We start from the raw sequence: 113875 nt of genomic DNA on the forward strand, positions 1-113875 counted from the left end.
ATGCCCGCGCATGCAGGCCGCGCTTGTTGACGATCAAGAGCTCACGGGAGATCGCGCCCGGTGGCACGCCCGGGCCGACGTCATTGGTGCCCGGGGCCTCGCCGCTCATTTGCCTGCGAGAACGCGGCTGGCGATGGTGACGTATTTGCGGCCGGCTTCCTGGGCCATCGCGATCGCGTCGGGCAGCGAGCGCTCCTCGCGGACCTTGGCGAGCTTGACCAGCATGGGAAGATTGATCCCTGCGAGCACTTCCACCTTGGGACGGCTCATGCAGGAGATCGCGAGGTTGGACGGCGTGCCGCCGAACATGTCGGTGAGGATCGCAACGCCGTCGCCACTGTCGACGCGATTCACCGCTTCGATGATGTCGCTTCGACAGAGATCGGAGTCGTCCTCGGCCCCGATCGTAATTGCTTCAATTTGTTTCTGCGGACCCATCACGTGTTCGAGCGCCGCTCTGAACTCGTCGGCAAGGCGCCCATGGGTCACCAGCACTAGACCAATCATCGGAAACTCCTCGCGGGCGCTCTTTGGTGCACCGCACGAACGCGCCACTTTGACCATCCAGAGGCCCTGCGCAAGAGGGCATCTTGGCTAGTCTCCCTGATCCTGGCGGTAGAGAGGGGAGGCTGCGCCGACTAAATCCGGCGCGATAGTGGATGTGATATGGTTACCAATTCCCTTCTCACAATTGCCCGGAAGATTACGGGAACATGAACTTTCGGTTGTCGTCAGCGCTGCGACAACTAGCAGCAGGGGTTGGAAACCAACTGCAACGGGAATTCTCGGTATCAAAACACCATTAAGGCGGGTCGTGAGCGCCTCCGAAGGCGGCAGCCGCTCCGCGTCGTCGGCGGCGAGGTCGACGACCAGCCCCACCACCGCCTCGGTTGCGAACGGGACGCGGCGGATTCCGAGGCCGCGGATCTCGATCAAGCCCGCCAATTGCCGCGCCGGGCGTACCCACAATTGTTGGCCGGCTGTGTCGAGATGGACACGGTCATCGCCCACCAAAATGGCCGGCGGAACCTGTCCGGTGCGCCCGGCGAGAATCAGCTCGAAGGCCAGGCGGGACTTGCCGGCCCCCGACGGGCCGCGGATCAGCACCGCACGCTCGCCGATCAAAACGGCCGAGGCATGCACGCTTGAATTGTTGCTCATAGTGTCGGCAGCCTGACCACGAAGCGCGCGCCGGCGACCGTGGGCTTGCCGTCCTCGTCCGCGGCGCCGAGACGGTTCTCGGCCCAAATGCGTCCGCCATGCGCTTCGATGATCTGCTTGGAGATCGAAAGCCCGAGGCCCGAATTCTGGCCGAAGCCCTGATGCGGCCGGTCGGTGTAGAAGCGCTCGAAGATCCGCTCCAGCGCGTCCTCGCCGATGCCCGGTCCGTCATCGTCGACGACGATCTCGACCTCGTTGCGGACGCGGCGGCAGACGATGCGTACCTTGTCGCCGGGCTTGGAAAACGATTGCGCGTTGGATAGCAGGTTCGAGATCACCTGGCCGAGCCGTGAATCATGGCCGGGCACCGACAGCGTGTCGGTCGGGCTGCGGCCCTCGAAGCGGGCTTCGACCGCGACGTCGTGGCCGAGCCGGGTCTCGTTGGCGACGCCGGTCAGCGTCGTCAGCAGCCGGCGCAGATCGACCGGCGCCATGTCCTGGCGCTGCAACTCGGCATCGAGGCGGCTCGCATCCGAGATGTCGGAGATCAGGCGGTCGAGCCGCTTGACGTCGTGCTCGATCACCGCGAGCAGCCGCGCGCGACTGTTCTCGTTGCGCGCCAGCGGCAGGGTCTCGACCGCCGATCGCAGCGAGGTCAGCGGATTCTTCAATTCATGGGCGACGTCGGCGGCGAACATCTCGATCGCCTCGATGCGGCTGTAGAGCGCGTTGGTCATGTCGCGCAGTGCGCCGGAGAGATGGCCGATCTCGTCGCGGCGGCCGGTGAAGTCGGGGATCTCGACCCGGGTCTGGATGCGGTGGCGGACGCGCTCGGCGCCGTCGGCGAGCCGCCGCACCGGACCTGCGATCGTGCTCGCGAGCAGCAGCGACAGCATGATCATCACGGCGGAGGCGACGCCGCCGACCTTCAGGATGGCGAGGCGCTCGGCCATCACCAACTGGTCGATGTCGTCGCCCTGGGTCGTCAGCATCAGTGCGCCGCGCACGGCACGGAAGTGCTGCACGGGAACCGCGACCGAGACCACGACCGCGCCGCGTTCGGTGACGCGCACCATGCTGCTCTTCATGCCCTCGAGTGATTGGGCGACTTCGGAATAGCCTCTGCCGCCTTCGGGGCCGAGCTCGCGATAGATCGGCAGATCGCCGCGGTTGAGCCAGGTCTTGATCGCGATCTTGCTCTTCTCGTACAGCGACGGCACGTCCGACGGCGGCGGCAGCTCGAAACGCAGCACGTCGCCGCGCGCGAACAGATTGCGGCTGTCGAGGATCAGTCCGCCGTCGCGGTCGAATATCCGCGCCCGGGTCTTGGTCGGCGCGATCAGGCGCCGCAGGATCGGCGCGACGCGCTCGGGATTGATCGGGAAATCGGCGGACTCGTCCGGAGTGCCGATGCTTTCGCCGGGCTTGAGGTCGAGGAAGCGGTCGGGATCGAAAGTCGTGGTGTTGCCTTCGACGGTCGCCGATGCCGCGATCGCCTCCGAGATGATCTCGGCATAGACCAAAAGGCTCTGCGTGCGGGCCTCGATCAGGCCCTGCCGGAACTGCGACAGATAGAGGATGCTCGCGACCAGCGCGACGAGGCCGGCAAGGTTGAGCGAGACGATGCGGCGCGTCAGGCTCGAGAACGACAGCGCGAAGAAGAACTGGCCGGCACGGCGCAGCCAGCCGAGCGGGCGGCGCCAGCCCTTGTCTTTCGCCCGGTCGTCAGCCACGGCGTCATGGTCGAGGAGCGATGGCGCGTCCTCGGTGGTCAGTCCCTGCTCGAGCTGCGTTCGATCAAGCACTGGTAAAACTGCCGGGTTGGATTGGATGTCGTCCCGCGAAGCAGGCGCCTGCGCAAGCTTACCCCAGCCGCAAGTGCCCTGTCAGTTAACAAACCCTCCGCAAAGCGCAGATCAGGCTTCCTTGAAGCGATAGCCGACGCCGTACAGCGTCTCGATCATCTCGAACTCGTAGTCGACCATCTTGAACTTCTTGCGCAGCCGCTTGATGTGGCTGTCGATGGTGCGGTCATCGACATAGACCTGGTCGTCATAGGCCGCATCCATCAGCGCGTTGCGGCTCTTCACGACGCCGGGGCGGGTGGCGAGGGCTTGCAGGATCAGAAATTCGGTGACGGTCAGCGTCACCGGCTCGTTCTTCCAGGTGCAGGTGTGGCGCTCCGGGTCCATCCGCAGCAGGCCGCGGTCCAGTGCACGGGCATCGGGCTCCTTCGGCGGGGCGGTCGGATCCTTGGGCTGGCCGCGGCGGAGCACGGCCTTGACGCGTTCGACCAAGAGGCGCTGCGAGAACGGCTTGCGGATGAAATCGTCGGCGCCCATTTTCAGGCCGAACAATTCGTCGATTTCTTCGTCCTTGGAGGTCAGGAAGATCACCGGCAGGTCGGACTTCTGGCGCAGCCGGCGCAGCGTCTCCATGCCGTCCATGCGCGGCATCTTGATGTCGAGGATCGCAAGATCGGGCGGCGAGGTGCGAAAACCATCCAGCGCCGACGCACCGTCCGTATACGTCATGATCCGATAGCCCTCGGCTTCGAGCGCGATCGAGACGGAGGTGAGAATGTTGCGGTCGTCATCGACCAAGGCGATTGTGGGCATGTGCTGCTTTCACAATTGAGAGTGGCTTGACGGCGGGCATTCCAGCATCGCGCCGTGTAAATGGGCTTCGAACGCGGTCAACGAGCAATGCAAGCTGGGCTGAAGTGTGACCGAGTTCCGCAAAATAAGGTTCTGCGGCCCGTGCGTTAGACCCCATATAGCACCCTGAGATCATGAGGAAAGGCCCTTTTTTCGCCGAGAAAGCGGGCCTGTTCCGTAACAAAATGACCCGATAGAGCCATGGAACCGACCTCCGATTTCGACCCCGCCCGCCTCGCCCGCTCGCTGCTGCGCCGCAGCCGCCAGGGCGCGCTGGCAACCCTGATGCCAGGGACCGGCGACCCCTATTGCTCGCTGGTCAACCTCGCCAGCCACCCGGACGGCTCCCCGATCCTGCTGATCTCCCGCCTGGCGCTGCATACGAAGAACATTTTGGCCGACGGCAGGGTGTCGTTGATGCTGGATGAGCGTGCCGAAGGCGATCCCCTGGAGGGGGCGCGGGTCATGCTGGCCGGCCGCGCCGAGGAGGTCACGGAGGCCGAGCGGGAGCTCGTTCGCCGGCGCTATCTTGGCGCCCAGCCTTCCGCAGAAGTCTTTGTGGACTTTAAGGATTTCTCGTTTTTTGTGATCCGGCCGAGCGGCGCCCACCTGGTCGCCGGCTTCGGCCGTATCGTCGACCTCAAGCCCGGCCAATTCCTGACCGATCTCGGCGGCGCCACGCCGCTGCTGGAGGCCGAGGCGGGCGCGGTGGCGCACATGAATGAGGACCACCGCGAGGCCATGAACCTCTACGCCACGCGCCTGCTCGGGGCCGACGGCGCCGATTGGATCTGCACCGGCTGCGACCCCGACGGCATGGACATGCAGGCCGGCCGCAACGCGCTGCGGCTCGATTTCCCGGAGCGGGTCACCGATGGCACCGGGCTGCGCAAGATGCTGGTCCGCCTCGCCGGCGAAGCCCGCGCCAAGGGGTAGCCAGACAAGGGGTAGCCAAAACGGATAGCGGCGACGTCCCGACGCGTGGTCGGGCCTTGAACGCGCGCCGACGCTGCCGCGACCCAATTGCAGCGCAGCGAGGCATGATGCCGCACAGCTGTTCTCCTTGCGCGATCGTGGCGGCGGCGGCGCGAGGCTCTCATGAAGGCAGCCAGTCAACTGGTCGTTACGGCGTGGCTTGCGCTGGCCGCGAGCGCCTGTCTCGCCGCGCCGTCATCCGCGCAGCAAGGCAGCGTCGCGGCACTCAGCGCGAAGATCAACGCGCTGAGCCGCGCCGGCAAATACGCCGAAGCCGTCCCGCTCGCACAGGGGCAGCTCGACAGCCTCGAGAAGAAGTACGGACCGAACAATCGCGATGTCGCGGCAGCGCTCAACAATCTCGCCCAGCTCTATGGCGAGCAGGGCCGCGATGCCGAAGCCGAACCGTTGTTCAAGCGCGCCATTGCGATCCTCGACAAGGTGTCGGGCCTCAATTCCGCGGATGCCGCGCCGGAACTGAACAATCTCGCCGCGCTCTACCAGCGGCAGCAGCGCTATGCGGACGCTGAGCCGCTGTTCAAGCGCGCGCTCGAGATCCGCGAGCGGGCGCTCGGGCGCAGCCATCCCGATCTCGGGCAATCGCTCAACAATCTCGCCACGCTCTACGAGAAGCTCGGCCGCCACGCGGATTCCGAGCCGCTGTTCAAGCGTGCGCTTGCGATCTACGAGAAGGCCGCCGGGTCCGAGCATCCGGCCGTCGCCACGCTGCTCAACAATCTCGGCCAGGTCGAGAAGGTGCAGGGCCGCTATGCGGAGGCCGAACCGAAGATCCGGCGCTCGCTCGCGATCCGCGAGAAGGTGCTCGGGCGCGAGCATCCCGACGTCGCGCGCTCGCTCAACAATCTCGCCGATCTCCATGAGCGGCAGGGTCGTTACGCCGACGCCGAGCCGCTGTATCGGCGTGCGGCGGCGATCCGGCAGAGCGCGCTCGGGCCTGATCATCCCGATCTTGCGATATCGTTCAACAACCTCGCTTACCTCTACCAGCTCGAAGGCCGCAGCGCCGACGCACTGCCGATCGTCGAGACCACGATCGCAAGCGGCCGCGCGCAACCCCGCGTGGCACTGCCGGTGCTGCTGGCCGCGCAGCGCCAGCAATTGCTGGCCGACGGCAAGGCGCTCGACGATGCGCTGATCGTGGTCCAGCGCGCCACGCAATCGTCGGCGGCATCCGCGGTGAACAAGCTCGCGGTCCGGCTTGCCGCGGGCACCGATCGGCTCGCGCAGCTGGTGCGCCGCGACCAGGACCTCGCAACCGAGGCCGAGGCGCTGGACAAGTCGCTGCTGTCGGCGGTCTCGAAGGATCGCGCCAAGCGCGACGCCGCGGCCGAACAGCGTAGCCGCGCGCGGCTCGCCGCGATCGCCGCCGAGCGCGCCGGCCTGCAAAAGACCTTTGCGAGCGAGTTTCCGGACTACGCCGCGCTGTCGAACCCGCTGCCGATGACGGCGCGCGATATCCAGTCGCTACTCTCGGCGGACGAAGCGATGGTGTTGTTCGCGGTCGCCGAGCAGCAGAGCTTCGTGTTCGCGCTGACGCGCGATGCCGTCGACTGGAAGGCGGTTTCGCTCGGCGCCGACGCATTGTCGGCGAAGGTTGCCGCGTTTCGCCGCGGCCTCGACATCGGCAAGGCGAGCGATGCCACCGGCAAGACCGGACTGTTCGACCTCGCATTGGCCAATGAGCTCTATGCAACGCTGCTCGGCCCGGTCGAATCACTGATCAAGGACAAGCGCAGCCTGCTGGTTGCGCCGGCAGGATCGTTGACAGCGCTACCATTTCATTTGCTGGTGACCGAGCCGCCCGCGGCTGCGATTCCCGAGACATTTGCCGGCTATCGCGACGCCGCGTGGCTGGTGAAGCGGCAGGCGGTGTCGATCCTGCCGGCCGCATCCAGCCTGAAGGCATCGCGTGTGTTTGCGCGCAAGGAGGACAGCACAAAGCCGATGACCGGCTTTGGCGATCCGCTGTTCAATCCGTCCTCCGAAGGCGCCGGCGACAAGCGCACCGCGGTCAAGCAGGCCTCGCGCGCGCTCGTGACGTCGGCCTATACCGACTTCTGGCAGGGCGCCGGCGTCGACCGTGCGCGGCTTGCGGCAGCGCTGCCGCAACTGCCCGATACGGCCGACGAGTTGAACGCGGTGGCAAAGGATCTCGGCGCCACGCCGTCCGATATCCATCTTGGTGCCGATGCCAGCGAATCCACGGTCAAACGCGCGCATTTGGCCGATTACGGCATTGTCTATTTCGCCACGCACGGCCTCGTTGCGGGCGATGTGAAGGGACTTGCGGAACCTTCTCTGGTCTTGAGCATTCCAACCCAGCCGTCGGATTTTGACGACGGGCTGCTCACCTCGAGCGAGGTCGCGCAGCTCAAGCTCAACGCCGATTGGGTGGTGCTATCTGCATGCAACACGATAGCCGGCGACAAGCCCGGCGCCGAAGCCCTGTCGGGGCTGGCGCGCTCGTTCTTCTACGCGGGCGCACGGGCGCTGCTGGTGTCGCACTGGTCGGTGGATTCCGAGGCCGCGACGCGCATCGCCACGTCGACATTCGATCGCCTGAAGGCCGATCCGAAGCTCGGCCGCGCCGAGGCGCTGCGCCAGGCCATGCTGGCCTATCTCAACGACGCATCATCACCGCGAAATGCATACCCGGCATTCTGGGCGCCATTTGCCCTGATCGGCGAGGGCGCCGCGCGCTGAGTGGCACCTTTTGTGCATCGCAGCGGCTTGCTACCTGGGAGAACAGCCGCGAAACGCCGCCGCACTCCTTTGAAAACAAAGCGAAAGCAAAACGAAACGCTCCCGCGCTGCGGCATTTGCGTCGGATGATGATGTGCCTGCCTTGGAATAAACCAAAAGCCAGTCGACTAGCTTGGCAAGCCCGGCGTTCCCTACTATTAGGTCGCCGGACCGGGGCCGGAAGGCTATATTCAACAGGCGGTCACCGCGGCGGGGCGCGATTGGCAACATTCGCGCGATCAAGGATACGCGGGTTCGAGGAGGTTCTTCGTGCAAGAGACGGGCGTGCATAACGGTGCCTTCGGCGCCGACAAATTCGGCTTAAAAAATCTCAAGGGCGTGCATTGGAACTATGGTGCACCTCAGCTCTACGAGCACTCGCTGCGATCAGGCGAAGCGGTGCTCTCGGCCGATGGCGCGCTTTGCGCGGATACCGGTGAGTTCACCGGCCGCAGCCCGAAGGACAAGTTCACGGTCCGCGACGGCCTGACCGACAAGAGCATGTGGTGGGCCGGCAACCAGTCGATCACCTCAGAGCAGTTTGCGACGCTCTATGCCGACTTCCTCAAGCACGCCGAAGGCATGACGCTGTTCGCGCAGGACCTCTACGGCGGCGCAGATGCGAAGCATCGCATCAAGACGCGCGTCTTCACCGAGCTGGCCTGGCACTCGCTGTTCATCCGCACGCTGTTGATCCGCCCCGACGTGTCGGAGCTCGCGAGCTTCGTGCCGGAACTCACCATCATCGACCTGCCGAGCTTCCGCGCCGATCCGAAACGCCATGGCTGCAAGTCGGAGAACGTCGTCGCGATCGATTTCGCCCGCAAGATCGTCCTGATCGGTGGTTCTTATTATGCCGGCGAGATGAAAAAGAGCGTGTTCACGACGCTGAACTTCTATCTGCCCGAGAAGGGCGTGATGCCGATGCATTGCTCGGCCAATGTCGGCCCCGACGGCGACAGCGCGATCTTCTTCGGCCTGTCCGGCACCGGCAAGACCACGCTCTCGGCCGATCCCAAGCGCACGCTGATCGGTGACGACGAGCATGGCTGGAGCGAGGACGGCATCTTCAATTTCGAAGGCGGCTGCTACGCCAAGTGCATCAAGCTCTCGGCCGAGGCCGAGCCGGAGATCTACGCCGCCAGCAAGCGCTTCGGCGCGGTGCTGGAGAACGTCGTGCTCGGCGAGCGCGACCGCGTGCCCGATTTCGACGACGGCTCGAAGACCGAGAACACCCGCTCGGCCTATCCGCTCGATTTCATCCCCAACGCCTCGCGCACCGGCTGCGCGCCGCATCCCAAGAACGTGGTGATGCTGGCCGCCGATGCCTTCGGCGTGATGCCGCCGATCGCCAAGCTGACGCCGGCGCAGGCGATGTATCACTTCCTGTCCGGCTACACCGCGAAGGTCGCGGGCACCGAGCGCGGTCTCGGCAACGAGCCGCAGCCGGAATTCTCGACCTGCTTCGGCTCGCCGTTCCTGCCGCGCGATCCCTCGGTCTACGGCAACCTGCTGCGCGAATTGATCGCCAAGCACAATGTCGATTGCTGGCTGGTCAACACCGGCTGGACCGGCGGCAAGTACGGCACCGGCCGCCGCATGCCGATCAAGGTCACGCGCGCGCTGCTCACCGCGGCGCTGAACGGCTCGCTGCGCAATGCCGATTTCCGCACTGACAAGTATTTCGGCTTTGCGGTGCCGACCTCGCTGCCGGGCGTCGAGCCGCACATCCTCGACCCGATCAAGACCTGGGCCGACAAGGCCGAGTTCGACAAGACCGCGCGTGCGCTGGTCGGCATGTTCGCCAAGAACTTCGCCAAGTTCGAAGCCCAAGTCGACGCCGAAGTCCGCGCCGCCGCGCCCGAGGTGAAGCTGGCGGCGGAGTAAGCCTGCGGGTACTGATCGCGTGATTTGAAAGGGCGGCCGGTGTGGCCGCCCTTTTTTGTTCGAGAGATCAACTTTCGTCCCGTCATCCTGAGGTGCGAGCGGAGCGAGCCTCGAAGGATGAATCGGCCTCCGGCCGGGCCGTGCATCCTTCGAGGCTCGCCGAAGAGGCTCGCACCTCAGGATGACGGGAATGGCATTGTACGCTCCTCGCTACTCCCCCATCTCGGGCAGCACCGCATTGGTCGGCGTCTGCCGATCCGTGATCTGCAATCCGAACAGGCTGCCGATCAATTCCACCGCGACGCGGGCGGTGCGGCCGCGTTCGTCGAGGAAAGGGTTGAGCTCGACGATGTCGAGCGAGCGCACCAGCCCGGAATCGTGCAGCAGCTCCATGATGAGATGGGCTTCGCGATAGGTCGCGCCGCCGGGCACCGTGGTGCCGACACCGGGCGCCACCGCCGGATCGAGGAAGTCGACGTCGAACGAGACGTGCAGCACGCCGTTCTTGGCGCGCACGCGCTCGATGACCTTGCGGGTCAGCACGGCGACGCCGAACTCGTCGATCTGGCGCATGTCCGCGATTGAGACGTTGCGCTGGCGCAGCAGCTTGCGCTCCAGCGGATCGACCGAGCGGGTGCCGATCAGGTCGAGCTGGCTCGGCGGGATGGTGGCGCGCGGCAGTCCGCCGAGCAGGTCGTCCAATCCGTCTTCGCCACACAGGAACGCCGCCGACATGCCGTGCATGTTGCCGGTGATGGTGGTGGCCGGCGTGTTGTAGTCGGCATGCGCATCGACCCACAGCGCGAACAGCGGCCGGCCCTTCTCCTGCCAGTAGCGCGCGACGCCGTTGATCGAGCCCATCGACAGCGAATGGTCGCCGCCCATGAAGATCGGGATCGCGCCGGAATGCGCCAGCCAGTAGGCGCGCTCGGAGATCGCGCGGGTCCAGGTCTTCACCTCGTCGTAGAACTTCGTGTTGGCCGGCGCCTCGCCATCGGACACGACGGCGGGGATCGCAAGGTTGCCGTGATCGTCGACGCCGAAACCAAGCTGCTCGAGCAGCCGCGCGATGCCCGCGGTGCGCAGCGCGTCGGGCCCCATCAGCGGGCCGGCCTGCGATGCGCCGATCTCGATGGGAATGCCGAGCAGTGCGATGCGCGTGGGTCTGATGTTGTCGGCTTCGGACATGCGGCGCGGCTCCCAAAGGCTTGGAACAGAAGCGACGCGCTAATGTTCCCTCAACCCTTGAAATAGGCAATCCGGTCCGGCCCGGCCACTGTGGATAGCTGGTTGCGCCTACGCCTTGAAATACGCGATTTGCGTCGTGGTGGCGAGCAGGCGGCCGGACGGCGACCACAATTCGCCGTGCTGGTCGCCGTAGCTCTTGTGGAACGTCTTGGCGTCGGCGACGGCGAGCACGCGGGTAGTATCCTCCGCGTCGAGGTCGGCCGCATCGGCGTGGAAATAGGTCGTCAGCGACACCGTGCCGAACGGCACCAGTTCGTTGCGCGCGTGGAAGATCCGGCCGAAGAATGCATCCGACATCGACATCAGCGACAGCGCGTCGACCTTGCGCGGCACGCGGTCGGCCATCCAGAGCTTCGAATATGGGCTCACCGGTTCGCTCAGCGCGGCGCCGCCGATGTCTGGCTTGCCCTCGTCGAAGCGGAAGTCGTACTGGTTGGCCCAGGTCATCGCGAGCTTCGGATACGGCCGCAGCTCCTCGAACGGCCGGGCGCCGGGGAAGCCGGATGGCTGGTGCGACCATGACGGCCGGCGCTCGGCGAACACCGCCGTTGCCAGCGTCGCGACCTCGCCGCGGCCCTGCGTCATCTCGACCGACCAGTGCTGGCTCGAGCGGTTGGCCTTCACCAGCCGGACATCGAGATCGAACGAGCCCTCGGCCACCGGCGCGCAGTAATTGACGGTCAGCGCCAGCGGATCGCCGGCGCGCTGCGGATGCTGCATCAGCGCCCGCAAAATCGTCGCCGCCGTGCAGCCGCCGAACGGCCCGACGAATGCCCAGTAATCCGGACTGGTCCGTCCCTGCCAGCGGCTGTCGCCGGCAGTGACTGCGGTCGCTTCATCGAACAGGTGCGGGGTCTTGGTGAGCATAATGATCCTTGATGCAAATTCGCGCCACCGTCATTGCGAGGAGCGAAGCGACGAAGCAATCCATCGCTCCGCATATGTGGAATGATGGATTGCTTCGCTGCGCTCGCAATGACGGCGCGCTCGACATGCAATATCGCGGCCCGCCGCCCCGAATTCAATAACGTCACACGTAAAGGATTTCCGTACGCCGGGATTATGCAGTTACGTACAATCCAAAGGCCCGCAAAAGTCGCCTATCGCATTGGCCGCGGCATCGGGATGGGTCGCCAGCAGCATGTGCGAGGCTTCGAGCCAATGGACCTGACAGCGCGGCTGCGCAGCGACGATCTCGCCTATCTGTCGCTCGTTTGTCAGGTGGTCGAAACGCCCGTGAAGACACAGTATTGGGCACGTGATCTCGCGCAGCCGGTCGCGCTTGTCCACGCGAAGCACCTCGCGGGCCCGATCTTGAAGGATGTTGCGCGGCAAGGTCGCGAGCACCTGGTGAAGGCAGGTCGAGAGTTCTGGTGTCGCCGTTGCTCCCATCAATGCCGCGGCAATCAGGCGCTTCGGGAGCCATCTGACGTCGAAGGCTCGAACGAATGCGGCGAGCTGGCTTGGCAGCGGATGCCGCGCGAAGCTCGACGCCAGGATCATGCCGGCGACCCGCTGATCCGTCGCGGCGATCTCTATCGCAATCGGCCCGGAAAATGACTCGCCAAGGACGACGAAGGGTCGGCTGGGGGCGCGTTCCAAGACATAGGCCGCCAGCTCGGCATAGCTTAGCGATCGATCGAGGGGGTAGCTGACGAGTTGAACCGGACGATGCACGGCCAGTCTCTTTGCGAGATCTTTCAGCAACTCGCCGGTTCCGTCCATGCCGGGCAACAGGATGATCGGAATGGCTTCGGGTGGGCTCATCTTTTTGTCGAAGCGTGTCGTTCCCCGACACGAGCCCAACCCGATCGCATTGACATTTACCCCTTCGCCTCGCGCTGCGTGCCGATCTGCGGCGATGCGCTCGGATGCACCGGTACGTGCCAGATGTCCTCGGCATATTCGCGGATGGTGCGGTCGGAGGAGAACCAGGCCATCCGCGCGACGTTGAGGATGCTCGCGCGGGTCCAGGCCGGGGGCACCTGCCAGCGCGCGTCGATGCCGCGCTGGGCGTCGTAATAGGAATCGAAATCGGCAGAGACCATGTAGTGGTCGAGATAGCGCAACGCGTGCCCGATCGAGGCGAAGCGGGCGGGATCGCCGGGCGAGAACTCGCCGCTCTCGATGGCGCGGATCGCGCGCTCCAGCCGCGGCGATCTGCGGATGATGTCGCTGGCGTCCAGCCCCTGCTTGCGGCGGACCATGACGTCGCCGGCCTCGAGGCCGAAGATCGCGATGTTCTCAGGTCCCACCGCGTCGCGGATCTCGATATTGGCGCCGTCGAGCGTGCCAATGGTCAGCGCGCCGTTGAGCGCCAGCTTCATGTTGCCGGTGCCGGAGGCCTCCATGCCGGCGGTCGAGATCTGCTCGGAGAGATCGGCGGCCGGGATGATCACCTCGGCAAGGCTGACATTGTAGTCGGCCATGAAGGCGATCTTCAGCCGCCCGTTCAGCGAAGCATCATTGTTGACCATCTCGGCGACGTCGTTGATCAGCTTGATGATCAGTTTCGCATAGCGATAGCTCGCCGCCGCTTTGCCGGAGAAGATCTTTACCCGCGGCACCCAGTCGCGCTGCGGCTCATCCTTCATCGCGTGGTAGAGCGCGATCGTCTCCAGGATGTTGAGCAGCTGCCGCTTGTATTCGTGGATACGCTTGATCTGCACGTCGAACAGCGCCGACGGATCGACCTTGATGTTGTTGCGCTCGCCGATCAGCCGCGCCAGCGCCAGCTTGTTGTGGTGCTTGACGTCGCGGAACCGCTTCTGGAATTCGAGGTCGCTCGAATGCGGCTCGAGCCGCTCGAGCTGCGAGAAATCGTCGAGCACGGCCTCGCCGCAGGTCTCGCGCAACAGCGCGGTCAGCCGCGGATTGGCCAGCATCAGCCAGCGGCGGAAGGTGATGCCGTTGGTCTTGTTGGTGATGCGGCCGGGATAGAGGTGATGCAGGTCGTGGAACACGGTCTCCTTCATCAGATCGGAATGCATCGCCGAGACGCCGTTGATGCGGTGCGAGCCGACGAAGGCGAGCTGGCCCATCCGCACGCGGCGGCCACTCCTCTCGTCGATCAGCGAGACCGAGGCGCGGTATTCGATGTCGCCGGGGAAGCGCTCCTCGGCGAGTGCGAGATGCGCAACGTTGATGCGGTAGATGATCTCGAGATTTCGCGGCAGCAGCCGCTCGAACAGTTCGACCGGCCAGGTCTCCAGCGCTTCCGGCAGCAGCGTGTGGTTGGTGTAGGACAGCGTCGCGACCGTGATCTTCCAGGCCTCGTCCCAGCGGAAATTGTGCAGGTCGACCAGGATGCGCATCAGCTCGGTGACGGCGAGGCTCGGATGGGTGTCGTTGAGCTGCACCGCGGCCTTCTGCGCGAGATTGCGCAGGCCGCCGTCGGAGGCGAGATGCCGCTTTACCAGGTCCTGCAGCGAGGCCGAGACGAAGAAATATTCCTGGCGCAGCCGCAGCTCGCGGCCGGCGGCGCTCTCGTCGTTTGGATAGAGGAATTTGCAGATTGCCTCGGCGCGGGCCTGCTCGGCGCTGGCCGAGACGTAGTCGCCGGTGTTGAAGACGTCGAGCTTGAGCGGGTCGGGCGCATGCGCCGACCACAGCCGCAGCGCGTTGACGTGCTGGCCGCGCCAGCCGACGATCGGGGTGTCGTAAGCCATCGCCTCGACGGTTTCCGCCGGATGCCAGGTGGCGCGGTCGCGGCCGCGGTCATCGACATGCTCGACATGGCCGCCGAAATGGACGTTGTAGACCACCTCCGGCCGCTGGAATTCCCAGGGGTTGCCGAAGGCGAGCCACTCGTCGGGATATTCCTGCTGCCAGCCCTGGTTCATGATCTGGCGGAACAGGCCGAAATCGTAGCGGATGCCGTAGCCGGTGGCGGGGATCGCAAGCGTCGCCATGCTCTCCATGAAGCAGGCCGCGAGGCGCCCGAGGCCGCCATTGCCGAGCGCCGCATCCGGCTCGCATTTGCGCAGGTCCGAGAGGTCGACGCCGAGATCGCCGAGCGCGGCCTCGAACACCGGCAGCAGGCCCATATTGTTCAGCGCGTCGGTGAACAGGCGGCCGATCAGAAATTCGAGCGACAGATAATAGACGCGCTTGGCGCCGGCGTCGTAGGTCTGCTTCTCCGCCGTCAGCCAGTGGTGGACGATGCGGTCACGCAGCGCCAGCGCGGCCGCCTTGTACCAGTCGCGCCGCGTCGCAACCGTCGCGTCCTTGCCGATCGCGAGCCGCAGCTTGGCGAGGATCGCGCTCTTGATCTCGCTCAGTGCCAGTTCGTCGATCGGCTGGTTCAAAGCCGGGTAGTTTGTCTGTTCTTGCAACGCGCCCATCCCTGCCGTTCGGACTTCCGGAGCATGACGCGCGTCCACCTCACGCATCATGATCTCATCTGCTTGCTCGGGCATGATCCCAAGCCGGTTCCCACGGTCCCGGACCATCGCCCATCGCAATGATACGCGCCTTGCATGGCAATCGAAACCGCCGAAAGCCATCGTGCGCCGCGCTGCCGTGATTTTATGCAAGGACCGGGCCGATTTGGGGGCATCGAACCCCGTCATCATCGGTGCTATTATCGCCGGGAAAGGCGGGATTTACGGCAAATTGGCGGAGGATGCGTGATGAAACTGCTGATCGAGATCGCTGCCGCTACATTGCTCGTCGTGTGCATCACCGCAACCAGCGCCGCTGCCGCCGGCAAGACCGGCCGCAGCGCCGACGGCCTGACCTGCAGCTTCAGCGTCGCGCAGAACGCCAGCCCCGCCGCGCGCTGTGCCGCCATCAAGCGGCAATGCGGCGGCAAGTTCTACGCCAATGCCTGCGGCGACAGACTGCTGTCGGCCGCGAACTAGCGCATCATCTGCAAAGGCGGCAAGCGGCGGCGAAAGCCCGCCGCCCATTCACCACCCGTGGTTTTTCCCGCCGGGAACACCGTGGTGATACGGATTCCCAGAACTTAACAACTGCTTTACGAAAGATCTGCCGGGCATGGGGCAGGGCACATTTTATTCCGAAGCCATTTTTAATCGGGCCGCTGACATCACTCAGCGGCCCGTATTGCTTTTGGGGGCAGAAGCCACTCCCACCGTCGTCCTGGCGAAAGCCAGGACCCATTACCCCGCCTGCCAAATGAGGCCCGACCGGTCGTTCCAATCCGGATTGTCCGTCTCGATCAGCTTGATCTTCCAATCACGCTTCCAGAACTTCAGCTGTTTTTCCCGCGCGATGGCTTCTTGTGCTGTCGCGAATTCCTCGAGATGAACGAGGCGGAACACCTTGTATTTGTGAACGAACTTGGAGCCTCGGCCTGAGCGGTGCAGGTCGAGCCGCGCGCAAATATCGTTCGTGACGCCGATGTAGATCGTTCCGTGGTGGCGGCTGGCGAGGATGTAGACGTAGTAGCTGCTCGGCGTGCTCATGCGGCGAGACCTCGCGATACGACGAACTGTCGGGGTAATGGGTCCTGGCTTTCGCCAGGACGACAGCCCTTGGGAGTACATCGTAAACCAACCGGAACGAATTAAGAACACTTTAGCAAGCCTTTGATATATCATTGTGATTCGGCGCGTCTGCCGACACAATATCTATGGCCTCCCAGTCTCCGCGAGGACTACATGTCCACCATCGCCTTTGATCAGTTCGCCCTCACCCGGATTGCCGACTTCGCGCGCTCGCTGACGCGGCTGCATCAGGCGTCGCGGCGGCAGCCGATCGACGACGACCAGCTCGACCGCGAGTTCAACGCGGTCTGCATGTCGATCTGGGGCTACACCACCGATGATTTCAGCGACGAGCTGTTCTCGCTGGAGGATCACGCCTGGCTCGATTCGCTGGACGAGGCGCATGCGCGCATCTTCGCCGCCGAGCAGGGCTACGACCTGGTCGACGATCACGGCATGCTGTCGGACTGGTGGGGCTATTGCTGGATGATCCTCGCCGAGAAGCGCGGCATCCTCAATGCGGAGAACCGTGCCGCCGCGCGCGCCGCGATCGAGGACAAGTATCTCGCCGCGCCGAACGTGATCGGCGTGATCGTCGGGCGGTAGTTGTTCATTCCGGGGCGATGCGTCAGCATCGAACCCGGAATCTCGGGATTCCGGGTTCGCCTCTTCGAGGCGCCCCGGAATGACGGTCTAAACCGTCAATTCACCTCGGCCCGCCTGGCGGGCTTCGGCGCTGACGCCTTCGGAACCGCCGCGGACTGGCTTGCCGGCGCGACATCGCTGCGCGTCTCCGGCAGCGGCGCATCGCCTGCGATTTCCGCGGTGACAGGCGCGACCTTCATTTCGCCGAGCCGCGCGCGGATCTCCGATGTCAGCCCGGGATAGGAGGCGACCGGCGTGAAGTCGAACGCCTGGTCGTTGCCGACGCGGATGCCGGTATAGGCGACGAGACCGTCGGTGGTGGCGATCACGTCACCGGCGCGCAGCGAGGTGTCGAGCGCGAGATCGACCGGCGCGAGGCCCGCCGGATCGCGGCCGTTGCAGGTGCAGTCGGCGCGCAGCGCCTTGCGATAGGCGTAGGCGTTCTCGCTGTCCGAATAGCGTTCGCCGGTGCTCGACGCCGCGTAGTCGATGTTGCTGCCGTAAAACACCTTGGTCGGGCTCGCCGGACAGAACGCCTGGCACATCTGCACCGGCGTGGCGTTGCCGCGCATGGTCAGCGGAAAATACTTGCCGTCGCAGCTGCGCACGCAGAACGCCGGGCCGGAGCCGGCGACGCGCGGCGCCGAAATCGGCGCGGCCGGCCGCTCCTGCTGGTTGGTGCCGAACGGGTCGGCGAAGAAATTGGCTTGCGGCGGGGCCTGGCGCGACTGCTGCTTCTGCGCGCCGCCGAAGAAGAAGTCGAACAGCCCTTCGGCCGAGACAGGAGCGGGCGCGACAAGCACGGAACCCGCAAGCGTTGCGGCGACAAGCACCGCGCGGCGCCGCAGGCGCCGATGAGACAACTCTGTACGCAACGCCAACTCCACCCGACGCGTCACACCCCGCGGCGACACGTTGCCCCGGCGGATTCACCGTAATGCAGGATGGTAAACGAGCGATTGATTGGGGGGAGAGTCGGACGAAATGCGAAGGATGTTTCCTTCACCTCGCCCCGCTTGCGGGGAGAGGTCGGATCGCATCGCAGATGCGATCCGGGTGAGGGGGACTCTCCACGAGTCGTGTCGTGGAAGCAGCCCCTCACCCCAACCCCTCTCCCCGTAAGAACGGGGAGAGGGGGAGGAGAGAGTCTCTCAGTTCTTCAAAAACTCGCCCGCCTTGTACAGAGCGCGGAATGTCAGGCCCGCTTCGGCGAACGTCTCCGTCGCGCCTTCCTCGCGGTCGACCATGGTGAAGACCAGCGCGATCTCGCCGCCGGCCTCGCGAACAGCTTCCACTGCCTTCAGCGCCGAGCCACCGGTGGTGGTGACGTCCTCGACGATCACGATGCGCTTGCCGGCGAGCGTCTCGCCCTTGGCGAGGCCTTCGACGGCGAGCCGCGCGCCGTGCTCCTTCGGCTTCTTGCGCACGAAGAACGCCGCGATCGGGTGGCCCTTCAGCCAGGACAGCTGCGCGATCGCGCCGGCCAGCGGCACCGCGCCCATTTCGAGCCCACCGACGAAATCCAGCTTGTCGTCCTTCAGCGCCTCATAGGTCAGCTCGGCGAGCAGCGCCGCGCCCTCGGGATCGAGCATCGTCGGCTTCAGGTTGAAATAGAAGTCGCTCTTGCGTCCCGACGCCAGGGTGATCTCGCCGCGGCCGAACGAGCGCTTGCGGATGATCTCGGCGAGGCGGGCACGGGAAGCTGATTTGGACAAGGCGCTTTCCTTGAGGGTTCGAGGCGGGCGGCAATCTATCGATGCCCCCAGCCAGATTCCAGCGTCGAAACCCGGCCGTCAACAGTGCCCACGCCGCGATTCCGGCGGGCGAGCTTGCGGAAAGAGCGGGTTGTGCGGTCGTTCCATTGCCCTTAAGCAGGCGCCAAACACTTGGTCAAGCACTTGGAAGGGATCGGGAAATGACCATCGAGCTGCACACCTGGAACACGCCCAACGGCCGCAAGATCTCGGTGGCGCTGGAGGAGATGGGGCTGCCCTACAAGGTGATCCCGGTGAACATCTCGAAGGGCGAGCAGATGGCGCCCGCGTTCCTCGCGATCAGCCCGAACAACAAGATCCCGGCGATCGTCGATCCCGACGGGCCCGGCGGCAAGCCGGTCAGCGTCTTCGAGTCCGGCGCGATCCTGCTCTATCTCGGCGAGAAGACCGGCAAGTTCCTGCCGAAGCTGCTGGCGGAACGGATCCCGGTCTATGAATGGCTGATGTGGCAGATGGGCGGTTTCGGCCCGATGCCCGGCCAGGTGCACCATTTCATCGCGCTGGAGAACGAGCAGGACCGCGCCTACGGCCTGAAGCGCTACATGGCCGAGACGCGGCGGCTCTACGGCGTGCTGGATCGCCGCCTCGCGGAGCGCGAATTCGTCGCCGGCGAGCTCTCGGTCGCCGATTTCGCCATCCTCGGCTGGGCCTGGCGCCATCCGCGCCACAAGGTCGAATTGGCCGACTTCCCCAACGTCAAGCGCTGGTACGACGCGCTGATGGCCCGCCCCGCGACGAAGCGCGGCATGGAAGCGAAGCTGGATTGAGGGGGCAGATCGTCATTGCCGGGCTTCATATTCACCTGTCGTCCCGGGCGAAGGCCGGGACCCATTACCACAGGGTGGTGTTGTTGAAGCGGGCTGCGGCCCCAGCGTTGGACCGCGATGACCGTCGGTGATTATGGGTCCCGGCCTTCGCCGGGACGACAGCGAGCCTGTTGCGCCAAGCCCGCGCATGACGAGGTGGCTAAGCCCTCCGCGCCTCGAGCGCCATCTTCACCGCGAGCCCTGCCAGCACCGTGCCCATCAGCCAGCGCTGCACCAGCAGCCAGCTTGGACGCGTGCCGAGGAACACCGCGATCGAGCCGGCCGCGAGCGCGATCATCGCGTTGACGCTGACGCTGATCACGATCTGGATCGAGCCGAGCGCGAGCGACTGCGTCAGCACGCTGCCGCCGGCGGGGTCGATGAACTGTGGCAGCAGCGCGAGATAGAGCATCGCGATCTTCGGGTTCAGCAGATTGGTGACGAAGCCCATCGCGAACAGCTTGCGCGGGCCGTCGACATTCAGCGTCTTGACCTGGAAAGGCGAGCGGCCGCCGGGCTTGAGCGCTTGCCACGCCAGCCACAGCAGATAGGCCGCGCCGGCAAAGCGCAGCGCGTCATAGGCATAGGGGATCGCAAACAGCAGCGCGGTGATGCCGAACGCCGCGCACAGCATGTAGAACACGAAGCCGAGCGCCACGCCGCCGAGCGAGACGATGCCCGCCGCCGGCCCCTGCGTGATCGAGCGCGAGATCAGGTAGATCATGTTCGGCCCCGGCGTCAGCACCATGCCGAGCGACACGAGGGCAAAGCCGAGCAACGCGGATGTGTGGGGCATGACGGGTCTCGCGAGGGGATGCAGGCGTGTTTAGCGTGCGGTGGGATGCGAGGCCATGTCGGAATTGCTCTCCGAGCAATGTAGTCGCGAGGGCGGTGTGGTCCCTGGCGGCGCTCTCGCGGAGCCAAAGCGAGCGAAGCGCGCCCTTAGAGCGTAGGGCGGACACTCTCCTTGGCGATGGTGGGCGAGACTTGGATTCGCGGACGCGCTCTCTGAGAGATAAAACTATTGTTGCCGTAGAACACGGACGAACCAGGAGCATTTGCTCCGGGTTCGTCCAAGAAATTCTAGATCTACGCGGCTTCAACCTCCTCGGCAGAATACGGCTTGAGGCGATCTGCGATGCCAGACTTCTCACGGATGTAGTCCAGCAGCTTCTGCGTGTTGGTTCGCCCGGCACCAGTCAGTGCAACCTTCTGACGGCCGCTGCCGTCAAGAACTGGCGAACCAGTCTTCTTGTCAATTTCTGGGTGCCCGATACCGAAGCTCAACCAATCGGGATTGTACCTACTCCAATCAATCGCAGCGATCCGCTCTGTCACTTTGGACTGCTCCACGGCGTCAAGTTTCAACTTGAACACCATATCGTGGTGAAGAATGCCGAGTGCCTGCCATCCTGGAGACGTCAGGTGCAAACTCTGACGATCTGTAAAGCGATCGCCCCCCATCTTGTTCGCGAACCGGCTAAAGAACGTATCGATCGAGGAGAGCAAGCCGTTGAAGCTGTCCTTCGTGAGGTTTGGCATTTCGACTGATGCCATATCCGACTCTTGAAACTTCCGTCCTTCACAAGCACCACGAATAGTGCGCACCAGCAAGGTCTGGACAACCAAATTGGTGCTCTTGCTCCCGAGACTAGCCGAACGCTCTGCGACGCCGCCGTTGTTGGCAATGACCGGGCACTCGGCGAACTTTCCAGCGAGCGCGATGTAGATGTCGCTTGTATCGAGCGCGATGGCCAACTGCTTCGAAACTGGCTGCACGCGGAAATTAAAGTCATGAAAGAGTTGGCCCATTTCCTTCCACGAAAGTGCCTTCGTGCCGGGGCTAGGTGCATAGATCGTGATTGGAAACTGGAAGCGATCCAATAGCGGCTCATTGCCTTCCTCGGCGACGTCCAAGGCCCCTGTCACCCGTCCCAAGCCGTCAATCAAGACACGGATTGCGGACGGAGAGATATCAACCATCAAATCGCCGACAGCGGACTGAATGGGCTGTCCATATGGCTTGAATTCAATCGGCTGCTGAAATGCAATTGAGATGGCGGGAAACGCACCAATAGCGATGCTGTCCGGTCCCAAGCGCTCTTCGATGTAAGCGGCAACGCTCTCGCGGCGATTCTTGTCAGTCTTGCGCTGCAGATACTCGTAAACCTGTCGAAGATCGTCAGGAAGGCGCTTCCAGTTCTTGCTTCGTGGATCATGGCCAAGAAGGTTCATGATTTGCTTCGGCGACGCTTGGGTCGTGTAGGTGACGAGTCGATGGCCGAACGTGCCTTGAATGCAGGGAACGGGGGTCTTAAGATTGAGGATGTCGATGACCATGGGAATAGCCTTTCAGGGTTGTTGATAGAACGACCCCGGGTCTGGTTAGCGCCGATTCCGGGGTCGACTTATATCTGTCGAGTTCCCCGCAATTGTCAATGATTTCCCCTCAATATTATTGAAATTCCCCGCAATTTTTTGTGCGGGGAGATCTGCCGGGTGATCTGCGCGCGAAATTTCTGAGTAGAATCAATGCGCCTCGTCCCAGTTCGTCGCGGCGCGCGCGTCGACCTGCAGCGGCAGCGAGAGGATCACCGCCGGGAACGGCGCGTCCTGCATCACCTTCTGCACCACCGGCAGCGTCGCGGCGACCTCGTCGTCGGGCACCTCGAAGATCAGCTCGTCGTGCACCTGCAGCAGCATCTGCGCCGACAGCTTCTTCTCGGCGAGCGCGTCCTCGACGCGGATCATCGCGCGGCGGATGATGTCGGCCGTGGTGCCCTGCAGGCGCGCGTTGATCGAGGCGCGTTCGTTGAAGGCGCGCACCGAGGCGTTGGAGGCCTTGATGTCCGGATAGTACATCTTGCGGCCGAACAGCGTGGTGACGTAGCCGTTCCTGCGGCAGGAATCCTTGGTCTCGTCCATGTAGGCGCGGATGCCGGGGAAGCGCTCGAAATACTTCTTGATGTAGGCGGAGGCCTCCTCGCGCGCGATGCCGAGCTGGTTGGCGAGGCCGAACGCCGAGATGCCATAGATGATGCCGAAGTTGATCGCTTTGGCGCGGCGGCGCACTTCGCTCGGCATGTCCTTGATCGGCACGCCGAACATTTCGGAGGCTGTCATCGCGTGAATGTCGAGCCCGTCGCGGAATGCCTGGCGCAGCACCGGCACGTCGGCGATCTCGGCGAGCAGCCGCAGCTCGATCTGGGAGTAGTCGGCCGACACCAGCTTGTGGCCCGGCGTCGCGATGAAGGCGCGGCGGATTTTTCGGCCGTCCTCGGTGCGAACAGGGATGTTCTGCAAATTGGGCTCGTTCGACGACAGCCGGCCCGTCGTGGTCGCGGCCAGCGCATACGTCGTGTGCACGCGATGGGTCTGCGGATTGACGTAGGTCGGCAGCGCGTCGGTGTAGGTCGATTTCAGCTTGGAGACCTGGCGCCACTCCAGGATCCGCCGCGGGAAATCGTGGCCTTGCTCGGCGAGATCGTCGAGCACCTGCGCGGTGGTCGACCAGGCGCCGGTCTTGGTCTTGGTGCCGCCGGGCAATCCCATCTTGCCGAAGATGATGTCGCCGATTTGCTTGGGGCTGCCGACATTGACCGGCTCGCCGGCGATCTCCTGGATCTCGGCCTCGACCCTTGCTGCGGTCTGGGCGAACTCGCCCGACAGGCGCGACAGCACCTGGCGGTCGATCGAGATGCCGCGCCGCTCCATCCGCGCCAGCACCGAAACCAGCGGCCGCTCCAGCGTCTCGTAGACCGTCAGCATCCGCTCGGAGACGAGGCGCGGCTTCAGCACGCGCCACAGCCTCAGGATCACGTCGGCACTCTCGGCCGCGTATTCGGTGGCCTTGTCGATCGTGACCTGATCGAAGGTCAGCTTGCCCTTGCCGCTGCCGACGAGGCCGCCATAGCTGACGACGGCATGGCCGAACCAGCGCTCGGCGAGCTGCTCCAGCGCATGCGAGCCGCGGCCGGCGTCGAGCGCGTAGGACATCAGCTGGGCATCGTCGGTGTTGCGCAGGGTGATGCCGTGCTGCGCCAGCAGCACCGCGGTGAACTTGGTGTTGAAGCCGACCTTCTGGATGCCTGTAGATTCCAGCAGCGGCTTCAGCGCGGCGAGCGCATCGGCCGGATTGATCTGGCCTGGTGCCAGACCTGCATCGAACAGGCCGGCGCCGCCGCCGGGCTGCTTGTGGCCGAGCGGCACGTAAGCGGCCTCGTTCGGCGCCACGGCGAGGCCCAGCCCCGAGAGCTCGGCTTGCATCGGGTCGATCGATTCGGACATCGCCTCGATCGCAAGATAGCCGCTGTCCTGCGCGCGCGAGAGGAAGGCGTCGAGCTGGTCGAGGCTGCCGATCGCCTGATAGGCCTTGAGATCGAAGCCGAGCTTGCGGATCGCCTCGCCGCGGGTCTCCGCCAGCGCCGCCGGCGTGCCCTTCAGGCTGGAAGCCTTGTCATCCCGGGCGCCGGTCGGTTTGGCGCGCTCCTTCACCGCGGCGGCGGCAGGCGCGGCGGCCGTCGATGCGTCGCCGGGCGCCGGCGTCACGTCGGACGGCGGCAGCGGCGAGAACACGCTGGCGCCGCTCTTGTTGCCGGGGTCGGCTTCGACATTGGCCGGATCGATTTGCGCATAGTCGGCGACGCGGCGGGTGAGAGTGGAGAACTCCATCGCCTTGAGGAAGGCGACCAGCCGGCGCGGGTCGGGTTCGTGCACGGCGAGATCGTCGAGCGGCACGTCGAGCTCGACCTTGTCGTCGAGCAGAACCAATTGCCGCGAGATGCGCGCCTTCTCGGCATGCTCGAGCAGCGACTCGCGCCGCTTCGGCTGCTTGATCTCTGTGGCGCGGAACAGCAGCTGATCGAGATCGCCATACTCGATGATCAGCTGCGCCGCGGTCTTGATGCCGATGCCGGGCACGCCGGGCACGTTGTCGGTGGAGTCGCCCGCCAGCGCCTGCACCTCGACCACCTTCTCCGGCGGCACGCCGAACTTCTCGATCACCTCGTCGCGGCCGATGCGGCGGTCCTTCATGGTGTCGAACATCACCACCTTGTCGGTGACGAGCTGCATCAGGTCCTTGTCGGACGAGACGATCGTCGTGGTCGCGCCGCGCTCGCTGGCGTGGCGCGCATAGGTCGCGATCAAGTCGTCGGCCTCGAAGCCGACCTGCTCCAGACACGGCAGGTCGAAGGCGCGCACCGCCTCGCGGATCAGCGCGAATTGCGGGATCAGATCGTCGGGCGCCGGCGGCCGGTGCGCCTTGTAATCGGGATAGATCTTGTTGCGGAAGGTGATCTCCGACTTGTCGAACACGATCGCCAGATGCGTCGGCTTGTTGTCGTCCGGCATCTCGCGCAGCAGCTTCCACAGCATGTTGCAGAAGCCGAGCACGGCATTGACCTGCAGTCCGTCACTCTTGCGGTTCAGCGGCGGCAGCGCGTGATAGGCGCGGAAGATGTAGCCCGAACCGTCGACCAGAAAGATATGGTCACCCTTCGCCGCGGCCTTGGCTGCGACGGGCTTTGCGGTGGTCTTCGGAGCGGGCTTGGCGGGGTCTTTGGAGGCTGTCTTCGGCATGGCGGAAACTTAGGGATTTTTGCGCGAATTGACAGCCTTGACGCTGTGGATTCCGGGTGTGCCGCACAGCCAATTATGTGTGCCGCGCAATGTTTGAGGGAATGTGAGACCCGTCATCCCGAGGTGCGAGCGGAGCGAGCCTCGAAGGATGAATCGGCCACCGGCGGGGCCGTGCATCCTTCGAGGCTCGCCGAAGAGGCTCGCACCTCAGGATGACGGGATGGAGGGTAACGGATCAGGCCTTGTCGCCGGTGGGTGAGAACAGGTAGCCGCCGCCGCGGATGGTGCGGATCACCGAGGGCTTGGTCGGATCGAACTCGATCTTGCGGCGGATGCGCATGATGCGCAGGTCGACGGCGCGGTCGAAGGCCTCGGCGTCGCGGGCGTTGGCGAGTTCCAAGAGCCGTTCGCGCGACAGCACCCGCTTCGGGTTGGCCGCGAACACCTTGAGCAGGCCGAATTCCGAGGCGGTCAGCGGGTGCTCATTGCCCTCGTCGTCGCGCAGCGCCTGGGCCTCGAGGTCGAGCCATTTGGTGCCGAACCGCACCAGTTGCTCCTTCTCGGTCTTGGCGGCGGCCGCCGGTTCCGGCGCCGCGGCCTTGGCCGGGCCGCTTCGCCGCAGCACCGAGCGGATGCGCGCCATCAGCTCGCGCAATTCGCAGGGTTTTGCCACATAGTCGTCGGCGCCGAGCTCGAGCCCGACCACGCGGTCGATCGGGCTGGCAGTAGCTGTCAGCATGATGACGGGGACGTTGATCTTGCTCTTGAGGTCGCGGATGATCGACAGCCCGTCTTCCTCGGGCATGTTGAGGTCCAGCACCACCAGATCGGGCACGCCGGTCTCGATCTCCTTGCGCAGGCTCTTGCCGCCGTCGCACAGCGTCACGCCGAAGCCGTGCATCTTGAGATAGTCGCCGACCATCTCGCGGGCCGGGGCCTCGTCGTCGACGATGAAGATATGCGGTGTCTGGCTCATGATGGCTCTGTCGCGGGCAGTGTAACCGTAAAGGTCGAGCCCTGTCCGGGGCCGGGGCTCTCCGCGGTCACATGGCCGCCATGCATGTCGATGATGCGCTTGACGATGGAGAGGCCGAGGCCGGTCGAGCTCTCGCCCGCGGTCGGCTTGGCCGACAGCCGCTGGAACCGGCCGAACAGCCGGCCGAGGTCCTCCGGGCTGAGGCCGGGGCCCTGGTCGGCGATACGGATCACGGTGTTCTCGCCCTCATGGCTGACGGTGACCGTGATCTTGCCGCCGATCGGCGAGTATTTGATGGCGTTGCTGACCAGATTGTCGATCGCCTCGCGGATCCGGTCGGCATCGCACATCGTGACGAATTGCTGCGGGCCGGAGACCGAGATGCTCTGCTGCTTGTTGATCGCCGACGGCAGATTGGCCTCGGTGACCTCGTTGACGAGGGCGGCGACGTCGACCGGCTCGCGGCGGATGGTGATGTCGAAGGCATCGGCCATCGCGTCCGAGATCAGATGGTCGACCATCGAGGTCAGCCGCTTGGTGGCGTCGCGGATGTGCTCGACCTGCGCGGTGATGTTGTCCTTGGACGAGCCGGCACCGATCAGTTCGGTCAGCATCTCGGTGCGGCCGAGGATGACGCCGAGCGGGTTCTTCAGGTCGTGGGCGACGGTGCCGAGGATCTCGTTCTTGAAGCCGTTGGCGCGCTGCAGCCGCAGCCATTGCGCGGACAGCCGCCGATTGGCCTGCATCAGCGCGCGGGTGCGCTGTACGACGCGGTCTTCGAGCTGGGTGTTGGCCTCGTGCAGCTGCCGGTACAGGATCACGTTGTCGAACGCGATCGACAGCCGGCTCGAGAAGATCTCGACCAGTGCGCGGTCGGTGTCGGAGAGCTGGCGCTCGGCCTGCAGCAGCACCACGACCTCGCGGCCAGAGCCGGTGCGCAGATAGAGCACGCTGCGGTGGTCGGCGAACTCGTTCTTGCGACGCTGGAAGGCGGCTTCCACCATCTGCCGCAGATCGGGATCGAGCGACTTCGACGAGGTGGTGCCGATGAAGCGGCTGTAGCAGCCGGAACAGGCCAGCACGGAAAAATCGGCCGCGGCCGCATTGCCGTTGTCGCGCAGCACCAAAATGCCGGCGCAGTCGACGTTGAGCAGCGAGGCGAGCTGGGTCAATACGCCCTCGGCCAGCCGCTGCATCGACTTGAAGTCGTACAGCGTCGAGGCGGCGTCGATGATGATCTCGAGCCCGCGCCGCGTCTGCACCATCCGCTCGAGCTGCTGGTAGCTGCGCAGCGCCGCGGTCAGCGAGGTGAACAGTTTGTCGGCGGTGAGCTCGGTCTTCGCCTTGTAGTCGTTGATGTCGTACTGGACGATGACCCGCCGCTCCGGCGCCTGGCCCGGCTGGCCGGTGCGCAGGATGATGCGGACGGTCTCGTTCTTGATCTCGTTGCGGATGTACTCGACGAGCTCGAGGCCGGCGACGTCGGTCTCCATGATGACGTCGAGCAGCACGGCCGCGATGTCCGGGTTGTCCCGCATCAGCGTGCGACCTTCGGCCGCGGAATAGGCCGAGAGGATCTCCAGCGTCGAGCCGTTCAGGTTGTAGTCGCTGAGCGCGAAGCGGGTGCCTTCATGCACCGCATGATCGTCGTCGATGACGGCGATCTTCCATTTGCGGGCCGACGAGTCCTCCGGGGGGCTCTCGGTATCGTCGATCAGTTGGAGGACATCGTCCTGTTCGGCCATTGACTGGTTCCGTCGGCTGCTGCGTCAGCGATCGCGGGCCGGCCGGTGGGCTCCCCCTTGGCGATCCTGGGCATGATAATCCGAAAAGTGGTGCCTTGTCCTAGTCTTGACTCCAGCATCATCCGTCCACCGAGCTGCTGGGTGACGAGGTTATAGACGATATGCAGGCCGAGGCCTGTACCACCTTCGTTGCGGCGCGTCGTAAAGAACGGGTCGAACGCCTGCCGCTGCACGTCCGGCGTCATGCCGGCTCCGTCGTCGGCGAAGATGATCTCGACGTCGTCGGCGCCGCGCCCGCGCGCCGAGATCGTGATGGTGCCGGAGCGGCCGTCGGCAAACGCATGATTGACGGCGTTCAGGAAAAGATTGGTTAAGATCTGGCCATAGGCCCCGGGATAACCGTCGATCAACAGACCCTCGGGCACGTCGACCGACAATGCGATCGCCGCCTTCTTCAGCACCGGCCGCAGGCTGGCCACGATCTGGTCGGTCGATTCGGCCAAGGCGAACTGTCGCCGCTCGGCATGCGAGCGGTCGACCGCGACCTGCTTGAAGGACTGGATCAGCTCGCCGGCGCGCTGCAAATTGGCGACCAGCTGCTGGGCGGCGTCGCGCGAGGTGCGGACGAATTCGTCGAGCTTGGAGCGGCGCAGCTGCTCGGTCTTCAGCTCGTTCTCGAACATCTCGGTGCGGCGGGCGAAGCTCGAGGCGACCGTGAGGCTGATGCCGATCGGGTTGTTGACCTCGTGGGCGACGCCGGCGACGAGGCCGCCGAGCGCGGCGAGCCGTTCGGCATCGATCAGGTTCTGCTGCGCGGCGTTGAGCTCGAGCAGCGCGGACTCGGCCTTCTCCTTGGCGCTGCGCAGCTCGTCCTCGGTCTTGCGCTTGGCGATCGCGTTCTCGCGGAACACCTCGACCGCGCGCGCCATCGCGCCGACCTCGTCCTTGGCCGAGGTGCCCTGCACCGGACGGTCGAGATCGCCCGAGGTGATGGTGCGCATCGCGGCCATGATCTGCGCCAGCGGCAGCCGGATCGACAGCGCGATCATGACGCCGGCGGCGAGGATGATGCCGAGGAAGATCACCGCGATCGACAGCACGCGGCGCGAGATCGCCGACAGTGTCCTGTCGAACGTCTCCTGCGCCTTCTGCTCGCGCTGGCGCATCTTGACCGAGAGGTCGTCGATCGCGCCGATCGCATCGGCCTGGCTGGCGTCGATGGTGTTGCGCAACAGCTCGGTACGGCTGGCGAGCTGCTCGCTCAGCTTGCCGAGCCCGTCGCGCAGCTCCGCGGTCTTCACCTTGAGCCGCGCCAGCGCCATGCGCTGCAGATCGTTCTCGGCAAGATCGGTCATGACCGGAATGGTCCGCTCGATCGTGTCGGTGTTGCGGCGGGCCTCCTCGGCCGAGGCCGAGGCGAGCGAGAGGTAATAGGCGTTGGCGGCGACCAACAGCGAGGTGAAGGCCTCGCGCGACTTGCCGAGTGCGGGCCAGATCAGCGCGTCGCGATGGCCGGTGGCGCCCTCGATGATCGAGTACAGACCGGCCATGTCCTTGGTCGGCGCCAGCACCTGCTCGTCATAGGTCTTGGTGATGGTCGCCTGCAGGGAACGCAGCTCGCCGAAGCCGTCGAGGAAGCGGCTGGTGGTCCGCTCCAGCACCTCCACCGATCCTGACAGCATCGGATCGGTCGAGGCCCGGTTGGTCAGCGTGCCGAGCACCGCCTCGCGCAGCAGCAGGATCTCCGCGAACAGATCGGGGCTCGGCTGGTTGATGTAGCGGTGGATCAGGTTCTGCAGCCTGGAGGTCTCGCTCTCCAGCTTGGCCAGGATCTTGTCGGATTCCCGCACCTGGCGGACGTCATCCCAGGCCGAGCCGAGCACCTTGGCGCCGTTCCAGATCAGGAAGGCGAGCGCGATCACGACCGCCGAGTTGAGCAGGGCGATCGACAGGATGCGCCAGCGGATCGGCACCGCGCGCAGCAGCTGGACAACTCGGAAGCGGCCCTGCGGCCCGAAGGCCGGCGGCCGCTTCGTCACCTTGTCCTGGTGCGGCTTGGCCAAGATCCGGTTACTCCACGTTGCGGATGCGGTCGATCAGCGCCGAGATCGCCGGATCGCGCTCCGCCTTGGCGTAGATGCCAGCCATCGCCGCCTCGAACGGCCTGCGGTCGATATTCGATACGATCTTGACGCCGGCGTCCTCCGCCTGTTTGCGCGAGCGCTCCTCGAGCTCCTTCCATCGCTCGCGCATATAGATGCTGGAGCGCTGCGCGGCCTCGCGGAAGATCGTCTGCTCATCCGGCGACAGGCTGGCCCAGGCCTTCTGCGACATCACCAGCACTTCCGGGCTCACCGTGTGCATGGTCAGCGAATAGTTGCCGGCATATTTGTAGTGGCCGGTGGTGACGAAGGACGGCCAGTTGTTCTCGGCGCCGTCGATCAGCCTTGTCGCGAGCCCGGTCAGCACCTGGCCGTAGGGCATCTCGACCGGTTCGGCGCCGAGCGCGCGGATCATGTCCGACATCTGCTGCGACTGCTGCACGCGCACACGCAACCCCTTGAGGTCCTCGAGCGACCGCACCGGGCGGACGCTGTTGTAGATCGAGCGGGCGCCGGAATCGTAGAACGCCAGCCCGACGAAGCCATGCGATTCGAAGCTGTTCAGGATCTCGGTGCCGATCGGCCCGTCCAGCACCTTTCGCAGGTGCTCAAGCGATCGAAACAGGAACGGCATCGCCAGCACGTTCACGGACGGCACCATGGTCCCGATCAGCGCGACATTGGTCCGGTTGAGGTCGATGGCGCCGGCCCGGGTCTGTTCCAGCGTCTCCTTTTCCTCGCCGAGCTGGCGGGAGTGGAAGACCACCATCCGATGCCGGCCGCCGGTGCGTTCGGAGATCAGGTTGCCCATGTAATTCAGCGCCTGAACCGTCGGATAATCCTCGTTCTGAGTATCGGCGGTGCGGAATTCGCGCGCGAACGCGCCTGCCGAAACCGCCATGCACAGCAGCGTCGCGACAAGCGTTATGGTCCGCGAAAGGCCGGCGCGGCGGTACACAGGCTACACTTCCCCTTGTGATTTGTGTCTTGGGCGGGAGGAAAAGGTTCAACGGGTTGTTAGCAGAAAGCCGCTGCTTCGCCCATCAGCCAAACGTTAAATCGCAATGCAACCAAAGGCGCCCGATTGCAACCGCGCGTATTGCGCCTTATGACGGCGTGTTGCCACCGGGAAACGGCTCATCGTGAACCTTGCCTTGAAAGTCCTGCAGCTTGCCGCCGCGGTCCTTCTGCTCCTGTCGCCGGCACATGCAGCGACCGAGATCATGTGGTGGCATGCGATGTCGGGCGAGCTCGGCAAGCAGGTCGAGAAGCTCGCCGCCGATTTCAACGCCACGCAATCCGACTACCGCATCGTGCCCGCCTACAAGGGCAACTACACCGAGACCGTCACCGCGGCGATCTTCGCCTTCCGCTCGCGCAGCCAGCCGGCGATCGTGCAGGTCAACGAGATCGCCACCGCGACCATGATGGCGGCGCGCGGCGCGATCTATCCGGTGTTCGAGTTGATGCGCGATCAGTCCGAGTCGTTCACGCCGGCGGCCTATCTGCCGGCAGTCGCCGGCTACTACGCCGATGTCCACGGCAACATGCTGTCGTTCCCGTTCAACGCCTCGACGCCGATCCTCTACTACAACAAGGACATGTTCCGCTCGGCGGGGCTCGATCCGAACGTCGCGCCGCGGACCTGGCCGGACGTCGGCGCGGCGGCGAAGCGGCTGCGCGCCGCGGGCATGATGTGCGGGCTGACCACGTCATGGCCGTCCTGGATCAATGTCGAGAATTTCTCCGCGTTCCACAATCTGCCGCTCGCGACCAAGGCCAACGGCTTCGGCGGGCTCGACGCCCAGCTGATCTTCAACAATCCGATCGTGGTGCGCCACATCGCGCAGCTCGCCGAATGGCAGAGCAGCAAGGCGTTCGACTTCAGCGGCCGCGGGCAGGCGGCCGAGCCGCGCTTCCAGAAGGGCGAATGCGGCATCTTCATCGGCTCCTCCGGCACCCGCGCCGACATCAGGGCCAATTCGAAATTCGAGGTCGGCTACGGCATGATGCCGTATGATCCCGACGTGCAGGGCGCGCCGCAGAACTCGATCATCGGCGGCGCCACGCTGTGGGTGCTGCGCGACCGGCCGCGCGCCGAATATGCCGGCGTCGCGAAGTTCTTTTCTTATCTCTCGCGGCCCGAGGTGCAGGCCGCCTGGCATCAGAACACCGGCTATCTGCCGGTCACCCGCGCCGCGTTCGACCTGTCCCGCACGCAGGGCTTCTACGACCGCAGTCCCGGCGCCTCGATCTCGATCGAGGAGGTCACGCTGAAGACGCCGACCGACAATTCCAGGGGCGTCCGCCTCGGATCGTTCGTCTTGATCCGCGACGTGATCGAGGACGAGCTCGAGCAGGTGTTCGCCGGCAAGCGCTCGGCACAGGCCGCGATGGACAATGCGGTGGAGCGCGGCAACCGCCTGCTGCGCCAGTTCGAGCGCGCCAATCCGGACCGGTGAGCATTGCAACTCCGTAGCCCGGATGCAGCGAAGCGAAATCCGGGGCCGCTGTCTCCGTTGACGCAGAATCCCGGATTACGCTTCGCTCCAACCGGGCTACAAGTTCATTCTTCGCAATGACCATCCTGCCACCGATCCCCGACTACGCCACCTACCGCGCCTGGCGCGGCGACACCGCGCGCTGGCTGCCGGTCGCGCGCGAGATCGCGGGCTCCCACGGGCTGCCCTGCACCGCGCCGCACGTCTTCGCGACCGGCACCAACCTCGTCGTAGGGCTCGACGGCGATCTGATCCTGAAGCTCTTCCCGCCGTTCCTGCGCCCGCAATTCATCTCCGAGCGCACCACGCTCGCGCAGCTCCGCGGCCGGCTCGGCATTCCGATCCCCGAGATCGTCGCCGAGGGCGAGCGCGACGGCTGGCCTTATCTCGTCATCACCCGCCTAGAAGGGGTGGTCGGCTCGGAGGCGTGGCCCTCGCTCGCGGAAGCCGAAAAGGAGCGTGTGCTCGGCGAGATCGGCGCGGTCATCGCATCGGTGCAGCGTGTGCCGCCGGGCGCGCTGCTTGAAGCCGAGCCGCGCTGGGACGCCTTCATGCGCGGGCAGATCGCGCAGTGCCGGGCGCGTCACGCGCGGCTGGGGCTACCGGCAAAATTCCTCGCGGGATTCGACGATTTGCTGCGCGACGCCGCTGAGCTGATCCCGATGGATGCGCCGCCGGTGATCCTGACCGGCGAGTACATCCCGGAAAACTTCCTGCTGGCGCGCCGGGCGGACGGCTGGCACGTCGCCGGCCTGTTCGACTTCGGCGACATGCAGACCGGGTGGGGCGAGTACGACATGCTCGGGCCCAGCGCCTTCATGGCGGCCGGCCATCCGCGCCGCGTGCGCAGCCTGTTCGACGGCTTCGGCATTGCGCGCGCCGATGTGACGTTCGCGCTGAAGCGGCGGCTGATGGCGCTCATGATGCTGCACCGGCACAGCGATCCGCTCGGCCACATCTGCATTCCGGGCTGGCCGGACAGGGCCGGCGACCTCGTCGAGCTGCAGGAACTGATCTGGCCGGGCGAAGCATGACCGCCGCGCGGTCATGCTTAGCGGGCAATCATCCCTTGGCCTGGATCAGCTTGGCCGCCCGCGCCAGCACGCCGGCGATCGAGGCCAGTCCGCTGTCGCCCCAGCCGGGTGCGTGGCCGGTTGCCTTGACCTGGCGCAATGCGCCTGCGATCGCGGCCTGGCATTGCGTGATCGCGGAGACGGCTTCGGCCTTGCTGCTCGCCGAGCGCAGGCGGGTGGCCGCGGTTTGCAGGGCGCGCTGGGTCTCGGGGACCCGGACCGAGGAGATCTCGTTGCTCATGCGCTCGAGCACGTCCGCAACGCAGTTGTAGAGTGCCTTGCCGCGGCTGCTGCTGCAGGCGGAAAGCCCGGCATTCGCGTTCGCCGCCGCGGCGTTCAGCACTGCGGCCGCCGATGCCGGCCGATCCGCAAACAACGATGCCAGCAACACCAGTGCCGCCAGCGCCAGCATCCGCATGCCGGCCGTCAGCCGCCCTTGTTCAAGTCCGTAAATGAATGTCGTCATTGTCCCAGCCCTTTCATTGATCGGAGTGGAGCATGACCGCCGAGCGGTCATACTCTTCCCGGCATCATCCCTTCGCCTGGATCAGTTTTGCGGCCCGCGCCAGCACGCCGACGATCGCGGACAGGCCGCGGCCGGTGTCCTGCGTGGCGCCCGGCGCCGCCTTGGCCTGACGGATCGCGCCGGCGATCGCCGCCTGGGCCTGGCTGATTGCCGAGAGCGCCTCCGCCTTGCTGTTGGCGGCACGCAAGCGCGCCGACGCGGTCTGCAATGCGCGCTGTGCCTCGGGCACCCGGATCGGTGCGATCTCGTTGTTCAGACGATCGAGCACGTCGGCGACGCAGTTGTAGAGCTCCTTGCCGCGGCTGGTGCTGCAGGCCGACAGCCCGGCATTCGCGTTTGCCGATGCGGCAATCAGGGCTCCCGCCGCCGACGCAGGACGGTCGGCGACCAGCGATCCGAATACAACGAGTGTGGCGACCACCAGCCACCGCATGCCGGCGGTCAGTCGGTTGTGTCGGCGTTCGGCCGTGAATGCAGTCATCGTGTCCCCCAGTTTACGGTGACGTTGGTGTCACCGTGTTGCCCACCGTGAATTCGCACGGCACCGTCGTCAGCTTCGGCTCCCCTTTAGCTGCGAACAGCTTTTCCCAATGTGACCTGCGGCACACGACGCCGCTCGGCGCATCTTCGACGATGACGACGGCGTAGAGCCGGTCACGCTTCTGGAAGGCCTTGACGCTGGTGTCCTCCGGGAAAGTCTGCAGCAGCGTCAGGACGCCATGCCCGCTGTCGACGTCGGCGGCGATGCCGGCAATGCCGCTGATCGTCCGCCACTTGCCGCCTTCGATCATGGTGCCGACGAAAACACCTTCGGCGACGGTGTTCTGCATGATCTTCTGCTTGAGAAAGTTCGGCCCGAGCTCCGGGCTCAGCCGCAGCCGGTTCTTCAGCGTCGGCGAATAGAAAATCTTGTCGGTGCCGCCCTGAAACAGGATGGTGGTGCCCTCGGGCCCGCCGGCGAGCAGGTTCTGGAATTCACGGCCGCTGAGAACGCCGGCTGAGGCCGGCAGCGGCGGCACGAGCAGCGCAGCGAGTACGGCGACGAGGCGCGACAGCCGGCGCCGGTTCGCCTTGCCTCTCAGATAGCGCATGAAGGGGAGGAACACTGGAAAACTTGTCGTTGTGCAATTTGCGGAAATCAACCACACGGTCGATGGCCCGTCAATCGATGACGGGTGACGGACATGACATGCCGGCACTTGTCGCGTAACCTGATTGCAGGCGCAAACGGCGGATCGATTGTGGAATGCGGCCGACCTTCCTGACGTTTCTGTTCGCAATGGCGCTCGCGGTATCGGCGGTTTCGCTGGCGCCGCGCGCGTCGGCCCTCGACGGATCACGGAAGACGGTGCCGGCATCGGCGCCCCGGCTGGCGCTGGTGATCGGCAACGCCCGCTACGCAAAGCTCGGCACGCTCGACAATCCCGAACGGGATGCGGACCTGATCGCGGAGCGGCTGCGGCGGCTCGGCTTCGACGTGACGAGCGTCGCCGATCGCGACCTCAAGACGATGGTGCAGGACGTCGAGGATTTCGCGCGCAAGGTCGCCGCGCGCGGCCCCGATGCCGTATCGGTACTGTATTACGCGGGCCACGGCCTCGAGGTCGATTCGATCAACTACCTGGTGCCCGTCAGTGCCGAGATCAGGAAGCGATCCGACATCGCGGCGCAATCGCTCAGCGTCAAGCGCGTCGCCGACCGGTTGTCGGCCGCGCACAACACGCTCAACGTGTTGATCATCGATGCCTGCCGCGACAATCCGTTTCCGGCGTCGGTGACGCCGCCCGGTACGCGCGGCCTGGTGCCGATGGGAGCGGTCTACGGCGTGTTCATCGCCTCCTCGACCGGATCGGGGAAGGCCGCGCTCGACGGTGACGACGGTCACAGCCCGTACACGCGGGCGCTTGCGGAGGCCATCATGGCCCCCGGCGAGAAGCTGGAGGACGTCTTCAAGAGCGTCCGCCGCCAGGTTCGCCTCGTCACCGGCGAGCAGCAGATCCCCTGGGAGTCGACCTCGCTCGACCGCGACTTCTACTTCGTGCCGCCGGCGGCTGCGCCGACGCCGTCAGAGCAATTGCTGGCGGCAGCGAACGAGACCGGCAATCTCGCGCTGTTCGACCTGCTGATCGAGCGCTTCCCGGCAAGCAGGGAGGCGGACGCAGCGCGGGCGGCGGCCGCGAAATTGCGGGCCGCTGCGGGAGCCGAGGCGCAAGCCCTGGCTGCATCGGGCGCGGCGCAGGTCCTGGCCCGCGCCCGGCAGGTCAACACGCCGGAGGCGTTCGACCTTGTCGCCTCGCTGTTTCCCGATGCGCCGGAGGCCGACCAGGCCCGTGCCGCGGCGTCGCGGCTGCGCGAGACCACCGTGCTCGACAGTGCCGGGCCGAGCTATGAGGGCCGCGAACTGGTGCAGCAGCTCCAGGAGCAGCTCGCCCGGCTCGACTGCCTTGCCGGCGATCGCGACGGTGCGTTCGAGGCGCCGACCATCGAAGGGTTGCGCCGCGCCTCGCTGCTGTCGGACGAGCATTATCTCTGGTACCGGCCCACCATGGCCGCGCTGCGCGCGCTGAAGAAGATCAGCACCTCCGACGGCTGCGGCCGGCAGAAGGTGGTCGCCGCGCCCCGTTGCCTGCGCATCAACGGCGAAGATTTCTGTCCGTAACCGCGCCTTCCAAAAAACGAGCAGTAGGTTGGCGGTGCTTTCGTATTAGGCAGATGATCCGGCTTTGTATGCAACTCCACATCCAGCGAACCGGATGCCGCTCCAGATTTAAATATGTGGTTTCAGTGCGTTAGCTGGAAATAAGATCTCGTTAGGGGTTGGCACGAACCTTGCGAACCCTGCTCCAGAGGCCGGTTTTGTTTAGGGCATTTGGAGCATCACCATGAAGCGTCGCGATTTCCTCAAATCGGTATCCGGATTGGCGGCGGGGGCGCTGGCGCCGACCGGGCCCGCGATCTTCTCGCCGGCCAGGGCCGACGCCCGGTCCGAGACGCTGCTGATCGTCTCCGAAGGCGGACCCAACAATCTCGACATCCATGGCGTCGGCACCAACGTGCCCGGCTACGAGGTGTCGTGGAATTGCTACGACCGGCTGATCAGCCACGAGATGAAGAGCGGTCCGGGCGGCGTGCCCTATTATGACCGCGACAAGTTCAAGGGTGAACTCGCCGAGGACATGAACATCGGCGACATGTCGGTCACCTTCAAGCTGCGCAAGAACGCCAAATTCCACGACGGCACGCCGGTCACCGCGAAGGATGTGAAGTGGTCGCTCGATCGCGCCGTCAGCGTCGGTGGCTTCCCGACCTTCCAGATGAGTGCCGGCTCGCTGACGAAGGCCGAGCAGTTCGTGATCGTCGATGACTACACCGTGCGCGTCGACTTCCTGAAGAAAGACAGACTGACGATCCCCGACCTCGCCGTGATCGTGCCCTGTGTCGTCAATTCCGAGCTCGTCAAGAAGAACGCCAGCGAGAAGGATCCCTGGGGTCTCGAGTTTACCAAACAGCAGACCGCCGGCTCCGGCGCCTACAAGGTGACGAAATGGACCGCCGGCACCGAGGTGGTGATGGAGCGCAACGAGGACTGGGTCTGCGGTCCGCTGCCGAAGATCAAGCGCGTGATCTGGCGGATGGTGCCGCAGGCCGGCAACCGCCGCGCGCTGCTGGAGCGCGGCGATGCCGACATCTCCTATGAGCTGCCGTTCAAGGATTTCCAGGAGATGAAGGCGAACGGCAAGCTCAACGTGGTCTCGCTGCCGTTCTCCAACGGCATCCAGTATATCGGCATGAACGTCACCAAGCCGCCGTTCGACAATCCGAAAGTGCGGCAGGCGATGGCCTACGCGATGCCGTACCAGAAGATCATGGATGCGGTGCTGTTCGGCCTCGCCAATCCGATGTTCGGCGCGGCCAAGGACAAGCCGACCGAGGTCGCCTGGCCGCAGCCGACCAAATATGTCACCGACATGGAGAAGGCGAAGGCGCTGCTCGCTGAAGCCGGCTATGCCAACGGGTTCGAGACCACGATCTCGTTCGACCTGAATTTTGCAGGCGTCAACGAGCCGCTCTGCGTGCTGGTGCAGGAGAGCCTCGCGCAGCTCGGCATCAAGACCACGATCAACAAGGTGCCCGGCGCCAACTGGCGCACCGAGCTCACCAAGAAGGAGATGCCGCTGTTCACCAACGTGTTCTCGGGCTGGCTCGATTACCCCGAGTACTTCTTCTACTGGTGCTATCACGGCAATAATTCGATCTTCAACACGATGAGCTACAAGTCGCCGGAGATGGACATGCTCATCGACGGCGCGCGCATCGCCGCCGCCAACGGCGACACCGCGGCCTATGATGCCGACGTGAAAGGCTTCGTCGATCTCGCCTTCGCCGACATCCCGCGCATCCCGCTCTACCAGCCCTTCGTCAACGTCGCGATGCAGAAGAACATCTCGGGCTACCAATACTGGTTCCACCGCCGCCTCGACTACCGCGCGATGGCGAAGGGGTGAGGGTGTGATCCTGCATCACGGCGCAGCAACGTGCGCGAGTAAGGTGAGCATGCTGTTCAGGCTCCCTCTCCCGCTTGCGGGGGAGGGCGGGGTGGGGGTGCTTCCGCATTGGGATTCCCGGCGCGGAGAGAGCCCCCACCCGCCACGCTCTTCGAGCGCGCCGGCCTCCCCCGCAAGCGGGAGAGGCGAAGCGAGCCCGTGGACAGTTCTCGATAAAGCCATATGCAATTGCCCTGCCCGCAAGGGGGGAGGGAGCCCGGCCACTGCCGTTGCGGCTTTGCTTGATGGGATCGGGAGCGCCCCATGCTGACCATGATCGGCAAGCGGCTGCTGTTCGCGATCCCGTCGTTGATCGGGGTCGTGATCGTCACCTTCCTGTTGACGCGCGCGCTGCCGGGCGATCCGGCGGCTTATTTTGCGGGGCCCGCGGCGACCAAGGAAGCCGTCGAGCAGATCAGGAAGAAGCTCGGCTTCGACAAGCCGCTGATCGAGCAGTTCGTCCGCTACACCAATGATCTCGCGCATGGCGATTTCGGCACCTCGCTGACCACGGGCCAGCCGGTCGCGGCCGAGTTGCGCAACCGTCTGCCGGCGTCGGCCGAGCTCACACTGCTCGGTCTGCTGGTCTCGATCGTGATCGCGATTCCGCTCGGCGTGCTGGCGGCAACGCGGCCGGGCTCCTGGATCGATCATCTCTGCCGGGTCACCACCACGGCCGGCGTATCGCTGCCGGTGTTCTTCACCGGGCTCGTGCTGGTTTATGTCTTCTATTTCCGGCTCGGCTGGTCTCCGGCGCCGCTCGGGCGGCTCGACGTGTTCTACAGCGCGCCGCCGACCGTCACCGGCTTCTATCTGATCGACACGCTGATCGCCCGCGACTTCGAGGCGTTTCGCTCGGCACTCAGCCAGTTGATCCTGCCGGCCGTGACGCTCGCCATCTTCTCGCTGGCGCCGATCGCGCGCATGACGCGCGCCTCGATGCTGGCGGTGCTGGCGTCCGACTTCGTCCGCACCGCGCGCGCCAGCGGCCTGTCGCCCGGCAAGGTGATCGTCACCTACGCCTTCCGCAATGCGATGCTGCCGGTCATCACCACGCTCAGCATGGTGTTCTCGTTCCTGTTAGGGGCCAACGTGCTGGTCGAAAAAGTGTTCGCCTGGCCCGGCATCGGCTCCTACGCGGTCGAAGCGCTGATCGCATCCGACTTCGCGCCGGTGCAGGGTTTCGTGCTGACCATGGCGGTCATGTACGTGCTGCTCAATCTCGTCATCGACATTCTCTACGGCGTGATCGATCCACGCGTCCGGCTGGAAGGGTAGGGAGCTGCCATGAGCACCGTTGCGCCGACAATTGAACCTGCAGGTCCCGCGCAAACGTCGGGGCTCGCCGCGATCTTCGAGCAGACACGTTATGTGCTGAGCGAGAACAAGGTGACCGGTTTCGCCTTCGGGCTCCTGATCCTCATCCTGTTCGCCGCGCTGTTCGGTCCCTACGTCGTTCCCTATGATCCGCTCGCTTCCGATACCGCCGCTGCCTTGAAGCCGCCGTCGGCGGCGCACTGGTTCGGCACCGATCAACTCGGCCGCGATATCTTCAGTCGCGTCATCGTCGCAACGCGGCTGGACACCTTCATCGCGATCGCGTCCGTCGTGCTGGTGTTCCTGATGGGCGGGCTGGCCGGCATCGCCGCGGGCTATTTCGGCGGCTGGACCGACCGCATCGTCGGGCGCATCGCCGACACCATCATGGCGTTTCCGCTGTTCGTGCTGGCGATGGGTATCGTCGCGGCGCTCGGAAACACCGTGCAGAACATCATCATCGCGACGGCGATCGTGAACTTCCCGCTTTATGCCCGCGTGGCACGCGCCGAAGCCAATGTCCGCCGCAACGCCGGCTTCGTGCAGGCGGCGCGGCTTTCCGGCAACGGCGAATACCGCATCCTGCTGGTGCACATCCTGCCGAACATCATGCCGATCATGATCGTGCAGATGTCGCTGACCATGGGCTACGCCATCCTCAACGCCGCGGGCCTGTCCTTCATCGGCCTCGGGGTGCGGCCGCCGACCGCCGAATGGGGCATCATGGTCGCCGAGGGCGCCGGCTTCATGGTGTCGGGCGAATGGTGGATCGCACTGTTCCCCGGCCTTGCGCTGATGATCGCGGTGTTCTGCTTCAACCTGCTCGGCGACGGCCTGCGCGACATCGTCGACCCGCAGCGGAGGACGTGATCGATGCGGTGTCTTGATACCTCTGGGCTACTTTGCATGGGGTTGTTTCGCCCACTTTTGGATGACGCCTCGGATGAGGGGAGGCGGGCATGACCTCCCAGCCACTGCTCGACGTCAAGGACCTCACCGTCGAGTTCACGACGCGACGCGGCATCGTCAAGGCGGTGCAGCATGTCGACATCGCGGTCGGCAAGGGCGAGACCGTCGGCATCGTCGGCGAGTCCGGCTCCGGCAAGTCGGTGACGTCATATGCCGTGATGCGCATCCTCGATCGCGCCGGGAAGATCGCCGAGGGCTCGGTGATGTTCTCCGGGATCGACGTCAAGTCGGCCACCGAGAGCCAGATGCGCGACCTGCGCGGCCGCGAAGTCTCGATGATCTTCCAGAACCCGCGCGCCGCCCTCAATCCGATCCGCAAGGTCGGCGACCAGATCGAGGACGTGCTGCGCCAGCACGTGCAGCAAGCGCAAGTCGGCGACCGCGGCGAGAAGGCGATCGAGGCGCTTGAGCAGGTCAAGATCGCGCGCCCGCGCGAGCGCTATCACGCCTATCCGTTCGAGCTCTCCGGCGGCATGTGCCAGCGCGTCGTGATCGCGCTGGCGCTGGCCTGCAATCCGCAGCTCCTGATAGCCGACGAGCCGAGCACCGGCCTCGACGTCACCACGCAGAAGGCGGTGATGGACCTGATCGTCGAGTTGACCAAACGACGATCGATGTCGACGATCCTGATCACCCACGACCTCGGCCTCGCCGCCGCCTATTGCGACCGCGTCGTGGTGATGGAGAAGGGCCGCGTGGTCGAGACCGCAAGATCGGCCGACATCTTCGCCGCACCCCGGCACGCCTATACGAAGAAGCTGATGCGCGCGACGCCCCGGCTCGGCGTGTCGCTGCGCGACTTGCTGCCGGAGGACGACACTCTCGCCTCTCCCCGCACGCGGGGAGAGGCCGACACGCGCAGCGTGGCGGGTGAGGGGGACTCTCCACCTACCGTGCTAGCGGATGCAGCCCCTCACCCCAACCCTCTCCCCGCGAAGAGCGGGGCGAGGGAGCAGCCCCTCCTGTCAGTCGAGAACCTGATCAAGGAATACCCCCGTCAGGGCGCGACATCGGTGCTGACAAAACTGTTCGGCCGCAAGCCGCCGGTGCAGGAGGAGATCTTCCGCGCCGTCGACGGCATCAGCTTTTCGGTCGGCCACGGCGAGAGCGTCGGCCTGGTCGGCGAATCCGGCTGCGGCAAGTCGACGACGTCGATGATGGTGATGCGGTTGTTGGACCAGACCTCCGGCCGCATCCTGTTCGACGGCGATGACATCGGCGGCATCGCGCCGGCCTCGTTCGCACGGCTGCCGCAGCGCAGCCAGATCCAGATGGTGTTCCAGGATCCGACCGACAGCCTCAACCCGCGCTTCACCGCGGTGCGCGCCATCGCGGATCCTATCATGCAACTCGGCGACGTCAGGGGACGCGACGCGCTCCGCGCCCGCTGCGAGGAGCTGGCGCGGCTGGTCGGGCTGCCGGTCAATCTGCTGGATCGCTTTCCGCACCAGCTCTCCGGCGGCCAGAAGGCCCGCGTCGGCATTGCCCGCGCGATCGCGCTGCATCCGAAGCTCGTCATCCTCGACGAGCCGACCGCCGCGCTCGACGTCTCGGTGCAGGCGGTCGTGCTCAATCTGCTGCAGGACCTCAAGCAGTCGATGGGCATGAGCTACCTGTTCGTGTCGCACGATCTCAACGTGGTGCGGCTGCTCTGCAACCGCGTCATCGTGATGCGATCGGGGCGCATCGTGGAGCAGGGCATGTCCGAACAGGTCTTGGGCAATCCGCAGGATGCCTATACAAAGGAGCTGCTGACGGCGATCCCGCATCCGCCGTTGCCGGTGCATTGAGAAACTTGAACGGGAGCGAAATGGCCGACCAACTCGACGACTACATCAACGCCGTCGCGCGTGCGATGTCACTACCGCTGGAAGACGCCTGGCGTCCCGCGGTGCGCGCCAATCTCGAGGTCTCGCTGCAGCTGGCACGGATGGTCGACGAATTCCCGCTGCCGGACGAAGCCGAGTCCGCCGCGATCTATTCGGCCTGAGTTCGCGATGTCCGAGACTCCCGCCCCCATGTCGGCCGCCGTGATCGCGCAAGCCGTCTCCAGCCAGAAGCTGACTGCCGTTGCTGCGACCGAAGCCGTGCTCGCGCGCATCGCGGCACACGACAACACGCTCAATTCCTTCACCGACGTCACCGCCGATCGCGCCCGCGCCAGGGCCAAGTCGATCGACGCGGCGATCGCGGCGGGGCAAGCGGTCGGACCGCTCGCCGGCGTTCCCTTTGCGGTGAAGAATTTGTTCGACGTGCAGGGGCTCTCGACCCGCGCCGGCTCGAAGATCAATCGCGACCTGCCGCCCGCGCCGCGCGATGCCACGCTGATCGAGCGGATGGAGGCGGCCGGCGCCGTGCTGGTCGGCGCGCTCAACATGGGCGAATACGCCTACGACTTCACCGGCGAGAATGTGCATGACGGCCCGTCGCGCAATCCGCACGATCCGACGCGGATGACCGGCGGCTCCTCGGGCGGCTCCGGCAGCGCGGTCGGCGGCGCGCTGGTGCCGATCGCGCTCGGCTCCGACACCAACGGCTCGATCCGCGTGCCTGCATCGTTCTGCGGCATCTTCGGCCTGAAGCCGACCTATGGTCGGCTGTCGCGGGCGCGGACCTATCCGTTCGTCGCGAGCCTCGATCACCTCGGTCCGCTCGCACGCAGCGTGACGGATCTCGCGCTCGCTTACGATGCGATGCAGGGACCCGATGCGGGAGACGCCGCCTGCACCACGCGGCCCGTCGAGCCGGTGCTGCCGTCATTGACCGGCGATATCGGCGGGCTCCGCGTTGCAATCGCCGGCGGCTATTTCCAGAACAACGTGTTTCCGGAAGCGACCGAGGCCGTCGCACGTGTTGCGAAGGCGCTCGGCGCAACGCAGACGGTGGAGCTTCCCGAAGCCGCGCGTGCCCGTGCCGCGGCCTACATCATCACCACCACCGAGGGCGCCTCGCTGCATCTCGGCCGGCTGCGCAAGCGTCCAAACGATTTCGATCCGGCGGTGCGCGACCGCTTCATCGCCGGCGCGATGGTGCCGGCGCCCTATGTCGACAAGGCGCAGAAATTCCGTCGCTGGTACCGCGCAAGGGTGCTCGAGTTGTTCAACTCGGTCGACGTCATCCTGGCGCCGGCGACGCCCTGCACCGCGCCCAAGCTCGGCCAGGTCAATTTCGTGCTCGACGGCGTGGAGCTGCCGGTGCGTGCCAATATCGGCATCCACACCCAGCCGATCTCCTTCATCGGCCTGCCCGTCGTCGCCGTGCCGGTGCCGCTGGAGCCGATGCCGATCGGCGTGCAGATCATCGCCGCGCCGTGGCGCGAGGATATCGCGCTGCGCGTGGCCCATGCGCTGGAAAAGATGGGCGTTGTCGCCGCGCCGGCGCCGAGAGGGATCGGCGCATGATCCGGAAAAGTGGGAACCGGTTTTCCGACAAGATCATGCGCAAATGAGGTAAGGCATGGACATCGATCTTCCCGACGTGATCGCCGAGGTCAGCGCGCAGTTCGCGCGCTACGAGCAGGCGCTGGTGACCAATGACGTCGCGGTGCTCGACGAGTTGTTCCGCAACGACAAGCGCACGCTGCGCTACGGCATCGGCGAGAACCTCTATGGCTATGCCGAGATCATGGCGTTCCGAGCCGGCCGCTCGCCGGTCGGGCTGATGCGCAAGATCGACCGCACGGTGATCACCACCTATGGCCGCGACACCGCGATCGCCTCGACGCTGTTCTATCGCGAGACGACGCCGGGCAAGGTCGGGCGGCAGATGCAGACGTGGATTCGCTTCCCCGAGGGGTGGAGAATCGTCGCGGCCCATGTCAGCGTGATCGACGAACCCAAGGCCGTTTGAAAGGGTGCTTGCGGCATGAGCCTGGACGACTTTCCGTCACGCGCCGATGCTGAGGTCGCTGTGCGCCGCGTCGATCGGCCGTCGCAGCTCGCTGACAAGATCACCCGTGCCGAGGAGTTGCGGCTGCAGCTTGCCGATGAGATCGTGCGCGGCATGCTGCCGCCGGGCGCGGCACTCGACGAAACCGACATCGCCCGCCGCTTCAGCGTCTCGCGCACGCCGGTGCGGGAGGCGCTGCGGCAGCTCGTCGCCAGCGGCCTTGTCGAGGCCCGCGCGCATCGCGGCGCAGTGGTGGCGCGGCCGTCGCTCGACCGGCTCACCGGCATGTTCGAGGCGATGGCCGAATTGGAGGCGATGTGCGCCGGCCTTGCCGCCGAGCGGATGGCGCCGTCGGAGCGCCATGCGCTGGAGGCGATCCACGAGGAGCTGCGGGTGTTGAGCTACACCGGCAATCCCGAACGTTTCCACGAGGTCAACGAGCGCTTCCACAACGCGATCTACGCCGGATCGCAGAACGCCTACATCGCCGAAATGACGTTGGCGACGCGGGTGCGCGTGCAGCCGTTCCGCCGCGCCCAGTTCCGCAATCTCGGCCGTCTGGCAAAATCCCACGCCGAGCACGACCGCGTCGTCGTCGCCATCCTGCGCGGGGACAAGACGGGCGCCGCGGCTGCGATGCGCGCCCATATCGAGCAGGTGCGCGGGGAATACGAGACCTACGCGGTGTCGGTGTAGAAGTTCGCACACCATAATCGTCGTCATGCGTAGGGTGGGCAAAGGAGCGAAGCGACGTGCCCACCATCCACGCTGTGCTCGTGATGGTGGGCACGCTGCGCTTTGCCCACCCTACGAAGCCTTCGCCTTCTCCGCGATGAACGCGCGCCAGCCGCCATAGGTGGAGATATCGCGCGCGCCCGCAATTGCGGCGGGCTCGACGATAAAACCCTTGGCTTGCCGTCCGTCCGCCAACCTCACCGTGCCGATCGACAGCGGCGGCGGAATCGCGGCGACGAATTTGCCGAACGCGGCCGGCGACATCGCCCAGAGCTCGAGCTTGATCGACGCGCCCGCGCCAGCTTCGACACGCAGCATGCCGGGCTTGGGCGGCGTGGTGTCGAGCGCGTAGAGCTTGTAGTCGGGCGCGGTTGCGGTCGCTTCGAGCAGCCGCGCGTCGAGCGCGGTCAACTCGCCATTCAAGGCCATGCCCGAGAGATGCGCGCCGACCACCGCGATGGTGATCTCGCCGGCGCCGGCTTGCGCAGACACGGCAGTGAGCGGCGGTTGTGGCAGCGGCCTGGCGCCGAGCATAAGCCCGGTGTCGGCATGAAACACCCGGCCGATGCTCGCGAGTGTCGCGTCGCGGCCGGCGGGCGCCAGCAGCGTGATGCCGAACGGCGCGCCGTCGGACTGCATCGCCGCCGGCAGCGCCAGGCCGCAGAGGTCGAGCAGGTTGACGAAATTGGTGTAGGTGCCGAGCCGCGAGTTGAGCTCGATCGGATTGGCCAGCACGTCAGCGGTGGAATACACCGTCGGCGCCGTCGGCAACATGATCGCGTCGAGTTGCGCAAAGGTACGTTCGGTGATGCGACGCAGCGCCTCCAGCCGGTAGAGCGCGGCAAATGTATCGGCTGCGGTCGGCCGCGCGCCGCCGATCGTGATCTCGCGCGTCACCGGGTGCACGGCCTCGGGCGCCGATGCGAGCAGGTCGCGGATCACGAGATAGCGTTCGGCGACCCATGGTCCCTCATAGAGCAGCCGCGCGGTCTCGTAGAACGGCTCGAGGTCGAATGCGACGAGCTCGGCGCCAAGCGCCTGCCACCGCCTGCATGCGTCGTCATAGGCCTTTTCAGCCTCACGATCGCCGAAGAATTTCAATTGGCCGCTGTTGGGCACGCCGAGCTTCAGCTTCGATGGAAATGCGGCGAGATTGCCAAGCGGCCGGTTGCGCGAGAACGGATCGGTGTCGTCAGGCCATCCCATCACGGCGAGCGCCGCCACCGCGTCGTCGACCGTCAGCGCGAACACCGAGATGCAGTCGAGCGTGCGGCATGCCGGTACGACGCCGGTGGTCGAGATCAGCCCGAGGCTCGGCTTCAGGCCGACGATGTTGTTGAGCATCGCCGGCACGCGGCCGCTGCCCGCGGTGTCGGTGCCGAGCGCGAGCGGGACGAGCCCGGCGGAGACGGCGACCGCTGAGCCCGAGCTCGATCCGCCCGGCACGAGATCGCCGCGCACCGGATTTTTCGGGATGCCGTAGGGCGAGCGCACGCCGACGAGGCCGGTGGCGAACTGGTCGAGATTGGTCTTGCCGATGATGATGGCGCCCGCCGCGCGCAGTCGTGCAACCGCGGTCGCGTCTTGCGCCGGCGCAAAGGAAAAGGCCGGGCAGGCGGCGGTGGTCGGCAGACCCGCCACGTCGATATTGTCCTTCACCGCCACCGGCACGCCGTAGAGCGGCAGCGTCGGGTCGGCGAGGCGCTCGGCCTCGGCGATCGCATCGCGCTCGTCGCGCAGGCTGATGAAGATGGCGGGATCGTTGTGCGCGCGGATGCGCTGATAGCTGCGCGCCACGGTTTGTGCCGGCGTCATGGTGCCGGCGCGGTGCGCGGCGAGGATCGCGGCGACGGTTTCAGTCACGTGTTCGGCCCCATCGTTTGAATGGCAAGGTGAGTGCACCTTGCCGAGGAATTACTGCCCGGGCGAAGCAAGCAATGTGCCATTGTGTACAATTGCCCGCCGCTACTTGGCGCAGTGATTATGTCATTATTTCAGTATCTTGAGATGACAGCCCATCGCCAAATGAGTCTCCCTCATGAGAACGATTGCCTAATTATTGGGCGGGGTGCTCAGGCGGCTTTCGCAAGAACCCCGCCGCTTGTCGCGGGTCATGCTTGCTGAACCTCGCCGGACCTGGCGAACAATATTGTTGTTGACGACAACAATCCGGAATGCGCAACACTATGGCCAAAGCCTGGCCGGGACCGTGCTGCCAACGCGCGGTCCCGCAAGACACGGGCGAGGAGGAAGCCATGACGAGAGCCGCTACCGGTGGTGACGATCCCCAAAGCCTGTTCGCAACACCAGCGATCGTCGCGGACCGCCGCGCCGACGGCAGCATCCTTGTCCGCTCTACCGTGCCGCTGAAAGAAAGCGCCCGCTGCGTCGGCGACTGGCTGGAGCACTGGGCGCGGCAGGCGCCGGATCGCATCTTTCTCGGCGAGCGCGCCGGCGCCGATGCCCCCTGGACCACCGTCAGCTATCGCGATGCGCGCCGGATCGTCCGTGCGGCGGCGTCCTGGATCCTGGCGCAGGGCCTGAGCGCGGAGCGGCCGCTCGTCATCCTCTCCGACAACAGCATCGATCACGCGCTGTTTGCGCTGGCGGCGCAGCATGTCGGCGTGCCCTCGGCGGCGATCTCGCCGGCCTATTCGCTGATGTCGAAGGACTTCGACAAGCTGAAGAGCATGATCACGCTGCTCGAGCCCGGCGCGATCTATGTGGTCGGCACGAAGCCGTTCGCGGCGGCGCTGGCCGCGATCGAGCCGCTGCATCGGGCCACCATCGTCAGCGGCAATCCCGGCGATGCCGATGCACTGCCGTTCCGCACGATCGCGGCGACGCCGGAGACGCCTGATGTTGCAAAGGCGTTCGCGGCGGTGAGGCCGGACACGATCGCAAAATTCCTGTTCACCTCGGGCTCGACCGGCACGCCGAAGGCCGTGATCAACACCCAGCGCATGCTGACGTCGAGCCAGCAGGCCAAGGCACAGACCTGGACCTTCCTGGAGGAGGCCGGCGACGAACTCGTCATTCTGGACTGGCTGCCGTGGAGCCACACCTTCGGCGCCAACCACAATTTCAACCTCGTGCTGCGCAACGGCGGCACGCTCTATATCGATGGCGGCAAGCCGGCGCCCGGCCTGTTCGCGACCTCGCTCGCCAACCTGCGCAGCGTGGTGCCGACGGTCTATTTCAACGTGCCGCGCGGCTTCGACATGCTGATCGCGGCGCTTCGCAGCGACGAGGCGCTGTGCCGCAAATTCTTCGAAGGCACCAAGTTCGCCTTCTATGCCGGCGCGGCGCTGCCGCAGAATCTGTGGGATGCGCTGGAGGAGCTGTCGCTGAAGACGGTCGGCCGCCGCCTGCCGATGGTCTCGGCCTGGGGCTCGACCGAGACTTCGCCGCTCGCGACCGATTGTCACTTCCTCGCCAAGCGCTCCGGCAATATCGGCGTGCCGATATCCGGCACCGAGCTGAAGCTGGTGCCGTCCGGCGACAAGCTCGAGGTGCGCGTACGCGGGCCGAACGTCACGCCCGGCTACTGGAAGGCGCCCGAGCTGACCGCGCAGGCGTTCGATGACGAGGGCTTCTACCAGATCGGCGACGCCGTCACCTTCGCCGACCCTGACAGGCCTGAGCTCGGCCTGTTCTTCGACGGCCGCGTCGCCGAGGATTTCAAGCTCAATTCCGGCACCTGGGTCAGCGTCGGCACGCTGCGTGTCGCCGGCATCGCGGCGCTGGCGCCGCTCGCGCAGGACATCGTCGTGGCCGGCCACGGACGCGACGAGGTGCGCTTTTTGGTGTTCCCGAACCTTGCCGCCTGCCGCGCGCTGGCGGGATTGCCCGAGACCACCGGCGCGGCGGAGGCAATCGGTCATGCAGCGGTCCGCTCCGCGATCGCGCAGGGGCTGGCCAAGCTGAAGGCGCAGGGCGGCCACTCCTCCGGCCACGCCACCCGCGCGTTGCTGCTGGCCGAACCCGCTTCGGTCGATGGCGGCGAGATCACCGACAAGGGCTACATCAACCAGCGCGCCGTGCTGACCCGCCGCGCAGCGGCCGTGGCGGAATTGGAGGATGACGCGTCAGGCGAGCCGATCGCCTGTGGTGGATAGCGGCCGCAGCGCCTACCGCCGTCGTCCTGGCGCAAGCCAGGACCCATAAACACTGGATTAAGTTGTTAGGTCGGGCTGTGGTCCCAGCTTGCTCAAGCCCTGACGAGCGGTGATTATGGGTCCCGGCCTTCGCCGGGACGACACCGAGTGGTGCGCAGCGCGCTTCCATGCACTCACTTCGTAGCCCGGATGGAGCGGAGCGTAATCCGGGGCAGTCCCTCCGCGGAGAGGCCGTCCCGGATTGCGCTGCGCTTCATCCGGGCTACGGGTTCCCGATGCTTCCTCTCGCCGCGCTGCACGCGCACGCCTTTTTAGTTGCCATAGCAACTAAGCTGTGCGAGTTTCCGCCCCAATGAGCAGGGGCCGGTCAACGGCCGCGTTGTCAGGAGGAAAACGATTGCGCAGTACGGCGCGAACAGCATGGACAGTCGACAGCTTTGGCAATGCCGCGGTCCCGCAGGGCTACGCGCGCGGGCCGGCTATGCCGTCAGGTCGTGCTTTGCCCGGTCACGGCGCCGAGATTCTCGTGCAGCCGCCGCAGCAGGTCGATCAGCACCTCACGCTCGTCCTTCTTCAGGCAGGACAGCAGCCGCCGCTCGCGCTCCAGCGCCGCAACGATGACCTTGTCATGGACCGCGCGTCCCCGCGCCGTCAGCGTGATCGCGTGAGTGCGGCCGTCGTCGGGCGCGGTGCGGATCGTCAGCAGGCCGCGCTTCTGCATCGCCGCAAGGTTGCGGCTCACCGGCCCCTTGTCGAAACCGATCACCTGGCAGATGCGGGAGGCCGGAATGCCGGGCTCGATCGCAAGCTGCGAAATGATCCGCCACTCGGTGACGTTGACGCCGAAATTCTTCTGGTAATAGGCAGTGGCGCTGTTCGACAGCTTGTTGCCGATGAAGGTGATGAACGCCGGCACATAGCGGTTGAGGTCGAGCAACAGGCCGTCCGCGGCATCTGCGGGATCGGCCGGTTTCGGCCGGCGGGGCTTTCGGGGGAGGGGCTGACTGCTCATCTCTCAAATCATCGCTGCGAAATTGTCCGTGAGCAATAGACATGCGGCGCGTATTGACAAGATCAAACCTCCGGAGGTCCCGATGACTGTCACAACCGGCACGTCCGTCCCGCATCTCGACGTCGATCCGTTCGCGCTCGAGTTCTTCGCCGATCCCTACCCGACCCATGAGCGGCTGCGCGAGGCCGCACCGGTGGTCTACCTCGACAAGTGGAACGTCTATGGCGTGGCGCGCTATGCCGAGGTCCATGCGGTGCTGAACGACCCGGCGACGTTCTGCTCCAGCCGGGGCGTCGGGCTCAGCGACTTCGCCAAGGAGAAACCTTGGCGGCCGCCGAGCCTGATCCTGGAGGCCGATCCGCCGGCCCATACCCGCACCCGCGCGGTGCTGAGCACGGTGCTGTCGGCGACCGTGATGAAGCAGCTCCGCGGGCGGTTCGCCGCTGCCGCGGAGGCCCGCGTCGACGAGTTGCTGGAGCGGCGCAGTTTTGATGCGATCGCGGATCTGGCCGAGGCTTATCCGCTGTCGATCTTTCCGGATGCGCTGGGCCTGCGGCCGGAGGGGCGTGAGCATCTGCTGCCCTACGCGAGCCTGGTGTTCAACGCCTTCGGCCCGCCGAATGAGCTGCGCAAGGACGCCATCGAACGCTCGGCGCCGCACCAGAGCTACATCGCCGAGCAGTGCCAGCGCGACAATCTCACCCCGGGCGGCATTGGCGCCTGCATCCATGCCCATGTCGACGACGGTGCCATCACCGCACCCGAGGCGCCGCTGCTGGTGCGCTCGCTGCTGTCGGCCGGTCTCGACACGACCGTCAACGGCATCGGTGCCGCCGTCTATTGCCTCGCGCGCTTCCCCGACCAGTTCCAGAAACTGCGCAGTGATCCCACGCTGGCGCGCAACGCCTTCGAGGAGGCCGTGCGGTTCGAAAGTCCGGTCCAGACCTTCTTCCGCACCACCACCCGCGGCGTCGAGCTCAGTGGCGCCGAAATCCCGGAAGGCGAGAAGGTGCTGATGTTCCTTGCCGCGGCCAACCGCGATCCGCGGCGCTGGGACAAGCCCGACAGCTACGACATCACGCGCCGCACGTCGGGCCATGTCGGTTACGGCTCGGGCATCCACATGTGTGTCGGGCAACTGGTTGCTCGCCTCGAAGGCGAGGTGATGATGGCGGCGCTGGCGCGCCGGGTTGCCAGGATCGAAATCACCGGCGAGCCGAAGCGCCGCTTCAACAACACGCTGCGCGGGCTCGACAGCCTGCCGGTCGAGATCACGCCGGCCTGACGAACCGGCTCGCCAACAACACAACGGAGGAGATCATGAGGGGATTTGGGGTTGGTCTGGCGCTGGCATTGGCCTGCACTGCCGGGAGTGCGCGCGCGGAGATTTCCGGCGACGTGGTGCGCGTCGGCGTGCTGAACGACATCTCCGGCATCTTCCAGGACACCAACGGCATGGGCTCGGTGGAAGCCGCGCGGATGGCAGCGGAGGATTTTGGCGGCGGCGGCAAGGGCATCAAGGTCGAGATCGTCTACGCCGATCATCAGAACAAGGCCGACGTTGGGTCTGCGATCGCGCGCAAATGGCTCGATGTCGAGGGCGTCGATGCCATCGTCGACGTACCGAACTCGGCGGTCGGGCTCGCCATCAACACCATCCTGCGCGACTCCAGGATGACGTTCCTGGCATCGTCGACCGCGAGCTCCGATCTCACCGGCAAGGCCTGCTCGCCGAACACCATTCAATGGGTGAACGACGCCTGGGCCACCGGCAACACCACCGCGGCGGCGATGATGCAGCGCGGTGGCAAGGACTGGTACTTCGTCACGGTCGACTATGCGCTCGGCAAGGGCATCGAGGCCGAGGCCACCAACTACATCGAGAAGCACGGCGGCAAGGTGCTCGGCTCCAGCAAGCATCCGCTCGGCACCTCGGACTTCGCCTCCTTCCTGTTGCAGGCGCAGAGTTCCAAGGCCAAGGTGATCGGCCTCGCCAACGCCGGCGGCGACACCATCAATGCGGTGAAGCAGGCGGCCGAGTTCGGCATCCAGCAGGGCGGCCAGACCATGGTCGCGTTCCTGCTGTTCGTGAACGACATCCACGGCATGGGACTGAAGGTCGCGCAGGGCCTGCAGTTGCTCGAAGCCTTCTATTGGGACATGAACGACGACACCCGCGCCTTCGCCAAGCGGTTTGCCGCGCGTCCCGGCATGAACGGCAAGATGCCGAGCGGCAACCAGGCCGGCGTCTACGCCTCGACGCTCGCCTATCTCAACGCGGTCGCCGCCACCGGCAGCGATGATGCCAAGGTGGTCGTGCCGCAGATGAAGACCTTCAAGGGCAAGGACAAGCTGTTCGGCGAGACCACGATCCGCCAGGACGGCCGCGTCATCCACCCGATGTATCTGTTCGAGGTGAAGAAGCCGGAGGAGTCGAAGTATCCCTACGACTACTACAAGCAGATCGCGACGATTCCGGCCGAGCAGGCATTCCGGCCGCTCGCCGACGGCGGTTGCTCGCTGGTGAAATAGGCGAGGGTCCTTCGCCTCGTCCGTGATCCTGAGAGGCCGTGCATTTGGCATCTCTCACGAGTCGTCCCGGCGAAAGCCGGGACGACGTTGTGGTTAGTTCTCGCGCGCCCACGCCGCCTACTGCGCAACCTTGCTGCTGCCCTGCGTAATCAGCCGGGCGGCGCGCTGGTTGCGGGCGTGGATCCAGAGCCAGCTCAGCGCCACGCTGAGGCGGTTGCGCAGGCCGATCAGGAAGTAGATGTGGGCGATGCCCCAGATCCACCACGCGAGGGCGCCGCGCAGCTTGATCTTGCCGAAGTCGATCACCGCGAGCCGCTTACCGATCTGCGCGAGGCTGCCGGCATGCTTGTAGCGGAACGGCGCCAGCGTCTCGCCCTTGAGCCGCGCCTTGATCAGGGCTGCCGCATAGCGGCCCTCCTGCTTGGCGGCCGGCGCGATGCCGGGCACTGGATTGCCGTCGGCGTCCTTGATGGTGACGGTGTCGCCGACGGCGAAGATGTCGGGATGGCCGGGCACCGTCAGGTCAGGCTCGACCTGCAGCCGCTGCGCGCGGTCGGCCGGCGCTCCCAGCCATTCGGCGGCGCGCGAGGCGCGCACGCCGGCGGCCCACACGATGGTGCGCGCGGCAAGCTTCTTTCCGCCATAGACCACGCCATCGCCCGAGCATTCGGTGACCGCTTCGCCGAGCACCACCTCGACGCCGATGCCCTCCAGTGCGCGGTGCGCGTAGGCGGAGAGATCGTCGGGAAAGCCGGCCAGCACGCGCGGTCCGGCCTCGATCAGCACCACGCGTGCCATCCTTGTATCGATATGGCGGAAATCGCGCGGCAGCGTGTCCTTGGCGAGGTCGGCGATGGTGCCGGCCATCTCGACGCCGGTCGGACCGGCGCCGACCACGACGAAGGTCAGCAGCGCGGCGCGGATCGCCGGATCGGTCTCGCGCTCGGCACGCTCGAACGCGACCAGGATGCGCCGCCGCAGCGTCGTGGCGTCCTCCAGCGTCTTCAGCCCGGGCGCGAACGGCTCCCATTCGTCATGGCCGAAATAAGCGTGGCGCGCGCCGGTGGCGAGGATCAGCGTGTCGTAGGCGATGCTGTCGCCGTCATCGAGCAGCACGCGTTTGTTGGCGGCGTCGACGCCGCCGACATTGGCGAACAGCGTCGTCACATCGGGCCGGTCGCGCAACAGATAACGGATCGGCCAGGCGATCTCGCTGGTGGCGAGCGAGGCGGTCGCGACCTGGTAGAGCAGCGGCTGGAACAGATGATGGTTGCGGCGGTCGATCAGCGTGATCTCGACCGGCGCGCCCGACAGGCCGAACGCGGCCTCCAGCCCGCCGAAACCGGCGCCAACGATCACCACGCGATGAGGTTTGGCCGGCGCTTGCGTCATGACAGGTGACCTCGGGTCTAATGTCTCCACACGTTGATTATGTGGGCATTCGGGTGTCCGTTCCAAGCGGCGATTGCCTATCGGGCGATAGCGAACGTCTATCATCCCGTCGTTCCTGCAAAAGCAGGGACGACAGATTTTTTTGGCCCACCGCATCCTTTGCCATCCGCCAAACGTCCTTGGGAACACGACGACCTACATCCCAAGGAGAGAGCCATGAGACGAACCCTGATCAGGTACAAGACCAAGCCCGAACTGGCGGACAAGAATGCGGCGTTGGCCGCGGCTGTCTTCGCCGAGTTGAAGGCGGCAAGCCCGGACGGCGTGCGCTACCTGACGCTGCGGCTGGAGGACGACATGTTCGTGCATCTGATCGAGAGCACTGCCGAGGACGGCTCGAGCCCGATCCCGAAGCTCAGTGCGTTCCAGGCGTTCCAGGACGGCATTCGCGATCGCTGCGTCGAGCCGCCGTTGCGGAACGGCGTCACCGTCGTCGGCAATTATCGTATGCTGGACGAGTCCTGACCCGGTTGCGGAGCGCAACGATGCCGGCATCCTCTGCCGTCGATCTCGAACACCATCTCGCGGCGATGCGGCCGAGGCTGCATCGCTACTGCGCGCGCATGTGCGGCTCGGTGATCGACGGCGAGGACGTGCTGCAGGATGCGCTGATCAAGGCGGTGGAAGCCTTCGGCTCCGCGGCGCCGGTCGAGAACGTCGAGGCCTGGCTGTTCCGGATCGCGCACAACACCGCGCTCGATTTCCTCAGGCGGCGCAACCGCCAGGAGGCGCTGCATGCGGCCGAGGAGGTGGAGATGATTGCCGATCGGCTCGACGAGCTGGAGCGCCGTCAGATCGCGGCGAGCAGCCTGCGCACCTTCATGCGCCTGCCGGTGGCGCAGCGCGCCAGCGTGATCCTGATGGACGTGCTCGGCTGCTCGCTGCAGGAGGTCTGCGGCATCATGGATTTCAGCCTGCCGGCGGTGAAGGCGGCGCTGCATCGCGGGCGGACGCAGCTGCGCGCCTTCGCACGCGAGCCTGATGATGCGCCGCGGCCCGGCCTGGCGGAGGCCGATCGCGTCAGGCTCAATGCGTATGTCAGCCGCTTCAACGCTCGCGACTTCGACGCCATCCGCGCCATGATCGCCGACGACATCAGGCTCGAGCTGGTCAATCGCACCAGGCTGAACGGCAAGGCGGAGGTGTCGCGTTATTTCACCAACTATTCGAAGGTCGGCGACTGGCACCTCGTCGCCGGACAGGTCGAGGGGCGTCCCGCGATCCTGGTGTTCGACCCGCGCGAGCCGGATGCGCCGCCGAAATCCTTCATGCTGCTGGACTGGTCGGCCGACCACGTCGCCGCGATCAGGGATTTCCGCCACGCGCCGTATGCGATCGACGGGGCGGAGTGGGTGGTGGATGTAGGGTGAGCGGTCGCAACAAACCCGCCGTCGTCCCTGTGAGAGCAGGGACGACGGTGGTGGTTGGATTACCGCGTCCTTCCCTCGCCGCCCGCGACGCGGGCGATGCGGCTGGTGGCGACACCCGGCGTGCTGCTCCGGCGCCAGGAGGCATCGTCGCCTGCGTCATCCGCCGGCAGTTCATCGGAGTGGCCCGGCCAGAAGAGCAGGACCAGCATCAGCGCGCTGTTGACGAACGCGCCGACCACGGTGCTGTTGTTCTGGTAGGTCAGCGCATATTCCGGGTACCGGCCGGCGACCAGCCGGTCGATCACGACCAGCGCAACCCATCCCACCATCACGCAAACCGGATCCCAGCCGATGTCGCGGATCCGCATCGACTGCAGCATGAAGGTGATGGCGAGCACGGCGTAGAAGCCGATCAGCAGCGGCGTGCTGTTCGCGGCCTGCGCCAGCAGCACATCCGTCCTGCCATTCGCCGTACTGCCGGTGACGCCGAACACCAGCACGATGTAGCCGCAGCCGATCACGAAGCTGCTGAAGAAGAATGCCAGCCTGCCCATTCGGGCGTTGAAGCCGAAGATGTAATTCAACATGCGACCCGTCCCTTTGGACGGAACCTCGCCCGGCGATGCTTTCAAGACCGTGAACCACGGCGTGCCGTGCCTGGGCTTGGTTTCGGATTGCTTGACCAATTGCGTAAAATTGCGCTGGCGCCGTCAGGCGGGCGACGGCCTCGGTCGCCGCGGCGGCAACCTCATGCCGCTAAATTGCATCGAACGATGAATTGATTTTATATGATTGCTATCTCAGGAGGCCGGAATGGCAACAGGACCTCGTGAAAACCATCGGGAAAACGTCGCCGGGCGGGCCAATGTCGAGGACACGCCCGAGCTGCTTGCCTATTACGACGAGCTGGAAAATCTCGATGCCGGCGCGCTGTGGACCGTCGCCAACAAGATCGAGCCCTGGCAGCCCAGATCATCATCCGTCCCGGTGCTGTGGCGCTACGAGGATCTGCGGGCGCACGTGCTGCGCTCGGTCGAACTGGTGTCGCCGGAGAAGGCCGGCCGCCGCGTCATCTATCTGAACAATCCCGGACGCCGCGAGCACGCCGCCGCGGTCGGCTGGCTCTATTCCGGGCTGCAGGTGATGCATCCGGGCGAGGTGGCGTCGGCGCATGCGCACTCCGCCTCGGCGCTGCGCTTCATCATGGAAGGCAAGGGCGCCTACACCATCGTCGACGGCCACAAGCTGACGCTCGGCGCCAATGATTTCGTGCTGACGCCGAACGGCACCTGGCATGAACACGGCGTTGATAGCGACGGCACCGCTTGCATCTGGCAGGACGGCCTCGACATTCCCCTGGTCAATGCGCTCGAGGCCAACTTCTACGCCGTGCATCCGAACATGCAGCAGAGCGTCGGCTATCCCGTCGACGACATGACCCACGCCTGGGGCAATCCGGGCCTGCGGCCGGCGGGCGCGGAATGGAGCAACGGCTATTCGCCGCTGCTGAAATACGAGTGGGGCCCGACCTACGAGGCATTGCAGCGCTATGGCAAGGCGAGCGACGGCTCGCCCTACGACGGCATCCTGATGAACTACGTCAACCCGGTCACCGGCGGGCCGGTGATGCAGACCATCGGCGCCTCGATGCAACTGCTGCGGGCCGGCGAGGCGACGCGGGCGCATCGCCACACCGGCAGCGTGATCTACCAGGTGGCGAAGGGCAGCGGCCACTCGATCATCGACGGCAAGCGCTTCGACTGGAAGGAGCGCGACATCTTCTGCGTGCCGTCCTGGGCCTGGCACGAGCACGCCAACGCTTCATCCGGCGACGACGCCTGCCTGTTCGCCTTCAACGACCTGCCGGTGATGCACGCGCTCGGTTTGTACCGGGAGGAAGCGTTCGGCGACAATGAGGGCCGCCAGAAGCCGGCCTCGTAAGGGACCGGCCGAACTTGGCGGATTGGCAGCGCCGCGACGAAGCGCGGGTGCCGGAATCGCAGCCGGATCTCGCGCCATGGTCGTGGGCCGGGCAGCGTCGGAGAGCGCCCGACCTGCGACAATCGTTGCCCCCGCAACCGGCATTATATTTCTTGCCACGGCGGAATTGGACGAATTATGATGCAAGGTGCTGGGGTATGCGCCGAAGGTTCTAAAGCAGGGCCGTCGGTTCGTGCTTGCTGCAGACTTGCGATATCGCGCACAAAACAGATCACGAGAACCGCGCATCCAAGCGCGGCGCCAGACCGGCTTCCAAGGGCCTGGCGGGAATTTTTTGGTTGAGGAGGGGAGTGAATATGAAGAAGGCATTTTGGCTGGCAGGCGCCATGGCATTGGCGCTGGCACAGCCTGCGACGGCGGCTGACAGCATCAAGATCGGCTTTGTCTCGACCTTCAGCGGCCCGACCGCCGTGATCGGCAACGACATGCGCAATTCGTTCGAGCTCGCGCTCGACCATCTCGGCCGCAAGATCGACGGCAAGCCAGTCGAGGTGATCTACGAGGACGACCAGCAGAAGCCCGACGTCGGCAAGCAGAAGACCGAGAAGCTGGTGCAGTCCGACAAGGTCGACTTCATCGTCGGTTACATCTGGTCGAACGTGCTGCTGGCCTCGCTGAAGACCGCGGTCGACAGCAAGACCTTCCTGATCTCGGCCAATGCCGGTCCGTCGCAGCTCGCCGGCGAACTGTGCTCGCCCTATGTGTTCTCGACCTCCTGGCAGAACGACCAGACGCCCGCCGCGATGGGCCTCTACATGAACCAGAAGGGCGTCAAGTCGGTGTTCCTGATCGGCCCGAACTACGCCGCCGGCAAGGACATGCTCGCGGGAGTGAAGAGCACCTTCAAGGGCGAGGTGGTCGGCGAGGAATACACGGTGTGGCCGAGCCAGCTCGACTTCTCCGCCGAGCTGACCAAGGCGCGCAACTCCAAGGCCGAGTCGATCTTCGTGTTCTATCCGGGCGCCGCCGGCGTCCAGTTCCTGAACCAGTACGCTCAGGCCGGCATCAAGCAGCAGATCCCGCTCTACACCGCGTTCACGGTCGACGAATTGTCGTTGCCGCTGCAGAAGGACAATGCGATCGGCATTCCCGGCGCGCAGGAATGGGTCAACGACCTGCCGAACGACGAGAACAAGAAGTTCGTCGCGGACTACCGCAAGAAGTACACCGGCCTGCGCCCGACCTATTACGGCGCTCAGGCCTATGACGCCGCCCAGCTGATCAACAGCGCGGTCGTCGCGGTGAAGGGCGACCTCACCAAGAAGGACGCGATGAAGGCCGAGATGGAGAAGGCCAACTTCAAGTCGCTGCGCGGCCCGTTCAAATACGGCAAGAACCACATTCCGATCCAGAATTTCTATCTGCAGGACGTGGTCAAGGACGCCGACGGCCAGCTCTCGCTGAAGACGGTTGCGACCATCGTCAAGGACGACCAGGACCGCTTCCACGACAAGTGCCCAATGAAGTGATCCTCGAGCCATTTTGGCGCGCGGCTTGCTTTCTGTTCACCTCGCCCCGCTTGCGGGGAGAGGTCGATCGCGAAGCGATCGGGTGAGGGGGACTCACCACGAATTAGGTCTGTGGAGACAGCCCCTCACCCCAGCCCTCTCCCCGCAAGAGCGGGGCGAGGGAGAATAACAACAAGCCGTAAAAGCGGCGGCGCGTGCGCGCTGCCGCTGTTTTGTTTCAGCCCGAGATGAAGGCTCCATGTATCTCGTCATCGAACAACTGCTGAACGGACTGCAATTCGGGCTCCTGCTGTTCCTGCTGGCAGCCGGCCTGACGCTGGTGTTCGGCATCATGGACTTCGTCAATCTGGCGCACGGCTCGCTCTACATGATGGGCGCCTATTTCGCGGCGACCTTCGTGGCCTGGACCGGCAGCTTCGTGCTCGGCACGCTGATGGCACTCGGCGCCACGCTGCTGCTCGGCATCGTGCTGGAATATGTCGCGCTGAGACATCTCTACGGCCGCGACCATCTCGACCAGGTGCTGGCGACCTTCGGCCTGATCCTGTTCTTCAACGACGCCGTGCGGCTGATCTGGGGCCCGGCCGGCCTCGCGCTGCCGCTGCCGGCCTGGCTGACCGTGCCGGTACAGATCATCCCCGGCGTCTACTATCCGGCCTACCGCCTGATGATCATCGTGGTCGCGCTCGCGGTCGCGGCGCTGCTCTATCTCGTGGTGATGCGCACCCGGATCGGCATGCTGATCCGGGCCGGCGCCTCGAACCGCGAGATGATCGGTGCGCTCGGCATCAACATCAAGCTGCTCTTCACGCTGGTGTTCGGCCTCGGTGCCGCGCTCGCCGGCCTTGCCGGGCTGATGCAGGCGCCGATCCTCACCGTGCAGATCGGCATGGGCGAGAACATCCTGATCCTGGCCTTCGTCATCATCGTGATCGGCGGCATCGGCTCGATCCGCGGCGCGTTCATGGCCGCGATCTTCGTCGGCATCATCGACACGATGGGCCGCGCCTTCCTGCCCGACCTGCTGCGCAAGGTCTTGAGCGGCGCGGCGGCCTCGACCGCGGCGCCGGCGCTGTCCTCGATGCTGATCTATCTCCTGATGGCGATCGTGCTCGTGGTGCGGCCGGAAGGGCTGTTTCCGGCGGCCAAGCGATGAAGATGCCCAAGCTCAACGCCTCCAACGCCGTCGCGGCGATCGTCTGCGCCGCCCTGGTGCTGCTGCCGGTCTATTCGGCGGTCACCGGCAACATCTTCATCCTCACGCTGTTCACCCGCATCGTGATCCTGGCGCTGGCCGCGGCGAGCCTGAACCTGATCATGGGCTACGGCGGCATGATGAGCTTCGGCCACGCCGCCTATCTCGGCATCGGCGGCTATGCGGTCGGCATCCTCGCCGCCGAAGGGTTCGGCTCCGGCTTCATTCAGTGGCCGGTGGCGCTCGCGGTCTCGGCGCTGTTCGCCCTCGTGGTCGGCGCGCTCTCGCTGCGCACCCGCGGCGTCTACTTCATCATGATCACGCTGGCCTTCGCGCAGATGGCCTACTACATCGCCTCGGCGCTGTCGCGCTACGGTGGTGACGACGGCCTCACGGTCTACAAGCGCAGCGATTTCGCCGGCCTGATCAACCTGTCGGACCGCACGCAGTTCTATTATCTCTGCCTCGCCTGCCTGTTCGGCGGCCTCTATTTGATCTGGCGTATCGTCAATTCGCGCTTCGGCCTCGTGGTGCAGGGCGTCCGCTCGAACGAGCAACGCATGCAGGCGATCGGCTTCCACGCCAACCGCTACCGGCTGGTCTGCTTCGTGATCGCGGGCACGATCTGCGGTCTTGCCGGCGCGCTGCTCGCCAACAACACCGACTTCGTCAGCCCGGCGGTGATGTACTGGACGCGCTCCGGCGACCTCATGGTGATGGTGATCCTCGGCGGCATGGGCTCGCTGTTCGGCCCGGTCATCGGCGCCATCGTCTTCCTGGTGCTGGAGGAGCTGCTGTCGCAGTTCACCGAATACTGGGCGTTGATCATGGGGCCGCTGCTGCTGCTGATCGTGCTGTTCGCGCGCGGCGGCATCATGGGCCTGCTCGGGAGGACGCACCGTGCCTGATCCGTTGCCAAATCCCTTGTTGCGCGTCGACAATCTGGTGCGCCGCTTCGGCGGCATCACCGCGACCGACAACCTCTCGCTGGAGGTGGTGCCGGGCGAGCTGCACGCCATCATCGGCCCCAACGGCGCCGGCAAGACCACGCTGATCAGCCAGCTCACCGGGCAGCTGATGCCGAACTCCGGCAGCATCCATTTCGGCGGCCGCGACGTCACCGGCCTGCCGTCCTACAAGCGCAGCCGGCTTGGCCTCGCGCGCTCGTTCCAGATCACCTCGCTGCTGAAGGACTTTTCCGCGATCGACAATGTGGCGCTGGCGGCGCAGGCGCATGACGGCCACTCCTTCCGCTTCTGGGGCAATGCGCGCAAGGAACAGCATCTGCGCGCCGCTGCGCGCGCCGCGCTGGAGCGCGTCGGGCTCGGCAAGCGCGCCGATATCGTGGTCTCCCAACTCAGCCATGGCGAGCAGCGCGAGCTCGAGCTCGCCGTCGCGCTCGCGACCAGGCCGCAGCTCCTGCTGCTGGACGAGCCGATGGCCGGCCTCGGCGTCACTGAATCTGCGCGGATGGTCGCGCTGCTCAAGGAGCTGCGCAAGGAAGTCACCATCGTGCTGGTCGAGCACGACATGGAGGCGGTGTTCGCGCTCGCCGACCGCATCACGGTGCTGGTCTATGGCCGCGTCATCGCCTGCGACGTGCCCGATGCGATCCGCAAGCACGACGAGGTCAAGCGCGCCTATCTCGGCGAACAGCATGCGGTGACGCGCCATGACTGATACGTTGTTGGAAGTCGACGCGATCGAGACCTGCTACGGCCTGAGTCAGGTGCTGTTCGGCCTGTCGCTGCAGATCAAGGCCGGCGAGATGGTCGCGCTGATGGGCCGCAACGGCATGGGCAAGACCACCACCATCCGCTCGATCATGGGCCTGACCCCGGCCCGCGCCGGCGCCATCCGCTTCGCCGGCGAGGCGGTGCGCGGCCTGCCGTCCTACAAGATCGCCAAGCTCGGCATCGGCCTCGTGCCCGAGGGACGCCAGATTTTCCCGAACCTCACAGTGCGCGAAAATCTCGTCGCCGCGTCCGGCAACCGGCTCGGCGCCTCAGATCCCTGGACCATCGAGAAGATCCACGCGCTGTTTCCGCGGCTGGCCGAGCGCTCGAGTAACATGGGCGTCACACTGTCCGGCGGCGAGCAGCAGATGCTGGCGATCGGCCGCGCGCTGATGACCAATCCAAAACTCCTGATCCTCGACGAGGCCACCGAAGGCCTCGCGCCACTGATCCGCGACGAGATCTGGAACTGCCTGTCGATGCTGAAAGGCCGCGGGCAGTCGGTGCTGGTGATCGACAAGAACGTCGGAAATTTGGCCCGCATCGCCGACCGCCACTACATCATCGAGCGCGGCAAGACGGTGTGGAGCGGCACCAGCGAGCAACTAGTCGCCGAGCCCGACCTGCAGCATCGGTATCTGGGGATTTGACGGCTGAATCGGCGTGTCAAACCCATCACCGTCACACTGAGGAGCGCGCATAGCGCGCGTCTCGAAGGGGCGACGGCCCGACTGTCGCCGTGCATCCTTCGAGACGCGCTGCGCGCTCCTCAGGATGACCGACGAAGGGTTGTGCCCGCGGTGAACAACGTCAAAACATCTCGAAATATTCGCGCTGCTCCCAGTCCGACACTTCGGCCTGGAAGCGCTCGATCTCCGCGTTCTTGATGAAGACGTAATAGTCGACGAACTCCGGCCCCAACGCCTCGCGGAAGAACGGGTCGTCGTTGAGCGCGAACACGGCCTCGCGGAGCGACTTCGGCAGCAGCGCGGCCTTGGTCTCGTAGGGCGTATCGGCCGATGGGCCGGGATCGAGCTTGCGGTCGACGCCGTCGAGACCGGAGAGGATCTGCGAGGCCATGTAGAGATACGGGTTGGCGGCCGGCTCGCCGATCCGGTTCTCCAGCCGCGTCGCCGGATCGTTGGCGCCGCCGAGCACGCGGATCATCACGCCGCGGTTGTCGCGGCCCCAGATCGCGCGGTCGGGCGCCAGCGAATAGGAGCGGTAGCGCTTGTAGCCGTTGATGGTCGGCGTCGTGAACACGGTCGAGGCGCGCGCGTGCTCGATCAGGCCGGCGAGCCAGGCGCGGCCGAGCGCGCTGAGCGGCTCGCCGCCTTCCTTCGCCATGAAGACGTTCTCGCCGCTCGCGCGCGACACCAGCGACTGGTGCAGGTGCCAGCCGGAGGCGAACACGTTCGGCAGCTTCGGCCGGCACATGAAGGTGGCGTGATAGCCGTGGCGGCGCGCGACTTGCTTCACTGCGGAGCGGAACAGCACCATCGTATCGGCCGGCGCGAGGCCAACCGTCGGCGCGAAGGTGAATTCGCACTGGCTCGGGCCGAACTCGACCTCGACCGAGCGCAGCGGCAGGCCGAGCGCGATGATGTCGCGGCGGATGATCTCCAGCGCCGGCTCCATCAGATCGTAGCGCTGCTCGGTGAGGTACTGGTAGCCCTGCGACAGCAGGCTGACCGATGGCGGCCGCCCGGGCTGGCCGGCATCTTCAGGCGCCATGTGCGCGTCGTCGAGCTTGAACAGATGGAATTCGACCTCGAGCCCGGCGACGAAGTCGTAGCCGCGGCTGCCGAGCTGATCGAGCACCTTGCGATAGAGGTTGCGGGTTGCGAACGGCACCGGACGGCCGTCGCTGAAATAGAGATCGCACAGCACCCAGCCGGTGTTCTGCGCCCAGGGCAGCACGCGGAACGTGGTGGGGTCGGCGACCATCAGCACGTCGGCCGCGCCTTCCATCTCCTTCATGCCGAAACCGCCGCCGGCGGTGAACACCGGGAACACCGTCTTGTGCGAGGTGTCCTTGGCCAGCATCGTCGTGGTGATCGAGCAGCCGCCTTCGAGCGAACGCACCGCTTCGGACGCGATCAGCGTCTTGCCGCGCAGGATGCCGTGCTGGTCGGGGAAGGAGAGGCGGATGACCTCGAGGTTCTGCTCCTCGACGACACGGCGCAGGCGAGCGGCCGCTTCCTTCTGTTCGTCCGACCACAGGCCGTGACGCTCGACGAATCTCACGGCGTTGCTCCTCTTTCTTCTCCCTCGCCCCGCTCTTGCGGGGCCGAGACGAGCGGAGCTCGCTCTTGGAGGGTCGGGGTGAGGGGCTCCCTCCGCGAGTGAGATGGGTCGATGGACCTGTACCCCCTCACCCGGATCGCATCTGGCGATGCGATCCGACCTCTCCCCGCAAGCGGGGCGAGGTGAAGAGGGGCGTGCTGCGCCATCTGAGCGCTCATCACTCAGCCGCCGTCAGATGCGGCACCTTGCCGGCGATCTCGCGCGGCACCGGGGCGGCCCACGGCGCGCCGCGGCGGCGCTTGACGTCGACTTCCATCCAGTAGAGCTCCCAGCCTTGCGTCGGTCCGATGCCGTCCATCGTCGCGGGCCCCTGGATGCTGCGCGCGGAAACCTCATCGAGGAACAGCATCGGTCTCTCGCCGCCGGCAACCTTCTCGATCTCCTGCCGCAGCAGGCGGCGATACTGCACGATCGCCTTGTCGCTCTGGCCGAGATGCTCGTTGGTGCGGTCCTGAATCGCGCCCATCGATTCCACCGCCCACTGGTCGTGGACGTTGATGTCGGCGCCCATGCCGGTATAGGTCTCGGTCGCCTGCTCGTGCGGATCGAAGCCGTAGTCGTTGCTCTTGTTCTTGCGCGATTTGTAGTCCGGCAGCGTATAGAGCTCGAGCCGCTGGTCGCGCATCTTCTTCTTGTCGACCGGGTTCGTATAGCTGGTGAAGATCGCGTACCAGTAGCAGTTCTCGTCGTCGACCGGCACGTGCCACTGCGTGATGGTCATCTCGGTCGACATCGGAATCACGAAGCCGTGCGGGAACAGCTGATTGGTGACGCGCACATGGGTGCTCTGTTCGTCGAGCTCGCGCAGCGCGATCAGGCGCAATCCGTATTCGGTGTGCTCGACATTAATGATCGGACGATCGTACTCGCGCAAAATTTTCGTCATCGGCATGTCGCTGCCGGCCGAGGCGCCGCGGAACTGCTTGCCGTAGGCGGCCGAGGTGTCCTCGTCCTCGAAGAAGCGATGCAGAAAGGAGGCGTGCGCCGGATCGATGCCGACCTCGAGCGCCTGCAGCCAGTTGCAGTTCATGTGGCCCTTGAAGGCGAACGTATGGCTGCCCGGCGCGACGAAGCAGTCGAGCTCCGCAAACGCCGGCGGCTCGCCCTCGCCGAGATAGGCCCAGAGGATGCCGCTCTTCTCGATCACCGGATAGGAGCGCTGCCTGATGCCCTTGCAGAGCTGCGAGCCGGCGGGTTCGGCCGGCGTCTCGATGCACTGGCCGGTCGTATCGAACAGCCAGCCATGGAAGGCGCAACGCAGCCCGCCATTCTCGAGCCGGCCGAAGGCGAGGTCGGCGCCGCGATGCGCACAGTGGCGATCGATCAGCCCGTAGCGGCCGTCCTCGCCGCGAAACAGCACCAGGTTTTCGCCGAGCAGCCGGACCGGCCGCACCGGGCGCGGACCGTCCAGCTCATCCACCAGTGCCGCCGGCTGCCAGTACATGCGCATCAGCTTGCCGCAGGGGGTATTGCGGCCGGTGCGGGTGATCAGATCGTTCTGTTCCTGACTCATCATGGCGGCAATCTCCGGATCGAATTTGTTCGTTTATTGAACAAATGGGCGAGTTATGCCATCTCTGTTCAGAACAGTAAGCGTTATTTTGAACCGTTCAAAGCCGGGACCATGCCCAAGCTGAAACGGACCGATCGGGACGAGCGCGGCACTGACTTCGTCGAGAGCCTCGACCGCGGCCTGCGGCTGCTCCAGGTGTTCGGCAAGGTCTCGGGACCTGCGACGCTGAGCGATCTTGCCCGCGCCGCCGGCCTGCCGCGCGCCACCGCGCGCCGCATCCTGTTCACGCTCGCGCATGGCGGCTTTGTCGTTGCCGACGGCAAGCTGTTCACACTGACGCCGCATGTGCTGACGCTGGCGGGCTCGTTCCTGCAATCCAACCAGGTGGTGACGGTGCTGCAGCCGGTGCTCGACCGGATCGCGACGTCAGCGCGGGAGATCGCCTCGCTCGCGCTTCTCGACCGCGACGATGTCGTGTTCGTTGCGCGAAGCAGCCCGACCCGCGTGTTCTCCGGTGGCCTCGATATCGGCTACCGGCTGCCGGCCTTCTGCACCTCGGTCGGCCGCGCCATGCTGGGCCGGTTCGCCGACGACGAGCTTGCTGCGCGGCTGAAGACGATGCGCCGCGATCCGGTGACGCCGCTGACCGTGACCGACCCGAAGCAGTTGCTCGCCAGCATCATCACCGATCGCGCGCAGGGCTACTCGCTGGTCGACCGCGAGGCCGAGCCGCATTTCCGCTCGATCTCGGTGCCGGTGCGCCGCTACGACGGCACTATCGTCGCCGCCATCAACATGGGCGCGCATGTCGACCGCGTGGCGAAGCAGGAATTGATCGACCGCTTCCTGCCGCTGCTGCGCGAAGGCGCTGAGGACGTGAAGAGCAGGTTGCTGTAGCCAGCTACAGCGCCACGCTGCGCAGACCGAACGAGCGCGCCTCGTTCTGCAGCACCGGCCGCACTGAATCGATCAGCCGCGCCGCCGCCGCATCCACTGACAGTCCCGCCGTGTCCACCACCGCCGACGCGCGCGCGTAAAGCGGCTCGCGGCTGACCAGGATGTTGCGCAGCTCGGCCATCGCCGAGCGGTCGTCGGCCATCGGACGCAAATCGCCCTGGCGGCGGACGCGGGCCATGTGCTCTTCGGGCTCGGCCTTCAGCCAGATCGTGTAGAACGAGGACAGGATCAGGTCGAAGGTCAGCGGCTCGGAGACGATGCCGCCGCCGGTCGCCAACACCATCAATTCCTTCCGCGCCAGCAACTGCGTCAGCGCGGCCTGCTCCATGCGGCGGAAGCCTTCCTGGCCGTACAGCGCGATGATCTCGGCGACCGACAGGCCGTTCTGGGCCTCGATCTCCTTGTTGAGCTCGACAAAGCTCCAGCCGATCTTCTTCGCCAGCATCCGGCCGAGCGTGGTCTTGCCGGCGCCGCGCAGGCCGATCAGTGCGATGCCGGAGAACGAGGCGCGCCGCGGCGCGGCCGCGCTGCCGCCGGCGAGGATGTCCTTGGCCTGCGCAATCTGGTTCGGCGATGCCTTGCGCAGGAGGTCGCGGATCACGGCCCAGTCGGGCACCGGCTCGCTGGAGGGAATGAGATCCTCGAGATGCGCGCCCATCGCGCCTGCGACACGGCGCAGCAGCACTATCGACACATTGCCTTTGCCGCTTTCGAGCTGGGCGATGTAGCGTTCGGAAATGCCGGAGACCTTGGCGAGCACCTTCCGCGACATGCCGCGCAGGGCGCGCATCGTCCGCACGCGCTGGCCGAGCTGTTCCAGGAAGCCGGTTTCCGGATCGTTGTCTGCGGTCATGATCCCTGTACGAGGCGCAAATCCCGATTGAATCGGGATCGAGGCTCTAGGAAACATAGTGCCGATGAGGATTGACAGCAAGCCGATGTGGTGGCTTTGTATGAATTATAATTCTTATATCCACGGGAGAGACGGCGTGAGGAGCGGGGCATGACCTACAATTCGGTGACCTGGCTGCTCGACCGCAACGTCGACGAGGGCCGCGGCGGCAAGGTCGTGTTCGACGACACGGTCTCCCAGCTCACCTATGGCCAGCTGCAGCAGCAGACCCGCCGGGTCGGCAACATGCTGCGCCGGCTCGGCGTCCGCCGCGAAGAGCGGGTCGCCATGATCATGCTGGATACGGTCGATTTCCCGACCGTGTTCCTTGGCGCGATCCGCGCCGGCATCATTCCGGTGCCGCTCAACACGCTGCTGACCGCGGAGCAATACGCTTACATCCTCGGCGATTGCCGGGCGCGCGTGCTGTTCGTCTCCGAGGCGCTGCTGCCGGTCGTCAAGGATATCATCGGCCGCATGCCGGACCTCGAGCATGTCATCGTCTCCGGCAAGGAGGCGCACGGCCACAAGAAGCTGTCCGATGAGATCGCGCGCGAGAGCGACGTGTTCACGACCGCGCCGACCCATGCCGACGAGCCGGCATTCTGGCTCTACTCGTCAGGCTCGACCGGCATGCCGAAGGGCGTGCGCCATCTGCACTCCAACATGGCCGCGACCGCGGAGACTTATGCAAAACAGGTGCTCGGCATCCGCGAGGACGATGTCGGCCTGTCGGCGGCAAAATTGTTCTTCGCCTACGGCCTCGGCAATGCGCTGACCTTCCCGATGTCGGTCGGCGCCACCACGGTGCTGAACGCCGAGCGCCCGACGCCGGCGGTGATGTTCGCGCTGATGAACAAGTACCATCCCAGCATCTTCTTCGGCGTCCCGACCCTGTTCGCGGCGATGCTGAACGACGAGGCGATGAAGGCGCAGGCCGGCGGCAACCGTCTGCGCGTCTGCACCTCCGCCGGCGAGGCGCTGCCTGAGTCGGTCGGCAATGCCTGGCGCGCGCGGTTCGGCGTCGACATCCTCGACGGTGTCGGTTCGACCGAGCTGCTGCACATCTTCCTGTCGAACGCGCCCGGCGACATCAAGTACGGCTCATCGGGCCGTCCGGTGCCTGGCTACAAGGTGCGGCTGGTGAATGAGATCGGCGTCGAAGTGACCGACGGCGAGGTCGGCGAGCTTTTGGTCGATGCACCCTCCGCCGGTGAGAGCTACTGGAACCAGCGCGCCAAGAGCCGCGCCACCTTCGAGGGCGCCTGGACCCGCACCGGCGACAAATACATCCGCGATGCCGAGGGCCGTTACACCTTCTGCGGCCGCGCCGACGACATGTTCAAGGTCTCCGGCATCTGGGTCTCGCCGTTCGAGGTCGAGAGCGCGCTGATCACCCATCCCGCGGTGCTCGAAGCGGCCGTGGTGCCGGAAGCCGATCCGGAAGGATTGCTGAAGCCGAAGGCCTATGTGGTGCTGCGGCCCGAGAGCTCGAAGGATGGACTGCACGAGGCGCTGAAGGAGCATGTCAAGCAGAAGATCGGCCCGTGGAAATATCCGCGCTGGATCGACGTGGTGGACTCGCTGCCGAAGACGGCGACGGGAAAGATCCAGCGCTTCAAGTTGCGCGATGGTGCGCCGTAGTCTTTCCACACGTCGTCCCGGCCAAGTGCGCAATTGCGCACGGGGGCCGGGACCCATTACCACAGGCTTTTGTTGTTGCGCGGAAGCCGTCGAACAGCATCTTCCAAAACGACGGCCGCGGCGTATGGGTCCCGGCCCCCGTGCCGGGACGACGAATGAGGAGAGTGCCGTCATGCAGAACTTGAATTCCACGGGCTTCCTCAGCATCGACGGCGCCGAACTCGAATACCGCATGCTCGGCCCGACGCCCGACGCCGCACCGACCATCGTGATGCTGCATGAAGGCCTCGGCTGCGTCGGCCTGTGGGGCGACTTCCCCGAAAGACTTCAGGCCGCCACCGGTGCCGGCGTGTTCGCTTATTCGCGCGCGGGCTATGGCGCGTCGTCGCCGGCAAAATTGCCGCGTCCGCTCGATTACATGCACCGCGAGGCGCTCGGCGTGTTGCCGAAAGTGCTGGATGGGATCGGCTTCGGCCGAGGCCTCCTGGTCGGCCACTCCGATGGCGGATCGATCGCGGCGATCTATGCCGGCGCGCATCAGGATCATCGCCTGCACGGGCTCGCGCTGATCGCGCCGCACTTCATCGTGGAGGATATCTCGGTGAGATCGATCGCCGACACAAAGACGGCGTACGAGACCACCAGCTTGAAGGAGAAGCTCGCGCGCTGGCACAAGGATGTCGACAGCACGTTCTATGGCTGGAACGACGCCTGGCTCGATCCGAAATTCCGCGACTGGGATATCTCCGAATACCTCGCCTATATCCGCGTGCCGGTACTGATCGTGCAGGGCGCCAATGACCAATACGGCACGATGCGCCAGGTCGAGATCGCGAAGGACGAGTGCTACTGCCCGGTCGATGTCACGGTTGTCGAGGGTGCCGGCCATTCGCCCCATCGCGAGGCTCCGGCGGTGACGCTGGAAGCGGTCACCGATTTCGCCACGGCGGCGCTCCGGGACGACCGGACGCTGGCAGCCTGACCTTTAGTGCCGCATTAGGCCATTGGCCGAACGTCCATTTTCCCGAACATGAAACAAAATGCATGTTTTTGCATTTTGGACTAGACCGGATCGAAAACATGCACTATTGTGCATGAAGACATCAGAACCAACAACGACAAAGGGTGGCCCAATGGCTGGCGACGATCGCGTCCTTGCAGGCGGGGCGAAATACATCGATTTCCAGACCGAGCCGCAGCGCTACCGGCACTGGAAGCTGGACGTCGCCGGCGACGTCGCGACGCTCACCATGGACGTTGACGAGAATGCCGGCCTGTTCGAGGGCTATCAGCTCAAGCTGAATTCCTACGACCTCGGCGTCGACATCGAGCTGGCGGACGCCGTGCAGCGGCTGCGCTTCGAGCATCCCGAGGTCAAGGTCGTGGTGATGCGCTCGGGCAAGAACCGGGTGTTCTGCGCCGGCGCCAACATCCGCATGCTGGCGGGCTCGACCCACGCCCACAAGGTCAACTTCTGCAAGTTCACCAACGAGACCCGCAACGGTCTGGAAGACTCCAGCGAGAATTCCGGCCAGAGCTTCATCTGCGTGATCAACGGCACCGCGGCCGGCGGCGGCTATGAGCTGGCGCTCGCGACCGACCACATCATGATGGCCGACGACGGCGCGGCCGCCGTTGCGCTGCCTGAAGTGCCGCTGCTCGCGGTGCTGCCGGGCACCGGCGGCCTCACCCGCGTGGTCGACAAGCGCAAGGTGCGCCGCGACCATGCCGACTTCTTCTGCACCATCGAGGAAGGCATCAAGGGCAAGCGCGCGGTGCAGTGGCGGCTGGTCGATGAGATCGCGCCGAACTCCAAGCTCGAGGGCAAGCTCGCCGAGCGCGTCAAGGAATTCGCTGCCAGGTCGAAGCGCAACGGCGCCGGCAAGGGCATCGCGCTGACGAAGCTCAACCGGACCGTCGACGACAGCGCGATCCGCTACGATTTCGTCAGCGTCGACATCGATCGCAACGCGCGCATCGCCACTATCTCGATCAAGGCGCCGGAAGCCGCCGCGCCCGCCGATATCGACGGCATGATCGGGCAGGGGGCCGCGTTTTGGCCGCTGCAGGTCGCGCGCGAGCTCGATGATGCGATCCTGCATCTGCGCATCAACGAACTCGAGATCGCGATGCTGGTGTTCAAGAGCCACGGCGACCGCGCCAATGTCGTGTCCTATGACGCGTTCCTCGACGCCAACAAGGCGCACTGGCTGGTCAACGAGGTCAGGCATTACTGGAAGCGCGTGCTCAAGCGCATCGACGTCACCTCGCGCACGCTGGTGACACTGGTCGAGCCCGGCTCCTGCTTCGTCGGCACGCTGGCCGAACTCGTGCTCGCCGCCGACCGCTCCTACATGCTGATCGGCCAGAAGCAGGGCGACAACCGCCCGCCGCCGGCGATCGAGCTCACTGCGATGAATTTCGGGCCCTACCCGATGAGCCACGGCCTGACCCGGCTGCAGTCGCGCTTCCAGGCCGACCCGTCGGATCTGGAGCGCGCGCAGGCCTCGATCGGCAAGGCGCTCGATGCGGAGGAGGCCGAGGAACTCGGTCTCGTCACCTTCGCGCTCGACGACATCGACTGGGACGACGAGGTCCGCGTGTTCTTCGAGGAGCGCACCTCGTTCTCGCCCGACGGCCTCACCGGCATGGAAGCCAATCTGCGCTTCGTCGGGCCGGAGACGATGGAATCGAAGATCTTCTCGCGCCTCACCGCGTGGCAGAACTGGATCTTCCAGCGGCCGAACGCGGTCGGTGAAGACGGCGCGCTGCGCCGCTACGGCACCGGCCAGAAGGCGCAATTCGACATGACGCGAGTCTAAGGGAGCACGGCCATGAACATGAACATCATGAACGTCGATTACTCGACCAAGATCCCGAACAACGTCAACCTCGCCGAGGACCGCCAGGTGCTCAAGGCGCTGGAAGGCTGGCACCCCGGTTACATGGACTGGTGGAGCGACATGGGTCCGGACGGCTTCCAGGAGTCGCTGGTCTACCTGCGCACCGCCTATTCGGTCGACCCGCGCGGCTGGGCCAAGTTCGACTACGTGCGGATGCCGGAATATCGCTGGGGCATTCTGCTTGCTCCGCAGGAAGAAAATCGCGTCATCCCGTTCGGCGAGGATTACGGCAAGCCGGCATGGCAGGAAGTCCCCGGCGAGCACCGCGCGATGCTGCGCCGCCTGATCGTGATCCAGGGCGACACCGAGCCGGCCTCGGTCGAGCAGCAGCGCCATCTCGGCAAGACCGCGCCGTCACTCTACGACATGCGCAACCTGTTCCAGGTCAATGTCGAGGAAGGCCGCCATCTCTGGGCGATGGTCTACCTGCTGCAGAAGTATTTCGGCCGCGACGGCCGCGAGGAAGCGGATGATTTGCTCCGCCGCCGCTCGGGTGACGCGGACTCGCCGCGCATGCTCGGTGCGTTCAACGAGGCGACGCCGGACTGGCTGTCGTTCTTCATGTTCACCTACTTCACCGACCGCGACGGCAAGATGCAGCTGCACTCGCTGGCGCAGTCGGGCTTCGATCCGCTATCGCGCACCTGCCGCTTCATGCTGACCGAGGAAGCGCATCACATGTTCGTCGGCGAGACTGGCATCACCCGCGTCGTGCAGCGCACCTGCGATGCAATGCGCGAGGCCGGCATCACCGATCCGACCGACATCGCGAAGGTCCGCGCGCTCGGCGTGATCGACCTGCCGACCATCCAGAAGAAGCTGAACCTGCACTATTCGCTGTCGCTCGACCTGTTCGGCTCCGAGGTCTCGACCAACGCGGCGAACGCCTTCAATGCCGGCATCAAGGGCCGCTACAAGGAAACCACGATCGAGGACGATCACCAGCTCAAGAACTCGACCTATCCGGTGATGAAGCTGGTCGATGGCCAGATCAAGATGGTTGACGAGCCGGCGCTGACGGCACTCAACATGCGCCTGCGCGACGACTACACGCAGGACTGCGTCAAGGGCATGCTGCGCTGGAACAAGGTGATCTCGAGCGCGGGCTACGACTACAAGCTCGCGGTGCCGAACACGGTGTTCCATCGCCAGATCGGCGAGTTCAAGGACGTCCACGCGACGCCCGACGGCCTCCTGATCGACAATGCGACCTGGGCCAAGCGCAAGAACGAATGGCTGCCCTCGACCGAGGACGGCGACTTCATCGCCTCGCTGATGAAGCCGGTGACCGAGCCCGGTCAGTTCGCCTCCTGGATCTCGGCGCCCAAGGTCGGCATCGACAACAAGCCCGGCGACTTCGAGTACGTGCGGATCGAGACCTGATCGCGCGCATGATCCGGAAAAGTGCAGAGCGGTTTTCCGGATCGATCACGTTCAAATAAGAGCTTCTCTCCCTCCCGGAGAGGACCACGAAGGGGGCGAGCCGAGAGGTCCCTGGCTCGCCCCTTTCTTTATTGCCTCATGATGGTCGATGCGAGGCGCAGCTAACCCGCGATCTCCAGACCCGCGGTCGCGTAGACCACGCCGCCATCGACCGCGATGGTATTTCCCACCACATAGTCGCCGGCACGCGAGGCGAGGTAGATCGCAACGCCCGCCATGTCCTCATCGGTGCCAACCCGCCGCGCGGGAACGCGCTTGGCGACCTCGTCGGCGTGATCGCGCGCGGCCCGGTTCATGTCCGACTTGAATGCGCCCGGCGCGATTGCGGTGACGTTGATGTTGTCCTTGATCAGCCGTGTCGCCATCCGCCGTGTCAGGTGGATCACCGCGGCCTTGCTGGCGCCGTAGGAATAGGTCTCCGTCGGGTTGACGAAGATGCCGTCGATCGAGGCGATGTTGATCACCTTGCCCGGTCGGTCATGCGTCGCCGCCGCGCGCAGCGGCTTCGCCAGCGCCTTGGTCAGGAAGAAGATCGACTTGACGTTGAGGTTCATCACCTTGTCCCAGCCGCTCTCCGGGAATTCGTCGAAATCCGCGCCCCAGGCCGCGCCGGCATTGTTGACGAGAATGTCGAGCTTCGGCTCGCGCTTGATGATCTCGGCGGCGAGCTTGTCGCAGCCCTCGACGGTCGAGATGTCGATCGGCAGCGCGATGCACTCACCGTCATAGGCGGCGGTGAGCTCCTGGGCGGTGGCCTCGCACGGCCCCGCCTTGCGCGCGGTGATGTAGACCCTTGCCGCGCCCTGTGCGAGGAAGCCGGATGCGATCATCTTGCCGATGCCGCGCGAACCGCCGGTCACCAGCGCGACGCGGCCGTTGAGTGAGAACAGATCCTTGAACATGCGTTCCTCCGTTTGTCTTGCCAGCGGTTCTGGGCGCGGCCGGGGAGCGAGTCAAGGAAGCTGAGGGGCAGAGGGAAGCTTGTAGCCCGGATGGAGCGAAGCGTAATCCGGGGCAGACTATCCGCGGCGCGACTGTCCCGGATTGCGCTGCGCTGCATCCGGGCTACGCATTGGCGCAAGGGGTGAGAGACACCTACGCCGCGTCGATGCGGCGGAAGCCGTTCCACACCGCGGTGGCGGCGCCGGAGGTCAGCACCGGGAGCAGGCGGGCATCCTGGAAGTTACCGTTCAGCGAGACGCGCTGCAGCGCCGTGAGATGGTCGGCGCTCTCGGGAAACAGCATGCCCGGCCGGGTCGTCACCGCGGTCTGGAAGCCGATCGATCTGGCGAGCGCGAATTCGCGCTGTCCGGCGGCGAGCCGGTCGCCATAGGGATAGGCGAGATGCCGCGCCGGCCGCTGCAGCGCGTCCTCGATCCGGGCGCGGCTGGTCGCCAGCTCGAACGATGCGATCGTCTCGCTCTGCTTGGCGAGATTGCAATGCGTGACGGTGTGCGCGCCGACCGTGACCAATGGATCCTTGGCAAAGGTGCGCAGCTCGTCCCAGGACATGCAGAGCTCGCGTGCGATGCTGCTTTCGTCGATGCCGTGGCGGGCACAAAGCGCCGAGATCTCGGCCTGCATCTCCCGCTCGCCGGGCAGTGAGCGCAACCAGCCATGCATGCGGTTGAATGCGGCCTGCTTGGCCGGCGCGGTCGACGTGTCGAGCCGCGTCATGGTGCCGTCGATCGGTGCCTCGATGGCGGAGCCTGCCGCGATCACCCGCTCCAGCGCGACCCACCACAGCCGGCCGCAGCCTTCGGCGAAGTCGCTGGTGACGTAGACGGTCAGCGGCGCGTCGAATTCGCGCATCACCGGCAGCGCGTAGTCCCGGTTGTCGCGATAGCCGTCGTCGGCGGTGAAGCAGGCGAAGCGGCGGGTGAAATTCCGTTCGGTGAGGCGGCGATGCGCCTCGTCCATGCTGACGACATCGACGTCGAGATCACGCAGATGCGTCAGCATCGCGCGCAGGAAGTCGGGTGTGACCGCGAGATGCCGGTTCGGCTGGAACGCGTCACAGCGTGCCGGGCCGACGTGATGCAGCATGAAGACGGCGCCGACCCCGGCGAAGATCGGCCGCAGCAACAGATGCGCGCCGGAGAAGTACAGCGCTTCCAGCCCCGCGCGGATCACCGTGGTACGGAATTGTTTCATGGGTGGGCTGGTTGGCCGGTTTGCATTCCGCCGCAAACCTAGCAAAAGACCACTGAATAAACGGTTAGCCCGCTCCAACACGGCGCTTCCCTCGGAGCGCATGATTTGGGGTTTGACAGCCAGCCAAGGGTTTGTTTTCTCTCTGCTTCCCGAGCCGCAGGACGCTGAATGCACGGACTTTTCAAGTGGAGTAGCAAATGGTGGCCGGGGGTGATTCCGCTGGCCGTCTTTTGGGGGCTCGCGGCCTGGACCAGCACGACGGCGGTCGAGGGCGACGTTGCCGCGCGTTCTAATGCCGCACTGAAGGACAGCGTTCTCGACAAGCGCCGCATCAGCGTCGACGGCCGCGACGTGACGTTCGCGGCCAACGCCTTCTCCGAGGAGGGCCGGCTCAGCGCCGTGGCCTCGGTCGAAGCCGTGCCGGGCGTGCGGCTGGTGAACGACGAGACCCGCCTGGTTCCGGAAGCCAAGCCGTTCGTCTGGTCCGCCGAGCGCGACGTCGTCCGGGTGACGCTGGGCGGCAGCGCGCCGCTGCCGTCGAGCAAGGGAAAATTGATGGAAGCGGCGAAGGCCGGCCTCGGCGGTGTCGAGGTGGTCGACCAGATGGGGCTCGCCCGCGGCGCGCCGCCGCGGTTCGACGCCGTCGCGCTGCTGCTGCTCGACCAGATCAGCAAGCTGAAGGACGGCAAGATCACGCTGACCGACAACAAGATCAATCTCGCCGGCATGGCGCGCGACCTCGGCGGCCGCGAGGCGGTCGCTGCGGCGTTGAAGAACCTGCCGGACGGCTATTCGGTCGCCGCCAACGATATCAAGGCGCCGCCCTACATATTCCAGGCCTACAAGGATCCGGTCGCGCTGACGCTGACGCTGACCGGCTACGTGCCGGACAACAACGTGCACGCGGCGCTGGTCGCCGCCGCCGGCCGCAAGTTCTTCAGCGAGAAGGTGGTCGACAATCTCAAGGCCAGTGTCGGCGCACCCTCGGGCTTTGCCGCGGCGGTGGTGCCGGCGCTCGGCGCGCTGTCGCGGCTGTCGACCGGCACGCTCGTGGTGTCGGACCGCGAGGTGAAGCTGTCGGGCGATGCGCTCTACGACGCCGCCGCCGGCCAGATCCGCGGCGGGCTCGGCAAGGATTTTCCGCAGGGCTGGCAGTACAAGGCGGAGATATCGGTGAAGCCGGCCTCGGCGCCGGTCGATGCCACGGTGTGCCAGCAATTGTTCGCCGACACCCTGACCAAGGGCCGCATCCGCTTCGAGTCCGGCAAGGCCGACATCGTGCCCGATTCAGCCGGCCTGCTCGATCGGCTGATCGAGACCGCGATGCGCTGTCCGACCACTAATATCGAGATCGCCGGGCACACCGACAGCGATGGCGAGGAAGCCGCCAACCAGGCGCTGTCGGAAAAGCGCGCGCAGGCGGTGATGGATTATCTGGTGCGGGCCGGCCTGCCGGCCAGCCGCTTCACGCCGATCGGTTATGGCAGCACCCAGCCGGTCGCCGCCAATGACGGCGAAGACGGCAAGGCGCAGAACCGGCGCATCGAATTCGTGGTGAAGTAGCGATGGCTGCGCTTGCGACATTCTTCTGGGGTTGGCTGCTGGCGGCGCTGCTGCTCGGCTTCGGCATGGGCTGGATCGCCGTGGTGCATCGCGCGCAGGGGGTGCCGAAGCTCTGGATGCGCTGGCTGGCGGTGCTGGCGGTCGCGCTGGTCGCGGCCTCGTTCGCGCACGTCGTGCCCGGTCGGTTTGGCTATTGGCTCGACCTGTTGCTCGTGATGTTCGCGCTCTATCTCGTCGGCTGCGCGGTCGGCTCCTGGTTGCGCGACTGGGTGGTCTCGCGCAGCAAGCCCGCGAATTGAGCCATGCCGCGGCGCGGTGACGCGCCGCCCACCGTAGTTTCCCGGGATGGCTTGCGGACGATTTCGCTGGCCATCTGCGGCACCCCCGCCGAAGGTCTTGGCCGAAGGTGGCGGGAAACGCTCAAATTTGTGCATCCGCTGTCATGAATCGTCCCTAATATCTTGAAGACGCGCGTTTTATTGTCCTTTGACGAATTCCACTCCGGCACAAAACGCGCTACACGGGGCAGGGAACAGCGGAGCGTCGGCGGGGTTCGCCCGGGAGCCGTCGTCGCGAGATCGCAATTCGAGGTCTAGATGCTGCAAGCAATAAGCAGGGCGATGGCGCTGCTGCGCCAGAAGCAAATCCTGCACAAGCTGGGCGTTGTCATCAGCGTCGCCGTCATCGGCATTGCTTGCTATGTCCTCTACCATATGCTGCGCGGCATCGACACCAACGAGGTGCTCGAAGCCATCAAGAGCACCGAGCCGCGGCAGATCGCGTTGGCGGCGCTGTTCGTTGCGGCGGGCTACTTCACGTTGACCTTCTACGATCTGTTCGCGGTGCGCGCGATCGGCCACGCCCACGTGCCCTACCGCATTAACGCGCTCGCCGCCTTCACCTCCTATTCGATCGGGCACAATGTCGGCGCCAGCGTCTTCACCGGCGGCGCGGTGCGCTACCGGATCTACTCGGCCTGGGGGCTGAACGCGATTGACGTCGCCAAGATCTGCTTCCTCGCCGGCCTCACCTTCTGGCTCGGCAATGCCGCGGTGCTCGGACTCGGCATCGCCTATCATCCGGAAGCCGCCGCCAACATCGACCAGCTGCCGCCCTGGCTCAACCGCACGCTGGCGTTTGCGATCATCACCGCGCTGGTCGCCTATGTGGTCTGGGTCTGGACCCAGCCGCGGGTGGTCGGGCGCGGCCCGTGGACGGTGACGTTGCCGGGCGGCCCGTTGACGCTGCTGCAGATCGCGATCGGCATCGTCGACCTCGGCTTCTGCGCGCTCGCGATGTATGTTCTGGTGCCGGACGAGCCCAATCTCGGCTTCGTCGTGGTCGCCGTGATCTTCGTGTCGGCGACGCTGCTCGGCTTCGCCAGCCACTCCCCCGGCGGGCTCGGGGTGTTCGATGCCGCCATGCTGGTCGGCCTCTGGCAGATGGACCGCGAGGACCTGCTCGGCGGTATGCTGCTGTTCCGCCTGCTCTACTATATTGCCCCCTTCATCATATCTGTAATCTTGCTGACGTTTCGGGAGGTTATCGTCGGCGCCCGATTCAAACGGCTGCCCCAGGCTGATTCGGGTCCCCGCGCCGAGCCGCATCACGAGGCGGTTCTGGTCCGCAAGCGCGGTGACTCCGGCGTCTGATCGTGCGGCCGGACGGCTCCTGCGGGCAGGGTGATTGACCTTGCCGGGCGAGCCGCGAACCGAAGGGAAGAAAGCCGCCGCGATGGCAATTGACGATTCACCTTCCTCGATCTTCTCGCCGTGGCCGGACCGGCTGCGTCACGCCGCCCTGATCCTGCTCGCCGCCGCGCTTGCGCTGAGCGTGGTCGTCGCGCTCGGCGAATTGTCGCCGGTGCGCGCCTGTGCGGTGTTCGCCTGCATCGCGGCCGCGGCATTGGTGCCGTGGCGGCTGCACGATGCCTCGACCTCGCGCGAGGATGTTCGCGGCGTCAACCCGGTCGAGGCTTCGGCAGTCAGCGCCGTGGTCGCCGGGATGCCGGATCCCGCCGTGCTGCTCGATCGCGCCGGCCGCGTCATCCATCTCAACGCCGCGGCCGCGCAGCTCGCGCCGGCGCTGCGCAAGAACGAATTGGCGCAATTTGCGCTGCGTTCGCCGGAGATCATCACCGCACTGCGCGAGGCGATCGCGACCGCCGAGCCGCGCCGCGCCACCTACACCGACCACGTGCCGGTCGATCGCTGGATGGAGCTGGTGATCACCCCTGTGCCGGTGCCGACGCCGTTCGGCGGCACCGACAAATGCATGCTGATGACCTTCCACGACCTGACGCCGCTGCGCCGGGTCGAGGAGATGCGTGCCGACTTCGTCGCCAATGCCAGCCACGAGTTGCGCACGCCGCTCGCCGCGCTGTCCGGTTTCATCGACACGCTGCAGGGACCAGCGCGCGACGACGCGCGGGCGCGCGAGCGCTTCCTCGGCATCATGCACACCCAGGCTACCCGCATGGCGCGGCTGATCGACGATCTGCTGTCGCTGTCGCGGGTCGAGCTCTCGGCCCATGTCCGGCCCGAAGCCTTGATCGACATCGTGCCGATCATCCGCCAGGTGGTCGACGGGCTGGAGGCGCTGGTCGCCGAGCGCCAGGTCGAGATCGACCTGGATCTGCCCGAGACTCCGGTCACGATCGCCGGCGACCGCGAGGAACTGCTGCGGCTGTTCGAGAACCTGATCGAGAATGCGCTGAAATACGGCGCCTCCGGCGGCCGCGTCATAGTGTCGCTCAGCCAGGCAGGGGCGGGGGAGCCGAGCCCTGAAATCCGCATCATGGTACGCGATTTCGGCCCCGGCATCGCTCCGGAGCACCTGCCGCGGCTGACCGAGCGGTTCTACCGGGTGGATGTCGGCGACAGCCGCAACCAGGGCGGAACCGGCCTCGGATTATCCTTGGTGAAACATATTCTTAACCGTCATCGCGGGCGTCTTTTGATCGAAAGCATACCGCGCAACGGGGCCACTTTTACCGCCTGTTTTCCCCGCCCGAAGGCCCAAATGCCAACCCAAAGTTGAGCATTTTCAAGGGCTTGGGTCTGTCATCCAACTGTCATCTAACCTTTATAAAACCGGCACCGACCGCTCCTAGATGGACCGGCGTGGGCGCGATCGGGCGCATTCGGCGCTTCGCTCACAAGATGGAGACCACCCCATGAATTTCATCAAAGCAATCGTCGCTGCCGGCATGGTCGCCGCTTCGACGTCAGCCTTCGCTGCCGATATTACCGGCGCAGGCGCGACGTTCCCCTTCCCGATCTATTCGAAGTGGGCTGACGCCTACAAGAAGGAGACCGGCAACGGTCTGAACTACCAGTCGATCGGCTCCGGTGCCGGCATCAAGCAGATCCAGGCCAAGACCGTGACCTTCGGCGCCACCGACGCACCGCTCAAGGCCGAGCAGCTCGAGAAGGACGGCCTCGTCCAGTGGCCGATGGTGATGGGCGCGATCGTGCCGGTCGTGAACCTCGAAGGCATCAAGCCGGGCGAACTGATCCTGTCGGGCGAAGTGCTCGGCAACATCTATCTCGGCAAGGTCACCAAGTGGAACGACGAGTCGATCGCCAAGCTCAATCCGAAGCTGAAGCTGCCGGCCGACGCCATCACCGTCGTGCGCCGCTCGGACGGTTCGGGCACCACCTTCAACTTCACCGACTATCTCTCCAAGTCGAACGCCGACTGGAAGTCCAAGGTCGGTTCGGGCACCGCGGTCGAGTGGCCGGCCGGTGTCGGCGCCAAGGGTAACGAAGGCGTCGCCGGCAACATCAGCCAGACCAAGAACGCGATCGGCTATGTCGAATACGCCTATGCCAAGCAGAACAAGCTGACCTACACCGGTCTGGTCAACAAGGCCGGCAAGACCGTGCAGCCGACCATGGAGGCCTTCCAGGCCGCCGCTGCGAACGCCGACTGGGCCAAGGCTCCCGGCTACTACGTGATCCTGACCGACCAGCCGGGCGATGCCTCCTGGCCGATCACCGCGGCGACCTTCATCCTGATGCACAAGGACTCGACCGACAAGGCGGCCTCGCAGGAAGCTCTCAAGTTCTTCAAGTACGCTTTCGAGAAGGGCGACAAGGCGGCCGAAGAGCTCGACTACATCCCGATGCCGGACTCGGTCGTCAAGCTGATCGAGAAGACCTGGTCGTCGGACATCAAGAGCTAAGACGAGCGTTTCGAAACAGGCCTGTGCCGCGCAATGGCGGCACAGGCCAAGCGACCAAGGCCCGGGCTCCGTCACGACCCATAAGAACAATGGAGCCCGAGCCGGCGCCTTCGCGGAGGCGCAGCCGGAATGACGCTCGGCCAAGCGCGTCAGTGAAAGATCGCTTCGGGGGCGTAGCGGTTTGCGTTGTTTTCACATAGTAGAGAGGGGATAGGCGTGGCGGACATGGCTGTTCAGGGCGATGTGATGGAAGCTGCCGGTCCTTATGATCGCGCCAAGGCTCTCAGTGCGTTCAAGCTCGGCGATGCGACCTTCTACTGGGTCACCCGCCTCTCGGCGATCTCGGTTCTTCTGATCCTCGGCGGCATCATCCTGTCGCTGATCGTCGGCGCCTGGCCGGCGATGCGGGAATACGGCTTCTCTTTCCTGTTCACGCAGCGCTGGGCGCCCTCGGCCGATCCGCCGGTGCTCGGCGCGCTCGGCCCGATCTACGGCACGCTGGTCACGTCGGTCATCGCGATGCTGATCGCCATTCCGGTCGGTATCGGCATCGCCGTGTTCCTCACCGAGCTGTGCCCGCAATTTCTACGCCGCCCGATCGGCATCGCGGTCGAGCTGCTCGCCGGCATTCCGTCGATCATCTACGGCATGTGGGGCTTCTTCGTGCTGGGCCCGTTCCTCGCCAACACGTTCCAGCCGTTCATGATCCGCATTTTCGAAGGCGTGCCGGTGCTCGGCGCGATCTTCGCCGGCCCGCCGTCGTATCTCAGCCTGTTCAACGCGGCGCTGATCCTCGCGATCATGGTGCTGCCCTTCATCACCGCGATCTCGGTCGACGTGTTCAAGACCGTGCCGCCGGTGCTCAAGGAAGCCGCCTACGGCATGGGCTGCACCACTTGGGAAGTCGTCAAGAACGTCGTGATCCCCTACACAAGGGTCGGCGTGATCGGCGGCGTCATGCTGGCGCTCGGCCGCGCGCTCGGCGAGACCATGGCGGTGACCTTCATCATCGGCAACTCGTTCCGCATCTCCTCGTCGATCTTCGCGCCGGGTACCACCATCTCGGCCGCGATCGCCTCCGAATTCGCCGAGAGCGACGGGCTGCATCAGTCCGGCCTGATCCTGCTCGGCCTGCTGCTGTTCGTGTTGACCTTCTTCGTGCTCGCCGGAGCACGGCTGATGCTGCTGCGGCTGGAAAAGAAGGCAGGGAAGTGACGCCATGAACCCGATCTACAAATCCCGCCGCCGCAACGACATCGTCATCCGCGCGCTTTGCTTCGGAGCCGCCGCGTTCGGTGTCACCTGGCTCGCCCTGATCCTGGCGACGTTGCTCTATAACGGTATCGCCGGCCTCAGCGTGCAGCTGTTCACCCAGAACACGCCGCCGCCCGGCTCGACCGAGGGCGGCCTGCTCAACGCCATCGTCGGCTCGGTCATCATGACCGTGATCGGGGTCGGCATCGGCGCGCCGCTCGGCCTGTTCGCCGGCACCTATCTCGCCGAATACGGCAAGCATGACCGGCTCACCTCGGTGATCCGCTTCATCAACGACATCCTGCTCAGCGCGCCCTCGATCATCATCGGCCTGTTCATCTACGGCGCGGTGGTGGTGCCGATGCGCGGCTTCTCGGCGATCGCCGGCGCGCTGGCGCTCGCGGTCATCGTCATCCCGGTCGTGCTGCGCACCACCGAGGACATGCTGCTGCTGGTGCCCAATCCGCTGCGCGAGGCGGCAAGCGCGCTCGGCCTGCCGCGCTCGCTGGTGATCAAGCGGATCGCTTATCGCGCTGCCCGGTCGGGTTTGATCACCGGCGTGCTGCTGGCCACCGCCCGCGTCGCCGGCGAGACCGCGCCGCTGCTGTTCACCGCGCTGTCGAACCAGTTCTTCAGCCTCAGCCTGAACAAGACGATGGCCAACCTGCCGGTGACCATCAACAACTTCGTGCAAAGCCCCTACGCCTACTGGAAAGAGTTGGCCTGGAGCGGCGCGCTGCTCATCACCTTCACTGTCCTCGCGCTTAACATCGGCGCGCGCATCCTTGGTGCCGAAAGGGCCGCAAAATGACCGAGCTTTCCATTTCGACCACCGCCGCCACCAATGCTCCCCACACTCCGCTGCCGGAGGCAGCGCCGAAGGTCACGGCGCGCAACCTCAACTTCTATTACGGCGAGCACCACGCGCTGAAGAACATCAACCTGGCGCTCGGTACCAACCGCGTCACGGCGTTCATCGGCCCGTCGGGCTGCGGCAAGTCGACCTTGCTGCGCATCTTCAACCGCATGTATGACCTTTATCCGGGCCAGCGCGCGGTCGGCCAGCTGATGCTGGACCAGACCAACATCCTCGACCCCAAGCTCGACCTCAATCTGCTGCGGGCTCGGGTCGGCATGGTGTTCCAGAAGCCGACGCCGTTCCCGATGACGATCTACGAGAACATCGCGTTCGGCATCCGCCTCTACGAGAAGATCTCGAAGTCCGAGATGGACGGCCGCGTCGAGAAGGCGTTGCGCGGCGGCGCGCTGTGGAACGAGGTCAAGGACAAGCTGAACGCCTCGGGCCTGTCGCTCTCGGGCGGCCAGCAGCAGCGCCTGTGCATCGCGCGCACGGTGGCGGTGCGGCCCGAAGTGATCCTGTTCGACGAGCCGTGCTCGGCGCTCGATCCGATCTCGACCGCCAAGGTCGAGGAGCTGATCCAGGAGCTGTCCGAGGACTACACGATCGCGATCGTCACCCACAACATGCAGCAGGCGGCGCGCGTGTCCGACAAGACCGCCTTCATGTATCTCGGCGAGTTGATCGAGTTCGACGACACCAACAAGATCTTCACCTCGCCCAGTGATCGGCGTACCCAGGACTACATCACCGGCCGCTTCGGCTAAGGCACGATCGGAAAACGGCGTGGATTGCTTCTCGCCGAGATCATGCTGAAATGAGGACATGAGATCGTGGTCCCCACGAATTCCAAGGGATCATGATTGAGGGAGACAACGATGGCTTCTGAACATACCGCCAAGGCATTCGACAGCGACCTGCAGGAATTGACCCGGCTGGTCGCCGAGATGGGCGGCCTCGTCGAGCGCATGATCACCGAGTCGGTGGACGCGCTGATCCGCCGCGACGTCGCGCTCGGCAAGCGCGTGGTCGCCGCCGACATCGAGATCGACAACCTGCAGCGCGTCATCGAGGAGCGCGCGGTGCTGACCATCGCCCGCCGCCAGCCGATGGCGATCGACCTGCGCGAAATCGTCGGCGCGATGCGGGTGGCGACCGACCTCGAGCGGATCGGCGACCTCGCCAAGAACATGGGCAAGCGCGTCGCGGCGCTGGAGAGCGACTTCCAGCCGCTGAAGCTGATCCGCGGCCTCGAACACATGACCGACCTCGTGCTGTCGCAGGTCAAGTCGGTGCTCGACGCCTACGCCGCGCACGATCTGCCGGCGGCGATGAACGTCTGGAAGGGCGACGAGGAGGTCGATGCGATCTGCACCTCGCTGTTCCGCGAGCTGCTGACCTACATGATGGAAGACCCGCGCAACATCTCGTTCTGCATCCATCTGATGTTCTGCGCCAAGAACATCGAGCGGATCGGCGATCACGCCACCAACATCGCCGAGACCGTGTTCTACATGATCGAGGGTCAGCAGATCACCGACAAGCGCCCGAAGGGCGACATGACCAACTTTGCCACCACAGTGCCGGGTAACTGAGCCCCTCTGGGTAACTCATCACGACAGAGAGAGAACTTGGACCGATGAGCGCACGCATTCTGGTAGTCGAAGACGAGGAAGCGCTGACGACGCTGTTGCGCTACAACCTCGATGCCGAAGGCTACGATGTCGAAACGGTCGGGCGCGGCGATGATGCCGACACCCGCCTGAAGGAGCGCGTTCCCGACCTGGTAGTGCTCGACTGGATGCTGCCGGGCCTCTCCGGCATCGAGCTGTGCCGCCGCCTGCGGGCGCGGCCCGAGACCAAGCAGCTTCCGATCATCATGCTGACCGCGCGCGGCGAGGAGAGCGAGCGCGTGCGCGGGCTCGCCACCGGCGCCGACGACTACATCGTCAAGCCGTTCTCGGTGCCCGAGTTGCTGGCGCGGGTGAAGGGCCTGCTCCGCCGCGCCAGCCCCGAGCGGCTCGCCACCGTCCTGACCTATGGCGATATCGAGCTCGACCGCGAGAAGCGCCGCGTCGCGCGGTCCGGCCGCCCGATCGATCTCGGGCCGACCGAGTACCGGCTGCTCGAATTCTTCCTCGAGCATCCCGGCCGCGTGTTCAGCCGCGAACAACTGCTCGACAGCGTCTGGGGCCGCGACATCTATATCGACGAGCGCACCGTCGACGTGCATATCGGCCGCCTGCGCAAGCTGCTCAATCCGGGCCGCGAGCAGGACCCGATCCGCACTGTCCGCGGCGCCGGCTACGCGCTCGACGATCGCTTCGCCAAGGCCGAGCCGCAGCCGTAAGGGTTGCAGCAAGCCGGCAAAATAAATCCCCGCTTGCGCGGGGATTTATTTTTGGCTCGTAGCCCGGATGCGGCGAAGCGAAATCCGGGGCCTTGTGTCCGCCGTGAGACCTTCCCGGATTGCGCTTCGCTGCATCCGGGCTGCAGAAAAAGCTACTTGAGCTGCGGCTTGTTCGAGGGACGGCGGCGATCGGCGGCGGGCTGGTAGGCGACGCGCGAGTGATGTGCGCAATAGGGCAGGCCGGAGAGCGCCTTGCCGCCGCAGAAGAAGAATTCCGGGCTCGAGGGATCGCCGACCGGCCAGTGGCAGGTGGCCTCGTTCAATTCGAGCAGCGACAGCCGCTGGCTCATCGGCACCACGTTGTCGTAGGCGATCGGATCCGGCTCCAGCTCGACCTCGAAGGCGTGCGCCAGCGCGGTGTTGCCGCGCGACACCGGACGCGACACCCGCATCATGTGCTGGGCGGGCCTCGCCTTGCGCGGCCGCGGCGCGGCGGTGGAGGGCGCCTTGGCGCGGCCGGATAGGCCGAGCCGGTGCACTTTGCCGATCACGGCGTTCCGCGTCACATTGCCAAGTTCCGCCGCGATCTGGCTGGCCGACAGGCCGCTTTCCCAGAGCTTCTTAAGCTGTTCGACGCGATCGTCAGACCAGGTCAATGTCGTCATCGCTTCTTCCCTTCGCAGAGCGCCGGCCAGGCAATGGGGGCGCTGCGGGCCAATTCCGTCAAAAAATCCCTGCGGTCAGAATCCCTTAACCCTCGCCGGGCGCGCTGTTCGCCCGAACGTTTTACGCAGAAACAAAGGTTACTTAGAGGGTCCAGTACCGCCGCACGAGATGTCGTACCCGACAGGCCAAACGCTACAATATGGCGTGACTCTGGCGCAAGAGTCCGCGGCTGCGCGTCCACATGTTCCCACACTTAAGCCTTGCAATCAGGCTTTTCCACCGCACCGGAATAATCCGGATTGCGCGCGTTTCGCCGCGTGGCAAGGCCCTTTCGTGACGATTGACACGGACCGGGCGCAGCCTAGAATGCCTTTTACGTGCCGCCCGAAAGCGGCACGTTTTGTTTTTTCGAAGCTGGCCGTTGCTGCGCTGGCATCAAGGCGCGCGGCAATTGGCGGCTTCAAACCCGTCAGTGATCGCCATGACCAACAGCACTGCCTCGCATCTGCTCCCCGTCTTCGCCAGGGTCGACCTCGGTTTCGAGCGCGGTGAGGGCGCCTGGTTGATCGCAACCAACGGCGACCGTTATCTCGATTTCACCTCGGGCGTCGCGGTGAACGCGCTCGGGCACGCCCACCCGCATCTGGTCAAGGCGCTGCAGGAACAGGCGACCAAGCTCTGGCACATGTCGAACCTGTTCAAGAGCCCGGACGGCGAGGTGCTGGCCGCGCGGCTCTGCGAGCAGAGCTTTGCCGACTTCGTGTTCTTCTGCAATTCCGGCGCGGAGGCAATGGAGGGCGTGATCAAGCTGGTCCGCCACCATCATTTCTCCAAGGGACATGGCGAGCGCTACCGCATCATCACCTTCGAGGGCGCGTTCCACGGCCGCACGCTCGGCACGCTCGCCGCTACCGGCTCGGCCAAATATCTCGAGGGCTTCGGCCCGCCGATGGACGGTTTCGACCAGGTGCCGCATGGCGACATCGAGGCGGTGAAGAAGGCGATCGGCCCGCACACTGCCGGCATCCTGATCGAGCCGGTGCAGGGCGAGGGCGGCGTGCGCTCTGCGCCGCAGGCCTTCTTCAAGGCGCTGCGCCAGCTCTGCGACGAGCACGGCCTGCTGCTCGCCTTCGACGAGGTGCAGACCGGCATGGGCCGCACCGGCGAATTGTTCGCCTACAAGCGCACTGGTGTGACGCCGGACGTGATGTCGCTGGCCAAGGCGCTCGGCGGCGGGTTCCCGATCGGCGCGGTGCTGGCGAGCGCCAACGCCGCGGAAGGCATGGCGCCCGGCTCGCACGGCTCGACCTTCGGGGGCAATCCGCTGGCGGTGGCTGCGGCCAATGCCGTGCTCGACGTCATGCTCAAGCCCGGCTTCTTCGAGCACGTGCAGAAGATGTCGCTGCTGCTCAAGCAGAAGCTCGCCTCCGTGGTCGACCGCTATCCGTCGGTGCTGTCCGAAGTGCGCGGCGAGGGCCTGTTGATCGGCGTCAAGGCCGTGGTGCCTTCGGGCGACCTGATTGCGGCGCTGCGCGGCGAAAAGCTGCTCACCGTCGGCGCCGGCGACAACGTCGTGCGCTTCCTGGCACCGCTGATCGTCACCGAGGCCGAGATCGACCACTCGATCGCCGCGCTGGAGCGCGCCTGCGCCACACTGTCGGCGCAGCCGAAGAAGGCGGCGGGGTAATGAGCAAGCCCGTGCGTCACTTCCTCGATATCAACGAATTGCCGCTCGCCGAGCTGCGCAACATGCTCTCGGCCGGCGCTGCCATGAAGGCGAAACTGAAGGCTCACGAGAAGGGCAAGAGGCCGCTCGAGGGCAAGACCCTGGCGATGATCTTCGAGCGTCCGTCGACCCGCACGCGGGTGTCGTTCGACGTCGGCATGCGCCAGCTCGGCGGCGAGTCCATCATGCTGACGGGCGCCGAGATGCAGCTCGGCCGCGGCGAGACCATCGCCGACACCGCGCGCGTGCTGTCGCGCTATGTCGATGCGATCATGATCCGCATCCTCAACCACGATGCGCTGCTCGAGCTTGCCGCCCACGCCACCGTGCCCGTGATCAACGGGCTGACCCGGCGCTCGCATCCCTGCCAGGTGATGGCCGACCTCATGACCTATGAGGAGAACCGCGGCTCGATCGAGGGCAGGACGGTGGCCTGGACCGGCGACGACAACAACGTGCTGGCCTCCTGGGCGCACGCCGCCGAACGCTTCAAGTTCCAGCTCAACGTCGCGACCCCGCCGGAACTCGCGCCGAAGAAGCCGATGCGCGACTGGATCAAGGCGACCAATGCGCCGATCATGCTCGGCACCGATCCGGAGGCCGCGGTGCGCGGCGCCGACTGCGTCGTCACCGACACCTGGGTGTCGATGGGCGACAAGGAGGGCGAGCATCGCCACAACGTGCTGCGCCCCTATCAGGTCAATGCCAAGCTGATGTCGCTGGCCAAGCCCGATGCGCTGTTCATGCACTGCCTGCCCGCACATCGTGGCGAGGAGGTCACCGACGAGGTGATCGACGGCCCGCAATCGGTGGTGTTCGACGAGGCCGAAAACCGCCTGCATGCGCAGAAGGGCATCCTGGCCTGGTGTTTCGACGCGGTCGCGTAGCGCCAAGAAAATGCTGTCGTCCCGGCGAAAGCCGGGACCCATAAGCCGCGGCCCGCGAAAAAGGCACAAGGGGAGACGCCTTGTGTCACGACAAAATCCTGTGGTTATGCGTCCCTGCTTTCGCAGGGACGACGTCGACCTTGGGTATGCTGAACCCCCTTTATTTCATGGTCCGAGACCCCAGATAGAGCGCCATGGTTTCACAATCCCCCGACATCAAAATCCAGGCCGAGGCGCCGGTTCGCGCGCCCTCGGCGGTTCCTGTTGACGATGCCGTGCTGGCCTTCGAGGTCGGCGCGCTGGACTTGCGCGGGCGCCTGACCCGGCTCGGCCCGGCGCTCGACGAGATCCTGCACAAGCACGATTATCCGCCCGCGGTCGGCAAGCTGCTCGGCGAGGCCATCGTGCTGACGACCTTGCTCGGTTCGTCCGTCAAGTTCGAGGGCCGCTTCATCCTGCAGACCCGGACCGAGGGCCCGGTGTCGCTGCTGATCGTCGATTTCCAGGCGCCGGACCGGTTGCGCGCCTATGCGCGCTACGACAAGGCGCAGCTCAAGGACGGCCAGAGCTCGGGCGAATTGCTCGGCAAGGGCCATCTGGCGATGACCATCGACCAGGGCTCCAACACCAGCCGTTACCAAGGGCTGGTGGCGCTCGATGGCGGCAGCCTGGAAGATGCCGCCCATGAATATTTCCTGCGCTCCGAGCAGATCCCGACCCGGGTTCGGCTAGCGGTCGGCGAGGAAATGCGCGGCGGGGAGCGCGGTAAGCTGCACTGGCGCGCCGGCGGCATCCTGCTGCAGTTCCTGCCGAAGTCGCCCGAGCGCGCCAAGCAGGCCGACCTGCATCCCGGCGACGCGCCGGAAGGCACCGTCACCCACTCGGTGCCGGATGACGACGCCTGGGTCGAGGGCCAGTCGCTGATCTCGACGGTGGAAGACGTCGAGCTGATTGATCCGGACCTGTCCGGCGAGCGGCTGCTGTACCGCCTGTTCCACGAACGCGGCGTCCGCGTCTTCGCTCCGCAATCGCTGCGTGCGCAGTGCTCCTGCTCGCGCGATGCGGTGTCCGCGATGCTGAAGAGTTTTGCTCCCAAGGACCGCGCCGACATGGTCAAGGACGGCAAGGTCGTCGTCACCTGCGAGTTCTGCTCGTCGGTGTACGAATTCACGCCGGACGAAGCGGGCGTGGAGTAGGGCGCACTCGCTCCGTAGCCCGGATGGAGCGCAGCGTAATCCGGGACCGCGCCAACCGCGGATGGCCCTGCCCCGGATTGCGCTGCGCTCCATCCGGGCTACGGCACTGCCGTTGCGGCTCGCGTCAGTTCAAAACCCTTTTCCCGTCCGGGCTCGGGCTGTCCAGCGAGAATGTCGGCACGTCGATGTCGAAACGTTCGCCGCTTTCGCTGACCATCTGGTAGCTGCCGGTCATGAAGCCGGAGGCGGTCGGCAGCGGCACGCCGGAGGTGTATTCGAAGCGCTCGCCGGGCGCGAGCGTCGGCTGCTCGCCGACCACGCCCTCGCCGCGGACCTCCTGCCTGCGGCCGGTGGCGTCGGTGATGATCCAGTGCCGCGTGCGCAGTTGCACCGTCTCGGGTCCGGAATTGGTGATCACGATCGTATACGACCAGAAATACTCGGGCTTCTGGGCCGAGGAGCGTTCCGGCATGAAGTTCGGCTCCACGGTCACTTCGATCTGGCGGGTCACGGCACGGTACATCAGGCTCAATCCGGTGGTCTCAAGGCACGATCGGCAAGCGTGGCGCGGCTTCCCGTTTCGATCCTGCTCAAACAGACCGCCATCATAGCGAATTGATCCACCGGAACCAATCGCTTGGCGGGCCGTGAAACACCGGCCCGAAACGCCCGCCTTTGGTTTCGCCGCATCGCGGTTTCAACATAGTTCCGTCCTAAAGCCCGCCGCACTCAACGCTTTGTCCGCAAATCGCGGGCCGATATTATCCCTTCAGGGCGAGCCGGATTCCGGAAGGCCGCTTTGGTGTCTGATGAGCTCGATTGCCGATCCCATAGCCGGTTCGCCGGTGGCTGAGGCCAAAGCCAAAAGCGAGGCCAAGGCGAAGGCCGCGGCGGCCTCGCCGGCGATCACGCTGCCGGCGGCGGGCGAGCGCGAGCTGCGGCTCGATCTGTTTCGCGGCCTCGCGCTGTGGCTGATCTTCATCGATCATCTGCCGACCAATCTCCTGACCTGGCTGACCATCCGCAACTACGGCTTCTCGGACGCCACCGAGATCTTCATCTTCATATCCGGCTACACCGCGGCCTTCGTCTATGGCCGCGCCATGCTGGAGGCCGGTTTCGTGGTCGCGACCGCGCGGATCCTGCGCCGGGTCTGGCAGATCTATGTCGCGCATGTCTTCCTGTTCACGATCTTCCTCGCCGAGATCTCCTATGTCGCGACCTCGTTCGAGAACCCGCTGTACAGCGAGGAAATGGGGATCATGGATTTCCTCAAGCAGCCCGACGTCACCATCGTGCAGGCGCTGCTGCTGCGCTTCCGTCCCGTCAACATGGACGTGCTGCCGCTCTATATCGTCTTGATGCTGTTCCTGCCGCTGATCCTGTGGCTGATGAAATGGAAGCCCGACATCACGCTTGGCCTGTCGGTCCTGCTCTACGCGGTGACCTGGCAGTTCGATCTCTATCTGTCGGCCTATCCGAACGGCGTATGGGCGTTCAATCCGTTCGCCTGGCAATTGCTGTTCGTGTTCGGCGCCTGGTGCGCGCTCGGCGGCGCGCGGCGGATGTCCCGTATCCTGTCGTCGAACGTCACGATGTGGCTCTGCATCGCCTATCTCGTCGCCGCGTTCTTCGTGACGCTGACCTGGCACGTGCCGCAGCTCGGCCACATCATGCCGAAGGTGATCGAGCAGTGGATGTATCCGATCAACAAGACCGACCTCGACGTGCTGCGCTTCGCGCACTTCCTGGCGCTCGCCGCGCTGACCGTGCGCTTCCTGCCCAAGGACTGGCCGGGGCTGAAATCGCGCTGGCTGCGACCTTTGATCCTGTGTGGCCAGCATTCGCTTGAGATATTCTGCCTCGGGGTGTTCCTCGCCTTCGCCGGTCATTTCGTGCTCGCCGAGGTGTCGGGCGGTGCTGCGCTGCACGCCTTGATCAGCGTCAGCGGCATCCTCATCATGTCGGGCATGGCGTGGATCATTTCGTGGTACAAGCACTCCGCCGACAAAGGCGCCTCGCGTAAGGGCGCCGGCGGCAACGCCGATCTGGCGGGAGGGGGAGCATGAAGTCCGCGTGGACGATGCTGGGCCTGACGCTGCCCGCCGCCTGCCTGGCGGCCGTTCTGGCAGCCGCGCCCGCGCGCGCCGGCGAGACCGCTGCCGAGCCGCCCGCGCCCTGCGAGGTGCCCGCCTATCTGATGACCACCGAGAGCTCGCTGCCGAAGGTGGCGGACGCCGTGAAGGCGAACCAGCCGCTGAACGTGCTGGTGGTGGGCAGCCGCTCCTCGACCATCGCCGGCAACGAGGCCAGCGCCTACCCGGCCAAGCTGCAGGCCGCGCTGAAGGAAGCGCTGCCCTCGGCGACCATCGATCTATCCGTAGAACTACAGGGAAAGAGCACCGCCGAGGAGACCGTAGGCACGCTCGTTAAGCTTGTTGAGGCCAAAAAGCCTACTTTGGTTATCTGGCAGACCGGAACCGTAGATGCTATGCGAGCGATCGATCCGGACGATTTCCGCACCGCCATCGACGATGGCGTCGTTGCGCTGCAAAAGGCCGGGACGGATGTGGTGCTGGTCAATCTGCAATACAGCCCGCGGACCGAGACGATGATTTCTGCGCCGCCCTATCTCGACAACATGAAGGTGGTGGCGCAGCAGCACGACGTTCCGCTGTTCGACCGCTTCGCGATCATGAAGCAGTGGAGCGATGCGGGCTATTTCGACTTGTTCAGCACCTCGCATGGTGTCGACCTGGCCAAGAAGGTTCATGCCTGTCTCGGCCGCGCCCTGGCGAAATTCGTGATCGATGCGGCCCATCTCGGCCCGGTGCAGCAGAACTAGAGCATGATGGGGAGCGGCTTTCCGGAAAGATCATGCTTAACGACGAGAGCATGATCCGGAGTAGTGCGGAGCAGTTTTCCGAAACGGACCATGCTAGAACCACGAGCCAATGCGCGATGACGGTTCAACCCGATCGCGTCGCGCCTTGGAGTGTATCGAGGAAGTCGAGTTGATGCGTTTTAACTTCCCTTTTCGTGCAACCACATGGCAGCGCGCATGCGCCGTTGCGACACTCGCGCTGCTCGCGCTGCTCGTGCCGGTCACGACCGCCCCGTCGCGCGCGCAGACCGCACCGTCGGGCCAGCACGCGACGCTGCTGCCGGGCGCCAAGCTCGAGGCGGCGAAGCCTGACGCCGAAAAACCCGCCGCTACGGCGACCACCGGCATCGCTGCCGCGCAACCCGGCATCGCTGCCAAAACCATCGACAAGACCATCGATAAAGTGAAGCAGGTCGCGAGGTCGGCCAGCGACATCTTCCACCGCGTGCCGTGCACGCAGCCCAAGGGCGTGGCGAACACCACCGGCTCGCTGCCGCATGTCGCGGCCAAGCTCGCCGCCGGCAAGCCGGTCGTCATCATCGCGTTCGGCTCGTCGTCGACCGAGGGCTACGGCTCGTCGGCGCCGGAGTTCACCTATCCGAACCGGCTCGCCGCGCAGCTGAAGCGTCAATATCCCTCCGCCGACATCACCGTCGTCAACCGTGGCAGGGGCGGCGAGGACGCGCGCGAGATGATGAAGCGGCTGCAGACCGAGGTGATCGACGTGCATCCGGACATGGTGATCTGGCAGGTCGGCACCAACGCGCTGCTGCGCAACCTCGATCCGGCCGAGACCGAGAAGCAGGTCGAGGATGGCGTCGCGCGCATCCAGGCCGCCGGCGCCGACGTCGTGCTGGTCGATCCGCAATATTCGCCGCGCGTCACCGAGCGTCCGGAGAGCGCGCGCGGCATGGTGAAGCTGCTCGGCCGCATCGCCGCGCTGCGCCATGTCGGCCTGTTCCCGCGCTTCGAGGTGATGCGCGACTGGCACGAGCGGCAGGCGATCCCGATCAACGATTTCGTCACGTCCGACGGCCTGCACATGAACGACTGGGGCTACGCCTGCTTCGCGCAATTGCTCGGCGACGACATCATCCGCTCGGTCGGCGCGATCAAGCTCGGCGTCAACGTGCCCGCGGACGTGCGGACCTACCGGCCGATGTGAGCGGGCTTATTCCGCTCGCTCCATTCTTTCACCGTCACCCTGAGGAGGCCGCGTAGCGGCCGTCTCGAAGGGTCGACGGCCCGGCCGGTGGCCGTCCATCCTTCAAGACGCGCTGCGCGCTCCTCAGGATGACGGTCTGATACTGTAACCGTGACGCCAGCAGCTTGACCTCGCCCCGGTAATCCGCTCCCTTTGGCCTCGAACCATCACCTTCGCCCAGGGAGACCGCCCATGTCATTCGTGCTGGCCATCGATCAGGGCACCACATCGTCGCGCGCCATGGTGTTTCGTGGCGACATCTCCATCGCTGCCATCGCGCAGCAGGAGTTTCCGCAGCATTTCCCGGCCTCCGGCTGGGTTGAGCACGAGCCGGACGACATCTGGACCTCGACCGTCATGGTGTGCCGCGACGCGCTGGAGAGGGCCGGCCTGAAGGCGAGGGACATCGCCGCGATCGGCATCACCAACCAGCGCGAGACCACCGTGGTGTGGGACCGCGCCACCGGCCAGGCCGTGCACCGCGCCATCGTCTGGCAGGACCGCCGCACCGCCGACATCTGCGCCAAACTGAAAACGGAAGGCCACGAGCCGGCGATCTCGGCTAAGACCGGTCTGATCATCGATCCCTATTTTTCCGGCACCAAGGTCGCCTGGATCCTCGATCACGTGCCGGGCGCCCGCGAGCGCGCCGAGCGCGGCGAACTGCTGTTCGGCACGGTCGATTGCTATCTGCTGTGGCGGCTCACCGGCGGCAAGGTGCACGCGACCGACGCCACCAACGCCTCGCGCACGCTGCTGTTCAACATCCACACCGGCGCGTGGGACGACGACCTCGTCAAGCTGCTGCGCGTGCCGCGCTCGATGCTGCCCGAGGTGAAGGATTCCTCCGCCCGCTTCGGCGAGAGCACGGCCGATCTGTTCGGTGGCCCGATCGCGATCTCCGGCATCGCCGGTGACCAGCAGGCCGCGACCATCGGCCAGGCCTGCTTCGAGCCCGGCATGATGAAGTCGACCTACGGCACCGGTTGCTTCGCGCTGCTCAACACCGGCACCACGCCGGTCGCCTCGAAGAACAAGCTGCTCACCACCATCGCCTATCAGCTCGCGGGACAGCGCACCTACGCGCTGGAAGGCTCGATCTTCGTCGCCGGCAGCGCGGTGCAATGGCTGCGCGACGGGCTCGGCATCATCAAGCAGGCCGCCGAGACCGGGCCGCTCGCCGACAAGGCCGACAGCATGCAGAGCGTCTATCTGGTGCCGGCCTTCGTCGGCATGGGCGCGCCGTACTGGAATCCGCGGGTGCGCGGCGCGCTGATCGGGCTGACCCGGAACACCGGCCCCGCCGAGATCGCGCATGCGACGCTGGAGAGCGTCTGCTACCAGACCTTCGACCTCTGGGCCGCGATGCGCACCGACTGGCCGGAGGCGAGCGCCGCCAACGCCGTGCTGCGCGTCGACGGCGGCATGACCGCATCCGACTGGACCATGCAGCGCCTTGCCGACCTGCTCAACGCCCCGGTCGACCGCCCGATGATCCAGGAGACCACGGCACTCGGCGCCGCCTACCTCGCCGGCCTCGAAGCCGGCGTCTATCCGGAGCCGGCCAAATTCGCCGACAACTGGCGGCTCGAGCACCGCTTCAAGCCGGGGATGAGCCAGGCGACGCGCGAGCGCAAGCTGGCCGGCTGGGCCCGTGCCGTGAAGGGCGTACTGGCGAGCGACGAGGGCGAGTAGGGGCGGGCAGCGTCACATACTCACTGTCGTCCCTGCTTTCGCAGCGACGACAGTGAGTATGTGATGAGTGCATTCCGCTACTTCCCCTGCTTCTCCTGCACATCGAGCATCGCCCGCAGCGTCTCGTCGCTGAGCTTGCCGTTCGGAGACGGCACGCGACGTTCCGCCGCTTCGACGGGACGCGCATGTGGCGGAAGCACCGGCGCGCTGCGCGTCGCTGCACTGTCCTCGACCTCGGCGGCGTCCCTTGCCTCGCTCGCGCCCTCCGCATAGCCCACTCCTCGCCGCCGCCGCACGGGCTTCGGTTTCGGTGGCGGCGGCGTGTAGATGATCGGCGGCAGCGTGTGGTGGCGCGACACGGTCCATTGCTCCGGTGGCCTCGCCGCATGGAGCGCCCGATTCGCCAAAACGCCCACTGACAAATCGGTAACATTGTTACGTAGCGTTGCATTGCATCTGCCGCGAGATGTGCGGATATTTGTCGCCGCAACATGAAAGAGATCGCGCGATGCTGCTGCCCGACGGCTACTCAGACGTCCCCACAGGCAAGATCGCCGCCGTCGTCACGCATCTCGAAATGACAGCGCCTCCGCCGCGCCGCGACGATCCGCCCGGCGCGTGGCGCCTGCGCCGTGTCGAGCAGCCGGCGCTCGCCTGGTACCGCGATCTCTACCGCCGCGTCGGCGAGGAGTGGCTGTGGTTCACCCGCACCCGGCTCACTGATGCCGCGCTCGCCGCGGTCATCCGTGCGCCCGGCATCGAAGTCTACGCTCTCGTCGTCGATGGTCGCGACGAAGGCCTGCTCGAACTTGATTTCCGCGAGAGCGGCCATTGCGAGCTGGTCTATTTCGGCGTCACCGCAAACTTCATCGGCACCGGCGCCGCCCGCTTCCTGATGAACCGCGCACTGGAACTGGCGTGGCGCAGCGGCGTGCAGCGCGTCTGGGTGCACACCTGCACCTTCGATCATCCGGCCGCCGTCGCGTTCTACCAGCGCTCGGGGTTTCGTCCGTTCCGCCGCCAGATCGAGGTTGCCGACGATCCGCGGCGCGACGGCACCGCGCCGCGCGATGTGGCAAGGCATGTGCCGGTGATTGAATAGACCGTACGCGTCGCCAAACACTCGGTTGCAATGCAGCGCACCCCGTCTAGACTGCTGCAAAGCGCAACCTTTAACCCGCGTTGGCCGTACACCTGCGAAAGCCCAGCTTTCGCGGCGCGGCTTGCCGCGGCATGACCGACGAGGTGATGGATGTTCCTGATCGGCCAGTACGACTCGCCCTTCGTCCGCCGCACCGCGATCGCGCGGCGACTCTACGAGATTCCGTTCGAGCACCGGCCGTGGTCGACCTTCGGCGACGCCGAGCAGGTCGCGGCGTACAATCCGTTGCGGCGGGTGCCGACACTGGTGCTCGATGACGGCGAGGCGCTGATCGAGAGCGGCGCGATCCTGGATTATCTCGACGAGCTGGTGGGGCCGGAGTGGGCGATGATCGCGCGGTCGGGCGCGGAGCGGCGCAAGCATCTGCGCATTACTGCGCTGGCGACCGGGCTTGCCGACAAGTCGGTGAGCCTGATCTACGAGCGGGTGCTGCGCAAGGAGCAGCTGAAGCTTTGGGTCGAGCGCTGCGAGGCGCAGATTTCCGGCGTGCTCGGCGTGTTGGAGAAGGAGCGCGCACAGGTCGCGGCGCCGTACTGGCTTGGTGACCGCATCGGCCACGCCGACATCGCGGTCGCCTGCGCGCTGCGTTTCACCGGCGAAGCGCATCCGCATCTGTTCGATGCGCGCTACGCCGCGCTGAAGGCCCATGCCGCGCGCTGCGAGGCGCTGCCGCCGTTCCAGGAGATCGTCCAGCCGCTGGCGCCGCCGAGCGGTTAGAATCAACTCGTCATTCCGATGCGTCCCAATCCACCGCCGTCATCGCCCGGCTTGACCGGGCGATCGAGTACGCCGCGGCATCTCGGTTCAAGCACGACTGCCTCTGGAATACTGGATCACCCGGTCAAGCCGTGTGATGACACCGCGCTGTTGGTGGCCGATGTGCCAAAGACTCGCTGTCGTCCCAGCGCAGGCCGGACGACGCGTGGAGGAGGCCCGACATCCCTGTTGACTCCGTCCCATATCGTTATAGAACATAACTATTCTGAACAGGAAGCAATAACACCATGGGAAACGCCGCCGCGAGTGAGGCTCTGCTCCAGATCGAGACGTGGGGCGCGGTGCTGACTGTGGGGCTCAACCGGCCGGCCAAGCGCAATGCGCTGAACGACGGCATCATCCTGGCGCTGCAGGATTGCTTCTCCGCGATTCCTGACGACGTCGGGGCCGTCGTGATTCACGGCGTCGGCGATCATTTCTCGTCCGGCCTCGACCTCTCCGAACTGACCGAGCGCGACGCCACCGAGGGCCTCGTGCATTCCCAGATGTGGCACCGCGTGTTCGATCGCGTGCAATATTGCCGCGTGCCCGTCATCGCGGCGCTGAAGGGCGCGGTCATCGGCGGCGGGCTGGAGCTGGCCTGCGCCGCGCATATCCGCGTCGCCGAGCCGTCGGCCTATTTCGCGCTGCCCGAGGGCCAGCGCGGCATCTTTGTCGGCGGCGGCGGATCGGTGCGGCTGCCGCGCCTGATCGGCGTGCCCCGGATGATGGACATGATGCTGACCGGGCGGGTCTATTCGGCGACCGAAGGCTCGGCCTACGGCTTCTCGCAATACCTCACCGAGGACGGCGGCGCGCTGCCGAAGGCGCTGGAGCTGGCCGAACGCGTCGCCGCCAACGCGCCGCTGACCAATTTTGCCGTGCTGCAGGCGCTGCCGATGATCGCCGAGGCTAATCCGCAGACCGGCCTGTTGATGGAATCGCTGATGGCGACCGTCGCGCAGAGCGACAAGGAAGCCAAGAAGCGGATCCGCGCCTTCCTCGACCGCAAGACCGCCAAGGTGAAGCCGAAATGAGCGCAAAGCCGGACATCTCAGCGGCCGCGGCCAGCGCGCATCCGCTGCGCCCGATCTCGTTCGGCAATCCTGACGTCACGGTGGAGCGCCGCGACGACGGCACCATCTACCTGCGGCCGAAACTTGCGCTCGCCGATTATCCGGTCCGCATCACCGACCGTTTGCATCACTGGGCGGCGGCCGAGCCGAACCGTGTGTTCATGGCCGAGCGTGCCGCCGGCGGTGGCTGGCGCGAGGTCACTTACGCACAATTGCTGGCAACGACGCGGCGCATCGCCTCGGCGCTGATCGCGCGCGGGCTGTCGGCCGAGCGGCCGCTTGTGATCCTGTCGGGCAATTCGATCGACCATGCGCTGCTCGCGTTCGGCGCGCTCTATGCCGGCATCCCATTCTGTCCGGTGTCGCCGGCCTATTCGCTGGTATCGCGCGACTACGGCAAGCTCAATTTCGTCATCAAGCTGCTGACGCCGGGCCTGGTCTTCGTCGACGATGCCGGCAAGTTCGCCGACGCGCTGCTCGCCAATGTCACACACGATGTCGAGATCGCAGCGACGCGCGGCGAGGTACCCGGCCGCACGGTGACGCGGCTCGCCGATCTCATGGCGGCGCCTGAGGATCAGCGGCTCGACGCTATCCATGACGGCATCGGGCCCGACACGATCGCAAAATTCCTGCTGACCTCCGGCTCGACCGGCAATCCCAAGGCGGTGGTCAACACCCAGCGCATGATCTGCGCCAACCAGGTGATGCTGCGCGAGACGCTGGCGTTCCTGAAGGACGAGCCGCCCGTCATCGTCGACTGGCTGCCGTGGAATCACACCTTTGGCGGCAATCATAATATCGGGCTGACGCTCTACAATGGCGGCTCGATGTATCTCGACGAGGGCAAGCCGACCCCCGACGGCATCGAGGAGACTGTGCGCAATCTGCGCGAGATCTCGCCGACGGTCTATTTCAATGTCCCGAAGGGCTATGAGGCGCTGCTGCCCTATCTGCGCGACGATGCCGCCCTGCGGGCAAAATTCTTCGGCCGGCTGCATGCGATGTTCTTCTCCGGCGCCGCGCTGTCGCCGTTCGTCTGGAACAGCCTCGATGAGCTCGCGGTCCGGGAGAAGGGCTATCGCGTGCCGATGCTGACCGGGCTCGGCGCCACCGAGACCTCGCCGTTCTTCATGTCGGTGCGTCCCGACACCAGCCGCTCCGGCCATGTCGGGCTTCCGGTGTCGGGCAATGACGCCAAGCTGGTGCCGAACAACGGCAAGCTCGAGGTGCGCGCCAGGGGTCCGAACGTCACGCCGGGCTACTGGCGCCAACCCGAACTGACCGCGAAGGCATTCGACGAGGAAGGCTTTTACAAATTCGGCGATGCGCTGAGGCCCGCCGATGCCGGCGATTTCGACGCCGGCTTCAATTTCGACGGCCGCATCGCCGAGGATTTCAAGCTGGCCAGCGGCACCTGGGTCAGCGTCGGTCCGCTGCGGGCGCGCTTCGTCGGCGCCTGCGCGCCGCTGGTGCGCGACGTCGTGATCGCCGGCATCAACCGCGACGAACTCGCCGCGATCGTGGTCCTCGATCTCGACGGCTGCCGCCTGATCAACCCGAGCCTCAAAGCCAATGACATCGCGGCGGCGGCGGGCGATCCCGCGGTGCGCGCGGCGTTCCGTGAGCGCTTCGCGCGGGTGCTCACCGGGGCCACCGGCTCGTCGAACCGCATCCGCCGCGCGATCCTGCTCGACACCCCGCTGTCGATCGATCGCGGCGAAGTCACCGACAAGGGCTCGATCAACCAGCGCGCGGTGCTGGAGCATCGCACCGCGCTGATCGAGACGCTCTACGCGCCGGCGCCGCCGGCCGCCGTGATCACACTGACCTGATTTCGAGAGAGGAGAACGCCATGCAGTTGAAGGACCAGGCCGCCATCGTCACCGGAGGCGCATCGGGATTGGGCGCTGCCACGGCACGTCTTCTGGCCGCGCAGGGCGCCAAGGTCGCGGTCTGCGACCTCAACGCCAAGCTCGCCGAAAGCGTCGCCGCCGAGATCGGCGGCATTGCGCTCGCCTGCGACGTCGCCGATGCCGCCGCCGCGGAAGCCGCGGTGGCGCAGGCTGCCAAGGCGCACGGCCCGGCCCGCGTGCTGGTGAACTGCGCCGGCATCGGCGTCGCCAAACGCGTGATCGGCCGCGAAGGGCCGATGGCGCTCGCCGATTTCGACAAGGTGATCAAGGTCAACCTGATCGGCTCCTTCAACATGCTGCGGCTTGCGACCGCTGAAATGTCCAAGCTGGAGCCGCAGGCGACCGGCGAGCGCGGCGTCGTGATCTGCACGGCCTCGATTGCCGCCTATGACGGCCAGATCGGGCAGGCGGCGTACTCGGCCTCGAAGGGCGGCATCGTCGCGATGACCTTGCCGATCGCGCGCGAACTCTCGCAGTTCGGCATCCGCGTGTTGACCATTGCGCCGGGCCTGTTCATGACGCCGCTGCTCGCGGGCCTGCCGCAGGAGGCGCAGGATTCGCTCGCCGCCGCGATCCCGTTCCCGCGCCGGCTCGGCCAGGCCGACGAGTTCGCCTCGCTGGCGTTGCACATGATCGACAATCCCTATCTGAACGGCGAAGTGGTGCGGCTCGATGCCGCGCTTCGGATGGCGCCGCGCTAGAGCATGATCCGGAAAAGTGCGAAGCGGTTTTCCGATAAGATCATGCTCAAATAGAGAGATACGAGCATGATCCGGGACTGATCGAGGTCAATCATGTTCGTTCATCGACGTGACGTGCAGATTCAGTGGGGTGACTGCGACCCCGCCAACATCGTTTACTACCCGCGCTACTTCGCGATGTTCGACGATTCGACCTCGATCATGTTCGAAGCGGCCGGCTTCTCGAAGCAGGACCTCGTGCACAAATACGGCCTGGTCGGCATTCCCATGGTCGACACGCGGGCGAAATTCCACATCCCGTCGACCCATGGCGACTGGATCAGCATCGAGACGCGGATCGAGGGCATCAAGCGCTCCAGCTTCGAGGTGACGCATCGCGTGTTCAAGGGCGAGGCGCTGGCGATCGAGGCGTTCGAGACGCGGGTGCTGGTCGGCCGCCATCCCGACGATCCGGACAAACTGAAATCGGCGCCGTTTCCGCAGGAGATGATCGACCGCTTCATGAAGGGCTGATTTACCACGGGCTGACGTGCAGCCCCTCATGACCTAAAGAAGGGGCTGAATTGGCCCGCAAAACCGGTTTAAACCGAAAAAATTGATCCCCAGGGAGGAATGAATGAAGAAGGCCTATTTTGCCGCAGCGGCGCTCACGACGATCGTGGCGCTCGCGGGCTCGCCGGTTCGGGCGCAGACCAACGAGATCACGATCGGCATCTCGATCTCGACCACCGGGCCTGCCGCGGCGCTCGGCATTCCCGAGCGCAACGCGCTCGATTTCGTGCCGAAGGAAATCGGCGGCGTGCCGCTGAAGCTGATCGTGCTCGATGACGGCGGTGATCCGACCGCGGCGACCACCAACGCGCGGCGCTTCGTCACCGAGTCCAAGGCCGACATCATCATGGGCTCCTGCACGACGCCGCCGACCATTGCGGTGTCGACCGTCGCCAACGAGGCCGGCATTCCGCATTTCGGCCTGGCGCCGTTTCCGATCAACGAAGCGCGCATGAAGTGGTCGGTCGACCTGCCGCAGTCGATTCCGATCATGGGCAAGGTGCTGTACGAGCACATGAAGGCGCACAACATCAAGACCGTCGGCTATATCGGCTATTCGGATTCCTACGGCGACCTCTGGGTCAACGACTTCAAGGCGCAGGCGGTGCCGATGGGCCTTTCCATGGTCGACGAAGAGCGCTTCGCGCGGCCCGATACCTCGGTCGCCGGCCAGGTGCTGAAGCTCGTCGCCGCCAATCCCGATGCCATCCTGGTCGGCGCGTCCGGCACTGCCGCCGCACTTCCGCAGACCGCGCTGCGCGAGCGCGGCTACAAGGGCCTGATCTACCAGACCCACGGTGCTGCCAGCATGGACTTCATCCGCATCGCCGGTGCGGCCGCCGAGGGCGTGATCATGGCCTCGGGCCCGGTGATGTCGCCGGAGACCCAGCCCGACACCGCGCTGACCAAGAAGCCCGGCCTTGCGCTCAACACCGCCTATGAGGCCAAGTACGGCGCCAACAGCCGCAGCCAGTTCGCCGGCCACTCCTACGATGCCTTCGAGGTGATGAAGCGCGTCATTCCGACGGCGCTGAAGACCGCAAAGCCCGGCACGCCGGAATTCCGCGAGGCGATCCGCCAGGCCTTCCTCACCGAAAAGGAAATCGCCGCGACGCAGGGCGTCTACAACTGGACCGAAAAGGACCGCTACGGCCTCGACGACCGCTCGCGCATCCTCTTGACGGTCAAGAACGGCAAGTACGTTCCCGCGAACTGACGATGATCCGTAGGGTGGGCAAAGCGCAAGCGTGCCCACCCTCACGAGCACGGCGTGGATGGTGGGCACGGCGCTGACGCGCCTTTGCCCACCTTACGCTGTCCGGCGTCAAACCGCGCTCTCGCCCTCGTGCTGGAAGCCGAGATAGCTCGCCGCGACGCGCTTGTTGGCCGCGATATCCCTGGCCGAGCCTTCAAGCACGAACTCACCGAGCTCCATCACATAGGCGCGGTCGGCGATCTGCAGCGCGGCCTGCGCGTTCTGCTCGACCAGCAGCACCGAGACGCCGGCAGCGCGGAGCTCGCCCACGGTGCGGAAGATGTCGGCGACGATGATCGGCGCGAGCCCGAGGCTCGGCTCGTCCAGCATCAACAGCTTCGGCGCCCCCATCAGCGCGCGGCCCATCGCCAGCATCTGCTGCTCGCCGCCCGACAGCGTGCCGGCGAGCTGCTTGCGCCGCTCCTTGAGCCGCGGAAACAGCGCGTAGACCCGCTCCAGCGAGCGCGCCGCGACGGCCTTCGCGATCCGGAATGCGCCGAGCTCGAGATTGTCCTCGACATTCATGGTCCCGAATAGCTCGCGATGCTCCGGCACCAGGCTGAGCCCCATGGCGACGCGGTCCTCGATGTCCGATGGAGCCATGTCGGTGCCGGCGAAAGAGGTGCGGCCCTTCAGCGGCAGCACGCCCATGATGGCGTTGAGCAGCGTGGTCTTGCCGGCGCCGTTGGCGCCGATGATGGTGACGATCTCGTTGGTCCCGACCTCGAGCGAGACGCCGCGCACGGCCTCGACCTTGCCGTAGGAGATGTGGACGTCGGCAACCGACAACAGCGCGCTCATGCCGCGGCTCCGAGATAGGCCTTGATGACGTCGGGATTGCGCTTGATGGCGGCCGGCGTGCCCTCGGCGATCTTGGTGCCGAAATCGAGCACCACGATGCGGTCGGCGAGATCCATCACAAAGCCCATGTCGTGCTCGACCAGCAGCACCGACATGCCGCCGTCGCGCAATTGCCGCAGCAACGTGGCGAGCCGCTGCTTCTCCATGTGGCGCAGGCCGGCGGCGGGCTCGTCGAGCAGCAACAACATCGGGTCGACGCACAGCGCGCGGGCGATCTCGACGATGCGCTGCTGTCCCAGCGAGAGCGAGCCGGCAAGCTGGTCGATCTGGTCGGACAGGCCGACGCGCGCGATCTGCCGCGCCGCTTCCGCCAGCAGCCGCGCCTCCTCGGCGCGGTCGAGCCGGAGCATGCTGGCGACCGCGCCGGCCGAACCGCGCAGATGCGCGCCGATTGCGACGTTCTCAAGCACGGTCATGTCGGGCACCAGCTTGACGTGCTGGAAGGTTCGGCTGACGCCGAGCTTGACCACTTCCTGCGGCGGCGCGTTCTCGACCTCCTTGCCGAGCACCGAGATCTTGCCGCTGGTTGCGGTCAGCACGCCGGTGATCAGGTTGAAGGTGGTGCTCTTGCCGGCACCGTTCGGTCCGATCAGCGCAACGATCTCGCGGGCGTTGACGTCGAAGGAGACGTCGTTGACCGCGGTCACGCCGCCGAACTGCTTGCGCGCCTTGTCGATCTGCAGCAGCACCGGCGACGATCCGGACGCCCGCGTCGGATGTTCGAGCTTGATCGAGGTATTCGGGGTCTTGCGGGAGGGCTTGAACGGCAACAGCGACATCAGCCATGGCCAGACGCCGGACGGCGCGAGCTGCAGCAGCAGCACCAGCATGATGCCGAACACGATGGTCTCGAGCTGACTCTGGCCGCCGAAGATGTAGGGCAGGTAGCTCTGCAGCACTTCCTTGAGGATCACGACGATGCCGGCGCCGAGCACCGCGCCCCAGACATAGCCGGCGCCGCCGACCACGGCGATGAACAGATATTCGATGCCGGCCTGGGCGCCGAACGGCGTCGGGTTGGCGGCGCGCTGGAAATGCGCATAGAGCCAGCCGGACAGGCCGGCCAGTACCGCCGCGTAGATGAACACCAGCAGCTTGGCGCGCGGTGTCTGCACGCCGAACGCTTCGGCCGCGATATGGCCGCGCCGTAGCGCGCGGATGGCGCGGCCGGTGCGCGAGTCCAGAAGGTTCATGGTCAGCAATGCGCAGAGCAGCACCGCGATCCAGATCGCGTAGTAGATCGTGTCCGGGCTCAGCATCCTGAACGAGCCGATCGAGAGCGGCGGAATGCCGGAGATGCCGTCGTTGCGGCCGAGGAATTCGAGCTTGCTGAACAGATAGAACAGGCCGATGCCCCAGGCGATGGTGCCGAGCGGCAGATAGTGGCCGGAGAGCCGCACGGTGACGATGCCGAGCAGCACCGCGGCGATGCCGCTGACCAGCAGCGAGGCCGGCAGCGTCACCCAGGGCGAGACGCCGTAGGCGGTGGTCAGCACCGCCGTGGTGTAGGCGCCGAAGCCGCAGAACGCAGCCTGCCCGAACGAGGTGAGGCCGCCGACGCCGGTCAGCAGCACGAGGCCCATCGCGACCAGCGCGGCGAGGCCGATATTGTCTAGCAGCACGATCCAGAACGGCGGGATGCCCGGGACCAGCGGGATCAGCGCCATCACGAGCGCGAAGATGATGAGAGGAAGCCGCTGCGCCATCGCGCTCAATCCTTCTCTTCTTCGACCGCGGGCGCCGCGAGCGAGCGCAGCACCAGCACGGGGAGGATCAGCGTGAACACGATGACTTCCTTGAAATTGCTGGCGTAGAATGAGGAGAACGCCTCGACGATGCCGACCAGAATCGCGGCGACGGCGGTGAGCGGATAGCTGACGAGCCCGCCGATGATGGCGGCGATGAAGCCCTTCAGGCCGATCAAAAAGCCGGTGTCGTAATAGAGCGTCGTGATTGGCACGATCAGGATGCCGGAGATCGCGCCGATCACGGACGCGAGCAGGAAGGCGATCTGGCCCGACAGCGTGGTGCGGATGCCGACGAGGCGCGCGCCGAGGCGGTTGACCGCGGTGGCGCGCAGCGCCTTGCCCATGCGGGTGTAGCCGAAGAACAGCCACAGCCCGACGATGAACGCCACCGTCAGGCCGTACACCGCAAGGCTCTGGCCGGTGAAGCGCAGCGGGCCCACGGTCAGCGCGGCATTCGACAGCGCCGGGCCGCGCAGGCCTTCTGCGCCGAAGAACACGAGGCCAAGGCCCTGCAGCGCGAGGTGGCAGCCCACCGAGGCGATCAGCAGCACCAGCACCGAGGTGTGCGCGATCGGCTGGAACGCGATGCGGTAGAGGAACAGCCCGATCGCGGCGACGATCAAGAGCGCCAGCGCGATGTTGACCGCCATCGGCGTCGTCGGGCCTGCAACCTTGTAAGTGACGACGAGCAGCGCGACAGGAAATACGATGTTGAGCGCGGCGGAGCGCATCACCAGCCGCGCACGCAGCGCCTTGCGCGCGAAGAACAGGTCGAGGCCGAAGGCGACGATGCCCATCGCGACCGCGAGCTGGACCGTGCCAGGCACCTGGCCTGTCGCCAGCATCGCGTAGCTCAGCGCGCCATAGGTGACGAATTCGCCCTGCGGGATCAGGATCACCCGCGTGACCGCGAACACCAGCACCAGGGCCAGTCCGAGCAGCGCGTAGACCGCGCCATTGGTGATGCCGTCCTGCAGCAGGAACAGCAAGATCGTCGTGTTCAAGGCCGAGCGCTCCCCCTTAAGCGTCGGACCGCCGCCACCCGGCGTGCCGGCGGCGTAGGCCGATATCGGCTGTTGAAAGCGGCCGACATTTGATATATTCGATAACAATTATCAAATATAATCTCAAGGCCCCCAAAGGTCGTGCGGGTCTTTTTGTACCGGGATTGCGAGCGTGGAGCGATGACTGTTTCCAAGACCGCCTCCGATGCCGCCAGGCTGCCGCGCCCCCTGCGCAGGGAACCGGTCGATCCTGCCGGGGACGACGGCATGCTGCAACTGGGCGAACTGTCCGGACTGCTCGGCTATTCGCTGAAGCGCGCGCAGCTCAAGGTGTTCGAGGACTTCCTGCGCTGCGTCGCGCCGCTGCAACTGACGCCGGCGCAATTCTCGGTGCTGCTGCTGCTCGACAAGAATCCCGGTCGCAACCAGACCGAGATCGCCAACACGCTCGGCATTCTCCGGCCGAACTTCGTCGCCATGCTCGACGCGCTGGAGAGCCGCGACCTTTGCGCGCGGATGCGCTCGGCCAATGACCGCCGCTCGCACATCCTGGTCCTGACCGAGCGGGGCCGCGCCGTGCTGGCGCGCGCCAAGAAGCTGGTCGCCAACAAGCACGAGGCCCGGCTGATCGAGGTGCTCGGCCCCGCCAACCACGCCGCGCTGCTGGAGATGCTGGCGAAGCTGGCGCAGGAGTTTTGAGGGAGGCGGCCTCTAATGATCGAGCTGCGTTCGCCGCTGAAGATCGAACGTGACCCGCGAGGGGGCTGGCAGCTCGTGCTCTGGGCGGGGAACGCCTTCGACTACACAACGCCATTTCGGGCGATTCTCGGCGACATCGCAACAGCTCTTGGGCAGGTCCGCCAAGACGATCTGCGTCTACCGGCCTATGAGGACCATGAGGATTTCGTCGAAGGCACGCTCCGCTTCGGCGATAAGTGGCTTCGGATCTACTACGAGCACGCTCTCGGCTATCTTGCCTTGATCAGCGACAGCGAATCCACATTGCGGGACGCCGCGGGCCGCATCCAGGCAAACATCCAACGCAACTATTGAGCTTCGACGCGGAGACGGGTTGGCCACCCGACACGGACCAGCGTTTCATCCGGATCAGACACGGCAAATTCGTACATTCCCCACGGCTTGTCTTCGGGTGATTGCTGAAATTCGCGCGCCGCAGCGTCGACACCCTCAAGGTAGAGATAAAGCCCGAAAGGGTTCCTGCCCGGTGTCAGCCATCCCTCGACCGCATCAGTCAAATGCAGATATCCGCCGTTCGAGTTCGACAGCATGCGGTAGGTGTCGGGTTCTCCCGGAGCAGGCCTTTCGCCGTCCGGGCGCACGAAGCCCAGTCGATTGTAGAACCGCTCCGACGCATCGAGGTCATTACACGGCAGGATCGCGATCAAGGATCCGGAAGGGCTCATGCGTGCGCTCCGATTTCATCCAATTCTCGTCCACGGGCCGAGCCGCTAATCCACCAAAATCACCCTGACATCGTTGACGTTGGTCAGCGTCGGTCCCGTCAGCAGCAGATCACCGGTCTTTGCGAAGAAGCCGGTGGCATCGTTGTTCTCGAGATATGCCCTGGGATCGAGGTTCATCGCCTTCATCTTCGCGAAGGTCGCATGGTCGATCATCGCGCCGGCGGGATCGGTGGCGCTGCCGGCGCCGCCGTCGGCGCCGTCGGTGTCGGCGGCGAGCGCCGCGATGTCGGGCGTGTCCTTGAGCAGATCGGCGAGCGCCAATGCGTATTCCTGGTTCGGGCCGCCACGGCCGTTGCCGCGCACGGTCACCGTGAGCTCGCCGCCGGAGAGGATCGCGAGCCGCTTGCCTTCGCCGCGGGCCTTCAACGCAAGGCGCGCGTGGTCGGCGGCGACGTCGCGGGCCTCGCCTTCGAGATCGGCGCCGAGCGCGATGGTCTCGTAGCCGGCGTCCTGCGCGACCTTCACCGCCGCCTCGATCGAGGCCTTCGGCTTTGCCAGCAGCTCGAACGTCGCGCGGGCAAAGGCGGGATCGCCGGGCTTGCAGCTCTCGTTCCTGGGATCGTCGAGCGCGCGGCGGACGGCGTCGTCGATCGAGAGATTGTATCTGGCGACCAGCGCGCGAGCGTCCGCCAGCGTGGTTGGATCAGGTACGGTCGGTCCCGAGGCGATCGCGGACGGATCGTCGTGTGGCACGTCTGATATCGCGAGCGTCACGATCTCGGCGGCATGCCGGCCGGCGCGGGCCAGCCGCCCGCCCTTGATGCGCGACAGATGCTTGCGCACCACGTTCATCTCGCCGATCGGCGCGCCGGAGCGCAATAGCGCGCGGTTGACCTGCTGCTTCTGCGCGAAGGTCACGCCGTCGACCGGCGCGATCCAGTTCGCCGAGCCGCCGCCGGTCAGTAGCACCAGCAGCAGATCGTCCGGCGTCGCCTCGGCGGCGAGCCGCAGCGTGTCGTCGGCCGCACGCAAGCCGGCCTCGTCGGGCACCGGGTGACCGGCCTCGATCACCTTGATGCGCCGTGTCGGCACGCCGTGGCCATGGCGTGTGGTGGCGATCCCGACCAGCCGCGACGGCTCGAGGCCGAGCGTGTCGAGATAGTGCCGCTCGGCCGCCGCGGCCATCGCGCCGGCGCCCTTGCCGGCGGCGAGGCAGATGATCCGCCCCTTCGGCACCGGGCGCAGCCGCGACGCCAGCACGACGTCGGGATGCGCAGCAGCAACCGCGGCATCGAAGATTGAACGCAGCAGGGTGCGTCGGTCAGTCATGGCTTGATCTTCCTGATAACCGTTAGTTGCCGACGATCTCGCCGCTGATGACGTCGCCGAACAGCTGCCAGCGCTCGCCCTTGAACCGCATCAGCTGCAGCTGCTCGATCGGCTGGAAGTCGTTCGGCCCGGTCGACAGCGTCACGCCGGGCAGCAGGCCGCCCTGTGCGAACTGCTTGAGGCTTGCCGCCTGCTTCATCACGTTGGCGCGGGTGAGGTCGTCGCCGCAGCGGCGCAGCACCTCGACCATGGTGGTCGCCATGTTGTAGCCGGTCATCGCCGAGGAATCGACGCGGTTGGTGTCGGGCATGTATTTGGCGAGCAGCTCGTCGAATGCCTTCATGCCGGAATCGTCCTTCCACTGCGGATCGCTGGCGTCCTTGGCATAGGCCGCCGAGATCACGCCCTGCGCATTGTCGATTCCGGCGGGACGCATCACCGTCGCGGTGGAGGCCGAGACGTTGGAGACGATGGTCACCGGCTTCCAGCTCATCTCGCCGAGCTTCTTGATCGCCTGCGCGCCGAATTTCGGCGTGGTGAAGAAGATGATGACGTCGGGGTTGGAGGACTTCAGCCGCACCACGTGCGAATCGATCGTGGGCTCGGCGACCTCGTAGCTCTCCTTGCCGACGATGCGCGCGGGATCGCTGGCGAAGCCGTCTTCCAGGCCCTTGAGATAATCCTTGCCCATGTCGTCGTTCTGGTAGAGCACCGCGACCTTCGCGGCGGGCTTCTCCTTGAGCAGATATTTCGCGTAGATATGCGACTCGCTCTGGTAGCTCGGCAGCCAGCCCATGGTCCACGGGAAGTTCTTCGGATCGTTCCACTTGGTGGCGCCGGTCGCGACGAACAGCTGCGGCACCTTCTTGGCGTTGAGGTATTTCTGGATCGCGGTGTTGGAGGCGGTGCCGAGCGTGCCGAACAGCAGCAGCACCTCGTCGCTCTCGACCAGCTTGCGCGCCTGCTCGACGGCCTTCGGCGGCGAATAGGCGTCATCGTAGGAGACGAAATTGATCTTGCGGCCGTTGATGCCGCCGTCGTCGTTGACCTTCTTGAATACCGCGGCCATCGCCTTGCCGACCACGCCATAGGCCGAAGCCGGGCCGCTGTAGGGAACGATATTGCCGATCTTGATCTCGGTGTCGCTCGCGCCCGTATCGTATTTCTTCTGCGCCGATGCGGCGCTGCCGGTCGCGGCAGCGACCGCGAGGCCGAGCAGGGCGGTTGCGATGCGGTGTCGGATCGGCATGAGCATGTCCCGGAAACTCCTGGTTCGTGCCCCTTATCGAGGGCATCGATTTCTTCTTTGGTATCGAGCGCCGCAAACTAGCGCATCGCCGGCCAAAGTGTAAGCGCGCGGCGCGATTGCCGTGGCCAGCAAAAAGCCCCCGCGGCGGCGCCGCAGGGGCCTTCGTCACCGGCCGGCAATGTCTGCGTCAGCCGCCGACGTCGCCGCTCAAGACTTCACCGAAGCGCTCCCAGGTCTCGCCCTTGAAGCGGATCAGCTGCAGCTGCGACAGCGGTGCGAAGTCGGTCGCCGAGGTGTTGACCTTGACGCCGGGCAAGAGCCCGCCGGGCTCGTAATCGCGAATACTCGCCGCCTGCTTCATGATGTTCTCGCGGGTCAAATTGTCGCCGCAGGCCTTCAGCACGTGCACCAGGCCCTGCGAGACGATGTAGGCGTACATCACCGAAGCGTCGGCGCGGTTGGCTTCGGGATAGTACTTATCCAGGAACTCGTTCCACGCGATCATGGACTTGTCGGTCTTCCACTGCGCGTCGGTCGGGTCCTTGAAATACTGCGACGAGATGATGTCCTGGGCGTTCTCGAAGCCGGCCGGCTTGATCACGCTGCCGATCGAGCCCGAGACGTTGTTGAGGAAGTGCAGCGGCTTCCAGCCGAGCTCGGCGTTCTTCTTGATCGCCTGCGCCGCGAATTTCGGCGTGGTGATGTTCATGAAGACGTCGGCGCCGGAGGCCTTCAGCCTCACGATGTGGGAATCGATGGTCGGCTCGGAAACCTCGTAGCTGTCCTCGGCGACGATCATCGACGCGGCCTTGGCGCCGAGCCCGTCCTTGAAGCCCTTCAGATAGTCCTTGCCGTAATCGTCGTTCTGGTAGAGCACCGCGATCTTGGCGTTCGGATTGTGCTTCAGGATGTACTTGGCGTAGATGATGGTCTCGCTCTGGTAGTTCGGCTGCCAGCCCATGGTCCAGGGGAAGTTCTGCGGATCGTTCCACTTGGTGGCGCCGGTGGCGACGAACAGCTGCGGCACCTTCTTCTGGTTCATGTATTTCTGGATCGCCGAGTTCGGCGGCGTGCCGAGCGAATTGAAGATCAGCAGCACTTCGTCGCTCTCGACCAGCTTGCGGGCCTGTTCCACCGTCTTCGGCGGCGAGTAGGCGTCGTCATAGGAGACGAAGTTGATCTTGCGGCCGTTGATGCCGCCCTGATCGTTGATCATCTTGAAGTAGGCGGTCTCGGTGCGGCCGATCACGCCGTAGGCGGATGCGGGGCCGCTGTAGGGCATGATGTTGCCGATCTTGATCTCGGTGTCGGTGGCGCCGATATCGTATTTCTTCTGGGCCAGCGCCGCGCTGCCGGAGGCGGTGACGAGCGCGAACGCGGCCGCAAGAACCGCAAGTTGTCGTGTCGGGGACATGACATTTCTCTCCCTGTTGTTGCCGATGACGTGTCGCGGCCTTCTGTGCCGAAGGCTCTTTTGTTGGTTGTTCTGATTATCATTTTACCCGGTCCGCCTCAATGAAAAGCCCCTGCGGCATGGCTGCAGGGGCTGCATCTTTAGTCGAGCGGCGCAGGGGTCGCCGATGCCCACTCGAGATTGTGGTTGCACAGGATTTCACCAGCGCGGATCCCCGTACTCGTACGGGCCGCATTGGCTCAATGGCCGAGGCCGCCCGACATGATCTCGCCGAACAGCTCCCACTTCTCGCCCCTGAAGCGCATCAGCTGCAACTGCTTGATCGGTGCGAAATCGGTCGGGGAGGTGTTGATGGTGATGCCGGGCAGCAGCGTGTCGGGGGCAAAGTCCTTCAGGCTCGCCGCCTGCTTCATGACATTGGCGTGGGTGAGGTCGTCGCCGCACATTTCCAGCACCTTCGCCATGGTCTGCGCGGCGGCGTAACCGAAGACGGTGGCGGCGTCGAGCCGGTTGCCTTCGGGATACTGCGTCTTGAGGAAGATCAGGAATTTCTGCATGCCGGGATCCTTGTCCCATTGTGGATCGGCGGCATCCTTGAGATAGGCCGCCGAGATCACGCCCTGCGAATTCTCGAAGCCGGCCGGCTGCATCACGCCGCCGACGGAGGCGGACACGTTGGTGAGGATCTGCAGCGGCGTCCAGGCGATCTCGGCTGCCTTCTTGATCGCCTGCGCGGCGAATTTCGGCGTGGTGATGCTGATGAACGTATCGGCGCCGGAGGCCTTCAGCTTGACGATCCGATTGTCGATGGTGGGCTCCGAGGTCTCGTAGGCTTCCTCGGCGACGATCATGACGGCCTTGTCGGCGAAGGCGGCCTTCAGGCCCTTGAGATAATCCTTGCCGAAGTCATCGTTCTGGTAGAGCACGGCGATCTTGG

101 protein-coding genes (2 of these 101 only partly in view) are annotated in these 113875 nt (G+C 65.5%); 59 read left to right on the top strand and 42 right to left on the bottom strand.

From position 1 onward, the window contains the following. From JQ633_RS05875 to JQ633_RS05895, 5 genes are all read right to left on the bottom strand, one after another. Positions 1-109 carry the start of an HPr family phosphocarrier protein gene (locus tag JQ633_RS05875; RefSeq protein WP_211983384.1) on the bottom strand. The gene continues 218 nt to the left of window position 1, outside the view, so 109 of the gene's 327 nt are visible here — the first part of the coding sequence; the start codon lies at positions 107-109; its stop codon lies beyond the left edge, outside the window. Beyond that, positions 106-507 (bottom strand): PTS sugar transporter subunit IIA, encoded by a 402-nt coding sequence (locus tag JQ633_RS05880; RefSeq protein WP_021076632.1) that lies wholly within the window; start codon positions 505-507, stop codon positions 106-108. The genes JQ633_RS05875 and JQ633_RS05880 overlap by 4 nt, the downstream gene beginning before the upstream one ends. An 87-nt stretch (positions 508-594) precedes the next feature. Next, positions 595-1161 carry an HPr kinase/phosphorylase gene (locus JQ633_RS05885; protein ID WP_211983386.1) on the bottom strand — a complete coding sequence of 189 codons (567 nt, stop codon included), beginning with the start codon at positions 1159-1161 and terminating at the stop codon, positions 595-597. Further along, positions 1158-2966: a sensor histidine kinase gene (locus JQ633_RS05890; protein WP_349631525.1), complete on the bottom strand. Its 1809-nt coding sequence runs from the start codon at positions 2964-2966 to the stop codon at positions 1158-1160. Before JQ633_RS05890 ends, JQ633_RS05885 begins: the two co-directional genes overlap by 4 nt. 111 nt (positions 2967-3077) lie before the next feature. Continuing rightward, positions 3078-3779 carry a response regulator transcription factor gene (locus tag JQ633_RS05895; RefSeq protein WP_211983388.1) on the bottom strand — a complete coding sequence of 234 codons (702 nt, stop codon included), beginning with the start codon at positions 3777-3779 and terminating at the stop codon, positions 3078-3080. 240 nt (positions 3780-4019) lie between these two features. Between JQ633_RS05895 and JQ633_RS05900 the strand changes: the two genes are divergently transcribed. The 3 genes from JQ633_RS05900 (at position 4020) to JQ633_RS05910 (ending at position 9443) form a co-directional block, all read left to right on the top strand. Continuing rightward, entirely contained in the window at positions 4020-4754 is a 735-nt protein-coding gene (locus JQ633_RS05900) for a HugZ family protein (protein ID WP_211983390.1), read from the top strand. A 162-nt stretch (positions 4755-4916) separates the two neighbouring features. Further along, positions 4917-7517 carry a CHAT domain-containing tetratricopeptide repeat protein gene (locus tag JQ633_RS05905; RefSeq protein ID WP_211983392.1) on the top strand — a complete coding sequence of 867 codons (2601 nt, stop codon included), beginning with the start codon at positions 4917-4919 and terminating at the stop codon, positions 7515-7517. A gap of 309 nt (positions 7518-7826) precedes the next feature. Continuing rightward, positions 7827-9443, top strand: coding sequence for a phosphoenolpyruvate carboxykinase (locus JQ633_RS05910; RefSeq protein WP_211983394.1), 1617 nt, complete (start codon positions 7827-7829; stop codon positions 9441-9443). Between the two features lie 210 nt (positions 9444-9653). Here JQ633_RS05910 and rocF read toward each other — a convergent pair whose 3' ends face one another. From rocF to JQ633_RS05930, 4 genes are all read right to left on the bottom strand, one after another. Then, entirely contained in the window at positions 9654-10631 is a 978-nt protein-coding gene (rocF, locus tag JQ633_RS05915) for an arginase (RefSeq protein ID WP_211983395.1), read from the bottom strand. 108 nt (positions 10632-10739) lie between these two features. Continuing rightward, positions 10740-11558: an acyl-CoA thioesterase gene (locus tag JQ633_RS05920; protein ID WP_211983397.1), complete on the bottom strand. Its 819-nt coding sequence runs from the start codon at positions 11556-11558 to the stop codon at positions 10740-10742. Positions 11559-11759: 201 nt separating this feature from the next. Beyond that, positions 11760-12458 carry an alpha/beta fold hydrolase gene (locus tag JQ633_RS05925; RefSeq protein WP_211983399.1) on the bottom strand — a complete coding sequence of 233 codons (699 nt, stop codon included), beginning with the start codon at positions 12456-12458 and terminating at the stop codon, positions 11760-11762. Positions 12459-12514: 56 nt separating this feature from the next. Beyond that, positions 12515-15034: a glycogen/starch/alpha-glucan phosphorylase gene (locus JQ633_RS05930; protein WP_211983401.1), complete on the bottom strand. Its 2520-nt coding sequence runs from the start codon at positions 15032-15034 to the stop codon at positions 12515-12517. A gap of 288 nt (positions 15035-15322) precedes the next feature. Between JQ633_RS05930 and JQ633_RS05935 the strand changes: the two genes are divergently transcribed. Further along, positions 15323-15553: a hypothetical protein gene (locus tag JQ633_RS05935; protein WP_211983404.1), complete on the top strand. Its 231-nt coding sequence runs from the start codon at positions 15323-15325 to the stop codon at positions 15551-15553. Between the two features lie 261 nt (positions 15554-15814). Here the strand turns inward: JQ633_RS05935 and JQ633_RS05940 are convergent, their stop codons facing one another. Further along, positions 15815-16120, bottom strand: coding sequence for a GIY-YIG nuclease family protein (locus tag JQ633_RS05940; RefSeq protein ID WP_211983413.1), 306 nt, complete (start codon positions 16118-16120; stop codon positions 15815-15817). Positions 16121-16315: 195 nt separating this feature from the next. Here JQ633_RS05940 and JQ633_RS05945 point away from each other — a divergent pair, with 195 nt between their 5' ends. Then, a complete protein-coding gene (locus JQ633_RS05945) occupies positions 16316-16747 on the top strand; it encodes a hypothetical protein (protein WP_211983415.1) in 432 nt (143 codons plus the stop codon). 95 nt (positions 16748-16842) lie between these two features. Here JQ633_RS05945 and JQ633_RS05950 read toward each other — a convergent pair whose 3' ends face one another. Both JQ633_RS05950 and pyrE read right to left on the bottom strand, forming a co-directional pair. Continuing rightward, positions 16843-17619 carry a DUF2865 domain-containing protein gene (locus tag JQ633_RS05950; protein ID WP_211983417.1) on the bottom strand — a complete coding sequence of 259 codons (777 nt, stop codon included), beginning with the start codon at positions 17617-17619 and terminating at the stop codon, positions 16843-16845. A 318-nt stretch (positions 17620-17937) separates the two neighbouring features. After that, positions 17938-18501, bottom strand: a complete 564-nt coding sequence (pyrE, locus tag JQ633_RS05955) for an orotate phosphoribosyltransferase (protein ID WP_211983419.1) — start codon at positions 18499-18501, stop codon at positions 17938-17940. A 200-nt stretch (positions 18502-18701) separates the two neighbouring features. Here pyrE and JQ633_RS05960 point away from each other — a divergent pair, with 200 nt between their 5' ends. Then, the gene (locus JQ633_RS05960) at positions 18702-19328 is read left to right on the top strand and encodes a glutathione S-transferase family protein (protein WP_211983421.1); all 627 of its coding nucleotides are present in this window, start codon (positions 18702-18704) and stop codon (positions 19326-19328) included. 199 nt (positions 19329-19527) lie between these two features. Here the strand turns inward: JQ633_RS05960 and JQ633_RS05965 are convergent, their stop codons facing one another. The 7 genes from JQ633_RS05965 to JQ633_RS05995 form a co-directional block, all read right to left on the bottom strand. Continuing rightward, positions 19528-20163, bottom strand: coding sequence for a LysE family translocator (locus tag JQ633_RS05965; protein ID WP_211983422.1), 636 nt, complete (start codon positions 20161-20163; stop codon positions 19528-19530). 293 nt (positions 20164-20456) lie between these two features. After that, positions 20457-21707: a DNA sulfur modification protein DndB gene (locus tag JQ633_RS05970; protein WP_211983424.1), complete on the bottom strand. Its 1251-nt coding sequence runs from the start codon at positions 21705-21707 to the stop codon at positions 20457-20459. Positions 21708-21896: 189 nt separating this feature from the next. Beyond that, a complete protein-coding gene (polA, locus tag JQ633_RS05975; RefSeq protein WP_211983426.1) occupies positions 21897-24947 on the bottom strand; it encodes a DNA polymerase I in 3051 nt (1016 codons plus the stop codon). Positions 24948-25182: 235 nt separating this feature from the next. Then, the gene (locus JQ633_RS05980) at positions 25183-25923 is read right to left on the bottom strand and encodes a response regulator (protein ID WP_211983428.1); all 741 of its coding nucleotides are present in this window, start codon (positions 25921-25923) and stop codon (positions 25183-25185) included. Beyond that, positions 25920-27668, bottom strand: coding sequence for an ATP-binding response regulator (locus tag JQ633_RS05985; RefSeq protein ID WP_211983430.1), 1749 nt, complete (start codon positions 27666-27668; stop codon positions 25920-25922). Before JQ633_RS05985 ends, JQ633_RS05980 begins: the two co-directional genes overlap by 4 nt. Further along, entirely contained in the window at positions 27638-29641 is a 2004-nt protein-coding gene (locus JQ633_RS05990) for a sensor histidine kinase (protein WP_211984150.1), read from the bottom strand. Before JQ633_RS05990 ends, JQ633_RS05985 begins: the two co-directional genes overlap by 31 nt. 97 nt (positions 29642-29738) lie before the next feature. Then, positions 29739-30671 carry a TRAP transporter substrate-binding protein gene (locus tag JQ633_RS05995; protein ID WP_211983431.1) on the bottom strand — a complete coding sequence of 311 codons (933 nt, stop codon included), beginning with the start codon at positions 30669-30671 and terminating at the stop codon, positions 29739-29741. A gap of 241 nt (positions 30672-30912) precedes the next feature. Between JQ633_RS05995 and ugpB the strand changes: the two genes are divergently transcribed. Together ugpB and JQ633_RS06005 are read left to right on the top strand one after the other, a co-directional pair. Continuing rightward, on the top strand, positions 30913-32232 hold the full coding sequence (ugpB, locus tag JQ633_RS06000; protein ID WP_349631526.1) for a sn-glycerol-3-phosphate ABC transporter substrate-binding protein UgpB: 1320 nt from the start codon (positions 30913-30915) through the stop codon (positions 32230-32232). Positions 32233-32348: 116 nt separating this feature from the next. Beyond that, entirely contained in the window at positions 32349-33305 is a 957-nt protein-coding gene (locus tag JQ633_RS06005; RefSeq protein WP_211983433.1) for a phosphotransferase, read from the top strand. Between the two features lie 28 nt (positions 33306-33333). Here the strand turns inward: JQ633_RS06005 and JQ633_RS06010 are convergent, their stop codons facing one another. The 3 genes from JQ633_RS06010 to JQ633_RS06020 form a co-directional block, all read right to left on the bottom strand. Then, the gene (locus tag JQ633_RS06010) at positions 33334-33810 is read right to left on the bottom strand and encodes a hypothetical protein (protein ID WP_249158865.1); all 477 of its coding nucleotides are present in this window, start codon (positions 33808-33810) and stop codon (positions 33334-33336) included. Positions 33811-33874: 64 nt separating this feature from the next. Then, entirely contained in the window at positions 33875-34351 is a 477-nt protein-coding gene (locus JQ633_RS06015) for a hypothetical protein (RefSeq protein ID WP_249158866.1), read from the bottom strand. Positions 34352-34364: 13 nt separating this feature from the next. Next, positions 34365-34961: a hypothetical protein gene (locus JQ633_RS06020; protein ID WP_211983435.1), complete on the bottom strand. Its 597-nt coding sequence runs from the start codon at positions 34959-34961 to the stop codon at positions 34365-34367. A gap of 155 nt (positions 34962-35116) precedes the next feature. On the opposite strand from JQ633_RS06020, the gene JQ633_RS06025 reads away from it, so the two are divergent. The 9 genes from JQ633_RS06025 to JQ633_RS06065 all read left to right on the top strand — a co-directional run bounded on the left by JQ633_RS06025 (position 35117) and on the right by JQ633_RS06065 (position 45284). Further along, positions 35117-36529: a caspase family protein gene (locus JQ633_RS06025; protein WP_211983437.1), complete on the top strand. Its 1413-nt coding sequence runs from the start codon at positions 35117-35119 to the stop codon at positions 36527-36529. Positions 36530-36752: 223 nt separating this feature from the next. Next, a complete protein-coding gene (locus tag JQ633_RS06030) occupies positions 36753-38375 on the top strand; it encodes an ABC transporter substrate-binding protein (protein WP_211983439.1) in 1623 nt (540 codons plus the stop codon). Positions 38376-38678: 303 nt separating this feature from the next. Then, positions 38679-39692: an ABC transporter permease gene (locus JQ633_RS06035; RefSeq protein WP_211983441.1), complete on the top strand. Its 1014-nt coding sequence runs from the start codon at positions 38679-38681 to the stop codon at positions 39690-39692. 9 nt (positions 39693-39701) lie between these two features. Beyond that, entirely contained in the window at positions 39702-40601 is a 900-nt protein-coding gene (locus JQ633_RS06040; RefSeq protein WP_211983443.1) for an ABC transporter permease, read from the top strand. Positions 40602-40690: 89 nt separating this feature from the next. Next, positions 40691-42490, top strand: a complete 1800-nt coding sequence (locus JQ633_RS06045; protein WP_211983445.1) for a dipeptide ABC transporter ATP-binding protein — start codon at positions 40691-40693, stop codon at positions 42488-42490. A gap of 20 nt (positions 42491-42510) precedes the next feature. Next, the gene (locus tag JQ633_RS06050) at positions 42511-42690 is read left to right on the top strand and encodes a DUF4089 domain-containing protein (RefSeq protein ID WP_211983447.1); all 180 of its coding nucleotides are present in this window, start codon (positions 42511-42513) and stop codon (positions 42688-42690) included. A gap of 7 nt (positions 42691-42697) precedes the next feature. Beyond that, the gene (locus JQ633_RS06055; RefSeq protein ID WP_211983449.1) at positions 42698-44101 is read left to right on the top strand and encodes an AtzE family amidohydrolase; all 1404 of its coding nucleotides are present in this window, start codon (positions 42698-42700) and stop codon (positions 44099-44101) included. A 55-nt stretch (positions 44102-44156) separates the two neighbouring features. Then, positions 44157-44549: an oxalurate catabolism protein HpxZ gene (hpxZ, locus tag JQ633_RS06060; protein WP_211983458.1), complete on the top strand. Its 393-nt coding sequence runs from the start codon at positions 44157-44159 to the stop codon at positions 44547-44549. A gap of 15 nt (positions 44550-44564) precedes the next feature. Then, positions 44565-45284 carry a GntR family transcriptional regulator gene (locus JQ633_RS06065; protein ID WP_211983460.1) on the top strand — a complete coding sequence of 240 codons (720 nt, stop codon included), beginning with the start codon at positions 44565-44567 and terminating at the stop codon, positions 45282-45284. Positions 45285-45395: 111 nt separating this feature from the next. Here JQ633_RS06065 and atzF read toward each other — a convergent pair whose 3' ends face one another. Next, the gene (gene atzF / locus JQ633_RS06070; RefSeq protein ID WP_211983461.1) at positions 45396-47186 is read right to left on the bottom strand and encodes an allophanate hydrolase; all 1791 of its coding nucleotides are present in this window, start codon (positions 47184-47186) and stop codon (positions 45396-45398) included. A gap of 392 nt (positions 47187-47578) precedes the next feature. On the opposite strand from atzF, the gene JQ633_RS06075 reads away from it, so the two are divergent. Then, positions 47579-49441: a feruloyl-CoA synthase gene (locus JQ633_RS06075; RefSeq protein WP_211983463.1), complete on the top strand. Its 1863-nt coding sequence runs from the start codon at positions 47579-47581 to the stop codon at positions 49439-49441. A 487-nt stretch (positions 49442-49928) separates the two neighbouring features. Here JQ633_RS06075 and JQ633_RS06080 read toward each other — a convergent pair whose 3' ends face one another. Then, a complete protein-coding gene (locus JQ633_RS06080) occupies positions 49929-50453 on the bottom strand; it encodes a MarR family winged helix-turn-helix transcriptional regulator (protein WP_249158867.1) in 525 nt (174 codons plus the stop codon). Positions 50454-50535: 82 nt separating this feature from the next. Here JQ633_RS06080 and JQ633_RS06085 point away from each other — a divergent pair, with 82 nt between their 5' ends. Both JQ633_RS06085 and JQ633_RS06090 read left to right on the top strand, forming a co-directional pair. After that, positions 50536-51738 (top strand): cytochrome P450, encoded by a 1203-nt coding sequence (locus JQ633_RS06085; RefSeq protein ID WP_211983465.1) that lies wholly within the window; start codon positions 50536-50538, stop codon positions 51736-51738. 35 nt (positions 51739-51773) lie between these two features. Then, positions 51774-52985: an ABC transporter substrate-binding protein gene (locus JQ633_RS06090; RefSeq protein WP_211983467.1), complete on the top strand. Its 1212-nt coding sequence runs from the start codon at positions 51774-51776 to the stop codon at positions 52983-52985. A 117-nt stretch (positions 52986-53102) separates the two neighbouring features. Here the strand turns inward: JQ633_RS06090 and JQ633_RS06095 are convergent, their stop codons facing one another. After that, positions 53103-54377 (bottom strand): NAD(P)/FAD-dependent oxidoreductase, encoded by a 1275-nt coding sequence (locus JQ633_RS06095; RefSeq protein ID WP_211983469.1) that lies wholly within the window; start codon positions 54375-54377, stop codon positions 53103-53105. Positions 54378-54593: 216 nt separating this feature from the next. Between JQ633_RS06095 and JQ633_RS06100 the strand changes: the two genes are divergently transcribed. After that, complete coding sequence (locus JQ633_RS06100; RefSeq protein WP_211983471.1) at positions 54594-54902, top strand: hypothetical protein; 309 nt, start codon at positions 54594-54596, stop codon at positions 54900-54902. Positions 54903-54922: 20 nt separating this feature from the next. Then, positions 54923-55807 (top strand): sigma-70 family RNA polymerase sigma factor, encoded by an 885-nt coding sequence (locus JQ633_RS06105; RefSeq protein WP_211983473.1) that lies wholly within the window; start codon positions 54923-54925, stop codon positions 55805-55807. 59 nt (positions 55808-55866) lie between these two features. Here the strand turns inward: JQ633_RS06105 and JQ633_RS06110 are convergent, their stop codons facing one another. Then, positions 55867-56394, bottom strand: coding sequence for a DUF805 domain-containing protein (locus tag JQ633_RS06110; RefSeq protein ID WP_211983475.1), 528 nt, complete (start codon positions 56392-56394; stop codon positions 55867-55869). Between the two features lie 226 nt (positions 56395-56620). Here JQ633_RS06110 and JQ633_RS06115 point away from each other — a divergent pair, with 226 nt between their 5' ends. The 6 genes from JQ633_RS06115 to JQ633_RS06140 all read left to right on the top strand — a co-directional run bounded on the left by JQ633_RS06115 (position 56621) and on the right by JQ633_RS06140 (position 62858). After that, positions 56621-57748 (top strand): cupin domain-containing protein, encoded by a 1128-nt coding sequence (locus tag JQ633_RS06115; protein ID WP_211983477.1) that lies wholly within the window; start codon positions 56621-56623, stop codon positions 57746-57748. Between the two features lie 356 nt (positions 57749-58104). Further along, positions 58105-59277 carry an ABC transporter substrate-binding protein gene (locus tag JQ633_RS06120; protein ID WP_211983479.1) on the top strand — a complete coding sequence of 391 codons (1173 nt, stop codon included), beginning with the start codon at positions 58105-58107 and terminating at the stop codon, positions 59275-59277. Positions 59278-59515: 238 nt separating this feature from the next. Continuing rightward, the gene (locus tag JQ633_RS06125) at positions 59516-60433 is read left to right on the top strand and encodes a branched-chain amino acid ABC transporter permease (RefSeq protein WP_211983481.1); all 918 of its coding nucleotides are present in this window, start codon (positions 59516-59518) and stop codon (positions 60431-60433) included. Positions 60434-60435: 2 nt separating this feature from the next. Next, positions 60436-61380, top strand: coding sequence for a branched-chain amino acid ABC transporter permease (locus JQ633_RS06130; RefSeq protein WP_211984159.1), 945 nt, complete (start codon positions 60436-60438; stop codon positions 61378-61380). Positions 61381-61384: 4 nt separating this feature from the next. Further along, the gene (locus JQ633_RS06135) at positions 61385-62152 is read left to right on the top strand and encodes an ABC transporter ATP-binding protein (protein WP_211984161.1); all 768 of its coding nucleotides are present in this window, start codon (positions 61385-61387) and stop codon (positions 62150-62152) included. Beyond that, entirely contained in the window at positions 62145-62858 is a 714-nt protein-coding gene (locus JQ633_RS06140) for an ABC transporter ATP-binding protein (protein WP_211983483.1), read from the top strand. Before JQ633_RS06135 ends, JQ633_RS06140 begins: the two co-directional genes overlap by 8 nt. A 160-nt stretch (positions 62859-63018) precedes the next feature. Here JQ633_RS06140 and JQ633_RS06145 read toward each other — a convergent pair whose 3' ends face one another. Then, positions 63019-64455: a glutamine synthetase family protein gene (locus JQ633_RS06145; RefSeq protein WP_211983486.1), complete on the bottom strand. Its 1437-nt coding sequence runs from the start codon at positions 64453-64455 to the stop codon at positions 63019-63021. A 217-nt stretch (positions 64456-64672) separates the two neighbouring features. Further along, on the bottom strand, positions 64673-66031 hold the full coding sequence (locus tag JQ633_RS06150) for an aromatic ring-hydroxylating dioxygenase subunit alpha (RefSeq protein WP_211983488.1): 1359 nt from the start codon (positions 66029-66031) through the stop codon (positions 64673-64675). Positions 66032-66139: 108 nt separating this feature from the next. Here JQ633_RS06150 and JQ633_RS06155 point away from each other — a divergent pair, with 108 nt between their 5' ends. Then, complete coding sequence (locus tag JQ633_RS06155; RefSeq protein ID WP_211983490.1) at positions 66140-66925, top strand: IclR family transcriptional regulator domain-containing protein; 786 nt, start codon at positions 66140-66142, stop codon at positions 66923-66925. A 4-nt stretch (positions 66926-66929) separates the two neighbouring features. Here JQ633_RS06155 and JQ633_RS06160 read toward each other — a convergent pair whose 3' ends face one another. Then, positions 66930-67838, bottom strand: coding sequence for a helix-turn-helix transcriptional regulator (locus tag JQ633_RS06160; RefSeq protein WP_211983491.1), 909 nt, complete (start codon positions 67836-67838; stop codon positions 66930-66932). Positions 67839-67988: 150 nt separating this feature from the next. Between JQ633_RS06160 and JQ633_RS06165 the strand changes: the two genes are divergently transcribed. The 4 genes from JQ633_RS06165 (at position 67989) to boxB (ending at position 73807) form a co-directional block, all read left to right on the top strand. Beyond that, a complete protein-coding gene (locus JQ633_RS06165) occupies positions 67989-69521 on the top strand; it encodes a benzoate-CoA ligase family protein (protein WP_211983492.1) in 1533 nt (510 codons plus the stop codon). Between the two features lie 172 nt (positions 69522-69693). Continuing rightward, the gene (locus JQ633_RS06170; RefSeq protein ID WP_211983493.1) at positions 69694-70503 is read left to right on the top strand and encodes an alpha/beta fold hydrolase; all 810 of its coding nucleotides are present in this window, start codon (positions 69694-69696) and stop codon (positions 70501-70503) included. A gap of 151 nt (positions 70504-70654) precedes the next feature. After that, positions 70655-72343, top strand: a complete 1689-nt coding sequence (boxC, locus tag JQ633_RS06175) for a 2,3-epoxybenzoyl-CoA dihydrolase (RefSeq protein WP_211983494.1) — start codon at positions 70655-70657, stop codon at positions 72341-72343. A gap of 12 nt (positions 72344-72355) precedes the next feature. Then, a complete protein-coding gene (gene boxB / locus JQ633_RS06180) occupies positions 72356-73807 on the top strand; it encodes a benzoyl-CoA 2,3-epoxidase subunit BoxB (RefSeq protein ID WP_211983502.1) in 1452 nt (483 codons plus the stop codon). A gap of 161 nt (positions 73808-73968) precedes the next feature. Here boxB and JQ633_RS06185 read toward each other — a convergent pair whose 3' ends face one another. Next, the gene (locus JQ633_RS06185) at positions 73969-74769 is read right to left on the bottom strand and encodes an SDR family oxidoreductase (RefSeq protein WP_211983504.1); all 801 of its coding nucleotides are present in this window, start codon (positions 74767-74769) and stop codon (positions 73969-73971) included. A 193-nt stretch (positions 74770-74962) separates the two neighbouring features. After that, the gene (locus JQ633_RS06190) at positions 74963-76021 is read right to left on the bottom strand and encodes a polysaccharide deacetylase family protein (protein ID WP_211983513.1); all 1059 of its coding nucleotides are present in this window, start codon (positions 76019-76021) and stop codon (positions 74963-74965) included. Between the two features lie 168 nt (positions 76022-76189). Between JQ633_RS06190 and JQ633_RS06195 the strand changes: the two genes are divergently transcribed. The 10 genes from JQ633_RS06195 (at position 76190) to phoB (ending at position 86233) form a co-directional block, all read left to right on the top strand. Next, complete coding sequence (locus JQ633_RS06195; RefSeq protein WP_211983515.1) at positions 76190-77584, top strand: OmpA family protein; 1395 nt, start codon at positions 76190-76192, stop codon at positions 77582-77584. Between the two features lie 2 nt (positions 77585-77586). After that, positions 77587-77883: a hypothetical protein gene (locus JQ633_RS06200; RefSeq protein WP_211983517.1), complete on the top strand. Its 297-nt coding sequence runs from the start codon at positions 77587-77589 to the stop codon at positions 77881-77883. Positions 77884-78180: 297 nt separating this feature from the next. Further along, positions 78181-79236 (top strand): lysylphosphatidylglycerol synthase domain-containing protein, encoded by a 1056-nt coding sequence (locus JQ633_RS06205; protein WP_249158868.1) that lies wholly within the window; start codon positions 78181-78183, stop codon positions 79234-79236. 82 nt (positions 79237-79318) lie between these two features. Continuing rightward, positions 79319-80623 carry an ATP-binding protein gene (locus JQ633_RS06210; protein ID WP_211983526.1) on the top strand — a complete coding sequence of 435 codons (1305 nt, stop codon included), beginning with the start codon at positions 79319-79321 and terminating at the stop codon, positions 80621-80623. A 136-nt stretch (positions 80624-80759) separates the two neighbouring features. After that, positions 80760-81770 (top strand): phosphate ABC transporter substrate-binding protein PstS, encoded by a 1011-nt coding sequence (gene pstS / locus JQ633_RS06215; RefSeq protein WP_211983528.1) that lies wholly within the window; start codon positions 80760-80762, stop codon positions 81768-81770. Positions 81771-81995: 225 nt separating this feature from the next. After that, positions 81996-82985: a phosphate ABC transporter permease subunit PstC gene (gene pstC, locus JQ633_RS06220; RefSeq protein WP_211983530.1), complete on the top strand. Its 990-nt coding sequence runs from the start codon at positions 81996-81998 to the stop codon at positions 82983-82985. A gap of 4 nt (positions 82986-82989) precedes the next feature. Further along, positions 82990-83835: a phosphate ABC transporter permease PstA gene (pstA, locus tag JQ633_RS06225; protein WP_211983532.1), complete on the top strand. Its 846-nt coding sequence runs from the start codon at positions 82990-82992 to the stop codon at positions 83833-83835. Beyond that, positions 83832-84650, top strand: a complete 819-nt coding sequence (gene pstB / locus JQ633_RS06230; protein WP_211983534.1) for a phosphate ABC transporter ATP-binding protein PstB — start codon at positions 83832-83834, stop codon at positions 84648-84650. The genes pstA and pstB overlap by 4 nt, the downstream gene beginning before the upstream one ends. A 111-nt stretch (positions 84651-84761) precedes the next feature. Continuing rightward, positions 84762-85478 (top strand): phosphate signaling complex protein PhoU, encoded by a 717-nt coding sequence (gene phoU / locus JQ633_RS06235; protein ID WP_195786143.1) that lies wholly within the window; start codon positions 84762-84764, stop codon positions 85476-85478. A 44-nt stretch (positions 85479-85522) separates the two neighbouring features. Further along, positions 85523-86233, top strand: a complete 711-nt coding sequence (gene phoB, locus JQ633_RS06240; protein WP_016844067.1) for a phosphate regulon transcriptional regulator PhoB — start codon at positions 85523-85525, stop codon at positions 86231-86233. 152 nt (positions 86234-86385) lie between these two features. Here phoB and JQ633_RS06245 read toward each other — a convergent pair whose 3' ends face one another. After that, positions 86386-86898 carry a GcrA family cell cycle regulator gene (locus JQ633_RS06245; RefSeq protein ID WP_211983536.1) on the bottom strand — a complete coding sequence of 171 codons (513 nt, stop codon included), beginning with the start codon at positions 86896-86898 and terminating at the stop codon, positions 86386-86388. A 482-nt stretch (positions 86899-87380) separates the two neighbouring features. Between JQ633_RS06245 and JQ633_RS06250 the strand changes: the two genes are divergently transcribed. The 3 genes from JQ633_RS06250 to JQ633_RS06260 all read left to right on the top strand — a co-directional run bounded on the left by JQ633_RS06250 (position 87381) and on the right by JQ633_RS06260 (position 90708). Continuing rightward, positions 87381-88586: an aspartate aminotransferase family protein gene (locus JQ633_RS06250; protein ID WP_211983538.1), complete on the top strand. Its 1206-nt coding sequence runs from the start codon at positions 87381-87383 to the stop codon at positions 88584-88586. Then, positions 88586-89512, top strand: coding sequence for an ornithine carbamoyltransferase (gene argF / locus JQ633_RS06255; protein WP_211983540.1), 927 nt, complete (start codon positions 88586-88588; stop codon positions 89510-89512). Before JQ633_RS06250 ends, argF begins: the two co-directional genes overlap by 1 nt. 194 nt (positions 89513-89706) lie before the next feature. Continuing rightward, entirely contained in the window at positions 89707-90708 is a 1002-nt protein-coding gene (locus JQ633_RS06260) for an Hsp33 family molecular chaperone (protein WP_211983542.1), read from the top strand. A gap of 124 nt (positions 90709-90832) precedes the next feature. On the opposite strand, the gene apaG is transcribed toward JQ633_RS06260, so the two are convergent. Continuing rightward, a complete protein-coding gene (gene apaG, locus JQ633_RS06265) occupies positions 90833-91231 on the bottom strand; it encodes a Co2+/Mg2+ efflux protein ApaG (protein ID WP_211983544.1) in 399 nt (132 codons plus the stop codon). Positions 91232-91517: 286 nt separating this feature from the next. On the opposite strand from apaG, the gene JQ633_RS06270 reads away from it, so the two are divergent. The 4 genes from JQ633_RS06270 to glpK all read left to right on the top strand — a co-directional run bounded on the left by JQ633_RS06270 (position 91518) and on the right by glpK (position 96491). Further along, positions 91518-92777 (top strand): OpgC domain-containing protein, encoded by a 1260-nt coding sequence (locus JQ633_RS06270; protein WP_211983558.1) that lies wholly within the window; start codon positions 91518-91520, stop codon positions 92775-92777. Then, the gene (locus JQ633_RS06275; protein WP_211983560.1) at positions 92774-93553 is read left to right on the top strand and encodes an SGNH/GDSL hydrolase family protein; all 780 of its coding nucleotides are present in this window, start codon (positions 92774-92776) and stop codon (positions 93551-93553) included. Before JQ633_RS06270 ends, JQ633_RS06275 begins: the two co-directional genes overlap by 4 nt. 172 nt (positions 93554-93725) lie before the next feature. Next, entirely contained in the window at positions 93726-94757 is a 1032-nt protein-coding gene (locus JQ633_RS06280) for an SGNH/GDSL hydrolase family protein (protein ID WP_211983562.1), read from the top strand. A gap of 231 nt (positions 94758-94988) precedes the next feature. Continuing rightward, positions 94989-96491: a glycerol kinase GlpK gene (gene glpK, locus JQ633_RS06285; RefSeq protein WP_211983564.1), complete on the top strand. Its 1503-nt coding sequence runs from the start codon at positions 94989-94991 to the stop codon at positions 96489-96491. A gap of 77 nt (positions 96492-96568) precedes the next feature. On the opposite strand, the gene JQ633_RS06290 is transcribed toward glpK, so the two are convergent. After that, complete coding sequence (locus JQ633_RS06290) at positions 96569-96850, bottom strand: hypothetical protein (RefSeq protein WP_211983566.1); 282 nt, start codon at positions 96848-96850, stop codon at positions 96569-96571. A 149-nt stretch (positions 96851-96999) separates the two neighbouring features. Between JQ633_RS06290 and JQ633_RS06295 the strand changes: the two genes are divergently transcribed. The 7 genes from JQ633_RS06295 (at position 97000) to JQ633_RS06325 (ending at position 103870) form a co-directional block, all read left to right on the top strand. Further along, positions 97000-97593 (top strand): GNAT family N-acetyltransferase, encoded by a 594-nt coding sequence (locus tag JQ633_RS06295; protein ID WP_211983568.1) that lies wholly within the window; start codon positions 97000-97002, stop codon positions 97591-97593. 150 nt (positions 97594-97743) lie between these two features. Then, the gene (locus JQ633_RS06300) at positions 97744-98370 is read left to right on the top strand and encodes a glutathione S-transferase family protein (protein ID WP_211983570.1); all 627 of its coding nucleotides are present in this window, start codon (positions 97744-97746) and stop codon (positions 98368-98370) included. 287 nt (positions 98371-98657) lie between these two features. Further along, positions 98658-99446 (top strand): crotonase/enoyl-CoA hydratase family protein, encoded by a 789-nt coding sequence (locus JQ633_RS06305; protein WP_211983572.1) that lies wholly within the window; start codon positions 98658-98660, stop codon positions 99444-99446. Further along, positions 99443-101320 carry a feruloyl-CoA synthase gene (locus JQ633_RS06310; RefSeq protein ID WP_211983574.1) on the top strand — a complete coding sequence of 626 codons (1878 nt, stop codon included), beginning with the start codon at positions 99443-99445 and terminating at the stop codon, positions 101318-101320. Before JQ633_RS06305 ends, JQ633_RS06310 begins: the two co-directional genes overlap by 4 nt. A 20-nt stretch (positions 101321-101340) precedes the next feature. Further along, on the top strand, positions 101341-102102 hold the full coding sequence (locus JQ633_RS06315; RefSeq protein ID WP_211983576.1) for an SDR family NAD(P)-dependent oxidoreductase: 762 nt from the start codon (positions 101341-101343) through the stop codon (positions 102100-102102). Positions 102103-102195: 93 nt separating this feature from the next. Then, the gene (locus tag JQ633_RS06320; RefSeq protein ID WP_211983578.1) at positions 102196-102615 is read left to right on the top strand and encodes an acyl-CoA thioesterase; all 420 of its coding nucleotides are present in this window, start codon (positions 102196-102198) and stop codon (positions 102613-102615) included. A gap of 103 nt (positions 102616-102718) precedes the next feature. After that, positions 102719-103870 carry an ABC transporter substrate-binding protein gene (locus JQ633_RS06325; RefSeq protein WP_211983580.1) on the top strand — a complete coding sequence of 384 codons (1152 nt, stop codon included), beginning with the start codon at positions 102719-102721 and terminating at the stop codon, positions 103868-103870. A gap of 108 nt (positions 103871-103978) precedes the next feature. On the opposite strand, the gene JQ633_RS06330 is transcribed toward JQ633_RS06325, so the two are convergent. From JQ633_RS06330 to JQ633_RS06340, 3 genes are read right to left on the bottom strand one after another with little or no spacing between them, the layout of a single operon-like run. After that, positions 103979-104710: an ABC transporter ATP-binding protein gene (locus JQ633_RS06330; protein WP_211983582.1), complete on the bottom strand. Its 732-nt coding sequence runs from the start codon at positions 104708-104710 to the stop codon at positions 103979-103981. Next, on the bottom strand, positions 104707-106476 hold the full coding sequence (locus JQ633_RS06335; RefSeq protein ID WP_211983583.1) for a branched-chain amino acid ABC transporter ATP-binding protein/permease: 1770 nt from the start codon (positions 106474-106476) through the stop codon (positions 104707-104709). The genes JQ633_RS06330 and JQ633_RS06335 overlap by 4 nt, the downstream gene beginning before the upstream one ends. Before the next feature lie 5 nt (positions 106477-106481). Then, on the bottom strand, positions 106482-107522 hold the full coding sequence (locus JQ633_RS06340; RefSeq protein ID WP_211983585.1) for a branched-chain amino acid ABC transporter permease: 1041 nt from the start codon (positions 107520-107522) through the stop codon (positions 106482-106484). 180 nt (positions 107523-107702) lie between these two features. Between JQ633_RS06340 and JQ633_RS06345 the strand changes: the two genes are divergently transcribed. Both JQ633_RS06345 and JQ633_RS06350 read left to right on the top strand, forming a co-directional pair. After that, positions 107703-108221, top strand: coding sequence for a MarR family winged helix-turn-helix transcriptional regulator (locus tag JQ633_RS06345; RefSeq protein WP_211983587.1), 519 nt, complete (start codon positions 107703-107705; stop codon positions 108219-108221). A gap of 15 nt (positions 108222-108236) precedes the next feature. Next, positions 108237-108575 (top strand): hypothetical protein, encoded by a 339-nt coding sequence (locus JQ633_RS06350; RefSeq protein ID WP_211983589.1) that lies wholly within the window; start codon positions 108237-108239, stop codon positions 108573-108575. On the opposite strand, the gene JQ633_RS06355 is transcribed toward JQ633_RS06350, so the two are convergent. The 5 genes from JQ633_RS06355 to JQ633_RS06375 all read right to left on the bottom strand — a co-directional run. Continuing rightward, the gene (locus tag JQ633_RS06355) at positions 108569-108946 is read right to left on the bottom strand and encodes a VOC family protein (RefSeq protein ID WP_211983590.1); all 378 of its coding nucleotides are present in this window, start codon (positions 108944-108946) and stop codon (positions 108569-108571) included. The genes JQ633_RS06350 and JQ633_RS06355 overlap by 7 nt on opposite strands. A 45-nt stretch (positions 108947-108991) precedes the next feature. Further along, a complete protein-coding gene (locus tag JQ633_RS06360; RefSeq protein ID WP_211983592.1) occupies positions 108992-110275 on the bottom strand; it encodes a glycerate kinase type-2 family protein in 1284 nt (427 codons plus the stop codon). 22 nt (positions 110276-110297) lie between these two features. After that, positions 110298-111530: an ABC transporter substrate-binding protein gene (locus tag JQ633_RS06365; protein ID WP_211983594.1), complete on the bottom strand. Its 1233-nt coding sequence runs from the start codon at positions 111528-111530 to the stop codon at positions 110298-110300. Positions 111531-111711: 181 nt separating this feature from the next. Next, positions 111712-112938, bottom strand: a complete 1227-nt coding sequence (locus JQ633_RS06370) for an ABC transporter substrate-binding protein (RefSeq protein ID WP_211983596.1) — start codon at positions 112936-112938, stop codon at positions 111712-111714. A 239-nt stretch (positions 112939-113177) separates the two neighbouring features. Further along, a protein-coding gene (locus JQ633_RS06375) for an ABC transporter substrate-binding protein (protein WP_211983598.1) crosses the window boundary here: on the bottom strand, positions 113178-113875 show its 3' portion. 529 nt of this gene lie beyond the right edge of the window; only the last 698 of its 1227 coding nucleotides appear in the window; its start codon lies beyond the right edge, outside the window; it ends in the stop codon at positions 113178-113180.

This window comes from Bradyrhizobium tropiciagri, assembly GCF_018130505.1.
Taxonomy (GTDB): Bacteria; Pseudomonadota; Alphaproteobacteria; order Rhizobiales; family Xanthobacteraceae; genus Bradyrhizobium; species Bradyrhizobium tropiciagri_B.

Excerpts from the sequence above, each read along its gene's own strand:
- JQ633_RS05880 (WP_021076632.1), bottom strand. The coding sequence starts at position 507 with ATGATTGGTCTAGTGCTGGTGACCCATGGGCGCCTTGCCGACGAGTTC.
- JQ633_RS05885 (WP_211983386.1), bottom strand. The coding sequence starts at position 1,161 with ATGAGCAACAATTCAAGCGTGCATGCCTCGGCCGTTTTGATCGGCGAG.
- JQ633_RS05895 (WP_211983388.1), bottom strand. The coding sequence starts at position 3,779 with ATGCCCACAATCGCCTTGGTCGATGACGACCGCAACATTCTCACCTCC.
- JQ633_RS05900 (WP_211983390.1), top strand. The coding sequence starts at position 4,020 with ATGGAACCGACCTCCGATTTCGACCCCGCCCGCCTCGCCCGCTCGCTG.
- JQ633_RS05905 (WP_211983392.1), top strand. The coding sequence starts at position 4,917 with ATGAAGGCAGCCAGTCAACTGGTCGTTACGGCGTGGCTTGCGCTGGCC.
- rocF (WP_211983395.1), bottom strand. The coding sequence starts at position 10,631 with ATGTCCGAAGCCGACAACATCAGACCCACGCGCATCGCACTGCTCGGC.
- JQ633_RS05920 (WP_211983397.1), bottom strand. The coding sequence starts at position 11,558 with ATGCTCACCAAGACCCCGCACCTGTTCGATGAAGCGACCGCAGTCACT.
- JQ633_RS05925 (WP_211983399.1), bottom strand. The coding sequence starts at position 12,458 with ATGAGCCCACCCGAAGCCATTCCGATCATCCTGTTGCCCGGCATGGAC.
- JQ633_RS05930 (WP_211983401.1), bottom strand. The coding sequence starts at position 15,034 with ATGGGCGCGTTGCAAGAACAGACAAACTACCCGGCTTTGAACCAGCCG.
- JQ633_RS05935 (WP_211983404.1), top strand. The coding sequence starts at position 15,323 with ATGAAACTGCTGATCGAGATCGCTGCCGCTACATTGCTCGTCGTGTGC.
- JQ633_RS05940 (WP_211983413.1), bottom strand. The coding sequence starts at position 16,120 with ATGAGCACGCCGAGCAGCTACTACGTCTACATCCTCGCCAGCCGCCAC.
- JQ633_RS05945 (WP_211983415.1), top strand. The coding sequence starts at position 16,316 with ATGTCCACCATCGCCTTTGATCAGTTCGCCCTCACCCGGATTGCCGAC.
- JQ633_RS05960 (WP_211983421.1), top strand. The coding sequence starts at position 18,702 with ATGACCATCGAGCTGCACACCTGGAACACGCCCAACGGCCGCAAGATC.
- JQ633_RS05965 (WP_211983422.1), bottom strand. The coding sequence starts at position 20,163 with ATGCCCCACACATCCGCGTTGCTCGGCTTTGCCCTCGTGTCGCTCGGC.
- JQ633_RS05970 (WP_211983424.1), bottom strand. The coding sequence starts at position 21,707 with ATGGTCATCGACATCCTCAATCTTAAGACCCCCGTTCCCTGCATTCAA.
- polA (WP_211983426.1), bottom strand. The coding sequence starts at position 24,947 with ATGCCGAAGACAGCCTCCAAAGACCCCGCCAAGCCCGCTCCGAAGACC.
- JQ633_RS05980 (WP_211983428.1), bottom strand. The coding sequence starts at position 25,923 with ATGAGCCAGACACCGCATATCTTCATCGTCGACGACGAGGCCCCGGCC.
- JQ633_RS05985 (WP_211983430.1), bottom strand. The coding sequence starts at position 27,668 with ATGGCCGAACAGGACGATGTCCTCCAACTGATCGACGATACCGAGAGC.
- JQ633_RS05995 (WP_211983431.1), bottom strand. The coding sequence starts at position 30,671 with ATGGCGGTTTCGGCAGGCGCGTTCGCGCGCGAATTCCGCACCGCCGAT.
- JQ633_RS06005 (WP_211983433.1), top strand. The coding sequence starts at position 32,349 with ATGACCATCCTGCCACCGATCCCCGACTACGCCACCTACCGCGCCTGG.
- JQ633_RS06010 (WP_249158865.1), bottom strand. The coding sequence starts at position 33,810 with ATGACGACATTCATTTACGGACTTGAACAAGGGCGGCTGACGGCCGGC.
- JQ633_RS06015 (WP_249158866.1), bottom strand. The coding sequence starts at position 34,351 with ATGACTGCATTCACGGCCGAACGCCGACACAACCGACTGACCGCCGGC.
- JQ633_RS06020 (WP_211983435.1), bottom strand. The coding sequence starts at position 34,961 with ATGCGCTATCTGAGAGGCAAGGCGAACCGGCGCCGGCTGTCGCGCCTC.
- JQ633_RS06025 (WP_211983437.1), top strand. The coding sequence starts at position 35,117 with ATGCGGCCGACCTTCCTGACGTTTCTGTTCGCAATGGCGCTCGCGGTA.
- JQ633_RS06030 (WP_211983439.1), top strand. The coding sequence starts at position 36,753 with ATGAAGCGTCGCGATTTCCTCAAATCGGTATCCGGATTGGCGGCGGGG.
- JQ633_RS06035 (WP_211983441.1), top strand. The coding sequence starts at position 38,679 with ATGCTGACCATGATCGGCAAGCGGCTGCTGTTCGCGATCCCGTCGTTG.
- JQ633_RS06040 (WP_211983443.1), top strand. The coding sequence starts at position 39,702 with ATGAGCACCGTTGCGCCGACAATTGAACCTGCAGGTCCCGCGCAAACG.
- JQ633_RS06045 (WP_211983445.1), top strand. The coding sequence starts at position 40,691 with ATGACCTCCCAGCCACTGCTCGACGTCAAGGACCTCACCGTCGAGTTC.
- JQ633_RS06050 (WP_211983447.1), top strand. The coding sequence starts at position 42,511 with ATGGCCGACCAACTCGACGACTACATCAACGCCGTCGCGCGTGCGATG.
- JQ633_RS06055 (WP_211983449.1), top strand. The coding sequence starts at position 42,698 with ATGTCCGAGACTCCCGCCCCCATGTCGGCCGCCGTGATCGCGCAAGCC.
- hpxZ (WP_211983458.1), top strand. The coding sequence starts at position 44,157 with ATGGACATCGATCTTCCCGACGTGATCGCCGAGGTCAGCGCGCAGTTC.
- JQ633_RS06065 (WP_211983460.1), top strand. The coding sequence starts at position 44,565 with ATGAGCCTGGACGACTTTCCGTCACGCGCCGATGCTGAGGTCGCTGTG.
- JQ633_RS06075 (WP_211983463.1), top strand. The coding sequence starts at position 47,579 with ATGACGAGAGCCGCTACCGGTGGTGACGATCCCCAAAGCCTGTTCGCA.
- JQ633_RS06080 (WP_249158867.1), bottom strand. The coding sequence starts at position 50,453 with ATGAGCAGTCAGCCCCTCCCCCGAAAGCCCCGCCGGCCGAAACCGGCC.
- JQ633_RS06085 (WP_211983465.1), top strand. The coding sequence starts at position 50,536 with ATGACTGTCACAACCGGCACGTCCGTCCCGCATCTCGACGTCGATCCG.
- JQ633_RS06090 (WP_211983467.1), top strand. The coding sequence starts at position 51,774 with ATGAGGGGATTTGGGGTTGGTCTGGCGCTGGCATTGGCCTGCACTGCC.
- JQ633_RS06095 (WP_211983469.1), bottom strand. The coding sequence starts at position 54,377 with ATGACGCAAGCGCCGGCCAAACCTCATCGCGTGGTGATCGTTGGCGCC.
- JQ633_RS06100 (WP_211983471.1), top strand. The coding sequence starts at position 54,594 with ATGAGACGAACCCTGATCAGGTACAAGACCAAGCCCGAACTGGCGGAC.
- JQ633_RS06105 (WP_211983473.1), top strand. The coding sequence starts at position 54,923 with ATGCCGGCATCCTCTGCCGTCGATCTCGAACACCATCTCGCGGCGATG.
- JQ633_RS06110 (WP_211983475.1), bottom strand. The coding sequence starts at position 56,394 with ATGTTGAATTACATCTTCGGCTTCAACGCCCGAATGGGCAGGCTGGCA.
- JQ633_RS06115 (WP_211983477.1), top strand. The coding sequence starts at position 56,621 with ATGGCAACAGGACCTCGTGAAAACCATCGGGAAAACGTCGCCGGGCGG.
- JQ633_RS06120 (WP_211983479.1), top strand. The coding sequence starts at position 58,105 with ATGAAGAAGGCATTTTGGCTGGCAGGCGCCATGGCATTGGCGCTGGCA.
- JQ633_RS06125 (WP_211983481.1), top strand. The coding sequence starts at position 59,516 with ATGTATCTCGTCATCGAACAACTGCTGAACGGACTGCAATTCGGGCTC.
- JQ633_RS06130 (WP_211984159.1), top strand. The coding sequence starts at position 60,436 with ATGCCCAAGCTCAACGCCTCCAACGCCGTCGCGGCGATCGTCTGCGCC.
- JQ633_RS06140 (WP_211983483.1), top strand. The coding sequence starts at position 62,145 with ATGACTGATACGTTGTTGGAAGTCGACGCGATCGAGACCTGCTACGGC.
- JQ633_RS06150 (WP_211983488.1), bottom strand. The coding sequence starts at position 66,031 with ATGATGAGTCAGGAACAGAACGATCTGATCACCCGCACCGGCCGCAAT.
- JQ633_RS06155 (WP_211983490.1), top strand. The coding sequence starts at position 66,140 with ATGCCCAAGCTGAAACGGACCGATCGGGACGAGCGCGGCACTGACTTC.
- JQ633_RS06160 (WP_211983491.1), bottom strand. The coding sequence starts at position 67,838 with ATGACCGCAGACAACGATCCGGAAACCGGCTTCCTGGAACAGCTCGGC.
- JQ633_RS06165 (WP_211983492.1), top strand. The coding sequence starts at position 67,989 with ATGACCTACAATTCGGTGACCTGGCTGCTCGACCGCAACGTCGACGAG.
- JQ633_RS06170 (WP_211983493.1), top strand. The coding sequence starts at position 69,694 with ATGCAGAACTTGAATTCCACGGGCTTCCTCAGCATCGACGGCGCCGAA.
- boxC (WP_211983494.1), top strand. The coding sequence starts at position 70,655 with ATGGCTGGCGACGATCGCGTCCTTGCAGGCGGGGCGAAATACATCGAT.
- boxB (WP_211983502.1), top strand. The coding sequence starts at position 72,356 with ATGAACATGAACATCATGAACGTCGATTACTCGACCAAGATCCCGAAC.
- JQ633_RS06185 (WP_211983504.1), bottom strand. The coding sequence starts at position 74,769 with ATGTTCAAGGATCTGTTCTCACTCAACGGCCGCGTCGCGCTGGTGACC.
- JQ633_RS06190 (WP_211983513.1), bottom strand. The coding sequence starts at position 76,021 with ATGAAACAATTCCGTACCACGGTGATCCGCGCGGGGCTGGAAGCGCTG.
- JQ633_RS06195 (WP_211983515.1), top strand. The coding sequence starts at position 76,190 with ATGCACGGACTTTTCAAGTGGAGTAGCAAATGGTGGCCGGGGGTGATT.
- JQ633_RS06200 (WP_211983517.1), top strand. The coding sequence starts at position 77,587 with ATGGCTGCGCTTGCGACATTCTTCTGGGGTTGGCTGCTGGCGGCGCTG.
- JQ633_RS06205 (WP_249158868.1), top strand. The coding sequence starts at position 78,181 with ATGCTGCAAGCAATAAGCAGGGCGATGGCGCTGCTGCGCCAGAAGCAA.
- JQ633_RS06210 (WP_211983526.1), top strand. The coding sequence starts at position 79,319 with ATGGCAATTGACGATTCACCTTCCTCGATCTTCTCGCCGTGGCCGGAC.
- pstS (WP_211983528.1), top strand. The coding sequence starts at position 80,760 with ATGAATTTCATCAAAGCAATCGTCGCTGCCGGCATGGTCGCCGCTTCG.
- pstC (WP_211983530.1), top strand. The coding sequence starts at position 81,996 with ATGGCTGTTCAGGGCGATGTGATGGAAGCTGCCGGTCCTTATGATCGC.
- pstA (WP_211983532.1), top strand. The coding sequence starts at position 82,990 with ATGAACCCGATCTACAAATCCCGCCGCCGCAACGACATCGTCATCCGC.
- pstB (WP_211983534.1), top strand. The coding sequence starts at position 83,832 with ATGACCGAGCTTTCCATTTCGACCACCGCCGCCACCAATGCTCCCCAC.
- phoU (WP_195786143.1), top strand. The coding sequence starts at position 84,762 with ATGGCTTCTGAACATACCGCCAAGGCATTCGACAGCGACCTGCAGGAA.
- phoB (WP_016844067.1), top strand. The coding sequence starts at position 85,523 with ATGAGCGCACGCATTCTGGTAGTCGAAGACGAGGAAGCGCTGACGACG.
- JQ633_RS06245 (WP_211983536.1), bottom strand. The coding sequence starts at position 86,898 with ATGACGACATTGACCTGGTCTGACGATCGCGTCGAACAGCTTAAGAAG.
- JQ633_RS06250 (WP_211983538.1), top strand. The coding sequence starts at position 87,381 with ATGACCAACAGCACTGCCTCGCATCTGCTCCCCGTCTTCGCCAGGGTC.
- argF (WP_211983540.1), top strand. The coding sequence starts at position 88,586 with ATGAGCAAGCCCGTGCGTCACTTCCTCGATATCAACGAATTGCCGCTC.
- JQ633_RS06260 (WP_211983542.1), top strand. The coding sequence starts at position 89,707 with ATGGTTTCACAATCCCCCGACATCAAAATCCAGGCCGAGGCGCCGGTT.
- apaG (WP_211983544.1), bottom strand. The coding sequence starts at position 91,231 with ATGTACCGTGCCGTGACCCGCCAGATCGAAGTGACCGTGGAGCCGAAC.
- JQ633_RS06270 (WP_211983558.1), top strand. The coding sequence starts at position 91,518 with ATGAGCTCGATTGCCGATCCCATAGCCGGTTCGCCGGTGGCTGAGGCC.
- JQ633_RS06275 (WP_211983560.1), top strand. The coding sequence starts at position 92,774 with ATGAAGTCCGCGTGGACGATGCTGGGCCTGACGCTGCCCGCCGCCTGC.
- JQ633_RS06280 (WP_211983562.1), top strand. The coding sequence starts at position 93,726 with ATGCGTTTTAACTTCCCTTTTCGTGCAACCACATGGCAGCGCGCATGC.
- glpK (WP_211983564.1), top strand. The coding sequence starts at position 94,989 with ATGTCATTCGTGCTGGCCATCGATCAGGGCACCACATCGTCGCGCGCC.
- JQ633_RS06295 (WP_211983568.1), top strand. The coding sequence starts at position 97,000 with ATGCTGCTGCCCGACGGCTACTCAGACGTCCCCACAGGCAAGATCGCC.
- JQ633_RS06300 (WP_211983570.1), top strand. The coding sequence starts at position 97,744 with ATGTTCCTGATCGGCCAGTACGACTCGCCCTTCGTCCGCCGCACCGCG.
- JQ633_RS06305 (WP_211983572.1), top strand. The coding sequence starts at position 98,658 with ATGGGAAACGCCGCCGCGAGTGAGGCTCTGCTCCAGATCGAGACGTGG.
- JQ633_RS06310 (WP_211983574.1), top strand. The coding sequence starts at position 99,443 with ATGAGCGCAAAGCCGGACATCTCAGCGGCCGCGGCCAGCGCGCATCCG.
- JQ633_RS06315 (WP_211983576.1), top strand. The coding sequence starts at position 101,341 with ATGCAGTTGAAGGACCAGGCCGCCATCGTCACCGGAGGCGCATCGGGA.
- JQ633_RS06320 (WP_211983578.1), top strand. The coding sequence starts at position 102,196 with ATGTTCGTTCATCGACGTGACGTGCAGATTCAGTGGGGTGACTGCGAC.
- JQ633_RS06325 (WP_211983580.1), top strand. The coding sequence starts at position 102,719 with ATGAAGAAGGCCTATTTTGCCGCAGCGGCGCTCACGACGATCGTGGCG.
- JQ633_RS06330 (WP_211983582.1), bottom strand. The coding sequence starts at position 104,710 with ATGAGCGCGCTGTTGTCGGTTGCCGACGTCCACATCTCCTACGGCAAG.
- JQ633_RS06335 (WP_211983583.1), bottom strand. The coding sequence starts at position 106,476 with ATGGCGCAGCGGCTTCCTCTCATCATCTTCGCGCTCGTGATGGCGCTG.
- JQ633_RS06345 (WP_211983587.1), top strand. The coding sequence starts at position 107,703 with ATGACTGTTTCCAAGACCGCCTCCGATGCCGCCAGGCTGCCGCGCCCC.
- JQ633_RS06350 (WP_211983589.1), top strand. The coding sequence starts at position 108,237 with ATGATCGAGCTGCGTTCGCCGCTGAAGATCGAACGTGACCCGCGAGGG.
- JQ633_RS06355 (WP_211983590.1), bottom strand. The coding sequence starts at position 108,946 with ATGAGCCCTTCCGGATCCTTGATCGCGATCCTGCCGTGTAATGACCTC.
- JQ633_RS06360 (WP_211983592.1), bottom strand. The coding sequence starts at position 110,275 with ATGACTGACCGACGCACCCTGCTGCGTTCAATCTTCGATGCCGCGGTT.
- JQ633_RS06365 (WP_211983594.1), bottom strand. The coding sequence starts at position 111,530 with ATGCTCATGCCGATCCGACACCGCATCGCAACCGCCCTGCTCGGCCTC.
- JQ633_RS06370 (WP_211983596.1), bottom strand. The coding sequence starts at position 112,938 with ATGTCCCCGACACGACAACTTGCGGTTCTTGCGGCCGCGTTCGCGCTC.